Origin of the sequence: Synechococcus sp. 65AY6A5 (assembly GCF_002760415.1) — a bacterium.
Lineage (GTDB): Bacteria > Cyanobacteriota > Cyanobacteriia > Thermostichales > Thermostichaceae > Thermostichus.
Window position 1 is genome coordinate 1,136,226 of record NZ_AXUW01000001.1, and the last position, 89,483, is coordinate 1,225,708.

Genomic DNA, 89,483 nt, shown 5'->3' on the forward strand with positions numbered 1-89,483 from the left:
TAGATGCCCGAAGTGCAACCATAGGCTACCACGAGATTGGCAAGGCGCTCTGGGCGTTATGCTCAGGGCTTTGCGGGATACCGCCTTTCTGTTTGGACTCCGTCCGAGTAGCGCGGTCGCGTCAGCGTCGCGTAGTGACAACGGAAACGGACAGAATGCTATCGCTTCACCGCTGAGCAGTAATGCTCAGCAGTGTTCAGCGTAAATGTATCAGTATCAACAGGAGTGAGCAGGGATCGACCGGATCCCTGCCCCCTCAAGCCCAAAATTTGCTCTCTTCAAGACTCCGGCGCCAGGCGGGCATAGAACAAGCCCTGGACACGGACGGTGCGGGGTTCCAGTGCCCCTTGCTCGGTGCTGGACTGCTGAATGCTAACGAAGGAGCCGCCCATCTCTCCCGTGCTGGGATCCACGCGGGCAATGCGCAGCGACAGTTTCCCCCGCGAAACCTCGTCCACCTTGCGGTTGGTGGCGAAGTCGTCCTTGGCCGCCTGTAGCCCTACGGCTGTGTCGTAGCCGGTGTTAGAGCCGCGCCCGCGCGCGTCGAGGAAGGTGCTGGTGTGGTAGCCGGGCACCAAGAACTCCCCTTCAAAGTCGGTCGAGGGGTCAATGGCGGAGCCCTGAGCTGTGGCCACCAAATCTTTCACGCTAAACAAAAATGGCACCAGCTCGCGGCGGGGCAACTGACCGGTGGTCGGCTGAAAGGTGATCCCGTCCACCACTTTGAGCTCCAACCCGCCGTCTTTGGGGGTGACCTCAGCCTTAATCGGCCCCAGCGTGGCTGCCGAGATCATGATGTTTTTGGCCTTGATAAACTCTTTTTCCCCGTTCCGTTTCTCTTCTTCCACCTCAATTTGCACCGGCTGGAAGCAGACGTCTGTCAACTTTAGGGATCCCCCCTTGGGCACCTCGATGCGGCCGCGGGCATCGTCCGAGACGGAAGGGCATATGGCCGCCTTGCCGGTGTTGCGGATCTGGTCGTAGGTTAAGGGGGCCTTGGCCGCCTCCGCCGGCAGGGCGAAGACGCTCAAACAGAGCGCCAACAGGATGGCGAGTAGTGGACGGTACCGCATAATCAACCTCGAAAAACCTGTTTTAATCTCAATGCTGCTGGGGAAAATAAGCCCGAATGCCCCTATTGTACGCAATAGTGATCCCCTCTTTGGCCGGGCTTGCAGAAGTTTCCTGGCCAGGCAGAGCTGTCGGGTAGCTGCGTTTTCCTACTTCTTGGATTGCCGACCCCTGCCCTTCTACAAAGACCTCGCGGCCCCCTCAAAGCGGGCCACTCGCCACCAGGGATCCCAGCCAGCGCTCCCGAATCTGGTTCACCAGCTCGCCGATGGGCTGTTGGTTGACGCGGTAGCTGGTGGGATGGGCGATCAAGCGGGCGGTGCTCTCGAAAAGGCAGTCCCGTTCCACCAGGCCGTTTTCCCTCAGGGTACGTCCGGTGGCCACCAAGTCCACAATCGCATCGGCCATGCCGGTGATGGGAGCCAGTTCCACTGAGCCGTAGAGGGAGATAATTTCCACCGGCAAATCCAACCGGTCAAAATACTCGCGGGCGCAGCCGACAAACTTGGAAGCCACGCGGGCATGGGGAGGCAACTGGGCCGCCGAGGTGTAGGGACTTTCTTGGCGAAGAGCCACCGACATGCGACAGTGGCCGAACTTCAGATCCAGCAGGTGGGCCACTCGCACCTCGCTGCCGGCATAGCGCTCCCGCAAGACGTCGTAGCCGACGATGCCCAGTTGGGCCTGGCCGTACTCCACATACACCGGCACGTCGTGGTTGCGCACCAGCAGCGCCTCGTAGCGTTGCCCGTTGAGCTGGGTGGGCGATTCAATCCGCAGCAGGCGGTTGCCGGGATCCAAAAAGCGACTGAAATCGATCCCCACCTGTTGCAAGCAGCGGATAGCGTCGGCCAGCAAGGCTCCCTTGGCCAGGGCAATGGTGATCGGCTGGCCGGCGGAACGGCAACCTGGGGTATCGGGATGCGGGGCGGGGCTGAGGCCGAAAGCCATCGACATAGAAGGATGTCCGGGATCCCTGCTCTTGCCAGGGCTAGATAGAGAGTCAAGCCTTGACAGCGGCAGAGCAGTTGCGGGCGTTGCTTCCCCTCGATTGTAGAGGATCGGCCTCTTGGCGGCGATTCCCCCCTCTATCCCCCCGTACACGGGGGGACTGGGGGGCCAGCCCAGAGCGAAAACCCTCTTCTGTTATCCAGACTGCCGATCCTGGGATGATAAAGTCAGGAGACGATAGACCCGGAGGAGAGAGGACGGCATGAAAGCCATGATCCTGGCAGCCGGCAAAGGGACGCGGGTACGGCCCATCACCTACATGATGCCCAAGCCGATGATCCCGATTTTGCACAAGCCGGTCATGGAGTTCTTGGTGGAGCTGCTGCGGGAACATGGGTTCGACCAAATCATGATCAACACCAGCCACCTCGCTCACCAGATCGAAGACTACTTTCGCGATGGCCAGCAGTGGGGAGTACACATCGGCTTTTCCTTCGAGGGCCACTTCGAGAACGGCCAGCCGGTGGCCGAACCCCTGGGATCCGCCGGTGGCATGCGCAAGATCCAGGATTTTTCCGGTTTTTTCGACAGCACCTTCGTGGTGCTCTGCGGCGATGCCCTGATCGACCTCAACCTGACCCAGGTGGTCAACTTTCACAAATCTAAGGGGGCATTGGCCACGGTGGTGTTGCGAGAGGTGGATCCCAGCCAAGTCTCCAGCTATGGCGTGGTGGTAACCGATGCGACGGGCCGGGTCACCGCCTTCCAAGAAAAACCCAGGCAGGAAGAGGCCCTCAGCAACACCATCAACACCGGCATCTACGTGTTCGAGCCAGAAGTCCTGGACTACATCCCCCCCGGCTGCCCCTATGACATCGGCAGCGATCTCTTCCCCGCCTTGGTGAAAGCCGGCGCCCCCTTCTACGGCCTCAAGGCCGACTTCCAGTGGGTGGACATTGGCCGTACCCCTGACTACTGGCTGGCGGTACAGAAGGTGCTGCGCGGCGAGATCAAGGGGGTCAAGGTGCCCGGGATCCAGATTCGGCCCGGCGTCTGGACGGGGATCAACATCCGCGCCAACTGGGATCGCATCCATATCGAGCCGCCGGTCTACATTGGGGCCAGCACTTACCTGGCAGACGGGGTGAAGCTCATCGGCCCCACAGCCATTGGCTACGGCTGTGTGTTGAACGAAGGGTGTACGCTGGATGGCAGCCTCATCTTCAACTACACCCAAATCGCTGCAGGAGTTACCCTGCGCCACCAGATGGTGATGGGTCGCTACTGTATTTCCTCCGATGGCAATGCCATCGACACGGAAGAGTCCAACCTCACCTGGTTGATCGGAGATGCTCGCAGCCATGCCAACGGCAAATCCCAATAGCACCCTCTATCTCTACGGGATCGTCGCTGCCCCCGGCCCGCGCCACCTGAATGTGGTGGGGCTGGACAAGCAGCCGGTGGGGATTCACGTGCTGGGATCTTTGGCCTTTCTCTATTCCCAGGCTCGCCAGGAGCGCTACTTGGCCAGCCGGGCCAATCTGCTGGCCCACGAAGCTGTCCTAGAAACCGTGATGAGCGAGGGATACCGCGCCCTGCTGCCGCTGCAATTTGGCCTGGTGGTGAGCGGCTGGGATCAGGTAGAGCAGGATTTGATCAAACCGCACCTGGCCGATCTGCTGGCCCTGCTGCAGCGCCTGGAGGGCAAACGGGAGGTGGGGGTAAAAGTCTTCTGGGATCCCCAGCAAGAGCTCCAATTGGGGCTAGAGGAAAACCCGGCCCTGAAAGCCCGGCGGGACGAGATGGCTGGCACCCCCTTGGGGCTAGATGCAGTAGTGGAAATTGGGCAGGCTCTGGAGCAAATGCTGGAGCAACGGCGCCAACACATTGCCCAAACCTTCACAGCCGCCCTCGGCTCTCTGGCCAGCGATCGCGTCGAGGGAGAGCTGCTTACGGAAAACATGGCCTACAACAGCTCGTTTCTCATCAACTGGGAAGATGAGCCGGCTTTTGCCCAAAAAGTGGAGGAGCTGGATCGAGCCTTTCAGGGACGGCTGCGCATTCGCTACAACAATTTCACCGCTCCCTACAATTTCGCCAAGCTTTGACCGGCCTGTACTCCCCCCCCTATATCCCCCCGTCTACGGAGGGACTGGGGGGCCAGCCGCTTGGGACAGGCAGCGCGGATGTGGGACTCGCTCAGGTCGGGCATGAGGGCCAGGGCCCGTTGGGGATCGATTTGCGCTTCGCACACCGCCTCCAGCACCTGCTCGGCCAGAAGGGAAAGGGGCATATCGGCGGTTTGCTCAGGATCGGTATCCTCTCTAATTTGTCGAACTCCCACCGGCGGGGGAGGCAACACCGGCGGCGCCGCCTGCGGGGGCAAGGTGGTGGAGGTACCCACCTCCAACTGCGCTTCGGCCAGGGCCACACCGCGCCCTGCCACCAACAGGGATCCCAGCAACAGCGTCCCCCCCAACCTGCCTATTCCCTTGCTGAGCGGAGCATGCTTCCCCAGACCTTCTCCAAGGCTACCGCTAGCCAACCTTTTGCCCAGCGCTTCGCCGCTCATCTTACCCCTCCAAGACCACCCCTTTGTTCAAGATATCCAACAAACCTTGGATTTGCAGTAGGCTATCGTTGGCTCCCAAACCGTTTGCAGCCCCCCCCCTATGGCTCGTCTATCGCAAGAGCTGGCCCGATTTGCCTGCCTTCCCGCCCATCCAGAGCAGCCCGAGCCTTACCCAGAGGGATCCCCACCCATCCGCCTTGAAGAGATTCTCAAACTGGCGGGCGAGCGCAGCTTTGGCTTGTTTTTGGCGGTGCTCTCCTTCCCTTCTGCTCTGCCTCTGCCAGCTCCTGGCTATTCCACTCCCTTTGGCGTGGTTATTCTGCTGCTGGCCCTACAAATGCTGGCGGGGCGAACCACCCCCTGGCTGCCGCCATGGGTGCTGCAGACATCCATTGAACGGAAGCAATTTCAAAAGTGGGTGCAGGCCGGGATCCCGTGGTTGCAGCGCATTGAAAAAGTTGCCTGCCCCCGTTGGCAACCAGTCTGCACCAGCCGCCTGGGCCAGGTCTGGCTGAGCACCTTGATCAGCTTGATGGGTATTTCCATGATCATTCCCGTGCCCGGCACCAACACCCTGCCGGCGATGGGGGTCTTCGTCACCGCCTTTGGCCTCCTCGAAGAGGACGGGATCCTGTGCAGCTTGGGATCCCTGATCTGTGTGGCGGCGGGGCTGCTGACCACTTCCATTTTGGTGGGCCTGTGGCTGGGGGGAACGACTCTGTTGGATTGGCTGAGAAGATAGCCTTTTGCCCTCACTCCCAACCCCGGCCCCCCCTATATCCCCCCGTGTACGGGGGGATACGGAGTTGGGGATCGAGGCAACGCCCAGCTTCACCGATGGAAAGACGGTGACGAAGTTGTATCGCCTGTGTCTTGTTGCAACGGACACCCCCGCGCCGCTAGCGGGATTGAGGGACCAGCGCCAGATCCTGGGTGAGGCGCAGCTCGATCACCTGGTTGGGATCCAAAACTACCACCTGTGGCGCCGTGACGTTGCCGATCACCGCTCCGGCCACCCCAGCCCCCAGCACTTCTTCTGTGGCAATGGCATTGTCGCCGGTCACCAAGCCGAGAATGGCGCCCGCTGCCGCGCCGATGGCCGCATCTTGGATGATTTTGCCCGTGGTGGTGTAGCGAGGATCCTTAACATCGTGGATCACATCCGATTGGGCAGCCAAGGGGAACAGTTGGTTGTTGGCGATGATGCTTTCTGCCACAAAGCGCGTGCCCCCCGGTGCCGGCTCAAAGCGGCCATCCACCCGCGAGCCGAAAGGCACCAGAATATCCCCCTGGGCGTTGCGAATCGGGGTGCGGACGATCAAGGACAGGGGGCGAGTTTCGTTGGGGGCGATGAAGAGGCGCTCGTTGAAGGGGGTGGTGGTCTGCATCAGGGTGCCCGCCGCCAGCGTGGAAAGGCGCAGGTCAAAGCCCGCCGGGGGGGTGGAAACCCAACTGCTCGGGTTCTGGGCCACCAGGGATCCCCGATTGAGCAGGGCCTGGTGGGTAAAAGCGGCCACCTCGGCACGGGTGGCAGGGCGGTTCGGCTCCAAAAGCATAGGATCCGGGTAATTGACAATCAGGCCGGCACGGTTGGCGGCTGCAAGTTGTGCCAGGGCCCAGTTGGGAATGGCTGCCGCGTCGCGGTAGCGGCTGAACAGCTCGCTCGGCTGAGCCGCGGGGATGGCACTCGTGTTGCCAAGGGCGTTAGTCAGGATCACCAGCGCCTCGGTGCGAGTAACGGGCTGTTCGGGTCGGAAGGTGCCGTCTGGGAAGCCGGCCACCAAGTTGTTGGCTGCCGCCGTGGAGATAGCATTGGCCGCCCAGTGGCTGGGAGGCACATCCCGAAAGCCGATGAAGGTACCAGAGGTGTTGCGAAGGCGAAAGGCAGTGGTGACAAGGGTGGCAAACTGAGCGCGGGTCACCGGCTCGTTGGGACGGAAGGTGCCATCCGGGAAGCCGTTCAACACCCCTTGAGAGGAGAGGGTCTCGATATAGGCTTGCGCCCAGTGGCCAAAGGTGTCGCGAAAAGGAGCGGCCATGGCCACCTGGCAGTGGATGCCCAGTGCGGCTCCCGATAGGAGTAGGCCGGCTGTGCGTGGGGTCAACAGAGAGGGAAACATCGTGCATTCACCAAGTTGTCGTAGCGCCCATTGCTGGGTCAATAGCTACTCTTATTCTGGCTATTTCCTCAGTGGCGGCAATAGCTAAAACCCTTGCTGTGTCCTAATTTGAGCATTTCCAACCTAAGATTTGCATGGAAACGCAATAGCGGAGGATTGGTAAGGAAATCTCTTCATCTCTGTTGCGCCAGCATCGCGTATAGACAACACCCCAGCCTCAGTTGCTGTTCACGGCATTGCCACTCTGTACAAGTTTGAAACAGCCCCCCAGGGCTCCGCAGTGCCAGGGAGTTGATGCTGGCAGGACATAGGATCCAGCCCCCCTCCCAGAAGGAGAGGGAAGCTGAGCATCAGGGATAAGGGGTGCTGTTTCCACAGCCGGTGGCTACGAAAGGTCCCCTGCTGCTGGCGGGATTGGGGGATCGGCGCCAAGTCTTGGGTGAGGCCCAGCCCAGGGATCCGGAAGGCTCGCCCAGGAGCGCCTTGGCAGTCGGTATGGGTTAAATGACCTTGCCCTCGGACGTGATTCTCCCCTTCAGTTTGCCGGCCCGCTCTTCAGCTTCCTCGGTAATGAGGGCCAGTTGCTCTAACACCTCGCCGGGGTATTTTTCCAACACCCGCAGAGAGAGCGCTACCCGCCCTTTGGCCTCATCCACATCGATGACCACGGCCTTGAGCGGCTGACCGGGCTGGAACAAGTCGGATAAGGAGGCGACAAAGCTTTGGCTGACCTGCTTGATGGGCAACAGCCCGCTGCCCCCCTCCTCCAGCTCCACGAAAACGCCGAAGGGCTTGAGGGCGCTGACCTTGCCCCGCACCACCTGACCGGTGGTGTAGATTCCCAGGCTCTCAGCTTGTCGCGCTACTCGCTGGGAGAGCACCAGCTTGTTGGCAGCGGGGTTGACCTCCAACAAACTGGCGGTCAGCGATTGGCCCACCAGCTCTTCTAGATTTTCCCGTTGGTTGAGATGCGAGCGAGGAATAAAGCCCCGCAGCCCCTGCACGTCCACCAGAACCCCGCCCTTGTTGGTGCCGATCACCAGGGCAGTTACCGTCTGGCCGTTGGTCTGTTTTTCGGCCAGCTCCTCCCAAAGTCGCTTCAGCCGCAGCCGCCGCGCCGAGAGTACGATTTGCCCTTCCGAGTCCTCTCGCAAGATGAGAAAATCGGCTTCGCTTTTGAGGGGAAAAAGCTCGCTCAAATCCTCTCCTGAGCGGATCCCGGCTTCTTTCAGGGGCAAAAAGGCCGGCGACTTGCCGCCGATATCCACCAGCGCCCCATCGTTCTGGTGCTGGAAGATGCGGCCTCGCACCACCTGTCCCGGTCGAAAGTCAAGGCTTTGCGCCTCCAGAGCCTTGGCAAAATCTTCCGAAGAAAACGTATCGGCAGCCTGAGAGCGAGGGGAGCGAAAGGTCATGGAATGCAAAGGAAGCAATTCAAGAGGCAATGGGTTTCAGGATAACCCAAAACTTGACAGGGATCCCAGCCCCTCTCGTCCGCCTCGGCGGGAAGAGGTACTCACCCTCTTGAGAGGAGGCCAAGCCCAGGGCATCGACACCGGCAGCTTCCTCTAGATGTAGTACATCAACCTGGCCTGTTGCTGTTGCGCCTGCCGGTCGCAGAGGTCTTGCAAGGTCGTTTTTTGGAGAATGCCCACCGCTGCCGCCTGGGCATCTTGCCAAGCCTGCCAGAGCACCTGGCGCTCCGGCGAGAGATCGCCGCTGGGCAAGTCGCGGGGGCGGGTGAGATCTTCTCCCTCGATGGCCTGAATGATGTCCAATAGGGAGATCTGCCAGGGCGGTCGAGCCAGAGAGTAACCTCCTTTGGCGCCCCGCTGGCTACGTACCAGGCCCTGCCTGCGCAGCGTGGCCAGCAACTGCTCCAGATAGCGGTCGGGAATCGACTGGTGGGCTGCGATCTCCTTAATCTGCAATACCCGGCCGTCATGGTAGTGCTGGGCCAACTCCAGAAGGGCCAGGAGAGCGTACTCACTTTTACAAGACAGTTCCAAAATACCCATCCTTCCTGCAAGGATCAGGTCTATGATACTCCGGTTTTCCACCGGGGTTTTGTGGGATCCCCTTTGGGTTGCCGGTGGGTTGGGCCTGTATGGTGGAATAGGCCCCTTTGGGAGTGGTTTATGGCAAGTGTTGGCACCCTGTCCGGTTCAGCGCGGATCCCGGCGGAGCGATTGCAAACTTTGCGGCAGCAGATCGGCAAGCTGATCGCCAACGTCGAGTCGGTGTTTCAAGGCAAGCCACGGGTGGTGCAGGCCGTGGTGACGGCCCTGGTGGCGGAAGGCCATGTCCTCCTGGAGGACGTGCCGGGAGTAGGCAAAACCACGTTGGCGCGGGCCATTGCCCGCAGCTTGGGGGCCAAGTTTCAGCGAATTCAATTTACCAGCGACCTCTTGCCGACTGACATTCTTGGCCTCACCCTTTTCAACAAAGAGAAAGGGGAGTTTGAATTTCGCCCAGGCCCCATTTTTGCCCATGTCATCCTGGCCGACGAGATCAATCGCACCTCTCCCCGCACCCAGAGTGCCCTGCTAGAGGCAATGGCGGAAAAGCAGGTTTCGCTGGACAACCGCACCTACCCGCTGCCCAGTCCCTTTATGGTGTTGGCCACCCAAAACCCCTTGGAGTATCACGGCACCTATCCCCTCCCGGAAAGCCAGTTGGATCGGTTTCTGGTGCGGCTGTCCATCGGCTACCCCAGCCCTGAGGTGGAGCGGGCTTTGCTGCTGCAGCGACAGCAGGCAGAGCCGGTGGAGGCTCTCCAGCCGGTGCTTTCCCTGGCGGAGCTGCGGGAGATCCAGGCGGCGGTGGATCAGGTGTACCTGGATGGATCCCTGGCCGACTATCTGCTGCAGGTGGTGCAGGCGACGCGTGCCTCCAGGCTGTTGCGGGCCGGCGTGTCCACCCGCGGGGCGTTGGCCTTGGCAAGGGCAGCACGGGCGCAGGCGTTGGTGAGAGGGCGGAGCTTTTGCCTACCGGAAGATCTGCAAGCTTTGTTTGTGCCGGTGCTGGCCCATCGCATTTCTTTGGCCGGATCTGGGGACATGACGAGCAACCGACGGCAGGAGGCAGAGGCCGTCATCCGCGACATCGTGGCAACGGTTGAGCCGCCAGTTTGAGGAGGGATCCCTTAGGCGATAATAGGAGCCAGCGGTCTTGGGCAGAACTGCGGATGTCGGATCCCAATCAAGAAATTAAAGACCTCATCCTGGCTTTGGACAAAAAGCTGGAGGGAATCGACCGCAAGTTGGAAATCCAGGTGACGGAGATCAAAAGCGAGATCCGGCTGGTCAAAACCGACCTGGAAGCCAAGATCGACCTCACTCGCAACGACCTAGAGAGCAAGATCCAAGGCGCTCGCAACGAGCTGGAAGCCAAGATCGACCTCACTCGCAACGAGCTGGAAGCCAAGATCGACCTCAGCCGTAGCAGCCTGGAAGTGAAAATCGCGGAGCTAAGCGGCAAAATGGATGGCTACAGCAAGCGGCTTGACCAACAGGAGTTCATCAGCCGCGGCGCGATCGTGGCCCTAGTCGTTGGGGTGGCCTCAGGGTTTATCAAGTACTTTTCTTCAGCAATTGATTGGAGTTTGACCTGAGTTGCCTTGGGTTCCTCCCCAAAACCTGCAAGCGGCGGCGGGTCAGCACTCCTGGAATTGGTCGAGGGCACGACACAGCTCCGGGACAACTTCTGCTGGCCAGAAACCCTCACCCCGCCGGCCCTGGTGCAACTGGAGATAGAGGCCCCAAGCAGTGGCGCTGCCACTGGCAACCAACGTGAGGGCAGGAAAGGTCTGCTCCAGCGTAATGCTCTCCTCGGCCATCAGTTGGGAGGCGACAGCTTCCATATCCTGCTGCAGACGATACACCCCCTGCACAAATGCTTGCCATTCTTCTAGGGTTAGCTCCAACGCCCAAGTCTCTCCTCCCACCAGGGCCACAAAAGGGGAGCGCCCAGGATCCCAGCCCAACCGCCAGCCGGATCCCTTGCGTAGAGCAGGAGGAGGCAGGTTCGAGAATCCACCGTCGTTTCCGGTAAAAAGCAGGGAGGTAGAGGGGAGAGGAGCATCCATCGCTGCGGCTAGGCCAGAAAAGATGCGGGTACAATCGACAGGGTGTGTTGTCAGGATAAAGCGGCCATGGCCAGTTGTCAGTCTCCTACTGCCCAACCTCGCCGGTTTTTAAGGACTCCGCTCCGCTGGCGCAAACAGAGCAGCCTCATTTCCGGCTTGGGCCTGTTGCTGACAGCCTTGGTGCTCCGTGCCGCTGACGCGACCGGGGTTCGCAAAGAGGCCGAAGATCCTGTCTTGCCAGCGCAATTGTCTGCAGCGGCCACCCCCGAAAACCCGATCCTGCACGTGGGCATTGTGCAACGCTTTGGCCGTTCTGAGCAAGATCAGGTGGAGCTGGCAGCGCCGCTGGGGTCTTTCCTCACCCTGGAATTTGCCCAGGCAGACGGCAGCACCCAGAGGCAGCGGCTCCCACAAGTTACGGTTGGGATCGTCAACCGCGCCCTGGCCAGCCCGGAAACCGTGTACCGCCTCATCCTCAGCAGCCACAAAAGCTTCGAGAGCGCCGAGGCCAGCGCCAACTCCTGGGAATCTCTGGGCATCCGCACCGAGATCGCCCAACCGCAGGAATGGCAGGTGTGGGCCAGCCGCGCCTACACTCCCCAACAACTAATCCAGATTCAGCAGTATGCCCAGAAAGAAGGGATCCCTCAGGTGCGGCTGGAGGTGCAGGAGCGGCGCGAACGGGCGGAGCTGAGCTGGGTACATGAGCATTTTCGCTACCATCGCACCCGCCTGAGGGTAACCTCCGATGCCGGCTATCTGCGGGTGAACGACCGCTACTATGCCGGATCCATTACCATTCAGCCCAATGCCTACGGCAGCTATACGGTGGTCAACGCCGTGCCCCTGGAAACCTATTTACGGGGGGTGGTGCCCCATGAGGTGGGGCCAGGGGCCCCCTTTGCCGCCATGGCCGCCCAGGCAATTTTGGCGCGCACCTACGCCCTCAAGAACCTGCACCGCTTTCAGATCGACGACTACCACCTCTGTGCCAATACCCACTGCCAGGTTTACAAGGGGCTGAGCGGCACCCATCCGCGGGCCGACGAAGCGATTCGCCAGACCAGCGGCCTGGTGCTCACCTACAAGGGCGAGCTGGTGGATGCCGTTTATTCTTCCACCAACGGCGGCATCTCGGCAGGCTTTGAAGAGGTTTGGGACGGAGAGCCGCGCCCCTACCTGCGCCCGCAGGTGGATATCGCCCACCAGCCCGATCAGCCCTTCGATTTGCGGCAGGAGAGCGACTTCAAGGCCTTTCTGGCCCGGCGGGAGGGTTTCAACGAAGCAGGGGTATCGCGCCTCTTCCGCTGGGAGTTTTCTCAGTCGCTGGAGGAGCTAAACGCCCAACTGCGGGCCGCTCAAGAGTACCTCGGGATCCCTCTCCCCGAGTGGATGACCATCCAGGGGCTGCACGTCCTGGAGCGCTCGGTCAGTGGTCGGGTGCAGGCGCTGCACGTGGACTTGCAGACGCCCCAAGGGCTCCACTCGATTCTTTTGCGCAAGGATCAGGTGCGCCTGGCTTTTCCCCGCCTGTACAGCACTCTGTTTCGCGTGGAACCCCTGAAACAGAGCGGGCGGCTGACAGGCTACCGCTTTATCGGCGGCGGCTTTGGCCACGGGGTGGGGCTGAGCCAGTACGGCGCCTACACCCTGGCGCGGCGGGGGTTGAACGCGGCGCAAATCCTCGCCTTTTACTACCCCGGCACCACCCTGGCCGAGCTGGGATCCCTCTCCCTGCAGTTGCCTGAGGTTTCCCTGGCCTTTGACAGTAGCCAGGCGCAGTCCTGGTCCGGCTACCAGAGATAGGGGGCACGATGGAAGAAGAGCGACGGGAACGCGGCCATCCCCCTCTTCGGGATCCCGCTCCAGAGGAAGGGTGGCAGGAAGGGGCGGCCCAAGCGCCGCCAGAGCTGGCCCCCCCCTACATCCCCCCGTACACGAGGGGACAAGAGGGTGGCCGGGGGGAGGCGGGGCTGTCGGGGATCCCGGTCGCCCCACCGGGGTTTAAGTCGGGATTTGCGGCGCTCATCGGGCGGCCCAATGTGGGCAAGTCCACCTTGATGAACGCTCTGGTGGGCCAGAAGATCGCCATCACTTCTCCCGTGGCCCAGACCACCCGCAACCGCCTGCGGGGGATCCTCTCTTTGCCGCAAGCCCAGATCATCTGGGTGGACACCCCTGGCATCCACAAGCCCCACCACCGCCTGGGGGAGATCTTGGTACACAACGCCCAGGCTGCCATTGGGAGCGTGGATGTCGTCCTCTTCGTGGTGGATGGCTCGGTGCCGGCAGGGCGGGGGGATGCTTTTATCGCCGAGCGGATCCCCAGCGCGACCCCCTGCATCCTCGTCTGCAACAAAGCCGATCTGCTGCCCAAAGAGTCTGCCGCGCGCCAGGCCCACCAAGAGAGCTACCAAGCCCTGCGCCCCGGTGCCCCCGTCGTCTGGGTGTCGGCGTTGGATCCCGGCAGCTTGGCGCCCCTCATCCAGGCCACCGTCGACCTGCTGCCCCCTGGGCCCTACTACTATCCCCCGGATCTGGTGACGGATCAGCCGGAGCGGTTTATCATGGCGGAGTTGATCCGCGAGCAAGTTCTCTTGCACACCCGCGAGGAGGTGCCCCACTCGGTGGCCGTCACCATCGACCAGGTGGAAGAAACCCCCACCGTCACCCGCGTCCTGGCCACCCTCTACGTGGAGCGGGACTCGCAAAAAGGGATCCTCATCGGCAAAGGGGGGGAAAGGCTCAAGCAAATTGGCCAGGCCGCCCGCCTCCAGATTCAAAAGCTCATTGCCGGCAAGGTGTACCTGGAGCTGTTCGTCAAGGTGCGGCCCCACTGGCGGCGCTCCGAGCACCTGCTGCGCGACTTCGGCTACCGCGTTGAAACGTGAAGGGGTTTTGTGGCTGAGGTTGAGCTATCTGGTGGTATTGATGGGGATGCTGCACGTTGAGGTTAACGGCAATGCTGCGACTGTATGGGATCCCGACCTCCGGGAATTGCTACAAAGTAGAGCTGCTTCTCAAACAGTTGGGGATCCCTTACGAGACGGTTGAGGTCAACTCCAGGGTCGGAGAAAATCGCCGCCCCGAGTACCTGGCCAAGAACCCCCTGGGGCAGATCCCGGCTTTGGAGCTGGAAGACGGCACCGTCTTGGCCGAGTCAGCCGCAATCTTGGTTTACCTAGCAGAGGACACTCCCCTCTATGGCCAGACGCGGCTGGAGCGAGCCGAGATCTTGAAATGGCTCCTTTTTGAACAAACCCGCATTGCCCGCTACATTGCCACCACCCGCTTTTGGGTGCGAGCCGGCCAGGCCGAGGCCAATGCCGAGCTAATTGCCCAGAACCTGAAACTCGGTACCGAGGCTCTGGAGATCATGGAAAGCCACCTACGGGAGAAGGAGTTCTTCGTGGGCAACCGCTACACCATCGCCGATCTGGCCCTGTTTACCTATACCCATGTGGCCGAGCAGGGCGGGTTTGACCTCAAGCCCTTCCCCAACATCCGCGCCTGGTGTGAGCGGGTCAAGGCCACCGACCGCTTCTTTCCTCTCCCCGGCGCCTAGAATTTCCCAGTGGTGCCTTTGCAGCCGACCGAGTCGGATCTCGCTTCCAATCCTAGCGGAGGATTTCTCACTCCCAGCCCCTCTCCCTGAGGGAGAGGAAAACTGGAAATTGTTGCCACGAAGGGCTCCAGCGGCTTTGGGCCACCCCCCTCGGAAAATAGGAGCTGCCAGGAGCTTGTCGGGCCCTAGCGCCCCTTGAGCTCCCGCTGGATCTCCCGCCGCGTCTCCCGTTCCTTAATTGCTTGTCGCTTGTCGTGGAGCTTTTTGCCGCGGGCCACGCCCAGGTGAGCCTTGATCCAGCCGCGGTTGAGCACCAGCCGCAGGGGAACCACAGTCAGGCCTTTTTGCTCCACCAGGCCCCGCAGCCGGTCGATCTCGCGGCGGTGCAACAACAGCTTGCGGCGGCGGGTCGGGTCGTGGTTAAACACCTTGCTGGCAGTTCCGTGGGGGGCAACATGCAAGTTGTGCAGCCAGGCCTCGCCATCGCGAAAGAGGGCAAAAGCGTCTTGCAAGTTGGCTTTGCCCGCTCGGATGGACTTTACCTCTGTGCCGGTCAGTTGGATCCCGGCTTCGTAGGTCTCCAAGATCTCGTACTCGAAGCGGGCGCGGCGATTCTCCACCAGGGTTTTGACGTTGGGATCCACAGCCATACGCTTTCAGAAGAGAGCTTCGTCCACCAGAGGGCCTAACGAGAGGCCAGGGAACCCTCCAATTTTTGCACTGCCCGTCCCACCAGGCGCTCGGATTTGCTGCGCCAGCGAAAGCGAATGGGGGTACCGGTGAAGTCGAGGTTTTGCCGGAAGTGCTTTTCCAGGTAGCGGCGGTAGTTCTCTTTGAACAGATCGGGATCGTTGACAAACAGGAGAAAGGTGGGAGGCCGCTCCGCCACCTGGGTGCCGTAGTAGATTTTGCCCTGCTTGCCCTGGCGGTTGGCGGGGGGTGACTGCCAGGCGAGGGCATCCTGGAGAACTTCATTGACCACGGAGGTGGCGATGCGCTTGCGATGGGCGGCTACCGCTGTGTTGACCTCGGCAAAGATCTTGTGGGTGCGCTGCCCCGTGAGGGCGCTGACAAACAACAGGGGTGCCCAGTCAATGAAATAAAGCCGCTCGCGGATCTCGCGGGTGTACTCGTTAATGGTGTGAGTATCTTTGTTTTCCACCGCGTCCCACTTGTTGACAACGATGATGCAGGCGCGGCCTTCTTCTTCGATGCGGCCAGCCAACCGCTGATCCTGCTCGGTTACCCTCTCCAGGGCGTCAATGACCAGCAGCACCACGTCCGAGCGCTGGATGGCTTTGAAGGCGCGGTTAATGCTGAAAAACTCCACCCCATATTCCACCCGGCTTTTTCTGCGGATCCCAGCCGTGTCGATGAGACGATAGCTCTGCCCCTCCCACTCCACCAGGGTGTCAACGGCATCGCGGGTGGTGCCAGCAATGGGGCTGACAATGGCCCGCTCGGATCCCACCAGGCGGTTGAGCAGGCTGGACTTGCCTACGTTGGGCCGCCCTACAATGGCCACGGCGATGGGATCCGGCTCATCTGCGGCTTCTTGGGCCACTTCGGGCAAGTGAGGCAGCACCGCCTCCAACAGCTCGGCTACCCCATTGCCGTGGACGGCAGAACAAGGGATCGGCTCCCCCAGCCCCAACTCCCAAAAAGCCGCCGCCTGCGCCAGGCCCAGTTGCCCCGACTCGCACTTGTTGACGGCCACCACCACCGGCAGGGGTTGTCTGCGCAGCCAATCGGCCAATTCTTTGTCAGCAGGGGTCAGCCCCTCGCGGCCATCCACCACAAAGATTACAGCGTGGGCCTCGGCCATCGCCGCCATGGCCTGCTGACGGATGTGGGGCAAAAACTCGCTGTCGTCGCCGAAGACCAGGCCGCCGGTATCCACCACCCGCAGGCGGCGCCCGTTCCACTCCACCTCTTGGTAGAGGCGATCCCGCGTGATGCCCGGCTCGTCGTGGACAATGGCCGAGCGCACCCCCGCCAGGCGGTTGACGAGGCTGGATTTGCCCACGTTGGGGCGACCCACAACGGCTACAAGGGGTAAAGCCACTGCTCCGCTTGCCAAAAAGCCGAACCCAGACTTCTATCCTAGCCTTTGGGATCCCAGATGCCCAAACCCGCTGATCTCAATCATTGCCCTGAAGGCAGCTCTGGCGGTAAGTTAGGTAGCTAACCTCCCATCAGACACCGGCTGCACTTGTTTCCCCTCCTTGCTATGAACCGTGCCCTCGCCCCTGCCCAGCGGCTGAACAAACTGCCTGCCTATGTCTTTGCCCGCTTGGATGAGCTGAAGGCCCGCGCCCGCCAGCAGGGGTTGGATTTGATCGATCTGGGCATGGGCAACCCCGATGGCCCCACCCCCCAGCCGGTGGTGGAGGCGGCCCAGGCCGCCATTGCCGATCCCGCTCACCACGGCTACCCACCCTTCGAGGGCACGGCTAGCTTTCGCCAGGCAATTGCCGAGTGGTATTGGCGCCGCTACGGGGTGGAGCTGGATCCCAATGGCGAGGTGCTGCCTCTATTGGGATCCAAAGAGGGCCTGACCCACCTGGCCCTGGCCTACGTGGATCCAGGGGATCTGGTGCTGGTGCCTAGCCCTGCCTACCCGCCCCATTTTCGCGGTCCCCTGATTGCCGGCGGGCAGATCTACCCACTGCTGCTGCGCCCGGAGAAAGGATGGCTCATCGACCTGCAAGAGATCCCGCCGGAGGTGGCCAAGCAGGCGCGGCTGCTCTACTTCAACTACCCCAACAACCCGACAACAGCGGTGGCGACCCGCTCCTTTTTTGAAGCAGTGGTGGCGTTTGCTTGCCGCTACGACCTCCTCCTGGTGCACGACCTGTGCTATGCCGAGCTGGCCTTTGACGGCTACCGGCCCACCAGCCTGCTGCAGATCCCTGGCGCCAAGGACTTGGCCGTGGAGTTCCACACCCTCTCCAAAACCTACAACATGGCCGGTTGGCGGGTAGGCTTTGTGGTGGGCAACCGCCAGATTATCCAGAGCCTGCGCACCCTGAAAACCAACCTCGACTACGGCATTTTTGGCGCCCTGCAAAAGGCGGCCGAGACCGCTTTGGCCTTGCCAGATAGCTACCTACAGCAGGTGCAGGAGCGCTACCGCCGCCGACGCGACTACCTCATTGCCCGCCTGGCCGAGTTGGGCTGGCAGATCGAGCCGCCGCGGGCGACGATGTACCTCTGGATCCCGACCCCCCGCACCGCCGACGGCACGCCCGAGGGATCGACGGAGTTTGCCCTGCGGGTTTTGGAGTCCACCGGGGTGGTGGTGACTCCCGGCAACGCCTTTGGGGAAGGGGGAGAAGGCTACGTGCGGATCAGCCTGATTGCCGATTGCGAACGCCTGGGCCAGGCCATCGACCGCTGGGCAGAAGCTGGGATCCGCTATTGCTGAGCTCTAGGGTTGGCCCTCTCCCCTAGGGAGAGGGGAGTTGGTATTGCTCCACGATGCGCCGGGCAAAAGGAGGCACATGCTGCTCCAACTTGTGGGGATAGTGGCGGCGGACGTAGAGATAGTTGCGGACAAAGTGGGAGTCGATGGAAAAGCGGGCATATTCTAGTCCGCGCGGCCCAAAGCGCTGGATGGCCACCGCCAGGAGCTGGGCCAGCCACATGGGCAAGCTCAGGGCCTGCTCGTAGGCTTGGATCCCCTGTTGCACCGCCGCCCGCCGCGAGCCCCGCGAGATCACCGGCTGGGTTTCCAGCTCTTCCCAAACCAGATCCAAGAGCTCCCGCCCGCGCGCATTGCGCACCAGCAGCCATTGCCAGCCAAAGGGGGATCCCATATAGCCCACCACCAGATCGGCCAGGCTGTTGACGTAGTCAAAACAGGTAAGGCAAGAGGGGGCAAACACGTCTTTTAGTTCTTTGGTTTTGAGGCCAAAAAAAGGCACCTTTTCCACCGAGCCGTCTTCGTGCTTGAAGTGGACGTGGAAGTCCTGCATGAACTCGTAGTGCACCACCGTTTGCGGGGAGCGGCTGGTGGTTTCAAGAAACTTTTGCAGCCCGGCGCGGCTGACGTTGTCTACGCAGGGCGTGCCCAACACATAGAGCTTCTCCAGGCCCAAGTTTTTCTCCACCGCCCGCAAAGCCTGGATCTGGCAGCCCACCCCGATCACCAGCAAGCGCTTGAGGCCGCTTTGCTCCACCTGCTCCAGCACGGAGAGATTGGGCGATAGCGTTGGCTTGTTGACCCGCGCCGCCAAGACCGCTTCTGGGGTACGCGCCAAGACAGGCCGTGGCTGAAAGCGATCCCGGGGATCCGCCTGCACGCACACCACCCCTTCTACTAGGCCGCTGCTGAGGGCCTTCATGCCGATGCTGCTGACGATGCCCGTCCACTGGGCACCCGGGATCGGATCCCGCCGGCGGGCCGTGTACATTGCCTCGTAGACGCCGAAGTAGTCGCTGTCGCTGACGGCATCCGATTTGGAGCGCAGCGATTCCCGCGATCGCCCGTGGGTTTGCTCTTCTAGGCGGGTGAACTGCTGGTTCAAAAAGGCACAGGCTTCCTTGACGTGGGCGACGTAGCGGGTATCGCAGAGGCCGCACTGGCTGCACAGCTCCTTGGCCGGGTAGTGGCCGGAGCGGATGGGCCGGGCCGGACGCGGTAAACGGGATCCCATAAGGTCTAAACCGTAGCCGTGGCGGGGTACCTTCTTCAGTTTGCCGCCAAAACCGCAGACGGCGGGCAGAGGAGTTGAAAGATCCCCGATCCTGCCCAACGCTCGCCCGCCCCTCCAGAGTTGCCCCCAGACAGAGAGGAAAAGCCAGATCCCCTGAGTTGCCCTTTTGTCGGCAAGCGGCGATGCAACAAAGGCCCCCTCAGCCTCTGCCCAAACCACTTTCGAGGGCCCAGCGGGCCAGTTCGGTGCGGTTGTGCAGGCCGGTTTTGCTCAGCATGTTGCTGACATGGCTTTCGACGGTGCGCTGGCTCACTCCCATCACCTCGGCAATCTCGCGGTTGGACATGCCCCTGGCCACATACTGGATCACCTTGGCTTCCGTAGGGGTGAGCTCGATTTCCCGATCTAACTTGATGACCGGCTGAATGCCCGCATTCTGCATTTGCAACAGGCGCTCGGTGTGCTTGAGGACGGACTCCACCTGAGCCACCAGCTCTTCCGGCTCAAAGGGCTTGACCAGGTAAACATCTGCCCCCGTGTTGAGGCCGCGCACCCGATCTGCCGTTTGCCCGCGGGCTGACAAAAAGATCACCGGAATCCAGTCCGTCGCGCTGTTGGAGCGAATGGTCTGGACAAACGTGTAGCCATCCATCTCCGGCATCATCACATCGCAGATGATCAAATCCGGAGTAAAGTGGCGCATCGCCTCTAACCCTTCCAGGCCATTGCTCGCCGCAACCACCTCGTAGCCGCGAAACTCCAGGTAATCCTTCACCAGAAGGATCAGGTTTGGATCGTCGTCAATCAGCAACAATCGCTTTGGGTTGTCCACTGCTCATCCCTTTGCTGCAAGAAAGCCCAAGGAAAAAGGATAGCCCGCTTAGCGAACCTCTGGACAAATCGGCAAATCTACAGCCGAGGTGGCGCCAAGAAAAAACCTGCCAACCTCTAGCCGGTTCGTCAGTTTCCCCTAAACCTGGATAATAAGGTATCACATACAGACGGAGGTGGCGGCATATCCAAAGAAACACGAAGAGGCCGGGTACCTCCTCTGGCCGGCTCGGCAACTGCCTCCGCCCTGCCTTGGGATCCTCCCGCTGGCAAGCGCTCGCCCTCTGGGGCTGGTTTGGCTTGTCGGGTTTTCCCCATGGGCAGGAGAAGTAGAGCCAGGAGAAAATACAATTCTGGCGGCAACCTACATGGGGAAAGAGGGTGGAAAAGGGCACGCTGGTCGAGTTTCGCCACAACAACGAGCGGGTACTGGCAGTAGTTGAGGGCACCGAGGGCAAAAAGAACCTGCTGCTGGGCGTGGCTTCGGGGCAGGTGCACAGCGTTCACCCTCGCCAAATTACGTTTGCCTTGAACGGCAATTCCAGCTTTACGGTGTCCGATATCCCGGGCTTTTGGCAGGCGGTGCAGGCAAAGTTGGATCCCGAAAGTTTGGCTTTGGCCTGGGAATTGGTTCAGGAGGAGCGTCGGCCCCTGAGCCTGTCGGAGATGGCCCAGTTGTTGTTTTCCGACGATTCCCCGGTCTCCACCTATGCTGCCTACCGTCTTTTGAGCGAGGATTACGTCTACTTTAAGGCAAAGGGGGAAGGCTACGAGCCGCGTACTCCGGCTCAGGTAAAGGAAATTCTCCATCAAATTGCCGTTACCCAGCAGCGGCAGCAGGAGCAGGCCGAGTTTGAGGCCCGCCTAAAGGCAGCGGTGGCCCAGCCTGGGCAAAAGTACACTTGGACCCCGGCGGAACGGGCTCGTCTGGAGCTGTTGGAGCGCTTAGCTTTGCAGGGAGCACCCGATAGCCTTCGCAACTACGAGGATCTTTCCCACAACCTCACCCCCTCGGATCGCGAGCGGGCTTCCCACCTGCTGCGGCTCCTGGGATTCCCCGACACGCCCCAGGGAGCTTTTGAGGCCCTGGTAGCCCTGGGCCTGTGGAGCCGCCACGAGAACCTGGCCCTGCGCCTTACGGGGATCCCCACCCAATTTCCCAAGGAGGTGGAGCGCTACGCCCAAACTTTGCTTGGCGGGCCTCCCCCCTTCTTGGATCTGCCTCTGCGCCGGGATCTCACCCATCTTCACACCTACACCATCGACGATGCCAGCACCCGCGACATCGACGATGCTCTCAGCGTCGAGTTTGAGTCGGATGACGAGGTGAAGCTCTGGATCCACATCGCCGATCCCAGTTGTTGGGTGCAGTGGGGGGATCCCCTCGACTTAGAAGCCCGCAAGCGGGGCACCAGCGTCTATTTGCCGGAGCGGGTGATCCCGATGTTTCCATCGGAGTTGTCCACCGGCCCGATGAGCTTGGTGCAGGGGGAGGTGCGGCCTGCCCTTAGCTTCGGCATCCGGCTGGGATCCGACGGGGCCGTGCGCGACTACGAAATTTGCCTCAGCCAGATCCGGGTCAACTACCGCCTCACCTACGACGATGCCGACGAGATGCTGGAGTTGGGGGCGGAGGCCCAATTGACAGCCATTGCTCGGGCAGCGCGCTGGCGCTACGCCTGGCGACTGGCGCAAGGGGCGATCCCCATCGGCCTGCCGGAGCAGGACATCAAGGTCATCGACGAGATCCCCCACCTGCGGGTGATCGAGGATACGCCGGCGCGGCAGATGGTGGCGGAGATGATGGTGCTGGCCGGTGAGGTAGCCGCTCGCTTTGCCCGCCAAAACGGGATCCCGGTGCCCTATCGCCTGCAGCCGGCTCCTGAGCTGCCCCCGCCGGAGGTTTTGGATCTGTACCCCCAGGGTCCGGTTCGGTCGTTTGCCATCATGCGCTGTCTCTCGCGGGCGGAAGTGGCCACCCAACCGGGGCGACATACGGGGCTAGGGCTCGATGCCTACTGTCAGGTGACCTCTCCCATTCGCCGCTACCTGGATCTGGTGGCCCACTACCAGATCAAGGCTTTTTTGCGCGGGGATCCCTTGCCCTTGACAGAAGCCAAGGTGCAGCAATTGTTGCTGGGGATCGAGCCAGGCACCGCCGAGGCCAACCAGGTGGAGCGCAAGTCCAAGCGCTACTGGAGCATCGAGTACCTGCGTCAGCGACCGGGGCAGATTTGGCAGGCCTTGGTCTTGGGCTACCTGCGCGAGCAGGAGAACCTGGTGATGGCCATGCTGGATGAGATTGCCTTTCGCGTGCCGGTGCGCTTGGAACGGCAGGTGCCGCTGGGGGCCTGGATCGAGTTGGAGGTTCTGCAGGCAGATCCCCGCGCCGATGTCATTGAGCTGCGGGAGGTGGGACAGAATGCCCTTTAACCTGCGGCTTGCCCAGTCCGGGCAAACAGTTGATACAACAGAGGGGGAAAGTCCGCCAAAGTCTGGACTGCGAATTTCTCGAGGGGGATCCCATGACCGTACGACCTTCCGGCCCACCTCCGATTGTCTACATTCTTTTGCTGGCGATACTGGGGGGAGGCGGCTGGTATGCCTATCGTTCCGGCCTGCTTGACTCTTTCCTGAAGCGAGGGAACGCGCCTTCTGTCCCTGGCCAGATCCCGGCTGCCCAGCCGCAAGCGCCAACGGCCCCCAATCTTCCTCCAGCCCAGGCCCCCAACCAGCCACCCAGCGCGGTTAATCTGGATACTTCCCTGCCCAACCCGGCGGTGCTGCAGATGGACGGCAGCGTCACCATGATCCGCATTGTCTTGGCCTTGAAGTCAGGCTACAGCCAGCGCAACCCCGCCATCCCCATCACCTACGGGATCCCCGACGGCAAGCCCAATGGATCCAACGCCGGCCTCAAGGCCCTGATGGAAGGTCGCATCCAGCTTGCTGCCAGCTCTCGCCCCCTCAATGCCAGCGAAGTCCAGGCGGGTTTGCAGGCCATCCCGGTGGCCAAAGATGCCCTGGCGGTGGCGGTGGGGGTAAACAACCCCTACAAGGGCGGCCTGACGCTGCAGCAGTTGGCCGACATCTTCCAGGGCCGGATCACCAACTGGAGCCAGGTAGGCGGCCCCGATCGTCCGATTCGCGTTCTCAACCGCGCCCCTCAGAGCGGCACCTACAGCGTTTTCCAGGAGCTGGTGCTGTTGGGGCTGCCCTTTGCCCCCGATAACCCGCCCTACTTCACCACTGCCACCCAGGATGCCACCACCCCTCTCCTGCGGGCTTTGGGAGAAGACGGCATCACCTACAGCACCGTGGATCAGGTGCAAAACCAGCAAACGGTGAGGATGGTGCCCATCGACGGCCAGATGCCCACCCGCGAGGCCATCCAAAGTGGCCGCTACCCGCTGGCCCGCAACGTGTTTTTGGTGGTACCGCAAAAAACCAGCCCCGTGGTGGCTGATTTCATCAACTATGCCCTCTCCGACCAAGGCCAGCAAATCATTGGCCGCACCGAGTTCATCCCGCTGCGGTAGCTGGCCTTTGCCTAGCGATTGGCTCGGTAAAGTAGTCCTAGCCCCACTGCGGAGCAGATGAAGTTGGGCAACCAGGCCGCCACCTCCGGCCCCAAGGTTCCAATCTGGCCCAGCGCCTGGCTGACAAACAGGAGCACGTAGTAGGCGAAGATAATCAGCACGCTGAGGCCCAGGCCCAGAGAAGAACTGGTGCGCTGGGGGCGCAGCGCCAGGGGCGCCCCAATCAAGGTGAAGGCCAGACAGGCAAAGGGGATGGCGTACTTTTGGCTGAGGCTAACCTGAAGGCGGCGTACCCCCTGCAGATCCCCCGAGCTGGCGATGACCTCGATGTAGCGGCGCAGCTCTTGAATGTTCATCTCCTCGGGGCTGCGGACCTCCTGGGCCAAATCCAGCGGCGCGCGCGGCAGGCGCAACTCCTGGCGGGCAAAGGTGGCGATGTTGCTGTAGGTGCCATCAGGGGAGACGATGTAGTTGGTGCCCTCCTCAAACACCCAGAGGTTCTCCTGGGGATCCCAGCGCCCCTGCTGCGCCAGCAGGATCTGGCTGAGAGCCTCGTTGGAAAGATCCAGCACGATCACGCCGCGCATCTGCTGGCCATCGAAGCTGCGGGCATAGAACTGACGGGTTAGCCCTTGCCGGCGGGAAAAAGTGCCGTCTGGCTCGGGCGCGAGGATCTCGCCGAACTCTTGGTAGAGGATGTTCTCGCGGCGGAACTCTGGAGTTCGGTTCAAAGCGCGGTTTAGAGTCAGGGCCGCCTGGCGGTTGCTCACCGGCACCACCAGCTCGTTGAAGAGAAACGTTAACGTCGTCACCAAGAGGCTGAGAAGGAGGGCCGGCACCACCAGACGATAGAGGCTCACGCCGCAGCCGCGCAGGGCAGTGATCTCGTTATCAGCAGACAGGCGCCCATAGGCCAGCAACGTCGCCAGCAACATCGACATGGGGAACGTCAGGACGATGATCCCCGGCGCCCGCAACACAAACACTTGCAACGCTGCTGAAAGGGACAGCCCCGCCTCTACCACTAGCCGCACCAGCTCAAACAGGGATCCCACTGCCATCACCAGGGTGGTGAACGCTCCCACCCCAAAGAAAAAGGGCAGGAGCATCTCGGAGATGATGTAGCGATCCATCAGGCCCACCGCGCAAACGATGGAGAGCCTGTTGCAAGACTGCTTGATTGAAGGAGGAGTAGGGGGAGAATGAAGTTTCACAAAACCAAGGGAAGTAGCAGTCAGGACAACCCGAAGGCTGTTAACGACTCTAGACCGGAACGCTGGCCAACAAAAGGTTAATCGCCTCCCTTTTTCACCCTAACTTGCCTATGATCGACCCAAGGCGGGCTTGGGCCGGGCGTTGGGCTTGTTTGTCTTGAGATAGCTTTCAGCATGGCTTCCTCTTCCCCCTCTTCGCCTAAGCGTTTGCTAGAGCAGCTCCTGGAGCTGCGACAGCAAGTTGTGGAGGGATCCCAGAAGTACTTGACCGCCTGGGGCAGCCCCTGCAACCCCTCCCCCGCTCTCGAGAACCTAGCTCGGTATTTGGCGCTGCGCCAACACGATCTGCGCGACCTGCAGTTAGAATTGGCCGCCCTGGGGCTGTCGTCGCTGGGACGCTGTGAATCGCGGGTTTTGGAAAGCTTGGATGCGGTGATCGCCATTTTGGCCGCCGCTCAAGGGCTGAGCCACAAGGGACCTAGCTATGAAGCGTTTTACGCCGGGGATATGGCCCTAGAGCAGCACACCGAGGCTCTTTTTGGCCCTCCTTCTCCCCACCGCCGTGCCCGCATCATGGTGACCTTGCCCGGCGAAGCCGCCGAGCAGCCCGAGCTGCTGCTGCAACTGTTACAACGGGGCATGAACGTGGCCCGCATTAACTGCGCCCACGACGATCCCCTGGTGTGGGAAAAAATGGTGGCCCACTTGCGCCGGGCCGAAGCCCAGACTCAACGGCGCTGCAAGATTTTGTTCGACCTGGCCGGCCCCAAGATCCGCACGGGCCCGGTGGCCATGCCCCCCGGCAAAGCCAAGGTGTACGGTGGGGATCGCATCCTGCTCACGGCAGCCATTCCGCCGGTCGACTCTGACATCTGCTGCCAGGTGGCTTGCACCCTGCCGGAGATCTTGGCCCACCTCAAGGTGGGGGCAACTGTCTGGATCGACGACGGCAAAATCGGCGCTCGTGTAGTGGGGATCGAGCCGGCAGGGGTGGTGCTGGAGGTGGACAAAGTCGCCCCGCAGGGCAAGAAGCTGCGGGAGGAAAAAGGCCTCAACTTTCCCGACAGCCAGCTCTCGATCCAGCCCCTCACCGAGAAAGATCGCCAAGACCTGGACTTCGTGGTGCGGCATGCCGACCTGGTGGGCTATTCCTTTGTCCAGCAGCCGGCGGATTTGCAGTTGCTGTTTTCTGAGCTGGAGCGGCGCCAGGCCCGGCCCGATCTGGGCTTGATCCTCAAGATTGAAACGCAGCGAGCGGTGCAAAACCTGCCCACTCTGATCGCGGCCGCCGACGGCTGTCGACCGCTGGGGGTGATGATTGCCCGGGGAGATCTGGCCGTGGAGATTGGCTGGCTGCGCCTGGGCGAGATCCAGGAGGAGCTGCTGTGGATCTGTGAGGCCGCCCATGTGCCGGTGGTCTGGGCTACGCAGGTGCTGGATCAGCTCACCAAGGAGGGCCTGCCCTCCCGGCCTGAGCTTTCCGATGCGGTGCTGTCTGCCCGCGCCGAGTGCGTCATGCTCAATAAGGGCCCCTATCTCCTGGAGGCGGTTGCCCTGCTGGACGAGCTGCTGGCCCGCATGCAGGCCCACCAGCACAAAAAAAGCCAACGCCTGCGAGCTTTGTACTCCTGGCGATGAGATGGAGCGGCATCAAAGACGGAACTTCTCCCCCAGGTAATACTTGCGCACCAAGGGATCCGCCGCCAGCTCCGCTGGTGTGCCCTTGGCCAGGATGGCGCCGTCGTTGAGAATATAGGCCCGGTCGGTAATCTCCAGCGTCTCCCGCACGTTGTGGTCGGTAATCAAAACACCGATGCCCCGCTGCTTGAGCTTGGCCACCACCTCTTGAATATCCGCCACCGCAATGGGATCCACCCCCGCGAAGGGCTCATCCAGCAGCAGGAATTTTGGCCCGTGGATCCCGGCTGCCAGGGCGCGGGCGATCTCGGCGCGGCGCCGTTCTCCCCCCGACACCTGCAAACCCAAACTGTGGGCCACATGGGCAATGCGAAACTCCTCCAGCAGGTGGTTGAGCCGCTGCTGCCAGAGGCGGCGAGGCACCCCCGTCTGCTCCATGATCAGCAGCAGGTTGTCTTGAATGCTGAGGCGACGAAAGATGCTCGGCTCCTGAGCCAAGTAGCCGATCCCCAAGCGGGCCCGGCGATGCATCGGCAGATGGGTGATGTCCTGGTCATCCAGCCAGACATGGCCTCGGTTGGGCTGGATCAGGCCGGTCATGATGTAGAAGGTGGTGGTTTTCCCCGCCCCATTGGGCCCCAGCAGCCCCACAACTTCTCCCTGCTGAATGTGCAAGCTGACGTCGCTCACCACCTCACGGCGGCCATAACGCTTACAGATGTTTTCCAGTCGAATCTGCATAGGATCGGCACAGGGTTGCTGTTCGATGCTGACTGATTCTGGAGGGCTAGTTCCACAGAGGCTTCTCTCCCAAGGCTGCCCCGAACTCGACCCCTGATCTAGAGGGGGACGAGCAGAATTGACCACCTGCATGGGAATTGGGAAGATCTTCAGATACGGTTGCCGGATGCCGCAACTGCTCGCGCTGCCCCCGGATGGGATCCCTGGCCTTTCCCATGCTCCGCTGTCCAGCTTGCCATTGGCTCAACCTCGACTCCGATCGTCCCTGTCGCCGCTGCGGTTGCTTCCTGCGTTGTCGCCCTCTCCCCCCCTGGGAAAGCTTGCCCGTTGCCCGGCCCGGCCGGAGGAAACGCCAGCCGAGCCATCCTTCTCGGCTGGCAACCCGCTAGGATTGCGTCTTGGCTGCCTCGGCGATACTTTCGGTTTTGCTGGGACTGGGGCAACTGTCTTGGCATTGGGTGGATCCGCTGCTGAAAGATCCTCCCCCGCCCGGCGATAGCCCACAAGCTCTGGGGCGATAAGGCCACAACGTCATCACACCTTGGGAGCGTCTGTCGATCCACAAAACCAGGCAGATCTGTGCAGTGGCCGAAGCCGGCAGATGCCACTATCATGTGACCAACGCAAAACAACCCCGCTCTGCCGGATTGTCTCAGTCAACTTTTTGTGAGGCTCGGTTACCATGAACTTTCATCTCAAAGCTTCCGCCATTTTGGCCCTGCTGGCCACGACAGCCGTCGCTTCCAATGCCGCCGCCACAACCCCCAACGCCTGCTTCCTGCGCTACCTGCTGGCCTCCAGAACCTGTCCCAATTGCCGGCTGGGATCCCTTGAGCTGAGCAACCTGGATTTGGCAGAGGCTAACCTCCAGGGTGCCGACCTGATCGAGGCCAACCTGGAGCGCACCATCCTCACTGGCGCCGATCTCAGCCAGTCCTACTTGGTGGGAGCCAATCTGCGGCGCGCCCAGTTGCGTGGCGCCGATCTCAGCGGTGCCTACCTGGAGGGAGCGGACTTGCGGGGTGCTGATTTGCGGGGTGCCGATCTCTCTTCTGCCTCCCTGTACGGCGCCGACTTGCGGGGGGCCGATCTGCGCGATGCCAATCTGACCGGGACTGACCTGAGCTTTGCCCGCACCTGGGGCACACGCCTTCAGGGCGCCGTTCGGGAATAGTGCAATCGGCTGGTTGACCACTGCCCGCTTCCCCTCTCCTCCTTGGGAGAGGGGCTGGGGGTGAGGGCCCAGTGCGGATGGCGAGACTCGAACTCGCATGGCAAAGCCACACGCCCCTCAAACGTGCGCGTATACCAGTTCCGCCACATCCGCATTCCAGGTTTAACCATCATAGCGGCAAAAGGGCGGGGCTGTTAAGAGGAGGGGCCATTGCGGTACGGGCTAGTTTAATCTTCTGTCCAAAACCGCTCTGAGAGATACTTATCGGCCCCGTCGCACAAGATGGTCACCACCACGCCGGAGGAGAGCTGACAGGCCACCTGTAGAGCCGCCACCACATTGGCTCCGGCAGAGATGCCCACCAACAAGCCTTCCTCCAAGGCCAAACGCTTGACCATTTTCTGGGCTGCTTCGGTGGAGATCTCGATGTGCTGGTCGGGCAGGGTGGGATCGTAAATCTCGGGCTTGAGAGCAGTGGCCATGTGCTTGAGGCCTTCAAGGCCGTGGAAGGGGGAGTCCGGCTGCATGGCAATGATCTGGATATCGGAGCGGTACTCCCGCAAGCGCCGCCCCACCCCCATGCAGGTGCCGCTGGTGCCTAACCCGGTTACGAAGTGGGTGACCTGTCCCTGGGTTTGCTCCCAGATTTCTACCCCCGTGGTCTCGTAGTGGGCCTGCCAGTTGGCGGGGTTGCTGTACTGGTCGGGATAGAAGTAGAGATCCGGGTTTTCGGCATAGAGGGCGCGGGCTTTCTCGATGGCCCCATCGGAGCCGAGGGCCGGATCCGTGAGCACTACCTCCACCCCGTAGGCGGCGAGGATCTTCTTGCGCTCTGGGCTGGCGTTGGCCGGCAGGGCCAGCTTCACCTTGTACCCCAAAGCTGCCCCGATCCAGGCGTAGGCGATGCCGGTGTTGCCGCTGGTGGCATCCAGGATGATCTTGCCAGGCGTAAGCTTGCCCTCGCGTTCGCCAGCGCGGATCATATTCAGGGCCGGGCGATCCTTGACCGAGCCGCCGGGGTTGTACCACTCTGCTTTGCCATACACTCGCACCGACGGCGGCAGGTCGGCGGTGACCCGCCGCAGGCGAATGAGCGGCGTCCGTCCCACCAGCTCGATGGGGCTATCGACCGCAGGGGGCAAGGGGCGAGAAGAAAACACGGTTGGATACAAGGGGGATCCCTCGCTAGATAAGCACTGGGCTGGACAACCATTGCTCATCTTATCCCGGTGTTTATCGGCTCTTGCCGGCTTTTTCTGGCCCTCTCCGCGCTTCCCCGAAAACCTCTGGCTAGACTCTAAGATGGGGGTAGGGAAGCACGAGTTCTGGACAGCGGCGTGATGCGGAGGGGCATGGCAGAAATCGGCATTGTAACCGCGCAACAATTTGACCGCCGGCGAGGCCAGATCCATGTTTACGACGGCGAGGGCAAGGGCAAGTCGCAGGCGGCGCTAGGGGTTGTGCTGCGTTCCATTGGGCTGGGGATTGAAAACTCGGCCCCCAGCCGGGTGTTGCTGGTGCGGTTTCTCAAGGGGCCGGGCCGCACCTATGCCGAGGATGCCGCGATTGCCGCTCTGCAGCGCGGCTTCCCCCACCTTATCGATCAACTGCGCACGGGGCGAGGAGAGTTCTTCGGCCCCGACGAGATCACTAAGTTTGACCGCCAAGAGGCCCGCCGCGGCTGGGATGTGGCCAAGGGGGCGCTGGCGTCGGGGTTCTACTCGGTGGTGGTGCTGGACGAGCTAAACCCGGTGCTGGATCTGGGCCTGCTGCCTGTGGACGAGGTCGTCAGCACCCTCAAGCAAAAGCCAGAGGAAATGGAGGTCATCATCACCGGACGGGGCGCCCCTAAGGAAATTATCGACCTAGCAGATTTGCACTCGGAAATGCGCAGCGTGCGGCGGGCGGCGGATCCCCAGGACGGCCAGCCCCTCCTCAGCGGCATCGAGATCTATACCGGCAACGGCAAGGGCAAGTCCACCAGCGCTCTGGGCCGGGCTCTGCAGGCCATTGGGCGCGGCATCAGCAAAGATCTCTCCCACCGCGTCCTGATTATGCAGTGGCTAAAGGGGGGAACGGGCTACACAGAAGATGCGGCCATTCGGGCTTTGCGAGAGAGCTATCCCGATCTAGTAGATCACCAGCGCTGCGGCCGCGACGCCATCGTTTGGCGGGGCAAGCAGCAGGAAATCGACTACGTGGAGGCGGAGCGGGGCTGGGAGCTGGCACGGGCGGCCATCGCCTCTGGGCTTTACAAGACCATTATTCTGGACGAGCTCAACCCAACGGTGGATCTGGAGCTATTGGATGTGGAGCCGATTGTTGAGGCTTTGCTGCGCAAGCCACGCGATACGGAGATCATCATCACAGGGCGCTGCCATGCGCCTTTGCCCTACTTTGAGCTGGCCTCTGTCCATTCGGAAATGGTGAGCCACAAGCACTACGCCGAGCAGGGAGCCGATCTGCGGCGCGGAGTGGATTACTGAGCAGGGTGGCGATGGGATCCTGGGTGGTGCTGGATCAGCTCCTGCAGCGAAGCGGGTTCCCCGACGCGAGGGCGCTGGCGCAGCTCTTGCTTGGCCTTTTCCAGACGGAGGTGTGGGTGGAGGGCAAGGAGCGGGTTCCCCAGGGCCCCCTGCTGGTGGTGAGCAACCATCGCAGCTTTTTGGATGCGCCGGTGCTGATTGCTGGGCTGGATCGACCGATTCGTTTTGCCTGCCACTACTACCTATCGCAAGTGCCCCTCTTGCGGGAGGTTGCCTTGGCTCTGGGTTGTATCCCCCTCCAGCAGGGATCAGGGCCGCAGCTTGCCTTTTTTCGCCAGGCGCAGGCCACTCTGGCGGCAGGCGGAGGGGTGGGGATCTTCCCGGAAGGGGCGGAGCAGATTACTCGCGAGACCTCGCCCCAAGAGCTGGGCTGGTTTCAGCCGGGCTTTGCCCATCTGGCCTTGGCTGCTGGCGTGGATCCCCTGCCGATCCTGCCGGTGGCCGTGTGGGCGCAGGAAGAGTGGCGGGCGATGGATATTCCCATGGCTTTTTTCCGCTGGTTTGATCCCACGGAGCCCAGGTTTCAGCGGCCGGGGGGGCATCCGGTGGTGATCTACCGTCAGGTGGTGGTTCGAGTGGGATCCCCTCTTTGGGTAGGGGGAGCAGGGCGCTCTACCTGCCGCCAGGAGCGGCTGCAGCTAATTCAGGAGTTGACGGCAGCCGCTCGCGAACAGGTGCGCTTGGGGTTGGCAAGGAGATGGAAACATTGAAGGGCAAGCCCATTGCCTCTAGTCCAAGCCGCCAGAAGCGGCCCTTGCTGCTCTATTTGCCGGGTATGGATGGCACCGGCAAATTGTTTTACCGGCAGGCACAGGCTCTGCAAGCCGAGTTTCACGTCCGCCCTTTGAGCTTAAACCACCCCGCAGCAGGGCAGAGCTGGGAGAGCCTGGCCGATTGGGTGGGATCCCAGCTGGACGAGGGAGCCTACCTGTGTGGCGAGTCCTTCGGAGCTTGCCTAGCCCTGGCTGTGGCTGCCCAGCAGCCGGAGCGCTGTCGTGGCCTGATTCTGGTTAATCCGGCCTCGTCGCTGCGGCGCCGGCCCTGGTGGTGGGCAGGTCATGTTCTCCTGCCTTTTTTGCCGCCGGCGCTCTACCACCAGATGGCGGAGCGGGGGCTGGGATTTTTGGCGGAGCTAAGCCAAATGGAGCCGCCGGATCGGGAGCGGCTGCGCCAGGCCGTTCACAGTGTTGAGCCCACGGTGGCCGCCCAGCGCCTGGCCTTGCTGGGATCGTTTGTCGTGGAGGAGCTGCCCCTGGAGTCGATGACCCTGCCGACGTTGCTGGTGGCGGGGGGGCGGGATCGCCTCCTGCCCTCGGTGCAGGAGGTGCAGCGTCTGGCGGAGCGACTGCCCCAGGCCCAGGTGGAGATCTCGCCTTTGAGCGGCCATGCCTGCCTTCTGGAGCGGCAGATGAACCTGCGGCGCTACTTGCTCAAGCCCGATGGGGTTTTTGCCCCGCTACTGCTTAATTCCGCTCCAGCGCATTGAGCAGGGAGAGGGATCCCCCCAAGTTTTCGATTCGCTCTTGGCAGGAGGGATCTTGTCCTTCTCGATCCAGCCAAAGGGCCCTCAAGCCTGCTGCCTTGGCCCCTTGATAGTCTTCGCGGCGGCTGTCGCCGATGTGCCAGGCAGCGGCGGGCGGGATCCCCTGGGCCGCTAGGGCAGCCTGGAAGATGCGGGGATCGGGCTTGGCATAGCCCACCTGGGTAGAGAGAGTAAGGCTGGAAAAATAGCCCCCTAGCCCCAGCGCCTGCAGCACTCGCACTAGACGGCTGTCGAAATTGGAGATCACCCCCAGCCGGATCCCTTCCTGTTGCAGAACCTGCAGAACCGGCAGCGTCTCGGGATAGAGCTCCCAGGGATCCGACGTGGCAAAATACTCGAAAAGGCGGGCAAAAAACGCCTCAAACCGTTCCTCCCCAAAAGCAGCCAGGGATCCCACCCCCGCAAAGGTCTGGCGCACCACCTGGCGCCACCAGGCCCGCTCCCATTCCTGGAGGGCGGATCCCAGAAGACCGGCACAGGCTGGCGGCGGAGCGCTGGCAAAAGCTTGGGCAAAGGCGCGATCCAACGCCTGCGGATCCACCGCCACTCCATACGCTGCTGCCACCTGGCTGTAGGCCTGGCCGACGCTGCCCCGCACCCGAAACAGCGTGCCCACGGCATCGAAGAAGATTACCCTCGGTCTCACTGCTGGCTCTCGTAGCGGGCGTAGGCATCCACAATCCGCTGCACCAGGGGGTGGCGTACCACATCCCGCTGGTCAAAGTAGCAAAAGGCAACCCCCTCTACCCCCGCCAGGATGCGCTCTGCAGCCGCCAGGCCCGACAGGCGATGCTTGCCCAGATCCGTTTGGGTGAGATCCCCGGTAACCACCATGCGGGAGCGGAAGCCCAGCCGCGTGAGGGCCATCTTCATCTGCTCCGGGGTGGTGTTTTGGGCCTCGTCCAAGATGATGAAAGCGTTGCTGAGGGTACGCCCCCGCATGTAGGCCAGCGGCACCACCTCGATGACTCCCTGGGCCATAAGCTGGGGCAGCTTGGCCGGGTCGATAAACTCGAACAGGGCATCGTAGAGAGGCCGCAGATAGGGATCTACCTTTTCCACCAGATCCCCTGGCAAGAAGCCCAGCTTCTCCCCTGCCTCTACCGCTGGTCGCGTCAGGATCAAACGCTCGTACTCGCGGTTTTGCAGGGCTGTGATGGCCACAACGGCAGCCAGATAGGTTTTCCCGGTGCCTGCCGGCCCGATGCCGAAGCAGAGATCGTGGGTGCGAATGGCTTGCACGTACTCCTGTTGGCGGGGTGTCTTGGGCCGGATCAACTCTCCCTTACGGGTGCGGGCCAACACACCTGCTTGCGCTTGCTGATAGGCCGTAGCCTCCTGGCCGGAGAGGGCGCGAAAAGCTTGCTCCGCATCAATCACCGTGACAGGGTGTCCAGTTTGCCAAAGCGGCTTCAGCAATTCTAGCCACTGCCGCACCTGCTGCCGCTGCTGAGGGGTGCCTTTCAGGTACAGGTCTTGTCCGCGCAGCGTTACAGAGGCACCACTGGAGCGACTGATCCACTTCAGGTTGGCCTCCTGAATGCCCGCCAAGGACATGGCCTGCCGAGGGCTTGACAAAGAGATGATCTCCAGATCGGTGGCGGCAGAAGTGTCGTGCATGCCGTGGGCGCCGGGCACCCCGCGAGACTTGCAATGGTGATCTTATCAAAAACGGTTGTCAAAGCGCTCCGGGTTGCGGAAAGCTGCTGCAGAGACCAAACGAGCGCAAGAGTGCTTAACAGGGGCATTGCACAAATTAATGTGTTTTGGAATACGAGGTCCCAGAAGATCTGCGCTGAGTAAGGATCTGGGTTTCGGCCTTGGTTGGCAATCAAGTCTTGGGGAATTAACAGATTCCTATGGTTCCCTAAAAAAGTATTGCAAAGGTCTATTTCTCTGGGAATAGCCGCCATCCATCAAGTAAAGTTGACCTATTACAAAGAGCTTGAGACCTTAATCTCTTGCCCGATCGAGGAAGAGCCTGAGGTTCTCAGCCCCGATGTCACAGTTCATCTGAGATTCTCCATCCAGCAGCAGGGAGAGGAATAGGTTTGTCTTTAAAACCTTTCCCCGGCTCATTTTTGGGATCCCTGTAAGCTCTTTACAGCTTCTCACTTCTGGAGTCATTTTGAAGAAAAGGAGAGATAGATGTTTACCCAATCGGCTACACCCGCTACGTCAGGGCTGCCACAAATGGATTTGACGCAAGTCCCGCCAGAGATTACCTGCGATGGCAGCGACTTAGACTGGAGCCAAGCCGCAGCGATCGAGGGCACCCAACCCCAAGAGGAGAACTTGCAGGGCTGGATCGCCTTTTACGGCCTGCGGGTCAACCAAGAACCGGGCAACATCCTGCACTGGCAGGGGCAGCCGCTGCGGGCCAGCCGCATTCGCTTTTTTGTGAAAAATGTGGCTTGGCGCTATGGCTTTTCTTTCTCCACCAGCATCCGCTCTCCTCTCGGCAAAGGGATCCCCACGCCTTCGGAGTGGCGCTACCCCGGTCTTTGCCGCTACGGCCTGGTGCTGTTCCAGCCCAACGCCCGGTTGGTGGCCCGGCAGGTCTGGGAATCCTCGCCGGAGCAGCCGCAAGAGGTGGATCTGGATCCCAACTTGGATATCGCCTTCAACGTCAATGACGCCAAGGGCAGCTACGGCGACAACAGCGGCAGCTTCGATATCTATGTGCAGGTGGTGAACTGAGCTGCAGCAGGGATCCCGCTCGAGAACAGTTGCCGGGTGGGATCCCATCTTCTACAATAGGTGAACCGGCGGCTGGATCCCAGCTTGCTGAGGTCTCTGCCGCTCTGGAGAGGTGGCTGAGTGGTCGAAAGCGGCTTCCTGCTAAGAAGTTACGGGGCCCAAAAGCTCCGTCGAGGGTTCGAATCCCTCCCTCTCCGTTGTTGTGGCCAGTTCCTAGCCGCCCTTGCCGGTGGTGGAGGGCACTCATGGGTCAGGCGTGGCTGCTGAGTCAGTGGGGGGTGGCGCTCTGGCTCAATCTGGCCTTGGTGGCGCTGGCCCTGCTGAGCCCCCAGAAGGCGCTGACGCGAGCTGGGGTTCTCCACGCGGGCCTGCTGGGCCTGTTGGTGTGGGGGGGCCTGGGAGGGCGGGGTTACCTGGTCGTAGCCGCCTATTTTTTAGTCGGCACCGCCGTAACCAAGCTGGGGATCCGCCGCAAGCAGGCCCAGGGGATCGCCGAAAAGCGAGAGGGGGCGCGAGGGCCGGAAAATGTCTGGGGATCTGCCCTGACGGGAGCTGCCTGTGCGGTGGGATATGCGCTTTTTGCCCATCCCCTCTGGTGGTTGGGGTATAGCGCCAGCTTCGCCGCCAAGTTGGCCGATACCGTCAGCAGCGAGGTGGGAAAAGCCTACGGACGTCAGACCTTTTTGATCACCACCTTGCAGCCGGTGCCAGCAGGCACTGAGGGAGCCGTCAGCCTGGAGGGATCCCTGGCGGGGGTGGCGGCAGCAGGAGGGATGGCCGCCTTGGCCTGGGGCATTGGCGGAGAATGGGTGGGAGGGAATCTCCTATGGTTGGGAATCTGCTGGCTGGCCGGGATCCTGGCCACTTTGGCAGAAAGCTGGATGGGGGTGGTGTTGCAGCCTCGCTTGGCTTGGATGAGCAATGAAGTGGTGAACGGCATTCAAACGACCCTAGCAGCTCTTTTAGCAGTGGGTCTGGGGGCGCTTTTGGGGATCGGATCCTAAAAAGATGCCCAAGCGCTCCGCGCCGCTGCCCTCACCCCCAGCCCTTCTCCCTCTGGGAGAGGGGAGTTAGAGCGTTGCGTAGCAATAACGAGGCAAAGAACCGTTTCGTTGCTGTTTGAAATGACTGTATTTTTGAGATTGAGAATGGCGCCGTTGCCATTGGGAATGGCTATGCAAAGCAAGAAATAAATAAAGAGGGAGAAGCTCTCCCTCTGCGCCGATTGGCTGGGAACTAGACCGATTGCTCTGGACCTCTCCTAGCGCAGGCCGCTGGGCTTGTAAACCAAGAAGCTGAGCACCTGGCACTGCTTAATGTTGTCGAAACCCACCACACGGATGAAGCAATTGGGGTAGGCGCTGCGGCAGGCCTGTACCTCGGTCAGCACCTCCTGGGGAGAAGTGGCGCTGAACAGGGGCAATTTCCACAGCGTCCAGTAGTGGTCGGTGGGCTGCGAAGACTCGTTGAATTCGATGGCAGGAATGTAGCCTTGATCCAAGATGTACTGCACCTGCTTGAGGATCTGCAGATCCGTCATCGGAGGCAAGTAGGAAAAAGTTTCGTAGCGGCGCTCTTTCGGCAAGGTTTGCATGACTGAAGTTACTCCGTTTCAGGTGTAGGGTTCTGAAGAGGGGATCCCGCTTCCGGGTGCGTGGCCAGCGGGGATCCCGCTGCTGAGGTAAGCCGTTCCAGGTGGCTACGGCGGTGTTCCATGTTGGCTTGCTGGATGCCGGTCTTGGCCATCTCCGGCAAGTAGTCCACCACCTCCGCCGCAATGTGCTCGCGAACGGTCATGATGCGATAGGCCAGGTCAGGACGCTCTGCCAGCAAAGCCCGCAGGTAGGTTTCCCCCTCCTGAAGGTTTTGCCGAGCCGAGAACTGCTGCAGCCACAGGGCCCTGGGAGGATCCGTCTCGCTCAGTTGGGCCAGCACCGTGCGCATTGCCTGATAGGTCAGGTAGCTGATCAAGGTTTTGGCCGTATCTTTGGCGATCTGTTTCAGATCCATGGCCAGTCCAGGGGTAAGCCGAAGCAGCGGGGCAAGAGAACTCTGGGGATCCCTTGCCCCCGGCAGATCTCTAGAGCGTATCGACGGGCTTGAACTCGAACTTGATCTCCTTCCACAGCTCGCAGGCAGCCGCCAGTTCCGGCGACCACTTGGCCGCTTCGCGGATGATCTCGTTGCCCTCACGGGCCAGATCCCGACCCTCATTGCGGGCCTGGATACAGGCTTCTAGGGCCACCCGGTTGGCAGTGGCGCCTGGCGCGTTCCCCCAGGGGTGTCCCAGGGTTCCGCCACCAAACTGCAGCACCGCGTCGTCGCCGAAGATCTCCACCAGCGCCGGCATGTGCCAGACGTGAATGCCACCGGAGGCCACCGGCATCACCCCAGGCATGGAGGCCCAATCTTGGGTGAAGAAAATGCCGCGGGAGCGGTCGGCCTCCACGTAGTTTTCCCGCATGAGATCCACAAAGCCCATGGTGATGGCGCGGTCGCCCTCCAACTTGCCCACCACCGTACCGGCATGCAGGTGGTCGCCGCCGGACATGCGCAAGCACTTGGCCAGCACCCGGAAGTGGATGCCGTGGTTTTTCTGGCGGTCAATCACGGCATGCATGGCGCGGTGAATGTGCAGCAGGATGCCGTTGTCGCGGCACCACTTGGCCAAGCTGGTGTTGGCGGTAAATCCGGCAGTCAGGTAATCGTGCATGATGATGGGGGCACCGATCTCCTTGGCAAACTCCGCCCGCTTGAACATCTCCTCACAGGTGGGCGCCGTCACGTTCAGGTAGTGCCCCTTGATCTCGCCAGTCTCTGCCTGCGCCTTGTGGACAGCCTCCATCACAAAGAGGTAGCGATCCCGCCAGCGCTGGAAGGGCTGGGAGTTGATGTTTTCGTCGTCTTTGGTGAAGTCCAACCCGCCCCGCAGCGCCTCGTACACGGCCCGTCCGTAGTTTTTGGCGGAAAGGCCCAGCTTGGGCTTGATGGTGCAGCCCAGCAGCGGACGGCCGTACTTGTTCAACTTGTCCCGCTCCACCTGAATGCCGTGGGGAGGGCCCTGGAAGGTCTTCAGGTAGGCCACCGGGATCCGCACATCCTCCAGCCGCAACGCTTTCAAGGCTTTGAAGCCAAAGACGTTGCCTACAATCGAGGTGAGCATGTTGGTGACCGAGCCTTCCTCGAACAGATCCAGCGGGTAGGCGACGAAGCAGAAGTATTGATTCTCTTCGCCCGGGACCGGCTCGATGTCGTAGCAGCGGCCCTTGTACCGATCCAAGTCGGTGAGCAGATCCGTCCACACGGTTGTCCAGGTGCCGGTCGAAGATTCAGCCGCCACAGCCGCCCCGGCCTCTTCGGGGGGAACGCCCGGCTGAGGAGTAACCCGGAAACAGGCCAAGACGTCGGTATCCTTGGGCGTGTAATCGGGCGTGTAATACGTGAGTCGGTAATCCTTTACGCCGGCTTGATAGCCCTTTTTGGTTTGGGTTGCTGAGTAGGCCACGTTGATCTCCCTCTAAACGAATCACAAAACCAGAAAATGCCATTCACGGATGCAATCAAGAGGCAAAACTCAGGGCCAAAACCACAGACCACCGAGTTTTCGTGAATGAACTCGCCTCACAACTGTGAGGCCCTACTTGGGCTTCGAGACAGTCTTCATCCAAGCGGATGTAAAGTCCTAAACCCTCCTTTTCAAGCGCTGCCAATCGCTAGCCTCAACCGCCTGGATTTTGGAAATCCAGTGGCGAGATTTCTATACACTGTCTAGGCTAGAACTTTGACAAACACAAGCCTACATTGGTTTAATCCTAAGCTATCATCCGCAAAGACAGGCTGATCGTTACTTTCTTTATGAGTTCGATTAGTTTGATTAAAGTAAGCCCCCTTGGTTGGCGCCGAAAATATAGATTTCTTTGGCTTTCTTAATATCCCTGGGTGGGATCCCTGGAAAAGGCAAAAGCTCCCTTGAGAAGGGAGCTGGGTGGGTTTGTCTGCAGCGGCCAGAGGGGCTAAGAAACGGCGGCCAAGGATGGTTGGGGTCTCCTGGTGATCACCTGGTCGATGAGGCCGTATTCTTTGGCCTGCTCTGGAGTCATAAAGTTGTCGCGGTCGGTATCGCGCTCGATGCGCTCCAGGGGCTGGCCAGTGTGGTAGGCCAGCAGGCTGTTGAGACTGTTTTTGATAAAGAGGATCTCTTTAGCCTGAATCTCGATATCGGTGGCTGGCCCCTGGGCTCCACCGAGGGGTTGGTGAATCATGATGCGGGCGTGGGGAAGGGCAATGCGTTTGCCTTTGGCACCTCCTGCCAGCAAAAAGGCTCCCATGCTGGCGGCCAAGCCAATGCAGATGGTGGAGACATCCGGCTGAATGTGCTGCATGGTGTCGTAGATGGCCATACCGGCATAGACGGAGCCGCCGGGAGAGTTGATGTAGAGGTAAATATCTTTCTCGGGGTCTTCAGATTCCAGGTAGAGCATCTGGGCCACGATCAGGTTGGCAATGTCGTCGTCCACCTGGGTGCCCAAGAAGATGATCCGATCCCGCAATAGACGCGAGTAGATATCAAAGGCGCGCTCGCCGCGTGCAGATTGCTCAATAACGGTGGGAATCATGCCAGTCCAAGCGATGGGTTGTTACTTTTTAGTGTAGTGTAAGCCACTGGACGGCTGCTCCGCCTAGGACGGTTTGCCGCCCTGAGGCTGTGCTGCGTTGCTCGGAGCCAGCAGCCTGTAAAGTTGACAGCTTGAGGCCTAGCATGGATGTGATCCCGGATGAACCCCTCGTGATTGCCGGCTTGCTGGGCCTGGCTCTGCTGGGGATTTTGATCCTGAACTTGGCAGAACGGGACTCGGGAGACGCCGACTAGGAGAGGACATAAGTTTAAGTTGACAAAATTACACCTCTCTCTTTACAATCAGGATCGCGTCACTTCTGGGATGCCCCCATCGTCTAGAGGCCTAGGACACATCCCTTTCACGGATGCGACAGGGGTTCGAATCCCCTTGGGGGTATGAAGGCCGGTGACAAGTGTTGGAGGGGGAAGGTGCTCGGGAGGCGCCTTGAGTCTAGCTTAGCTTCGGCTAGGCCCAAAGGGCCGTAGGCTAGGCTTCTCATCCAACTGCATGGGAATCAACTGCTGGCAGCTAGAGCTTCTGCCGGCGCGGCAGCAGCAACCAGATCGTCTTTGATCAGCTCTGCCAGATCCTGGAGTTGGCGAATGGCTTCTGCCCCTTCTAACTTCATTAGCTCCCGGTCATCCCGCATCTCCGTCCAACTGATGGAGCATTCGGAAACCAAAAAGCGAATCAAGTGCCCCTCCCGTAAGCTGACCATGAAGGAGGCGCTCTCAAATGAGGTGCCGCAGGTGTAGCAAGAAGCCGGGTAGCCCCGCTTCTCCAAAACAATGGCCAGAGCCTGCAAACTCATCACCAGGTCTTGAACGTAGCTGCGGTATTGTTCCGCCAACCGTGCGAACATCACACTCCTCCCATAGCGAGTTGGCCCATCGGGGCGCGTTCTAGTAATTTATGCCTAGTCACTTAGAGTCATATCTAGCATAACGATCGACAAATCCTCAAGAAAGGGATCCGTTTAGCATCTCTCCAGAGACTAAGCAAGACTACTGAAGGCCAAATAGCATGCTAGGCAAAGTCTAAGGCAGGAGGATGTTGTATTTAACACTCCTCTCAGAACAGACATTAAAGTTTACCCTAATTCAAAACTCTTGCCCGCTGGGATCCGATCCCTGCCGAGAACCGGTCAGTTTTCCTTTGGCGGGGCTTGGGCCTTGATCCCGAAGTGCTTTATCGGTGAAGATTTTGCCCACCCTTTGGCCAGGACGATTGTGGCACGTCTAGAAAGGGTTGACCCGTTTGCGAGGTCAAGTGGGCTAGGTCTTACAGACGGATGGAGGTAGGGTAGGTTCCCGAGGAATTGTGGTGGGAAAAGGCTGAGGAATATCACGGATAACTAGAGGGAAACACTCGATGCTGTGGCCTGGGGATTGGGAAGAAGGGAGACTGATTGCTCAAAGAGTCTCAAAGCAGTTGGGGATCGCTGAAGCCTGCTATCGGAGCGGATTTTGAACCCTGAATGGCGATCTTTTCACTGATCTGCTTTGAATCTGCTTCCAGAGCAGGGCGGCAGCTTTTTTAGACAATTGCCGGAAAGCGGCTAAGGCGGACGCAGCAACGGGAGACTGGGGCTGCATCGCTGCTTTATTTTAAGCGGGATCAGGAGCGCCTTGAGCAATTCTTAAGAAATTCTGGAGTAGCCGCACTGCCAGATCGGGACGGGATCCCCAGTGAAGGTGCAGATAGGAGGCGTGCAGGCGCTGGCCGGCCCAGCCTTCCCGGTGGGGCGGGGATCCCCAGCTGTAGATTGGGCTGGGGGAGGTGGGGGTGCTGCGGGAGCGGTGAAATTCGTGCCCGCGTAGGCGATCCCCGGCCTCGACCAGCAGAGTGGGGCGCAAAACAGTGGCCTCGCGGTAGCCCAGACACAGCCGGCTGCCCATGTCCACCGTGATGGGCAGCAGCCCGGCCATGGGGTAGGTCTTTCCCTGCAAATCGGTGAGAGATCGTCCCAGCACCATCAGTCCGCCGCATTCGGCATACAGGGGTGGGTGGGCGGGCGGCGGTGGCTGTCGGGCTATTTTCTCAGAGAGGGTGGCGGCAAACAGTTCTGGGAACCCGCCCCCCAAGAGCAGGCCGTCGCAGGGATCCGGCGGCCACAGCCCCACCTGCAGGGGAGAGTACGCCAGCAGCTCGGCGCCACAGGCCCGCAGCAAGTCCAAGTTGTCGGCGTAGTAGAAGTTAAAGGCGGCGTCTTGGGCCACCCCTACCCGAACCCGTTCACGGTGGCGGGACGGAGTCCTTTCCGCGAGAGAGGGGATCCCTGGCCATAGCTCTCCTGCTGCCGGGGGAAGCGTTCGAATCAGCGGCAGCAGCTTGTCCCAATTCAGGTGCTGCTCGGCCAGGTCGGCCCAGGCCTCCTGCCAGTGGGGGAAGTGATCCAGCTCTGAGACGGGCACCAGCCCCAGGTGGCGGCTGGGCAGGCGCAGATCCTCACGGCGGGGCAATTGGCCCAAAACCGGGATCCCTACCGCTGCCGCCGCTTGCTGTAAAATCTGGCCGTGCCGCTCCGAGGCCACCTGGTTGAAAATGACGCCGGCGATGGCCAGGCCGGGATCGAAGCGGCTCAGGCCGTAGAGCAAAGCGGCCACTGTCATTCCCATGCCGCTGCCGTCGATGACCAGCACCACGGGGATCCCCAGCAGGCGGGCCACATGGGCGCTGCTGGCAAAAAAGGGCTCCGTTCTGCTCGTGGGATCTGGCGGGGATGCGGGCGCCCGCCCATCGAAGAGGCCCATCACCCCCTCTACAATTGCCCCATCTTTGCCCTGGCAGTGGTGGCGAAAGCAGCGCTGCACAAAGTTCTCATCGGTTAAAAAGGGATCCAAGTTACGACAGGGGATCCCGCTCACCGCCGTGTGGAACAGGGGATCGATGTAGTCAGGCCCCACCTTGAAGGGCTGGATGCGCAGGCCCCGCCGCCGCAGGGCGGCCAACAGAGCCAACGTGACGGTGGTCTTGCCGCTGCCGCTTGTGGCTGCCGCCAACAGAATGGCCATCTTGCCCCACCCAAGGACTAGAACTCGATGCCGATTTGCGCTTTGATCCCTTGGTCGCGAAAGGGATGCTTGATCAAGGTCATCTCGGTAACCAAGTCGGCCCGCTCGATCAGGCCTGCCGGCGCGCCCCGCCCAGTTAGGATCACGTGCACTCGCTCCGGTTTCTCGGCCAGGCCGGCCAACACCTGCTCCAGGGAGAGATACCCCAGCTTGAGGGCAACATTGATCTCATCGAGGAGCACCAGGTGGTACTCGCCGCTGCTGAACAGCTCCCGCCCCTTTTCCCAGGCCGCCTGCGCGTGGGCGATATCCCGCTCCCGATCCTGAGTTTCCCAGGTAAAGCCCTCCCCCATGGCGTAAAAGGCAATTTTCCCCAGCTCCAGCTCGGGATGGGCGGCCAACTTGCGCAACAATTTGGCTTCGCCCGGATCCCAGGCCCCCTTGATAAATTGCACCACCCCCACCGATAACCCTTGGCCGAGGGCACGGAAGAGGGTGCCGAAGGCCGCTGTGCTCTTGCCCTTGCCCTGCCCCGTATAGATGATCACCAAGCCCTTGTCGTCGCGCATGCTCGCCAGGCGCTGCCGCTGGATCTGCTGGCGGCGTTGCATCCTTTGGCGGTGTCGCCGGTTTTGTTCGGCTTCCGGCTCGGGGGCCGAGGTGGGCAGGGATCCGGGCGTTTCCGGCAGGGGAGAGGGGGGCATGGCTATGGAGGGTTGGGAAGCCGCAGGAGGGGTCTGGCAGGCCGAAGTTTTCGCTCAGCAGACTGCTCTTCATCCTAATCTGGCTTTCAGGTTTTCAGGTTTCAGGAGAGTTGGGGCAGATGGGTTAGGATCCCTGTCAAGCCAGAAGTTGGGTTTTGCTGCATACTCATCCCCAATTGGGCTGGGATCATGAAAGAGCCAGCTGCCGCTTTTCGAGATAGCCTGCTGATGTACTCTTTCATCTGGGCCGTGCTGGCGATAGGGTGTTTTCAAGTCTTGCCACGCCTGGAAATTGCCTCTGCTGCCCAGTTGCAGCCGTGGCTGGGGCCCGCCTATCTGGCTGGGCTGGGTGGATCCCTGTTGGCGGCTTTGGGATCGATGTTGGCCGTCTTGGCAGAAACAGCCGCGGGCGCTGCCAGCAAAAGACACCTGCATCGCCTAGCTTGGGCGCTGGGGACGGTCGGTTTTCTCGGCGTCCTCTTTCCCTTGGGCTTGGCCAGCGTCTTTTTTCTCAGGGCCGCCCAGTCCACCGACTGGTGGCAGAAGCTGTTGGACTGAGGCTCACTCAGCAACCATTTTTTTGACAAATGCGTCGAGGTTAGGGGTACGATAAGGACAAGTTCCGTTCTTTATCCAGAGCAGACTGAGGGATCAGGCCCAACGAAGCTGCGGCAACCGGCGGAAGCCTCCGCTACGGTGCCAACTCCTGCGGTTAGTCAGTAACCGAAAGATAAAGGAATAAAGCTTTCTCTAGAGGACAGTCCTCTTGCCAGGGGGACTTTTCTGACGACTTCGCCCTTTAGCGCTTCCCAATAGCTCTGGTTGCAGCAGCGGAGCGAGGCTCTATTGCTTCGGCGGCAAAGTCCTCGGTGCGATACGGCGCTCTTGCTCCTGCGTCGGCCACGGCCTAGGTCTGTTCTTCTGCTCGGCTGAGGTGGAAGGGATCCCTGCTCAGGCCGGCGGATGATGAACGGCAGCAGCAGGCTCTGCTTTCTGGGCAGTTCTTGGTTGTATCTGTTTCGTCTTAAGGAGAGGTTCGTTGTCCAAGTCGTTTTTGTTTTCCTCAGAGTCGGTGACAGAAGGGCACCCCGACAAAATTTGCGACCAGATCTCTGACGCCATCGTGGATGCCCTCTTGACGGCGGATCCCTTAAGTCGAGTGGCGGCAGAGGTGGTGGTGAATACAGGCATGGTGATCCTGACCGGGGAGATCACCTCGCAGGCGCATGTCAACTTCACCCGACTGGTGCGGGACAAGGTGGCCGAAATTGGCTATACCGACGCCAAGAACGGCTTCTCTGCAGAAAGCTGCGCGGTGTTGGTGGCTTTCGATGAACAATCCCCCGACATCGCCCAGGGGGTGAACTTGGCTCTGGAAAGTCGCACATCTCAGGAAGATGAATTCGACTTGATCGGGGCCGGGGATCAGGGCTTGATGTTTGGCTTCGCCTGCGACGAAACCCCCGAGTTGATGCCACTGCCCATCAGCTTGGCCCACCGCCTCAGCCGCCAGTTGGCCGCGGTTCGCAAAAACGGCACCCTGCCCTACCTGCGTCCGGATGGCAAAACGCAGGTGACTGTGGCCTATGAGGAGGGGCGGCCGGTGGGCATTCACACCCTGCTGATCTCTACCCAGCACACGCCGACCATCGGTGCCATTACAGAAGAGGCAGCGGTGCAGGAGCGGATCCGCGCCGATCTCTGGGAGGCGGTGGTGCAGCCGGTGTTTGCCGAGCTGCCCATCAAACCCGATGGCAACACCCGCTTCCTCACCAATCCCACCGGCAAGTTCGTCATCGGCGGACCCCAGGGGGATGCCGGCCTGACCGGACGCAAGATCATCGTCGATACCTACGGCGGCTATTCCCGCCACGGGGGCGGGGCCTTCTCCGGCAAGGATCCCACCAAGGTGGATCGCAGCGCCGCCTATGCCGCCCGCTATGTGGCCAAGAACATCGTGGCCGCCGGCCTGGCGCAAAAATGCGAGGTGCAGGTCAGCTACGCCATTGGGGTGGCTCGTCCCATCAACCTTTTGGTGGAAACTTTTGGCACCGGCCGCATCCCCGATGAAGCTCTGCTGCGGCTGGTGCAGCGCCACTTCGACCTGAGGCCGGCGGCCATTCTGGCGCAGTTCCAACTGCGAGAGTTGCCCCGCCAAAGGGGAGGGCGCTTCTATCAAAACGTGGCGGTCTACGGGCACTTCGGGCAAACCCATCTGGATCTGCCCTGGGAGCGCACGGATAAGGCTGCCCTGCTGCGGGAGGAAGCTTTCGCCGGGGCGACCGCCATCCTAGGCTAGGGGGATCAAGGGGGACAGGCTGGGCTCAATGCCTGCCCTGGTACAGTTGCTCGACAAGTAGGATAGCTCCGGCAGGATAGGCTGTGCACAGCCAGTTCACTGCCGCCGTGGAGCCTGGCGTCGAGAACTCCCGCTCAGCCCCGATAGGCTATGGCGGGAGCTTGACCTTCAACGCCAGTCTTGACTAGACCTGACACTCCTATCCCCCATCCCGCCAAGCTCTGCTGGGGTGGGAGCAGGCCGGAGTTTGTGATGGCAAGGATCCCTGAGGCAAAATCGCAAACTCACCCAGGCTGCCCTTGGGATGGCTGGTCAGGATCCACAGGGTCGGCAAGCTGCAGCTCCAAAGTTACCAAAAGCTCCGTCCCACCAGCGCGAGCCGCCGAGGAGGTCGGCGGGGCAGGATGAACATGAACGAGCAGGTGGCGCAGCTTGGGCGGGAGATCCTGCAGCTCATCCAACAACAAGTCGAGAGAAATGGCCGATTCTCCGGAGAAGAGGGATCCTCTCCTGAGCGGGGCTGGGAGCGGTGAGGGAGGGCGGGCAAAAGAGCTGGCGGCAGTCGAGACCAAAGACCGGATCAGCTCCTGTTGTTCCCGCCACAGGGATTGGCTGATTTCGGGGGGAAAGGTGAGGTGAGGAGCGCCACGGCGCTGCCAGAGGCGGAGGATCTGTTCCACAGAGGTGGCCTTGTAGCGACCCTGGTAGAGGGCTTCCAGCAGGGCCGCCGGGATCCAAGAGGCTGGGAACTGTTTGCTCCAGCGCTCCACCCAGGCTTGACTGGCTTGCCCCTCTAGCTCAAACCCGTAGCGCTCCAAAAAGGTCGCGGGATCCATCAGGGCCCAAGGACACTCAACCCAAGGCTAACCCAGATCCGGCGAGATAAAAGGGAGATAAAGCCTTATCCCCGGATCCCGCAAGACAGCTCCCGTCAGAGGATGCCGCTGTTGGCCTTCCATGCAGGCTCTGTGAAGAGGCCATGAAGCTGCAGTACGGTGAAGACTCAGTGGTCAACAGGCCCCAGCCCCAGCGCTGCCTCCAGAGCGCGATCGCTGTCGGGAAATTGCGCCAGCAGCCGCCCTAGGAAGGCAGCCTCTCCCGTCAGGCCGTCCAGACTCATGAGCACATCCCCGGCATAGCGGCTCTGCGGGAAGCGGGCCAGCAGCTCATTGCCGGCGTAGATTGCCTGGCGGGCATAGCCGTCCCGCAAGGCTTTGGCTTCCAGAAAGTAGCGATCTCCAGGGTCGCCGGGATCCACGTAGTCGGGCAGCGGCGTGTCAAAGGCGTAGCTGCGGCGGCTTGGGTCGGCGGATCCTCCCCAGCGAGCCAATACGGGGTAGGTGAGCGGAAACCAGCGGTCGCTTGGGCCGGGATCGAACGCTGTCACATCTCCATAGCCGGAGAAAGCGGCGTACCGATAGAGGATCAGATCCCGGTGCATCTGCAGCCGTAGCCGCTGCAGAAGGGCGTAGGCCCCGCCAGGAGGCCGGCGGCGAGGGCCAGCGTTGCCACAGGACGAACGGGGAAGCGGCGGGACGAGGGCGCAGCAGGCGGGGTGTCCGGATTCATAAAAACCCAATCCAAATCCAGGCGGGCGCCCCCACTCTACTCGATTCTTTCCGGGCGCGGATAGAGGGCCTACAGCCATTTCGGGCCAGCCGCTTTCGATCACGGCTGCCGACGTAAACACCACACGGCTCCGGGCACGTCGGTTTCTCCCTCTCGCCGCAGGGTAAAGTTCTGGTGATAGACGGGATCCAGCCCTGCCCGTTCTGCCTGCTGCAGCACGTAGGCGGCGGAGTGGGCAGAGCGCCCCGTGGTGGATCCCAGCTCGTAGCCGGGGGCGGATCCCTGCTCGACGGTGAAGGCCAAAAGCCCGCCGGGATTGAGCACCCGCCCACAGGCCGGCAAGACCTGGGCCAGATCCCCCAGATAGATAAACACATCTGCCGCCAGGAGCAAGTCGTAGCGCTCTGAGGTCTGCTGCAGCAGCTCCAGCAAGTCCCCCTGAATCAGGTGGTCGTAGATGCCGCTCCGAAAGACTTATGCAACGCTGAACAAAGCAGAACTTTGCCCAGCATCGCTGCTTTCTTCCTGCTTCAGCGACCCATGACTAGCGGCAGAGTTCACCCCTACCACCCCGCCAGAGGGATCTCCACAGGCGTCACTTCCCCCAGAGCTTGAGGTAGTTCTGTACCACCGCAACAGGTTTAGGGCTGCATTCAAGTCGCGGTCTAGCTCCAGACCACAACACGGGCAGCAGAACATCCTTTCCTGTAGCGGCATCTTCTGTCGGTGCCCACAGCGAGAACACAGTTGGCTGGACGGATAAAACCTATCCGCCACCACCACCTGACAGCCGTAGAGCCGGGCCTTATACTCTAGCTGTCGCCGAAACTCGTAAAAGCCACAATCTGACAGCGCTCCTGCCAGCTTGTGGTTCTTAAGCAGGTTCTTCACCTGCAAGTCCTCAATCACCACTACCCGATATTTCTTGGCCAGGTAGGTCGTTAGCTTGTGCAGATTGTCTTGCCGAATGCCTGCCACCCGCTTATGGGCCTTAGCGAGCTGTGCTACTGCCTTCTTACGGTTAGCGGATCCCTTCTGCTTACGACTCAGTCGCCGTTGCAGCCTGGCCAGACGCTTCTTCGCTTTGTAATAGGGCTTTGGATTCTCGAATACTTCCCCGTCGGAACAGGTGGCCAAGCGATTGATACCTAAGTCTACTCCCACAACTTCCCCGGTCTTCTCCACCTGAGGCGCCGGAGCTTCATACTTGAAGGAGACATACCAATGTCCAGCGCGAAGACTAATGACCACGTTCTTGGGTGTGGCAGTGGGGAGCAGCTCCGCACAGCGTAACCAACCAAGGATAGGTACCTTGATGCGGTCACCAGAGATGCGGATGCTACCTTCCAAGTAAAAGCTGTCTCGCACTCCCTTGCGTTTGAAGCGGGGGAACTTCCCCAACCCACTCCGCCAGCGCTTAAAGGCTTGCTCCAAGTTGCGGAGGGCCTGCTGAGGAGCGCATTTGGAGACCTGGTAGTACCAGGGATTTTCTTTCTTCACCTCGGCTACCAAGCGCTTGTGCAGGTCAATAGCCGTGGGTAGCTTCTGTTTGGATTCAACAGCCTGCTTGCAGATAGCCAGACCCCAGTTGTAGGCGTGACGAGCTACCCCTGCATGCTGAGCGGCCAAGGTCTTTTGCCGGTTATTTAGTTCCAATCGGGTGCAAAAACCTAGCAACATAACTTTGGGATAGCCGCGGCAGCACGCTTAATTCAGTATGGCTATTTTAGTTCCGTAAGACAATATGTTGTTCAGTAAATTCAGGACTAGAGGCTTGCCCTTTTGCCGGGCAATCTCCACCATGCGGGCGGAGAGATCCACACCCCGCAACTATCCAACGTAGGAGCGCACCTGGGATCCCGCCAGGCCGGTGCCACAGCCCAGATCCAGCGCCCGCTCAAACCAAGGAGACGCTCCCCCTGCGGCAGCCAGGATCCCTTGCCGCACAGCCTGTGGCCCCTGGTAGTTCAGTTTTTCCAGCAAATGCTGCTCAAAGCGGGGCGCATATTCGTCAAATAGACGTCGCACCCACTCCGGAGGAGTCCTGTCGGGCAGGGGCAGCTCCCCCACAATGGCCAGCATGTAGCGGGCATCGCTGTGTTCGGGCTGCAGGGCGAGCGCCCGCCGAAACCAAGAGCTGGCCACCTCCACTTGTCCCTGCTTCCAAAAGCCCATGCCGATCTGCTAAGGAATGTCTGCCTCTTGCTGGGATCCCTGCCAGGCCTGCAAATAATGGGCCAGAGCCGCCTCGTATTCTCCTCGCATCTGCAGCAGGTCGGCCAGCCCCACCCGCGCCATCAGCAGCGCTGGATCCCGGGCCAGGGCTTGCTCGAAGAGCCGTTGCGCCTGCTTTTTCTCGCCCATCTGCCGCAGTACTCCCCCCAGCAGCGCATGAACCTCAGCGGCCAAGCTGGCGGGAGCAGCAGGGGGACAGGCCACGATGGCCTGTTGGTAGTGCAGCATGGCGGCAGGGTAGCGACCGGATCCCTCCTCGATGCGCCCCAAAAGAGCATGGGCTTGCGTCAAGGCAATGGCCTCTTCCAGATCAGACCGGTCGGCAGCGGCGAGGATCTGCTCACAGAGCTGCCGGCAGCCAGCCCATTCCCCCCGCCGGAAGCGGCCTGCCGCCTGTCGGGCCGAGAGGAGCGGCTGTTTTTTCGCCGGTTTTCCAAAGCCCTTAGCCATCTCCCCAGTGTAGGAGAACCTAGCTTTCTCTCACGATATGCCCACGATAGGGGCATTCCAAATTGGCGACAATCTTGAGCACTCCCCAGTTGGGGATCGACACAACAGACAGCTTCGCTATGCTCTGGAACCTGGGTCTGGTTGCGGCTTGGGATGGGTGTAAGGTTGCTCCTCTCAGGCTGTGGCCATGGCCTTCGCGGCCTTTAAAATGAGGTAATCCAACATGCCGGTGTTCTCTTCGCCGCGGTAGTTAAAAGTGGAGCGCACCAGCCACAGCCCCTTCCGAGTTCGGCAACAGAGGTTGAGCAGCGTGCGAGCCAGGATTTGGTGACGTGCCTGTAGGTCTTGGGCTGCATTGAAAACCTCCCCATCCCACTCCGGCGTCAGCACACGGCTGTTGTAAAGCACACGCCAAAGAGAACGGGACCAAAGCGGATTCGTGATGTCGAACCAGAACTGATAATCCGCCTGCAAACCTCGGTTGATATAGGCCACCGGCGTCGCCACCACGAGGTAGCGGGAATAGTCGGGCTCGAAGCGGCTGTTGCTGGGGGTTTGTCCCGAGCGGATCATGGCCAAAAAGGCACGATCCTCTTCCGCAGGAAAGGCCCGGCGAAACCGTTGTGCCGCGTCGATCAGCGCTTGCAGCAGCTCTTGGTCTTGGGGCAAATCCATCCCCTGGGCTAGGTGCTCGGCGAAAAACCGCTGGAAGAAAGCGGCCAGGGAGGGCCCGCCGCGGTAGCTGCGCAGCCAATCCAGCAGCTTCTGGTAGCGCTCCAGGTTGGCAAACCCCACCCGCTCCGGCTGTCGCACGGCGGTCTTGGGCCGCAGGGAACGCCCTACCGGGTCAAGGGTATCTTCGGCCAGCAAAGCCGCCCGGATGGGATCCAGATCCAACACCCTGCCCAGGAGCAGTCGCCAGGCCGGCAAGGTGGGAAAAGCTCCCCACTCGGGATGGGCCACTTCCGCCGCCGTCAGCAAAGCCCGCACCAGTGGGTAGCGGATCAACGCCGGGAAAGGGGCGATCGGCAAGACCTCCGGCAACTGCTCCTGCAAGCTCAAGCTCACCCCCGCATCCATGCGAGGCAGCAGGACGGCGATGCGAGAGGCCGGGATCCCGGCCCGCAAAAGCTGCCGGATCTGGGTAACCATCGCCTCCACCGCCGCGAATTGGGTCTCGCCCTCCAGCACCTGCACCCTTGGCAGCCTCTCTGCCAGAGGCTCCGTCAGGGGATGGTCAAACCGCGGATCCAGCACCCGCGCAATCTGCAGTCCCAGGCGGATCATGCCGGCTGAGCCGCGGTAGCTCCCCTCCAGAAGCTGAACCTGGGTGTTTTCCCTCAGAAAGCGAGCCACGGCCTCTGGGATCCCCGTCAAAGAGACCCCGCCGCCGATGGTATAGCTGAAAAACTGGCTTTGCAGATGGGCTTGCCCTTGCCGGTAAAACTCCAGCGCCACCCCGCAACTGTCCTCCGCCTGATCCACGATCAGGTGATCCCACTCCTGCCAAAACTCCGCCAGCGGCAGGATGTGCTCGCCAAACAGCCGGATTTGCAGGCCGAAGTCCAGGGATCCCAGCCGCAACCCCACCTCCCACAGCCGCTCCACACAACAGCCCATCGCCTGCAAGGCCTCTGCCCGCCCCGGATCCCCCTCCGCCGGCCAGGCCGCCGCCAGCCGGGATCCCACCGCTTCCGCCGCCAAACCCGAAGCCCCCGCAATATAGGCAGCGCTGCTGATCTGATCCCAAATCTGGAACTCCTCCAGCCCAAGATCGGCAAAGACCTCCCCATGCCGCGGACACAAAGCACAGGCTCGCCCACAGAGAAATTGGGCCAGATCCTTGGCCAAGGGAATTGGCTCAAACGAGCGCGGCAACTGGGGAACCCGCTCGCACACCTGCGGCCAGTGATCGGCCAGAGAGCGCCCCACCCGCTGCAAAAACGTCTCGATCCGCCACGGGCCCACCCAGCTCGAGCTGAGCTGCTGTAAGCGCCGCAACACCCCCTCTGCCTGCCGCTGGCTGCGCACCAAAAACAAGATCCGGCCCGGATCGGATCCCGCCCGCAACAAATCCAGGTAGCGATCTACACAAGCCTGGGTCAGCCCGCTGCCCGCCCACCCCATCACACTCCTAAAAGGAGGTGGCTCTTGCCGTCGATAGCTCTTTTCGCCCACCAGAGCGGCTTTCACAGTCGCTGCCCCCCGACCGAGCCATTTTCTCGGCAAAATCTGGACAAACAGGTCTTCACCTCATTATGATGTACTACTGTTGCCAATTAAGTCCGCCCGCTCTGACGACGGCTCTCGGCAACCTAGCGTACTGCTAAACCAGATACTGCCTCTTTGCAGGTAAGTCTGAGCAGTCCTTTGAAAGCAGTTTGGCGTGTGATTTGAGGGTGAATTAAGCAAAGGGAGCAGCGCTGCTGGCGCTGTTTGGCCTGCGGGGATCCAAAGATTCCTTTTCGTTGCTTTTTCGCCTGAGCGGGCAGCCTCAGCTAGTCCTGAGCTTCCTGCTGCCGCGCCGTTGCTGCCTGGATCCGGCTCATTGAGCCAGTTGCAAGCTGACAGAAGCGAGTCGCAGAGGCTCGAGAGGAGGTTCTCGTGGCGCTTGGCATCCTTGGAAGAAAAGTCGGCATGACCCAGATCTTCTCTCCGGAAGGGTTGGCCATTCCGGTTACGGTCGTGCAGGCGGGGCCTTGCACGGTAACCCAGATCAAGACCCAAGCCACAGACGGCTACAACGCCGTGCAGTTGGGCTACTGGCCCACCGCCGAAAAGCACCTCACGCGAGCCCAGCGGGGCCACCTGAGCAAAGCGGGGGTGACGGAGCTGCTGCGCCACCTGCGCGAGTTCCGGGTCGACCAGCCAGAAGCTTACCAGTTGGGGCAAAAGATCACCGTCGAGATCTTCTCTCCGGGCCAGTTGCTGGATGTAGCCGGCACTTCCATCGGGCGGGGGTTTGCCGGCTACCAGAAGCGGCACCACTTTGGTCGCGGCCCCATGTCTCACGGCTCCAAGAACCACCGCCGACCGGGTTCTGTTGGCGCCGGCACAACCCCTGGCCGCGTGTTTCCGGGGCTACGCATGGCGGGCCGGATGGGAGGCTGCCGCGTCACCATTCGCAAACTGCAGTTGGTGCAGGTGGATCCGGAGCGGAACTTGCTGATCATCAAGGGCTCTGTGCCCGGCGTGGAAGGGGGGCTGCTGGAGATTACCCCTGCCAAGCAGGTGGGCAACAAACGCTAGGAAAGGGATCCCTGGCAAAGGCTGACCAGCATCTGCAAAGACGAGGAAACCATGGCAAGTTGTGTGGTGAAAAATTGGCAAGGGGAAACGGTGGGCAGCGCGGAGCTAAGCCTCAAAGTTGCCCGTCCCGAAACGGCCTCCCACATCCTCTATCTAGCTCTTCGCCGGCAGATGACCAACGCCCGCCAAGGCAACGCCCACACCAAGACCCGGGCTGAGGTGCGCGGTGGCGGCCGCAAGCCCTGGAGGCAAAAAGGCACCGGCCGGGCCCGCGCCGGCTCCATTCGCTCCCCCCTTTGGCGCAAGGGTGGAGTGATCTTCGGCCCCCGCAAGCGGGAGTACAACCTGGCCATGAACCGCAAAGAGCGGCAACTGGCTCTGCGCACTGCCCTGCAAAGCCGGGTGGAAGACCTGATCGTGGTGGAAGATTTCCAGGATCAGCTCAACCCGCCCAAGACTCGCGCCGTGGCCCAAGCTCTGCTGCGCTGGGGGGTGATGGAGGATCAGTCGGCACTGCTTATCGTCGCCGAGCGCTCGGAAGCCGTCGAGCGAGCCGTACGCAACATCGCCCGCGTCAAGCTGATCGGCCTGGATCAGCTCAATGTCTTTGATCTGCTCAACGTCGATTGGGTGCTGATTACCACCTCTGCCCTGGAGAAGCTCAAGGCCCGCTGGGGATCCGGCGCGGCAGCAGCAGCTCCAACCCAAGCCGATCGCCTTGAAGATCAGGCTCAGGCGGCAGAGCGAGAAGCTCGGCCAGTCGAACAAGCAGAAGGTCAAAGCCAGGAGCAGGAAGAGCAAGCAGAAGCTCAAGCCCAGCCAGAGGCTCCCCCGGCGCAGGCTGATCAGGCTAATCAAGTAGCTCTAGCAAACCCACAAGTTCAGGAAACCCAGGAAGAAGAGCTGGCCCAAGCACAAGAGCGAGAAGTTCAGGGACAAGCGGAACTAGCCCAAGAAGCAGAGCCCCTTGCCCAGCCGCCAGCTGGCGAGGAGGCCGAAACAGCCGCAGCAGAGGAGGAAGACAATGACTGAGAGCAAGCGGATCCTGGCCGATGTCCTGTTGCGTCCCGTCATCACCGAAAAGGCAACTGCCCTGATGGAACAGCGCAAATACGTCTTTGAAGTGATGCCCACTGCCACCAAGCCGCTCATCCGCGCTGCCGTCGAGGAGATGTTTGGGGTGCGGGTCACCGCCGTCAACACCCTTAAACTGCCCCGCAAGCAGCGGCGGGTAGGCCGTTCTGTCGGCTATCGCAGCCGTCCCAAGCGAGCCATCGTGACCTTGGCCGAAGGCGACTCCATCACCCTCTTCCCCGACACCTAACCAAACCCCTCTTCCCGCTTCGAGTTTTATTGCCACCCGTCCTTCACCCCCCCTCGAGCCATGGGCATTCGTACCTTCCGACCCTATACCCCCAGCACCCGCCACATGACGGTCTCCAACTTCGAGGAGCTGTCGCGGGACGAAAACGGCAAGCGGCCCAGACCGGAGAAGTCGCTGCTGCAATTCATCCACCGCAAAAAAGGGCGCAACAACCGCGGCGTCATCACCTGCCGCCACCGAGGCGGCGGCCACAAGCGGCTCTACCGCATCATCGACTTCCGCCGCGACAAGCGCGGGATCCCGGCCACCGTCAAGACCATCGAGTACGATCCCAACCGCAGCGCCCGCATCTGCTTGGTGGAATACGAAGATGGCGAGAAGCGATACATCCTCGCTCCCCGCAACCTCGAGGTGGGAGCCACCATTATGGCGGGGCCCGATGCCCCCTTTGAGCTTGGCAACGCCATGCCCCTGGAGCGGATCCCGCTGGGGACGGTGGTTCACAACGTGGAGCTGTATCCCGGCCGCGGTGGGCAAATTGTTCGCGCCGCCGGGGCCGGCGCCCAAGTAGTAGCCAAAGAGGGCAAGTATGTCTCCCTCAAGCTGCCCTCCGGCGAAGTCCGCATGATCCGAGGCGAGTGCTACGCCACCATCGGCCAAGTGGGAAATGTTGACCACAGCAACCTCAGCCTCGGCAAAGCGGGGCGTAGCCGCTGGCTAGGTCGCCGTCCCCACGTGCGCGGCTCGGTGATGAACCCTGTCGATCACCCCCATGGCGGTGGGGAAGGAAAAGCCCCCATCGGCCGCAGCACCCCTGTCACCCCCTGGGGCAAGCCCACCCTGGGATACAAAACCCGCAAACGCAACAAACCCAGCAACAAGTTCATCGTGCGCGGTCGCCGTCGTGGCGGCCGCCGGGACAAGAGCGGGAGGGCCGCTCAATAAGAGTCCGGCCATCTGCTGCGCCCCTGAATTTTCTTTTTCTTTCGACCCTTACCAGCTTGCCAGACTGTTGAGGTTGCTATGGGACGTTCACTCAAAAAAGGCCCTTTTGTCGATGCCAAGCTGCTTCTCAAAATCGAGAAGATGAACGAGCGCAATGAGAAGCACATGATCAAAACCTGGTCGCGAGCCAGCACCATCCTGCCCGTCATGATCGGCCACACCATCGCCGTGCACAACGGCAAGCAGCACGTGCCCATCTACATCACCGATCAGATGGTGGGCCACAAGCTGGGGGAGTTCGTCCCCACCCGTACCTTTCGCGGCCACGCGGGCAGTGACAAAAAAGCTGCCCGCCGTTAAGTCCAGCAACGAACAGAAGAGGCAATAAGCTAGGAGAGCGCCATGGCCGATCCATCCCCTGAAATCAAAGCGGTAGCTCGCTACATCCGCATGTCCCCCTATAAGGTGCGGCGCGTGCTGAACCAGATCCGGGGGCGCACCTATGCCGATGCCCTGATCCTGTTGGAGTTCATGCCCTACGCCGCCTGTGAGCCGGTTCGCAAGGTGCTGCGCTCGGCGGTGGCCAATGCCGAACACAACAACGGCCTGGATCCTCGGGACCTGGTCATCAGCAAGGCCTACGCTGACCAGGGGCCGACGCTGAAGCGATTTCGCCCCCGCGCCCAAGGTCGTGCCTACCCAATCCGCAAGCGCACCTGCCACATTACCATCGCCGTCCGGCCCATAGAACCTGAAGCGGCGACGGCCTCCTAGACGCCTGTACCCCCAGACTTTACCCCTCAACTGACACCACCATGGGACAGAAGATTCACCCCACCGGTTTCCGCCTCGGCGTTATTAAGGAACATCGCAGCCGCTGGTTTGCCGATCCAGCTCGCTACCCAGCCCTGCTGCGAGAGGACGATCTCATCCGCGCCTACCTGACCAAGCAGTTGAGCAGCGCCGGCCTGGCCGACATTCAAATTGAACGCAAAGCGGATCAGATCGACCTCGAGATCCGAGCCGCTCGCCCTGGAGTGGTGGTTGGTCGTGGGGGATCCGGCCTCGACGCCCTGCGCCAGGGCCTGCAGAAAGAGCTGAGCTCACACGGTAGCCCCGAGCGAACCATTCGCATCAATGTAGTAGAGGTCACCCGTGCCGATGCCGAGGCGGTTTTGCTGGCAGAAAACATCGCCCAGCAGTTGGAGCGGCGGATCGCCTTTCGCCGCATCGTGCGCCAGGTCATCCAGCGGGCCCAGCGGGCGGGGGTGCAAGGGATCAAAATTCAAATTGCCGGGCGGCTGAACGGAGCCGAGATCGCCCGCACCGAATGGACCCGGGAAGGGCGGATCCCTTTGCACACCCTGCGGGCAGATATCGACTATGCCGACCACATCGCTCAGACCACCTTTGGTGTCATTGGGGTCAAGGTCTGGGTTTTCAAAGGAGAAGTTCTCCCCGGGCAGGAACGGCCCGAACAAAAAGTTCCCCTGCAACAGCCCAAGCGGCGGCAGCAGCGGCGGCGGCCCACTTTTGAAGACCGCTCAGCAGTGGAGGCCTGAGGGCCAGCACCCGAAAATCCAGGGATCCCCATCGCAGTTGATTTAAGGAACGGCCATGTTAAGCCCCAAACGAACCAAATACCGCAAGCAACAGCGCGGGCGCATGAAAGGCAAAGCGACTCGCGGCAACCGCATCAACTTTGGGGAATACGGCCTTGTGGCTCTAGAACCCGCCTGGATCACCGCGCGGCAGATCGAGGCCAGCCGTCGGGCCATGGCCCGCTACGTCCGGCGGGGAGGCCAAATCTGGATCCGCATCTTTCCCGACAAGCCCGTTACCCAACGGCCTGCCGAAACCCGCATGGGATCCGGCAAAGGCAACCCCGAATACTGGGTTTGCGTCGTCAAGCCGGGCCGTATCCTCTTCGAGATGGGAGGAGTTCCTGAAGCCACGGCCCGAGAGGCGATGCGCCTTGCCGCCCAAAAGCTGCCGATCAAAGTCAAGTTTGTAACCAAGGCTAACTTTGAGGAGCCGGAACCTGTTCAGAAAGCAGCTCCAGAAACAACAGAAGTAGCAGCCAGCGCTATTTGAGGGAGGAGAGTTGAGCCATGCCCATGCCTAAAATTGCCGACGCTCGCGCCCTATCCGACGAAGAATTGAGCCAGGAGATCTACGCCGTCAAGAAAGAGCTGTTCGAGCTGCGTTTGCAGCAGGCCACGCGGCAGTTGAACCAGCCCCATCTCATTCGCCTGCGCAAACACAAGCTGGCCCAACTGCTGACCGTTGAGTCAGAGCGCAAGCGCGGCAAGTCCTTGTCCTCAACTCAGACCCAGAAGGAGGAGTAATGCCTGCTCGCGAAAAGATCGGCGTTGTCGTCAGCAACAAGATGCAAAAGACAGTGGTCGTTGCTGTGGAAAACCGGGTTGCCCACCCCAAATACGGCAAAATCGTCGTCAAAACCAAAAAGTTTAAGGCCCACGACGAAGAGAACCGCTGTCAAGAAGGGGATCTGGTGCGCATTACGGAAACCCGTCCCCTCAGCCGCACCAAGCGTTGGCGAGTGGCCGAAATCATACGGGAGGTCAAGAAACTATGATTCAGCAGCAGACCATGTTAACGGTAGCTGACAACACCGGCGCCCGCAAGCTGATGTGCATCCGCGTCCTGGGCAGCAGTGGCCGTCGCTACGCCAGCCTGGGAGATGTGATCGTTGGCGTCGTCAAAGACGCCCTGCCCAATATGCCGGTCAAAAAATCCGACGTCGTCAAGGCTGTGGTCATCCGCACCGTCGATACGGTACGCCGCCCCGACGGCATGTGCATCCGCTTCGACGACAACGCTGCCGTGATCATCAACGACGACGGCAACCCCCGCGGAACCCGCGTTTTCGGCCCTGTAGCCCGCGAGCTGCGGGAGAAAAACTTCACCAAGATCATCTCCCTTGCCCCGGAGGTTCTGTAATGGTTCGTCCCCTCAAGCCCAGCCAAATTCGACGGCTGATTCGGCAGACCGGCGTTCGCAAGCACCGCAACAGCCTACGCTACAAAATGCGCATCAAGAAGGGAGATACCGTCCAGGTGATCTCCGGCGACGACAAAGGCAAAATCGGCGAGGTGCTGCAGGTTTTTCCCGAACGCAACATGGTCTTGGTGGAAGGGGTAAACATAGTAACCTACCACCGCAAGCCGCAACGGGAAGGCGAAAGTGGTCGCATCGAGACCAAAGAAGCCCCGATCCACGCCTGCAAGGTGATGCTCTATTCCAAGAAGCAGGAAGTGGCCAGCCGTATTGGCTATCAAATCACCGCCGATGGCCGCAAAGTCCGTGTCCTCAAGAAAACCGGCGAGATCCTCGACTAGCCGTCCCTTTTTCGATAGAGCTCTGACCCAGCCCAGAGCCCCCAGGAGAACCGACCATGCCCCAGCGTCTGCAAATCCTCTACAACACCGTCATCGTTCCCAAGCTGCAAAAAGAGTTGGGCTACACCAACATCCATCAGGTGCCGCGTCTGGAAAAGATCGTGATCAATCGCGGCCTGGGAGATGCCTCCCAAAACGCCAAGGCCCTGGAATCCTCCATCGCCGAGATCAGCGCCATCACGGGCCAGCGTCCGGTGATTACCCGCGCCAAAAAGGCGATTGCCAGTTTCAAAATCCGCAAGGGCATGCCGGTTGGCCTGATGGTGACCCTGCGGCGGGAGCGCATGTACGCGTTTTTGGATCGGCTGATCAACATTGCCCTCCCTCGTATCCGCGACTTCCGTGGCGTCAGCCCCAAATCTTTTGATGGGCGGGGCAACTACACCCTTGGTATTCGCGAGCAACTGATCTTCCCCGAAATCAACTACGACTCTGTAGACCAGATCAGAGGTATGGACATCTCCATTGTGACCACCGCCGAAACCGACGAAGAGGGCCGTGCCCTGCTCAAAGAGTTTGGCATGCCCTTTGCCTCTTAAGGTTTGCCCATCTGCAATTGTCTCGACTTGATCGATCTTCCGAGGAGCACCGACCCACCCATGGCCCACACCAACGACACGATCGCCGACATGCTCACCCGCATTCGCAATGCCACCATGGCTCGGCATGAATCGGTGGCGGTCCCGGCCACACGCATGACCCGCAGCATCGCTCGCGTTCTTCATGAGGAAGGTTTTGTGAGCGACTGGAAGGAAGAGGGAGAAGGGATCCACGCTCAGCTTGTGTTGCGGTTGAAGTACAAGGGCAAAGGTCGTAAGCCGATCATCAATGGCCTGAAGCGGGTGAGCCGGCCCGGGCTGCGAGTTTACTGCAACCACAAAGAACTGCCTCGGGTGTTGGGAGGAATTGGGATTGCCATCATCTCCACCTCCAACGGCATCATGACCGACCGGGATGCTCGCAAGCAGGGCATCGGCGGCGAAGTGCTCTGCTACGTCTATTGAGTTGTTCTCTTGCCAGGAGTTGGCCCATGTCTCGCATTGGCAAACGCCCCATTGCCCTTCCTGCCAAGGTAGAGGTTCAGATCGAGGGGCAGCAGATCTCGGTAAAAGGCCCGAAGGGAGAACTGTCTCGCAGTTTGCCCCCCTTGATTGCGGTGCATCAAGAAGCCCAGACGCTCAAGGTCAGCCGGGTCAACGAGTCTCGCCCGGCCCGCCAACTGCACGGCCTCTGCCGCACCTTGGTTGCCAACATGGTGGACGGCGTATCTAGGGGATTTGAGCGCAGGCTGGAATTGGTGGGTGTGGGCTACCGGGCTTCCACCCAGGGCAACAAGTTAATCTTGAACGTTGGCTACAGCCACCCAGTGGAGATCCCTTTCCCGCCAGGGATCCAAATAGCGGTTGAGGGCAACAACGTCATCGTCGTCTCAGGTATCGACAAAGAGCTGGTGGGCAACACGGCGGCGCGGATTCGGGCCGTCCGTCCGCCAGAGCCCTACAAGGGCAAAGGGATTCGCTATGTAGGGGAACAGGTTCGTCGCAAAGCAGGTAAATCCGGGAAGGCCAAGAAGTAGCTATGAAAATCACTCGCAAAGCTGCCACCCAACGTCGCCATCGCCGCATTCGCCGCAAGGTCTTCGGGACGCCCGAGCGGCCCCGTTTGGCCGTGTTTCGCTCCCATCGCCACATCTACGCCCAGGTGATCGACGATGTAGCCCAGCACACTTTAGTCTCTGCCTCCACGCTGGACAGGGAGCTGCGGGAAGCCTTCAAAGACATTGGCACGGCCACCCGAGAGGCTGCCGCCGTGGTGGGTCGCTCCGTCGCCCAACGGGCCTTACAGGCAGGCATTTGTCAAGTGGTGTTCGACCGCGGCGGCAAGCTCTACCACGGGCGTGTCCAGGCCCTGGCGGAAGCCGCCCGCGAAGCAGGCTTACAGTTCTAGGCCCTGAGGAGATGGCATATGGCTGAGCAAAGAGAACGTCGCAGAAGCAAAAAGAGCCGCGAAGAGCAGACTAGCGAGTGGCAGGAGCGGGTCATCCAGATCCGGCGCGTCACCAAAGTAGTTAAGGGCGGCAAAAAGCTGAGCTTCCGGGCCGTGGTGGTGGTGGGCAACGAGCGCGGCCAGGTGGGGGTTGGCGTGGGCAAAGCCAACGACGTCATCGGGGCTGTGCGCAAAGGAGTTGTGGATGGCAAAAAGCACCTAATCGAAGTGCCCCTCACCAAGGGTCTGTCTGTACCCCATCCCATGCGGGGATCAGGCGGTGGGGCCACTGTCCTGGTGATGCCGGCAGCTCCCGGGACAGGGGTCATCGCCGGGGGAGCGGTGCGCACGGTTCTGGAGCTGGCGGGCGTGCGCAACAGTCTGGCTAAGCAACTGGGATCCAGCAACCCCCTCAACAACGCCCGTGCCACCATTGACGCGCTGCGGCGGATGCGCACCTTTGAGCAGGTAGCTGAAGATAGAGGGATCGACGTGCGCCGCCTGTTTGGTAAGTAACAGCAAGTTAGCCGGAGGTCAGTATGCGACTAGAAGACATTCGCCCCCAACCAGGTTCGACGCGGCGGCGACGACGCCTGGGCCGTGGCATCGCTGCTGGACAGGGAGCCTCCTGTGGCAAGGGAATGCGGGGACAGAAGGCGCGCAAAGGAGGCGGTCCCCGGCCCGGCTTTGAGGGAGGCCAGACCCCCCTCTATCGGCGGCTGCCCAAGCTCAAGCACTTCCCCCGCTACGTGCGGCGCCCCCAGTACACCCTGATCAACCTGCGCGCTTTGGCCAAGTTGCCCGCTGGCAGCGAGGTCAGCTTGGAAAGCTTGATGGATTTGGGGATCGTGACCACCAACGATGGCCCGCTGAAGATCTTGGGAGACGGGGAAGTGGGCGTGCCCCTGACGATCAGAGCGGCTGCCATCACCCCCTCAGCCCGAGCCAAGGTCGAGGCAGCCGGGGGTCGGGTGGAGCTCGTGGGATCCCAGACTGCTTCCGCTGGATCCTAAAATTGGGCTGCAGTTTGCAGCTTCTCTATTTTGCCGACTTTCCCACCGGCAGCGTAGAGTGGTAAATAGCTCACCTTGCCTTTCCCTTCCGCGAGGTTTTCTAGATTTATGGCTGACCCACGAGGCTCCGCTCCCTCCGCCCAAGAGACCTTCATGCAGATGGCCATGGCTTCTGGCCTGCGCAGACGTCTGTTTCTTACCCTAGGCCTGTTGCTGTTGGTGCGGCTGGGCATTTACATTCCCATCCCCAGTATTGACCGAGCTCGCTTTGCCGCCGAAGCCGCCAACAGCCCTGTGTTTGGCTTTCTGGATGTCTTCTCGGGCGGCGGTATCTCCGCTTTGGGGATCTTCGCCCTCGGCATCCTGCCTTTCATCAACGCCTCCATCATCATGCAACTGCTGGTCTCGGCCATTCCGGCCCTGGAGAACCTGCAGAAAAACGAGGGGGAGCAGGGGCGGCGACAGATTTCCCAGTACACCCGCTACGTTACCCTGATTTGGGCCATCATCCAGGGCATCGGCATCTCCTTCTGGGTGCGGGAGTTCGCCAACACCAGCAACGAGTTGGCCTTTGTGGCCTCCACCACCCTGGCCCTGACGGCAGGTTCCATGTTTGTCATGTGGTTGGGGGAGATGATCACGGAGAAGGGGGTGGGCAGTGGGCCGTCGCTGTTGATCTTCGTCAACATTGTCGCCACGCTGCCCCGCGCTCTGGGCCAGACCATCAGCCTAGCCCGTGCTGATAGCAGCACCATCGGCGGCATCTTGGTGTTGATGGCCGTCTTCCTAGCCACCATTGTCGGCATTGTCTTCGTCCAGGAGGGCAGCCGCAAAATCCCTATTGTCTACGCCAAGCGCCAGGTGGGCAACAAGCTATTCCGTGAGCAGAAGAGCTACCTGCCCCTGCGGCTAAACCAGGGGGGCGTGATGCCGATCATCTTCGCCTACTCGGTGATGTCCCTGCCCTTTGCCTTGGCCCAGTACACCCAGAACCTGACTTTGGTGCAGGTGGCCAACCTTTTGGCCCCTACCTCTTGGTTTTACATTCCCTTCTACTTCGTGCTGATCCTCCTCTTCAGCTATTTCTACGCCTCTTTGATCATTAACCCGGTGGATCTGGCGCAGAACCTGAAGAAGATGGGGGCCAGCATTCCGGGAGTCCGCCCGGGCAAGGCCACTGCTGAGTACATCGAAGGGATCCTCAACCGGCTGACCCTGCTGGGGGCCTTGTTCTTGTGTGCGGTGGCCATCATCCCGACGACGGTGGAGCGGGCGACCGGCATCACCACTTTTCAGGGCTTGGGGGCAACTTCGCTGCTGATCCTGGTGGGGGTGGCGATCGAGACCTCCAAACAGATCCAGACCTACGTCATTTCGCAGCGTTACGAAGGGATGGTCAAGCAATAGTGCCGAGGTTAATCTTTTTGGGGCCGCCGGGAGCGGGCAAGGGCACCCAGGCAGAGCGGCTGGCAGCGATCTACCACACGCCCAAAATTTCTACAGGCGACCTGCTGCGGGCAGAGGTGAAAGCCCAAACGCCGCTGGGGTGCCAGGCTAAGGTGTACATGGATGCGGGAGAGCTGGTGCCTGACGAGGTGTTAATTGGGATGGTGAAGGGCCAGTTGCAACACTCGCCAGCGCAGGGCTGGATCCTGGACGGCTTCCCCCGCACCCTGGCGCAGGCGGAGGCTTTAGAAGAGCTGTTGCGGGAGTTGGGGCAAGACTACGACCACGTTCTCAACCTGGAAGTGCCGGACGACGTGGTGGTGGCACGGCTGTTGGCCCGCGGCAAGGAGCAGGGGCGCAGCGACGATGCCGATGAGGCGGTGATCCTCAAACGCTTGCAGGTGTATCGGGAGCAGACGGCTCCGCTGATCGACTTTTACGAGGCCAGGGGTCGTCTGCGACGGATCGATGGCAACCAGCCGATGGAATCGGTACAAGAACATCTGCGGGCTCTCTTGGAAGGCTTCAGGAGGACAGCGTGATCAAGACGGGGGCGGGAAATCTCTCCCCGCGGCGGGGCATGCAGCTCATTGAGATCAAGTCCCGCCGGGAGGTGGAGAAGATGCGGCGGGCCGGGCGGGTGGTGGCCCAGGTGCTGCAGGAAATTGCCGAGTGTCTGGAGCCAGGCTGGACAACGGCAGACATCGATGCCTATGCCGAGCGGCGGGTAGCGGAGTTGAATGCCCTGCCCAGCTTCAAGGGCTACTACGGCTTTCCCGCCTGTGTCTGTGTCAGCGTCAACCATGAGGTGGTACACGGGATCCCCAGCCCCCGCAAAGTGGTGCAGCCGGGGGACATCGTCAAGGTGGATTTTGGCGCCATGGTCGAAGGCTGGCATGCCGACTCTTGCATCACCATTGGCCTGGAGCCCCTCGGCGATGCCGCCCGCGACCTGATCGACACAGCGGCCAAAGCGCTGCAGACGGGCATTGACCACGTGCGCCACGGCGTCTGGCTGCAGGATGTCTCAGGCGCCATCGAGGACTACATCCAGGGGCGGGGCTACTCCGTGGTGAAGCAGTACGTCGGCCACGGCGTGGGGCGCAACTTGCACGAGGAGCCGCAGTTTCCCCACTACCGCACCCGCGACCTTCCCAATCCCAAGCTGCGCTCCGGCATGACGGTGGCAATCGAGCCGATGGTGAATGCAGGGGGAGAGGCCACGCGGGTGCTCTCGGATGGCTGGACGGTGGTGACGGTGGACGGCTCTTGGTCGGCCCAGTTTGAGCACACGGTCTTGATCACGGACTCTGGGGCTGAGATTTTGACGGATCGCACCCCTTTTCAGTCCTAGGGATCCCTTGCTGAAGGGCGGCAACGGCTAGGATAGAAGAGGTGGAGTATTGTTTCGGCTCTTAACTCGCTCTTAACAGGGCGGGTTTCCTATCGATATTTCTGTTGTGTTGTTTTTTAAGGAGGGTTCCTTGTCTAAAGAAGACGCCATTGAAGTGGAAGGGGTGGTTACCGAGTCCTTGCCCAACGCCATGTTCCGGGTGGACCTGGACAACGGCTTTAACGTCCTTGCCCACATCTCCGGCAAGATCCGCCGCAACTACATCAAGATCTTGCCCGGCGACCGGGTCAAGGTAGAGCTCAGCCCCTATGACCTGAACAAAGGGCGCATCACTTACCGCCTCAAGAAAAAGTAGCCGTCTGGCCTTAGCTGGGGCCGCTGAGCATGAAGGAGCTGAGCCAAGTTCTCAAAACCGGCCTCTGGGTTGCGGCCGGCGGGGTAAGTGCCCTGGCCGTGCTCAACGCCTGGATCGCTTCTCGAACCCAGCCTCTGCCCAGCCTCTTGCCGGGGGAGGAGAGGCACTATTTTTGGCGCGGCCACCGTCTGTTTTACAAGGTTGCGGGATCCGGCCAGCCCTTGTTGCTGCTGCACGGCATCGGGGCCGGCTCTTCCAGCTACGAGTTTCGCGCCGTGATGGCGGAGTTGGGCCAGCACTATCAGGTTTACGCTTTGGATTTGTTGGGTTGGGGCAACTCGGAGCGCCCCGATCTGGAGTACACCGGCCACCTATATGTCCGGATGATCGGGGATTTTGTCGGCCAGGTGATCGGGCGCCCCTGCCACGCCATTGCCAATTCTCTCTCGGCAGGGTTTGTGCTGCGCTCGGCCCGGCTGCAGCCTCAGCACTGGCAGAAGCTGCTGCTCATCGCCCCTCTAGGAGACAACAGCCTTGTCCCCGAGGCGCTAGGGATCCCTTTGGCTGAGGCGGTGTATGGTCTTCTCAGCTTGCCGGTTTTGGGGCTGGCCTTTTACAACGTCATCACCACCCCCTGGAGTGTACGTCTATTTACGGAGCAGAGCCTGTTCTCCCCTGGGTACGCTCTGGATGAGGCGGTGGTGGACTACTACTATCAGGCGGCCCACCAGGCGGGGGCCCAATTTGCCCCCCGTTCTTTTTTGACCGGCAAGCTTAACTTGCCCATTCAGGAGGACTTTCGCGTGGTGGACAAGCCGATGGCTCTGGTCTGGGGAGAAAACAACCGCCTTACTGGATCAGAACAGGCGGAGCGGTATCGTGCCTTGCGCCCAGAGGTGCCGATCTATCGACTGCCAGGGGCTGCTTTTCCCCACATCGAAGCGCCGCAAGCTTTTTTATCGGTGGCTTTGCGCTTTTTGGCCGAGGCCGATCCTGCCCTGCCAACCTAGGGGATCCCCGAGCAGGGAAAACTCACGCCTTTGCCGACTTTTTGCGGCGACTGTCCGGTCAGTCTGGTTTTTTCCAATCCAGGAAGAGTTCTCAGGCTCAGGCGCTCCGGCTGACATGGGGTCACCCCTAGGCCGTCACTTTGGGAGAGAGGAGCGAAGCCGGGCTCAGAGCTCAGGTTGGCTCCCCGGTATTCTCCTCCCAGGGGTCCCTATCCAAAGGGGAGCTGGGAGCGGCCGGGGCAGAGTCAGGAGCTGGCTCGGAAGGGGGGGCTTCTGCTTTGACGTACTCTTGCTCCCATTCTGGCTGCTCGGCAGCAGGAGCAGGCTCGGGCCGACGAGGAGGCGCCGCCTCGGCCTGGGGTTCAGGCTCTGCTTCGGGATATTCCTCTTCTTCGCCCTCGTATTCTTCGTCGTATACTTCCTCGTAGTTTTCCTCGACGGCAGGTTCATCAACGGCCCTGGGCAGGGCGGGGGCGGAGCCAGTGTCGACCAGCCAGGAGGGCTTGCCCAGGCCGAGGGTTTCCAAGATCCCTTTGGTCAGTTGGGCTAGGCGGGTTTCGGCGCCATCGGCCACGATGAGGCGATCGCCGCCGATGGAGACGATTTCATCAGCAGAGAGCAGGTAGGTGCTGAGGATAAAGCCGGGCAAAAAGGTCAGGCCGAGGTTGGAGAGGATCAAACCGGTGATTAGGCCGGAGACGGAGTTGAATTCGAAATCTTTGACTTTTCCAAGGCGGATCCCTTCTTCGGTAATCACCTCGCTGCCGACTACCCGGCTGAGACCCTCCAACTCCAAGTCCTCGAAGACTTCATCGCTGGGGACGAGGATGGCGTCTTGTCCTAGGGCCGTGACCTGCCGCAGCTCCAGAAAACGCGGCGATCCGGCAAAGGCCTTTTCCAGCACTCCTAGCACCAGGACTTGCCTAGCTTCCAGATCTGCCCAAACTTCGCTAACTACTCCAAGCCGGGCGGCATTGGCTTGGCTGATCACCTGCGTTCCCAGAACCTGTGACCGCCGACGAACCTCTGATCGCACCAGCGCAACAGATTCTTTCCCAGTCGTCATGGTGGTTTCCCCGTCGTGAGTCGAAGTGTCCGCGTCAGTGGGCTGGTCATCCGGCCCCAGGCATCAAAATCAAATAGTACCATTGCCTGTCTTCTCCCTAGCGGGCTGCCGGGATCGGATCCTGGACAATTTGCTCGCTCCAGGCCAGAAACCGCTCTGTCATGGCCTGCAGGGAATAGTGCTCTTCTGCGTGCTGTCGGCAGCGGCTTCTAGCGATCTGATCCAGGCGTTCCACCGCTGTTGCCAGAGCTGCCACGTCGTCTGGCTCCACCACCCAGCCGGTCTCGCCATCGCGGACAATTTCCGCCGGCCCGCCGCGGCGGTAGGTGATCACCGGCACACCGCAGGCCAAGGCTTCCACCGCCACCAGGCCGAAGGCTTCCACCCACTTAGGGGTCATGATCAAGGCCGAGCAGTGGCCCAAGAGCCGCTGCATCTGAGAGGTGGGCAAAAACCCCCGGTAATCCAATTGAGCCCGCGGGTACTGTTCTCGAATCTGCTGCCAGTAGGCCGGGTCTTGCAGGTGGCCCAGGATCAGCACCGGCCTCCCCGTCTTCTCGGCCAGGGCGGCGCAGTCTTCCAGGCCCTTTTCGGGGGCAATGCGGCCAACCCAGCACAGGGATCCGTTCCCCTCTGGCACAAACTCGTAGCGGCTGAGGTCGACGCCGCAGGGCAAATAGACAAAGGGATCCCGACCAGCCGCCATCTGGGCCCGGGCAAAGGCAAAGGTCTGGGCTTGGGCTCGCGAGTGTACCGCCAGCCGGCCAGGATAGGTGCGCGCGATGCGCTCCAAGGCCTGGTCAACGGCATCGCTAAGGGAGCCCATGCTGACGATATGGGCCACCGGCGTGCGGAAAAAACCTGTCAGGTAGAACGAGAGCCAGTCGTAGCTCCAGTTCACGATGAGCTCAAACTCATCCTGCAGTTGGGCAGCTCGCTGCCACAGGTTGGCCACCAGAGAAGGGGTGGGAAAACAGACCGGCTGGTCGCGGCGCTGGCTCTGGGCATAGGGCGGGGGGAGGCCGGCCACCGCCTCGATCACCCCTTCCGGCAAGTCGACACTGCAGGAGCCCTCAGGGGCCAGCACGCGCACTTGGGCTCCCCTCTCAAGCAGGCTCCGCGCCAAGTTGACAAGGTTGAGCTCCACCCCGCCGCCAGCTCCCGATCCCAGGGGCCCAACGGGGGTGGAGACAAACAAGAAGCGGTAGGTAGGAGGCATGGGCGCCCTAGCAGGCTCGACTCCTTGCTGGCTAGTCTGGTTGACCCTGGGGGGACAAGGTCAGGTTCTGGCCACGAAGATTTCCCCTTTCTCCACTTTAACTTTGTAGGCGGTCAGGTCGGCATTGGCCGGGCCACGGGTACGGCTGCCATCGGCGGCAAAAACTGAGCCATGGCAGGGGCAGACGAAGTTCTCCCCCCGCCAGTCCACGTCGCAGCCGGCATGGGGACAGGCTGCATCCAGAGCCAGCAGCGAGTCTTCCTTTTGGGGATCCCCGACTAGCCAAAGGGTGGCGGTGTTTTTCCCAAAGGCGTCTTCTACCTTGAAGGGGCCTTCTTTAAGATCTTCTAGCGTTGCCACTTTAACGAACTCCGGCTCAGCCGCTTTGGGGCCCGAAGCAGCACCCTGGGCAATGGCACGGTTAAAACGGCGCTGAGCCAAGGCAGGCAACAGGCCCACCAGCGAGCCAAAACCAAGCGCCAGCCAACGAAGAAAACCGCGACGATTGTTGTACATGGCCATGTGTCCTGAGATGGATGCAAGGTGTCGGTTAGGAACCAATCCAAGCGTGGCCTCCCAAACGGGACGCTAGCCCGGCGGCTCCTCTTAATATTTTGTTACACTAGGACAGCTTCAGCCAGCGCGAAACCGCACTTTTATGGGATTCTGGCGAAGGTCGGTCGGGCCTGTCCCTAGATTATGGGGAAGAACCGCCCACCCCTTCTAAGCATCGCCAGTCGGTTTCTTGGTCTGAGAGTGGGGAGGGTGTCAACGGGCTTGCTGTGGAGGGGGGATAGGTCGGAAATATCTTGGAGCAATCGCAGTCCCACTCACGAGATCTCGCGAAGGTAGCGGCGGCGCTCCTCGTATTCGGCGCGGGTAATCAAGCCCTGCTTCAACTGGATCTCCAACTGCTGCTCGGGATCCCGGACTTCCCGACTTTTCGCACTGGTCCAGTCCAGCTCGATGAGATCTCGATTGAAGCGAAAATCGAAGTCCTCATTGGTCATGGTGAGAAACCACAGCCCTTCCAGCAAACAAAGAGCGCGTACCCCGTAGCCGAGGAGCTGCAACGGGATGGAAGGAACGAACACCATCAGCCCCAGCACCAAGTAGCCCCAGCCCCAGCGCCTGTGGCCCATGTAAAAACGCTGCAGCCCTGGGATCAGCACCCCCAGCACCGCCAGCCAACCGGCCACCTCGCGCACCAGGCGCTGACGTTTCTGAAGGGGGGTATCAGAGCTTTTGCTCTCCGCCATCGTCTGCCCCACCTACACGTGCCACTAGGCTAGCTCAAGTGGCACGCGGCTCTGTCAAGCTACAGTTTGAGCAGGATCCTGCCGCATATACTTTATGGGGGCAGAGTCTGGGGGGAACATGGCAGAACGAGATCTGGCGGTGGCGATCCTGGCGGCGGGCAAGGGCACCCGCATGCGGTCGCAGTTGCCCAAGGTGCTGCACAAGCTGGGATCCCTGTCTTTGATCGAGCGGCTGCTGCGCACGGTGCTGACGTTGAAACCCCAGCGCTGTCTGGTGATTGTGGGGTACGAGCAGGAGCAAGTGCGCCGAGCCCTGCAGGAGTACCCGGTCGAATTTGTGGAGCAGGCGCAGCAATTGGGCACTGGACATGCGGTGCAGCAGCTTCTGCCCGTTCTGGAGAATTTTCAGGGGGATCTGCTGGTGGTCAACGGGGATGTGCCTCTGTTGCGGGCGGAAACCCTGCAGGCGCTGCTGGAGCGCCACCGCCAAGTTCAACCGGATGTGACCTTGCTCTCGGCCCAGGTGGCGGATCCCTACGGCTATGGGCGGGTGTTTTGCGATGCCCAGCAGCGGATCCTGGAGTTGGTGGAAGAGCGAGACTGCACCCCGGCCCAACGGCAAAATCGCCGCATCAACAGCGGGGTGTACTGTTTCCACTGGCCGGCCCTAGCAAGGGTGCTGCCCCGTCTGGGCCGGAACAACGCCCAGCAGGAGTACTACCTCACCGAGGCCGTTAAACTTCTGGACACCGCCATCGCCCTGGACGCCGAGGATGCGCGGGAAATCGTCGGCATTAACGACCGCCGCCAACTGGCCCAAGCCTACCAGATTCTGCAGGATCGCCTCAAGGAAGCCTGGATGGAAGCCGGGGTCACCTTTGTGGATCCCGACAGCGTCAGCCTGGAAGAGACGGTGGAATTGGCCCCCGAGGTGGTGATCGAACCCCAAACCCACCTGCGGGGCGTCTGTCGCATTGGGCCGCGCACTCGTCTAGGGCCGGGCAGTTGGATCGAGTCCAGCACCATCGGCTCCGATTGCCACATCCTCTACTCGGTGGTCAGCCACAGCCAGATCGGGGATCGCGTCTGGGTAGGCCCCTACGCCCACGTGCGCCCTCACAGCCAGATCGGCGACGGCTGCCGCATCGGCAACTTTGTGGAAATCAAAAACGCCCAGATCGGATCCCATACCAACGCCGCCCACCTGGCCTACCTGGGCGACGCCAAGCTGGGATCCCAGGTCAACATTGGCGCCGGCACGATCATCGCCAACTACGACGGCCAGCAGAAGCACTTGACCGAAATTGGGGATCGCAGCAAGACAGGCGCCAACTCGGTGCTGGTGGCCCCCCTCAAGGTGGGATCCGATGTCACCATTGCCGCCGGCTCCACCATTCCCGCCCGCTATCCCGTGCCGGACGACTGCCTGGTGATCGCCCGCGCCTACCCGGTGGTCAAGCCGGGCTGGCGACCGGGGAGCGCTGCTGCTGGCCGCCCCCAGCCTCTACCCACGGGATCCCTGCGCGTCTACCCCTTGCGCCTGCTGCCCGGCCAAGACCTAAAGCAGGAATTGGAGCGCTTTGCCCGCCAGCAACCCCTGCAGGCGGGGTTTGTCCTCAGCGCCGTCGGCAGCCTCAGCCAAGCCACCCTGCGCCTGGCCGATCAAACCGAGGATTACCTATTGTCGGAACGCCTGGAGATCCTGGCTTTGAGCGGATCCCTGTGCCCGGACGGAGTCCATCTTCACCTCGCCGTTGCCGATGCCCAGGGCCGAACTTGGGGAGGGCACCTGCGCCCCGGCTGCCTCATCTACACCACCGCCGAGATCGTCCTCGCCGACAGCCTGGAGTACCGCTTCTCCCGCCAGCCGGATCCGGCCACCGGCTACTTGGAGCTGCACATTGAAAAGGTGGCAGAAGCAACCCCGCCCTCTCCCCAGAGGGCAGATGGGACAGGGGTGGGGATCCCTTCTTGCCCGCCGTGAGCCGCAAGCGGCTGTAGATGGACGGTATAATGGCCAACATTTAGCATTGAGTCATTAGCACCTCGTTTGGCAATCAAGGGTTGCTGAAATAAACTCGGCAATTGGGGGTACGCGGCCATGCCCCGAGTGACCACTGCAGAGGAGCTGCTGGCAGAATATGCCGCCGGCGAGCGCAACTTTCAAGAATCCAACCTGGTGGGCGTGGATCTGGTGCGCGCCACCCTGCAGGGGGCGAATCTGAGAGGGGCCAACCTTTCCTTTGGCAAGCTGAGTGGAATTAACTTGCAGGAGGCCGATCTGCGGGGGGCCGATCTCAGCTCCGCCAACCTGATGGGGGCCAACCTGCGCGGGGCCAACCTTTGGGAAGCCAACTTGATCGGCGCCGATCTCAGCTTTGCCGATTTGCGGGAAGCCAACTTGCACGGGGCCTACCTTTGGGAAGCCAAGCTAACCCGCGCCCAACTGCAGGGATCCGACCTGAGCGGGGCAAAAATAGGCGGAGCAGTGCTGACGGGCGCTGACCTGAGCGGCGCCATCCTGCCCGATGGCACAGTGCAGCCCTGGGCTGCTCCGTCGGCCAGCAAGGCAGAATAGAACTGTTGCGACGGGATCCCTCATGCTGCTGCTGTTCAACCTGGCCTTGACACTGCTGCTGGCTTTGGGAGTGGCAGTCCTGGCCGGACAAAACCCCACCCCCCTGACCGTCCATTTTTTAATTTGGCGCTCGGTGGAGCTGCCCTTGGGATTGCTCATCGCCGTGGCCATCGGCCTGGGCCTGTTGACGGCGGGGCTGGGCTCTTTGCTTTGGCCGGGGCGCAGCTTCTCCCTGACTGCCCGTCAGCTCCAGGAACGGCTGCAGCAACTGGAAAGGCAAGATCAGCCGCTGCCTTAGCCGCCCTGGCTCTTGCCGATCGAGTCTGGGATCCCTTCAGATTTTTGTGGGCTGTCCTGCCGCCGGAGTGACCCACGCACTCAAGACAGGGCGTAAGCTGAGAGAGGATCCCTTTGCTGTTAGCGGTGCACAGCCCGAGTGACAACCATGCCTCATTCCCAACCCTCTTCCCCGGCTAGCTCCCCCCAGGATCCGCGCGCCCTGCGCAAGGCCCTGCGCAGCTCCAGCAACTACTTTGCCAAAGGGTTTGAAGAGCACAAGGATCAGGCCCAACGGGAGCTGCAAACCACCTACAAAAGCCCCCTGGTGGAGCAGATCCGCGCCCAGTCCTACTGCTATCGGCAGGGGGATATCACCATCCATCTGGCCAAGGCCTTTGGCTTCTGCTGGGGGGTGGAACGGGCGGTGGAATATGCCTACGAAGCGCGGCGCCGCTTTCCGGATCGCCAGATCTGGATCACCAACGAGATCATCCACAACCCCCTGGTCAACCGCCACCTGCAGGAGATGGGGATCCGCTTTGTGGAGAAAGGCCCAGACGGCAAGAAGGACTTCTCTCAGATCCGGCCCCAAGATGTGGTGATCTGGCCTGCTTTTGGGGCGAGTGCCTCGGAAATGGCGTTTTTTCGGTCGCAGGGCAATGAGATTGTCGATACCACCTGCCCCTGGGTTTCCCGCGTGTGGAACCAAGTGGACAAGCACCGCGCGGCTCAATTCACCTCTGTGATCCACGGCAAGTACAACCACGAAGAAACCGTGGCCACCAGCTCCTTTGCCCAAAAATATCTGGTGGTGCTGAACCTGGAAGAAGCAGAATGGGTCGCCCGCTACATTTTGCAGGGCGGAGATGCGGCAGAATTTCGGCGCCGCTTCGGCAAGGCCACATCTCCCGGCTTCGATCCGGATCGGGATCTGGAGCGGATTGGCATCGCCAACCAGACCACGATGCTGGAAGGGGAAACGCGCGCCATTGCCAAGCTGTTTGAGACCACCATGCTGCGCAAATATGGCCCCCAGGAGCTGGACAAGCACTTCATGAGCTTTAACACCATCTGCAACGCCACCCAAGAACGGCAGGACGCCATGTTTGAGCTGCTGGAGCGGCCTTTGGATGTCGTGGTGGTCATTGGCGGGTTCAATTCCTCCAATACGACCCACCTGCAGGAAATTGCCCTCTCGAAAGGGCTGCCCTCTTACCATATTGACGGCCCCGACTGCATCCAACCGCCCAACCGCATCCGCCACAAGCCCCTCCACCAAGACCCAATCGTTACAGAAGGGTGGCTGCCCGACGGGCCAGTGCAGATTGGTATTACCTCCGGTGCCTCCACCCCCGACCGCGTCGTGGAGGAGGTGATCCTGCGCATCTTTGCCCTGCGCGAACAGCCGCAGACCCCTCCGCAGGGATCCCTTCCCCTCGGCTTCTAGAAGGCGTGCTCACCACTCTTTTTCAGGTCTACCTCCCCCTGCTGGGCTGGACGCTGCTGGGGTTTGTCCTGCAGAGAGGGCTACCTCCCCCCTGGCGCCATTGGCTAAATCCCCAAGCGCTGGGCCGCTTCATGTTTTGGGTGGGGGTTCCCCTGGGCACCCTTGGGTTTATGCAGACGGCGGACCTCTCTGGCCAGCTCTGGGCGGCCCCTTTGGTCTGCTGGCTGGCCACAGGGCTAGGGTATGCCCTGGCCAGTGCCTGGCTGCAGTGGCAGCACCACACCTGGCAGGGGAAGAAAGAGTGGGATCCCTGGCTTTGGAGCAGAGCCCGGCGAGGCAGCTTTTACCTGACAGCCACCCTGGGAAATACGGGTTATTTGGGCTACCCCATCTGTCTGGCGGTGGGCGGGAGCGCCTACTTTGGCTGGGCTTTGTTTTACGACCTGTTGGGCACCCTCTTGACCGCCTACGGTCTGGGAGTCTGGGTGGGCAGCCGCTACAGCGCTTCCTTCATCCCTCCCCGGCAGGCTATGCTCCGAGTCCTAAGCAGTCCCACTCTCTGGGCTTTCTTTGTCGGCCTGGCCACCGCTCGCTCCCCTCTCCCAGAATGGCTGGCCCAAGGGCTGACTGCCTTTGCCTGGAGCACGATTCCCTTGAGCTTAATCCTTTTGGGCATACGGCTAGCCCAGGTGCCGCACTGGGGATCCCTTCGCCCCGCCGCCGCGGCCCTCTTCATCAAAATTGTTGTCCTGCCCCTTTTGGTGGGCCTGGGGTTAGCCTTGACCCCCTATCCCCCCTTGGCCAAGCTGGTGCTGGTCTTGCAGACCGGCATGCCTCCTGCTATTGCCACCCTGGTGCTGGCAGAGGAATACGACTTGGATCGGGAGCTAACAGCAACAGCCTTGGCCCTAGGCTACGTGGCGGCCCTGCTGACCCTACCTTTCTGGTTGCTGCTGTGGGGAACCTAGTAGGCCAGGTGAGAGAGGGTTTGCTCCAGGTAGCGATGTACCAGACGATCCAGGTCAGCCTCCTGGCTGGGCAGTTCCCGTCCTTGGAGCCATCCGCGGAAGCCCGAGCTTTCCACGATGGCCTGGCGCAACGGCTTCCAAACCGCTTGGGCGCGCCGTTCTGTATCGGGGCTGAGAGCAGGACTGGTCATGGTTTCTGAAGAGGAAGCTGAGAGCAGACTGAACTCAGGATAGCCCGGATCCCTGTTGGCTTTAGCTCTCTAGGATACAAATCTGCCTATCTCTCTCCCTGAGGGAGAGGGGCTGGGGGCAAGGGGATCCCTAAACGAACAATTGGCTGCGCTGCTGGATGCGCAGGGCTGGCCCCAAGGCATTGAGGAGGGCAACGCCATAGCTGCGGGCAACGATGCGGCTATCCAAAATCGCCACCCAGCGGGTGGGCAAGCCGGAGGCTTCACCTGCTTCTGCGCCTTGTCGCAGAGGTGCAACAGCCCGCTGCAATTGGCTGGCCGCCACTGGCAAGAGGTATTGGCGGAACCAGTCCTGTTGGGTGCGCTGCAGATACTGCACCCGTCCGGCCACCCTTGGATCCTCCATCGAGGGAAAGGGCAAGGTGGCAATGGCCAGCAGTTCCGGACAGGGCAGGCTGGCCTTGTGCTGCAGCCAGTAGGGCCAGTCGCAGACCAAAATGCCCTTTTCTCCGGGAAATAGGCTGTTTACCCGCACCCGCGAGCCAAATTCAGCAGCCAAAGCAGCCCCCACCTGTACCTGCAGAGGTTGATCCGACACCAGCACCACCACAAAGCCCTGCACCTGCGGGATCAGGCTCCTTAGCTCCTGCAACAGGTGCTCCCGGAAGAGGGGGCTGTTGGGCAAGGGCAGCCGCGGCAAGTAGAGGGAAAGGCTCGGCAAGGGCTCCCCGCCGGAACGGATCCAATCCTCGCCTGAGCTGAAGCGCAAGGGCGTCAGATCTGGCAAGCCCAGGCGCCAACGATAGGCCTCCGCCTGCCGATCCAGGTCCAGGGCCTCGCCGATGATCACTACCGGCTGAGTGGCCCAGATGGGCGCCAGCCACTCGTGTAGAGCCGCCGGGCTGTGGTAAAGGGTGAGGCGACCGGTCTCGCGGTCAGTTTCCGCCCACCAAACCCAGCGGGAAGCGGGATCCCCCTCAGAGCTGAGCCGCCGGCGGATTTGATCCCAGGGATCCGGCAGCCAGCCGGGGTAGCCTGTCACCAAAGACAGCACAGCATCCAGGTGAACCTGTTCATCCGCATGAAGCAGACAGCGGGAAAGAGGCCGCCGCAAAAGCTGAAGGGACAAATTGACCTGAACCTGGGAGAGCTGCTCCGCCTCGGCAGGGAAGATTTGCCGGAGCTGTTGCCAATGGCTGGCTTCCAGGGTCACCGTTAGCGCCTGGTAGGCCCAATCTTCCAGGTCTTCGGCTCCATCCAGGATCAGAGGGATCCCTGTCGGCACTTGCGAGGATCCCTTTCTCAAGCGAGCTTGCAGCCAATCCAGGGGATCCACCAACAGCAACCCCTGGAAATCGGGATCCGGCCAACGGTCTTTTTGCAGGACGGGCTTATGCAACTGCAGGGTGTGCTGTAGCCAGGGGATCTCTTCCCCCAAAATTTGCGCCTGCACAGGAGCTGTGGCACAGAGCAAGGTGGGGTTGGGCCACATCAGGGCCGGCAGCAGATAACTGAGGCGGTGCTGACCCCCAGCAGGCACCTGGATCAAGGTGCTGCGACCCAACCGCAACCCTCGCGCCACCATGCGAGCCATCGTCAACTGGTGGGGCCACAGGGCTTCGGGAGACTGCCGCAAAAGCTGCCGCAACTGTTGGTGGACTTCAACCTCAATCACAGTTCAGTACGCCGGGGATCTGCCACAGACGGTAGGGTGAACTAGCCTATTCTAGGGTAGAGAAGAAAACCAAATCCCATCTCTGGGGTGAGCGATGTCTCTTCTTTCTGCTGTTCCCACAGAGGGCCAACCCGTTGCACAGACGGGATCCCTGCTTCTAGACCGCTCCGGGTGGGGCCGTTTGCGCATGAAGGGATCCCCAGGCTTGGACTATCTGCACAACCGAAGCACCCAAAATCTGAAGGCCCTCAAGCCAGGGCAGGGGGCCGACACGGTTTTCGTGACCCCCACCGCCGGCATCCTGGATTTGGCAACGGTGTACGTGGGAGAAGAAGACTGCTGGATCTGGACTTCACCTCAGCGGCGCAGCCTGCTGATGCAGAGTTTGGGGCGCATGCTGCCTTTGGTGCGGGGAGCACAGTTGCAAGATGAGACAGATCAGACCTTTGGCTTTGGATTGCTCGGCTCCCAGAGTCAGGCTCTCCTGGAGAAGGTGGTGGGCTCAGAAAGGATCCCGACCGGGCCTCATGAGCACTGCGCCGTGGAGATCCAGGGGATCCCTGTCCATCTGGCTTGTGGCACGGGTCTTGCCCAGCCGGGGTTTACCCTCTGGGGCACCATTGACCAGAAAGTCGCTCTTGAAGAATGCTTGCTCCAAGCCGGAGCCAAGCTGGCCCCACCTGAGCTGTGGGAAGTCCTCCGCCTAGAAGCGGGTCGCCCCGCCGCCGACCGAGAGCTGACCTCAGACTACAACCCCCTAGAAGCCGGCCTGTGGCGAGCTGTTTCCCTTGACAAAGGTTGCTACGTTGGCCAGGAAGTCTTGGCCAAGCAGGTAACCTACCGGCGCATTCGGCAAACTTTGTGGGGGATCCGCCTTCAAGGAGAGGCTCAGCCCGGCACAGAGATTTTGCGGCAGGGGGAAAAGATTGGTTTACTGACCAGCGCGGGCTTGACTTCGCAAGGGTACCTGGGATTGGGATACGTGCGCACTAAATTCAATCCTGCCGAGGGGCTGGAAGTTGAAGTCGGCTCAGCGCCGGGAGTCCTGACCCGAATGCCGTTTTTGAGTTTCCCGCCTATTGTCTAGCATTATTTTTGCGGCAGAAAGCTCTCCTGCTTTGTAGAGAGAAAATGGGCAAAGGATTAAGAACTTACCAGTCAAAGTGGCGGCGAAAGCGGGGATCCCGTCGATCCTTTTTGCGTCGGTTGCAGGTTTTGCACAACGTTTGCAGATTGCTGATATCGTTACTGCCCCCTTGGGCAATGGGGATGATGTGATCGATCTGAAGCTGAACCTCTGGGGGCGACTTTCCGCAACCGCGACAACGGAAGCCGTCTCTTTGGAAAACATACTCCCGCACGGCTGCTGGAATTAGAATCCTTTCGCCGGATTTTCTTTCTTTCATCGTTATTCATCCATACTGCGAAGATCATCCAGTGGAGACTTTTCATCTAGAGGTTCTAATATCTCTTGGTCGGGTTCTTTTATCAGAAATTCAGGATTGTCAGGATAAAAGTCAATCGTAACTTCTACTCTTACTTTTACTCTACCGGTCTGCCAACCGTTAGTTTTAGGAGAAAGAATCGAGCATGGAACTCCTTTATGGAAAAAATGAACCTGATCTTCATAGGGAATACCTGTTTGTATCTCAGACGAACTCAAGTGACTGTCTAGTCCTCTTCCCATTTGGTCAAACTTCAGGAAATAAGAATTGATAGAATCGCAAAGCTTGGAAATCATGTAGACTTTCTGCTTATTGTTCTTGTTGATAAAAGTGATAACTCCGTCTCTCAGTTGGCTAAGATTAATGGATGTTTTTGTCATCTTATCGACCTCAAGACATAGAGACAACTTGAACAGCCCGTAAATCATCCAGTATAGAATCCTCTAGTTTTCTGGGAGCGCTATCTCCAGAATCTCTATATGGGTCATCAGGAACAAACTCGAGATAAACTTTGACTGATATCTTGCCAGAGATCCACGACTTTCTGGGCTGTAAGACTCTAGATTCTATTCCATCCACGAGCATTCTAATGTCCGCATAAACCTTTCTTGATTGAAGGTAACCGTTTGTCCGGAAAGTATCTGAAAGAAGGTAATTAATAATTGCACTATGCAAGCTACTTGGAAGGTAGACTTGATCACCAATTTCAACGACAGTTTCCCTATCATCTGACCTAAAAACTATCGGATCGGCCACAGCATTGTCTCCTATTGCTCACAGACTTTACTGACTGACATCTCCCCGAATGTCATCCAAAGGCGATCTACTGCTCCCTGATCCCGTTTCTTCTGGCTCAAACTCAACCACTAGTCTCATCCTAACTCTACCAGCAATCCACGGTGAGCCAGGACGTAAGAGTTTAGCAGGAATTCCTTTCACGTTAGTTATTCCGTTCAAGTTGCTCCATAGAATCGAGACTCCCTTTTCGCTAAGTTTGCTGGATAAGTAGGATCTGATACTCTCATAAACAATCTCTGAGTACACCTGAGCAAACTCTTGCGAGTAGATTAGGCGTCCTCCTATATCAATGACAGTATTTTGGAAAATATCTAGCTCAACAAAGCACTCCTGAGATTGATCATTACTTGACACTTGCCCAACCCCCTCTATGTCTCTCTGGCTTAGGCTAGCTCTCACTTTCGCGAAGGTCATCCAGAGGGGATCCGCTGCTGCTCTCTGAGCCTGTATCCTCTGGCTCAAACTCTACAATGATCCGCAATCTGACTCTGCCTTTTTCCCAATCCTTCTTGCCTGGCACCAAGAGCTGACAAGCAAGTCCCTGCCCAAACCACTTCGCTTCTTGCAACAATTTTTCTTCTGGCTTGGGAGCAAGAAGGCTACTGGCAATGTTGAGCAAGTCTTCCGGCGGCAGGATCCCTGAGGATCTCAAGGCCGCAATGAACAAGCGATGCAGCTCTTCTTTCTTGGTCAAGTCCTCTTGGGCTGCTTTGACCAAGTTGGCAACCTTGAAAGTTTTCTCCCTTACAGAGAGGATCCCTTCTGGGTGCTGCTGCAGAGGTATCGATTTGGATCCCATGACTTTATCTGGATCAAGTGAAAGGCCAAAAACAAAGACAAGCCGCTCTATCTCAGATCATCGAGGATGCTATCCAACTCTGGAAAACTCTCGTCTATGGGTGTAGAACGACCAAGAGCGACTGCTTTGCTTGCATTGCTGTCACCTACTTGCTGTTCAGGAAGACTTGCCAAAATTTGAACTGACTCACCAACAGAGGAAGGCTCAGGACGAGTAATCAAGGGCAGCATCTCGCGATTGAGGCCCAAAGCCTGCAGGCAGAGGTTGATCCCAGAAACAGCTTGGTTGTACTTGTCTATGCTTGCCTCCAGTTCTTTCAGCCGCTGTTGGTTAAGCGCAATTTTCTCTTCAGCCTCTTTTCTGAGAGTTGCTTCCATGAACTGCTTTGCTTCTGGGTACTTTTGCAAAATCTCATCGGCTACTTGCTTGGCAACCGGCAATAGTTGAGTTTTTAGAGTGTTGTTGGTCTCTTGTCGGAAGCTAGAACGCACTGTCTGGTTAATTTTCGGCTCGAAGTCAAGCTTAAGTAATTGTCGGATTCCAGGCTCTGCGTCGCGAATAGCAGAGATGTCATAAGATTGGCTGGTTTGCTTTAGGACTTCTCGAAACTGGTAGATCGAGAATGTTCCTTCGTCGTAGAAGCGGGGACTTTCTCTGAGGTAGCGGTCGCACTCTTTTCGGGCACCATTGACAAGAGAACTCAAAGTTACCTCCTTAACCAAAAGAAGCTTTTTCTCCAAGTCCCCATCGGATCCCAGTAGGCGAAACAACTGCCTGTAGTAGCTCGAGCTGCGAACTTCATCAACAAGGCGACGAAAGAAGTTCTCTACAAGCGTGCTGGCTGATTCTACCAGGATGTCCTCTAGATGGTTGGACAAATAATAAAAGGCTTCGACCAATACAGCTAAGAATGGAGCTGTGGAGTTGCGGGGACGAATGCGAACGGCTTGACTGTAAACATTGTCCAACGAAAAAGTATCCAAAAGCTCATCTAGCCTCCGTACCATCCTAGCCTGCAATTTACGGAAATCGTTCTCAAATTCTTTGTTTTCTCCGTTAATAACTTTATTGACTACTGTCTGGATATGCTCGTCAAACTCTCGGCCAATACTGGCTAGCTGCTGATTGATCAGCGTCAGCTCATAGGAAATCATGCTGTCAATCTCTTTGGGCTGGCTATCAATGTCTCGGTAGAGATCTAGATAGGACTTCCTCATCTCGATGCAGAGAGGTTGCAAATCATCGGCCAGCGCGGAAAATAGCTGTGGCCGCTTTTCTTCCGTTAAATAACGAGTGATCCCAGCCCGAAAGTCTTCAATACCGCTATCTTTAATCATATACTCAATCAAAGGTTTTCCCCACTCCCTCAGAATCCGAACGTAGTTATTTATGGGTGTGTCGTACCCATGTACAGAAGGGCGGAACGGGGATCCAACTAGCCTACCCGACGTGCAGTACTTATTAAACTCGCTGACAAACTGGGGCGTTTCTTCCTCACCACCCAATTCTTTGATGCTTTCTGAAAAAATCGTATCCAGTCCAAATCGATCCTCGGGGGTAGTTGCCTTGATCTGGGAACCATAGAAGCCGAGAAGGCCGCTTGTCTTAAATACGCGGAGTTGACGAAACTGCTGGTCGATAATGTTTTCTAGTCTCTGCTTTAGTTGTGCGTTGTACCAAGTCTCGTCAATCCGGTTAAATACATAGAAGACCCGATCCCTGATGCTATCATTACTTTGAATATGCTCAATAAGCTCTGTCTCTTCCTTGGTCAGCTCACCCGTTGCAGCACACTTGAGAACGCAAACAACTGCGGACGTATCCGGATCGGCAATTTTTCGATAAGTACGCTCTGCATCCGCTTTGACTGGAGCATCGATCCCAGGAGTATCGACAATAACGTTTCCATCTTCCAGCAAGGGGTGGTGGCAATAGTATTCCACCTTTCGCAAAACTGCGCTATTGGCGCCGCGCCGGGCAAAACCCGCAGCTTCTCTTAGGTTGCCGAAGTTGAGCTGCTCCATCGAGAAGACTTTGTTCTCGGTAGGGTGAATTTTGTCCCGGTTCTGCTGGAAACCTGTAATCAACAAGCGGAGGGCATCCGCCTGCTTTGCCCGCTCTGACTTGCTTTTACCTCCCTCCTGTTGAATAATAGCCTCAGCACGCTCCTTCAGGGGATTCAGTGCAGTGTCTTCCAGCCTGCTGAGTGACGGAGCCAAGTTTAGGAAAGCGCAGAAGGCGGTCATCTGTTCTTGCACTTCCTGCTCGCTGAGAAAAGTGAGCACCACTCTCTCAGCATTTGGCTCTGCGTAGCCAATGTAGCACTCTGTCCCTGTGGCGTGTCCTTCGGCGCTGTAGAGAAGCTCCCTTTCTAGCAAAGCGTTGATCAACATCGACTTGCCGGCGCTAAAAGCACCGGCGAAGACAATCTCAAAGGTTGGGGAAATAGCCTTGCTCAGCGAAGCTTGAATTCGGGTTGTATCTTGCTTTCCTGAAAGGGTGGGATCCTGCTGCCAGAGGTTTAGAATCGTTTCAACGTGCTCCCGTAAGTTTTCGCACTGAGGCAAGAGTTGCACAGCCATCTCAGGGATCTCCGCTAGGGCTGGGGAGATTATAACGCCCTCAGCCCTAAGGGGAAGGTTCTCATGCTACTTTTCTTCAGATAAGGCACCCTTTGATGGCTAACAGCACAGAACCTAGCTTGCCAGGGCAAAGAGGTCGCTCCACTCGCGGTTGGGAACGCCGGGCTTGGCGATGATCTCGAAGATGCGGTTTTTCGCTGCCGGTTGAAACAAGCTTTCGACAGCTACCTGGGCAACTTTGATGCGAGGGACGCTGCCCTCAAAGAGGGTATCGGCCTTGGAGAGGACAATGCCATCTTCGTTGTCCTGGTTTTTCAGGCCCCCTGGCCGAATGATGGTGTAGGTGAGGCCGCTTTTTTGCAAGTATTCTTCGGCTTGCTTTTTCCACACCAAGATCAGCCAAAACAAGTTGAGAGGATGGAACAACTGAGACACGCACAGAGAAGAAATCAAAACAAAGTGTTGGATCCCTTTGGCCTTGGCTACATCCACTAAGTTCTTGGTGCCTTGGTAGTCCACTCGGTAGGGCAGAAAGGGATCCCAACTGGGCCTAGCGCCAGTAGCGCAGAGCACCACCGTGCATCCTTCCATGCCGGCTTCCAGCGTGGCCGGATCCAGCACATCTCCCACCACCACTTCTGCTTCGGGGGGCAGAACCCGAGCGGCCAACTCGCGGCTGCGCACCAGCGCTCGTACCGGGATGCCGCGGCCCACCAACTCTTGGACAATGCGCCGCCCTGTTTCTCCTGTAGCCCCTGCAACAAAAGCCTTCATCTTCTCCCCCTGCCAAACTGCTTAATGTGACGGTGGCGGTTCCAGGTTCCATGCTGGCCTTGCTAAGACCATTATCTTCCCAAAATCCGCCCAGGCAGGGATCCTGTCCATGCGACAGGGGTAGTCGCGGCAACCGCGGGCGCCAGCTTCGATCCCGGCAGCCGGCCAGCTCCAAAACATCCTCCGCTCCACCGCCGGGTAGACCTGCGGTTCAAAGGGAAGGGATCTTGAAAGTCTTGAAGCTTTATTGAATAGGTTTGGCCACATCCCCCACCTTAAAGCCAGAGCTGCTGAGAATGCGGCCCACACTGGATCCCTGATCCACCTCTGTCAGTTGGATCTGGCCAGCGGGCTCAGTCAATTTGCGCAGGACTGCCCCCGTGGCTGGATCTTTAACCTCGCGAACGACGCGCTCCACAGACAGGATCAATCCCACGCGGTAGCCGTCGCTGCTGCCCTTGTTCAAGTCAAGATCACCTGGTTACCATAGACATCCGCCACCAAGGCATCGACGGTCGGCAAAGAGCGGGGCTGGGCCGCTAAGCGACTGGCAAAACCGGCCAACTGCTGGGCAATTTGCTCCACCGCCTGTTGGCTGGCCAAAACCAGCAGCTTTTCTTCGTTGCTGGTGGCCGATCCCCCGCCAAAGTCGGCAACCGTGACGGTGCTATCCGACTGGCTGACGTTGCCCCGGCCCTCGACCACGGCCAAGATCTCCGCCGTGCTGGTGCTCACCAGGCGGGCATTGAGCTGCACGTTGGCATCAGCATCCACCACCTCGGCCCCCACCGCCAGCGGGAAGCTGCCGAAGGGGGTCAAGACCCGCGCCTCACCCCCAGAACGGCGCACCGACACATCGAACTGGGTAACACTGCCGAGGATCACAGCATCGACCCCGAGGATCCGGCCCACCTGAGCGGCGGTGTTGGCATCTAAGCGCCCCGATAGCCCCAAGTTCTGCTCGGCCAAGATCGCGTCCAGCCGCGAGGGCTCGATAACCGAAAAGGTGCCATCTCTCACCAGCCGATCCACCAGCAGATCGCTCACCCCCCGGGATGCCTCGCGCAGGCTTTAGGAATTGCTGAGGCTGCTGAAATCAAAATCCAAAACCGCAACGCGCGGGCGAGTGGTGGGTTGAGGCGCTTGTCCTACCTGGCTGGGGGCAGAGAGATTGCAGCGAAGGTCTTGGGGAAACTTCTGGCACAGCTCCGGATTGGTGGATTGGGCAGCCACCGGGATCCCCATCCAACCCAAGCTCAGCAGCGGGATCCCGAACAGCAGAATGGAAGAGAGGCTGCGCATGGTTGAGCGATCTCCTAGATCGAAGAGGTGGCCACAGTCCATTCTCAGCTTGCACCCAAAAGCGGGGCGGTGACCGGCATCACCTGGGCGCCTGTTCCCAGAAGATGTCCTATACTCTACCGATTCCAAGGCCATTGGGAGAAGGGATTGAGAAGGTTGGCACAGAGGAGTTGACAGATCTCAACAGTTAAGACTGAGCAGAGATGCTCGCCCTTTGTGAGTTGCCGGAAAAAGCTTGACCCGCTTTATTGGGCCGGGTTTAGATTGGGATCGAGCGTGCAAACTCAGTGTTAGCCTAGTAAAGCTGTGTTTTTGTACAAGCTATGCCTGTTCCTAAGAAGAAAACCTCCAAAGCCCGCAGTCGCAGGCGGTATGCGGTTTGGCTGGGCAAAGCCAAGCTTCAGGCCCAGCGGGCGATGACCATTGGGCGCGCCATCCTCAGCGGTCGCAACACCGGCTTCTACTACCCCAAAGCCAAGTCGGAAGAAGAGGAGGGAGAAGAATAGGGATCCCCATAGCCGGAAGAGTGGTTTACATTGGGGTCAGGCTCTCTTGAGAGCTGTTCTGCTACCTCCCAGTCTTGGCTGTTCAGCGACTTGCATGCGCTCGTTGACCTCTCTTACCTACTACCAGCGGCTGGGCTTGTCTCCAGGGGCCTCTCCTGAGGACATTCGGCGGGCCTACCGGCAGTTGAGCAAACGCTACCATCCCGACACTTCTCCTCTGGCGCCAGAGGTGGCGATTCGTTGCTTCCAAGAACTCCAGGAAGCCTACCTTGTCCTCAGCAACCCGGCAAAACGGGCCATCTACGATGCCAGCCTGCGGGCGGTGACGGCCAACATGGGATCCCCCGGTGCTGATTCTCTGGAGCTGCGCATGGAAACCCGGCCTCTCTCGGCGGGCGAGCTCTGCGCCCTGCTGCTGATGGGCTCCACCTTCGTGGCGTGTTTGGTGTTGGCGGTTGCTTTGGCCTGGCTACGGGAGGGTGGGGTGGGCTGACCAACTCCGGTTGCTTGTGGATGAGGTTAAGACAAAGCGCTCAGGGCTTCCCATTGATAAGGTGCTTGAATGGAATAGGTTGTTAACTTTTGTTTTGTTCGACGGCTTCTCTGCGCGCCATCTCGCCATGCCTTTGCCTCCTGCAACTACGCCTCTCTACAATCACCCGCTCCACGCCATCGAACGCTGGCTGGAGGATCAGGGCTGCACCCGTGACCCGCAGGATGTGGAGCAGTGGTTTTGCGAGCGGCCCGGCTGGAAAGCCTGCCTGCGCCTGGAGGAGACCAGCATTTGGGTGCGCTATACCTATCCTGATGGCAACACCAAAACTCTGTCTTTTCCCTATTCGCTAAGCCGCCAGGATGTAGAGCAGGCCATTTTTGAGGACTAGCCGGCTATGCGCATTCTGCAACTGCCTGCCCTGCGCGACAACTACATCTATCTGCTGCACGATCCCGAGACGGCCACGGCAGCGGTGGTGGATCCGACAGTGGCCGAGCCGGTGCTGGATAAACTGGCTGAGCTAGGGGCGGAGCTGGTGGCCATCTTCAACACCCACCACCACCACGACCATGTGGGGGGCAACCTGCAACTTTTGGCCCGCTACCCCCGTGCCGTCGTCTACGGCAGCCAGGCGGATCGGGGACGGATCCCGGGCCAGACGGTGGAGCTGCAGGCGGGAGAGACGGTGGCATTTGCGGGCCGGCAGGCGAAGGTGCTGTTTGTGCCCGGCCATACGCGGGGACATGTTGCCTACTACTTTCCCGAAAGCGGGGATCTCTTCTGCGGCGATACCCTGTTTGCCGGGGGATGCGGGCGCCTCTTTGAGGGCACCCCGGAGCAGATGCTGGGATCCCTGGATCAACTGCGGCAGTTGCCGGAAGCCACGCGGGTCTGGTGTGCCCACGAATACACCTTGAACAATCTCAAGTTTGCCCTGACGGTGGATGGGGACAACCCCGACTTGCAGGCGCGCTACCAACAGGTGGTGGCCCTGCGCCAGGCGGGATCCCCAACTGTCCCCAGCACCATCGGCGAAGAGCGCCGCACCAATCCTTTTTTGCGCTGGGATCAGCCGGCTTTGCGGGCGGCTACGGGCGCTCAAGATCCGGTGCGGGTTTTTGCCCGGCTGCGGGGTATGAAGGATCAATTCTAAGGCTGGCCGGAACGCGAACGGGGCCGAGTTGTGATTGGGATCCTGTCCTGACGCTGGGGATTCCCAGTTTGCTTTCCGTAAGATTGGCTTCTTTTTTCGGGAAGGCGGGACATACTGCTAAGTAAGATAGGTAACCTCGGTGGGCCTGCATGGCTACTCCCTAAGCCCCCATGTCTTGTCTTGACTGCCCAGCTCTGCCCACCTTTTTGCAGGAGGCAGGGCGTTTGTTTCTCTGGCTGCCCACTCCTCATACCCACCGGAAAATCTGGCAGGCCCTGGAGGCCAAGACAGAGGTTCCCGTTCAACTTTTGGAAGACCTTGGCCTAGTTGTTGCCATTGCCCAGGGGGCCCTCAAGAAGACCCTGGAGACAATGGCCGAGGTTCTCTCCCAAGAAGAGATGCAGGCCAGCCGCGCCTTGTTTTTGCCTGGGGATAGGGATCCCTGCTGGCAAGATTGCGCCCGGGTGGAGTCGTTGCTGCAGTTGTTCCACCGCACCCAAGCCGAGCTGTTGTTGGAATTGTTGAAGGAAAACCGCCTCACCACCTATTTCCAGCCCATTGTCCGGGCGCGGGATCCCGCTTGGGTGGTGGGCCACGAAGCGCTGGTGCGGGGGTTGGACAGAGAGGGCAAGGTCATTGGCCCGGACTTGCTTTTTGCCACGGCCCGCGAAGCCGGGTTGCTCTATCACCTGGACTTGGCTGCCCGCCGCACGGCCATTGCTGCCGCCACCCAGCACCGCCTCGAGGGGGATCTGTTCATCAACTTCAGCCCCACGGCCATTTACGACCCAGCCTTTTGCCTGCGCTCTACTGTCTGGGCCATCAGCCGCGCCGGGATCCCGCCAGAACGGGTGGTGTTTGAGGTCAATGAATCCGACCGCAGCCCCGATTTGGATCATTTGCAGCGGATTTTGCGGTTTTACCGGCAGGCGGGCTTTCGGGTGGCGCTGGATGACCTGGGCGCCGGCTACGGATCCCTAAACCTGTTGCACCGGTTGCAGCCAGATGTCATCAAGCTGGATAGGGAGCTCATTCGCGGCGTAGATGGGGATCCCTACAAGGCGGTGATTGCCCAAAAGGTGCTGGAGCTGGCCCAAGAGCTGGGGATCGTCACCCTGGCCGAAGGGATCGAGACGGCAGAGGAGCTGCAGTGGGTGCGCGACCACGGGGTGGACCTGGTGCAGGGCTTTTTCATCGCCCGGCCCCAGCCTGTTCCCCCAGGATTAGGATCCATAGGATAGCTGCCCCCACGGCTTGAGCGGCTACTGAGAAGATGACCAAAGCTGGGAGGAAGAGATCGTAGAGCACCCCCATCAGGGCGCTGCCCAAAAACCAGGCCAGGCCGTAGAGGCTGGTAAACAGCCCAAAGGCAAAGCCCCTCGCCTGGGGAGCCACCATGCCGGCTACTGCCGCCTTCATGACCGATTCCTGAGCCCCCAAGCCAATCCCCCAGAGCACTATGCCCACCACCGCCAGCCCGTAGCTGCCGGAAAAGGCCAGCGGCGCAAAACCGGCAGACAGGACCACCGCCCCCAGCAGGCTCCCCAGCCGGATGCGGTCAAACAGCCAGCCACAGCCCAAGGCCGCCAAGGCATCCACCCCCATGGCCAGGGCGTAGAGCAAGGGGATCCCTGCCTCCTCGCTCCCCGACTGTCGTTGCAGATGGAAAGCAATGAGGGGAAAGTCGGCAAACCCCACGGCCACACAGGCCGCTGCTATGAGATAGAGCCAAAAGACCCTGGAAAAGCCTTGTGCTGGAGCGGTTTCCGGCTCCGGCTCAAAGTCGCGCGGGGTGGGATAGAGCCATCGGGCCAGCCCCAGCACCCCCAGCCCCAGGGCCGCCGGGATCCCCAAGGCCAAGAATCCACCCCGGAACCCGTAGCCGGCGGCAACCATCCCTGCCACCAGCAGCGGCCCCCCCACCGCCCCGATTTGATCCAAGGTCTCGTGCAGGCCAAACCCAATGCCCTGGCCCACCTGCAGAGCCGCATGGGAGAGCAACACATCCCGCGGCGGGGTGCGGATCCCTTTGCCCAGGCGCTCGGCCAGCAAAAGCAAAGCGGCCCAAGGCCAACTGTCCACCCAGGCCAAAGCGGGGATCGCCGCCGTGTTGACAACATAGCCCAGGGTGGTGAGCTGCCAGTGCCCTCGACTGGGCCGAGAGGGATCCCTACTGAGCCGGTCGCTCCAGTAGCCCACGCCCAGGCGCAGCCCATAGGCCAACAATTCTCCCCCGCCGGCCACCAGCCCCACCACCGTGCCGCTGGCCCCCAGGGATCCCAAAAAAGCTCCGGAGATGCTGCGGGCCCCCTCGTAGGTGGCGTCAGCGCAGAGGCTGACGATCCCGAGGAGGAAGATAAAGCGCCAAGCAGAATCGGACATAGCCAGCTCCTGAGGACGGGCAATCCAACTGGGGATCGGGACTATGGCTGGGGCTGAGGAGCGTGATGGAATACTTGGACGCTGTGGCAAGTAACTAGACCGTCGCGCACCAGGTTTTTGACATCCGGCAGAAAGGCCTTGATTTTCTCCGGCGTGTCGATAAACGTTACCAAAATGGGCAGATCTGTGTAAAGCTCGAGAAGGTTGCTGCTGCGAATGTGACTGTTGTGGCCAAAGCTGGCAATGGCTCTCACCATGGTACCGCCCGCCATGCCCCGCCGACGGGCCAGCTCCAGCAGAGCCAGGTAGAGAAGCTTATTTTGTCAGTGATCCGACTCGCCAATGTAGATACAGCCTTTTAATTTAAAATAGGGTACAGGTATTCAAGAGGAAGGAGAGAAAGGAATGCCGACTCATTCTTTGGATTTGCGGCAAAGAGTTGTAGCAGCCTATCAGGCAGGTAACACCTCCATCCGCCAGGTAGCTAAACGCTTCATGGTTACCAAAAGAACAGTACACCGCTGGGTGCGACAGTACCAACAAACTCAAGATTTAGCCCCTAAGAAAGCAGGCACCAAGCGAGTGGGCATTTTGGAACAACATCGGCAGGAAGTGATGGC

General features: G+C 60.3%; 99 protein-coding genes, 3 tRNA genes, 4 pseudogenes and 1 riboswitch. Of the genes and pseudogenes, 59 read left to right on the top strand and 47 right to left on the bottom strand.

Features of this window, described 5'->3' with window-relative positions:
- Positions 1–205, top strand: a pseudogene (locus tag SYN65AY6A5_RS14345) (RNA-guided endonuclease TnpB family protein); the annotation flags it as partial.
- A gap of 73 nt (positions 206–278) precedes the next feature.
- Here SYN65AY6A5_RS14345 and SYN65AY6A5_RS05380 read toward each other — a convergent pair.
- Both SYN65AY6A5_RS05380 and hisG read right to left on the bottom strand, forming a co-directional pair.
- Positions 279–1,073 (bottom strand): photosystem II manganese-stabilizing polypeptide, encoded by a 795-nt coding sequence (locus tag SYN65AY6A5_RS05380; protein WP_011430097.1) that lies wholly within the window; start codon positions 1,071–1,073, stop codon positions 279–281.
- Between the two features lie 199 nt (positions 1,074–1,272).
- On the bottom strand, positions 1,273–2,028 hold the full coding sequence (gene hisG / locus SYN65AY6A5_RS05385) for an ATP phosphoribosyltransferase (RefSeq protein WP_228375470.1): 756 nt from the start codon (positions 2,026–2,028) through the stop codon (positions 1,273–1,275).
- 256 nt (positions 2,029–2,284) lie between these two features.
- On the opposite strand from hisG, the gene SYN65AY6A5_RS05390 reads away from it, so the two are divergent.
- Positions 2,285–3,406, top strand: a complete 1,122-nt coding sequence (locus tag SYN65AY6A5_RS05390) for an NDP-sugar synthase (RefSeq protein WP_011430095.1) — start codon at positions 2,285–2,287, stop codon at positions 3,404–3,406.
- Entirely contained in the window at positions 3,384–4,130 is a 747-nt protein-coding gene (locus SYN65AY6A5_RS05395) for a GvpL/GvpF family gas vesicle protein (protein ID WP_041438253.1), read from the top strand. Before SYN65AY6A5_RS05390 ends, SYN65AY6A5_RS05395 begins: the two co-directional genes overlap by 23 nt.
- Here SYN65AY6A5_RS05395 and SYN65AY6A5_RS05400 read toward each other — a convergent pair.
- Positions 4,109–4,501 (bottom strand): hypothetical protein, encoded by a 393-nt coding sequence (locus SYN65AY6A5_RS05400; protein ID WP_041438250.1) that lies wholly within the window; start codon positions 4,499–4,501, stop codon positions 4,109–4,111. The genes SYN65AY6A5_RS05395 and SYN65AY6A5_RS05400 overlap by 22 nt on opposite strands.
- A 193-nt stretch (positions 4,502–4,694) precedes the next feature.
- On the opposite strand from SYN65AY6A5_RS05400, the gene SYN65AY6A5_RS05405 reads away from it, so the two are divergent.
- Positions 4,695–5,336 carry an exopolysaccharide biosynthesis protein gene (locus SYN65AY6A5_RS05405; protein ID WP_011430093.1) on the top strand — a complete coding sequence of 214 codons (642 nt, stop codon included), beginning with the start codon at positions 4,695–4,697 and terminating at the stop codon, positions 5,334–5,336.
- Positions 5,337–5,493: 157 nt separating this feature from the next.
- Here SYN65AY6A5_RS05405 and SYN65AY6A5_RS05410 read toward each other — a convergent pair whose 3' ends face one another.
- From SYN65AY6A5_RS05410 to SYN65AY6A5_RS05420, 3 genes are all read right to left on the bottom strand, one after another.
- Positions 5,494–6,714, bottom strand: a complete 1,221-nt coding sequence (locus tag SYN65AY6A5_RS05410; protein ID WP_099812187.1) for an S-layer homology domain-containing protein — start codon at positions 6,712–6,714, stop codon at positions 5,494–5,496.
- Positions 6,715–7,214: 500 nt separating this feature from the next.
- Positions 7,215–8,129, bottom strand: coding sequence for a S1 RNA-binding domain-containing protein (locus SYN65AY6A5_RS05415; RefSeq protein WP_011430091.1), 915 nt, complete (start codon positions 8,127–8,129; stop codon positions 7,215–7,217).
- 153 nt (positions 8,130–8,282) lie between these two features.
- Entirely contained in the window at positions 8,283–8,723 is a 441-nt protein-coding gene (locus SYN65AY6A5_RS05420; protein WP_011430089.1) for an Rrf2 family transcriptional regulator, read from the bottom strand.
- Positions 8,724–8,852: 129 nt separating this feature from the next.
- Between SYN65AY6A5_RS05420 and SYN65AY6A5_RS05425 the strand changes: the two genes are divergently transcribed.
- Together SYN65AY6A5_RS05425 and SYN65AY6A5_RS05430 are read left to right on the top strand one after the other, a co-directional pair.
- A complete protein-coding gene (locus SYN65AY6A5_RS05425; protein WP_011430088.1) occupies positions 8,853–9,848 on the top strand; it encodes an AAA family ATPase in 996 nt (331 codons plus the stop codon).
- 53 nt (positions 9,849–9,901) lie between these two features.
- Positions 9,902–10,327 carry a hypothetical protein gene (locus SYN65AY6A5_RS05430; protein ID WP_099884043.1) on the top strand — a complete coding sequence of 142 codons (426 nt, stop codon included), beginning with the start codon at positions 9,902–9,904 and terminating at the stop codon, positions 10,325–10,327.
- A gap of 42 nt (positions 10,328–10,369) precedes the next feature.
- Here SYN65AY6A5_RS05430 and SYN65AY6A5_RS05435 read toward each other — a convergent pair whose 3' ends face one another.
- Positions 10,370–10,801 (bottom strand): DUF1818 family protein, encoded by a 432-nt coding sequence (locus SYN65AY6A5_RS05435; protein ID WP_049749741.1) that lies wholly within the window; start codon positions 10,799–10,801, stop codon positions 10,370–10,372.
- A gap of 66 nt (positions 10,802–10,867) precedes the next feature.
- Between SYN65AY6A5_RS05435 and SYN65AY6A5_RS05440 the strand changes: the two genes are divergently transcribed.
- The 3 genes from SYN65AY6A5_RS05440 (at position 10,868) to SYN65AY6A5_RS05450 (ending at position 14,366) form a co-directional block, all read left to right on the top strand.
- Positions 10,868–12,607 (top strand): SpoIID/LytB domain-containing protein, encoded by a 1,740-nt coding sequence (locus tag SYN65AY6A5_RS05440; RefSeq protein WP_011430086.1) that lies wholly within the window; start codon positions 10,868–10,870, stop codon positions 12,605–12,607.
- A gap of 8 nt (positions 12,608–12,615) precedes the next feature.
- Complete coding sequence (gene era, locus SYN65AY6A5_RS05445; RefSeq protein WP_011430085.1) at positions 12,616–13,692, top strand: GTPase Era; 1,077 nt, start codon at positions 12,616–12,618, stop codon at positions 13,690–13,692.
- Between the two features lie 71 nt (positions 13,693–13,763).
- Positions 13,764–14,366 carry a glutathione S-transferase family protein gene (locus SYN65AY6A5_RS05450; protein WP_011430084.1) on the top strand — a complete coding sequence of 201 codons (603 nt, stop codon included), beginning with the start codon at positions 13,764–13,766 and terminating at the stop codon, positions 14,364–14,366.
- Positions 14,367–14,551: 185 nt separating this feature from the next.
- On the opposite strand, the gene smpB is transcribed toward SYN65AY6A5_RS05450, so the two are convergent.
- Both smpB and der read right to left on the bottom strand, forming a co-directional pair.
- On the bottom strand, positions 14,552–15,016 hold the full coding sequence (gene smpB, locus SYN65AY6A5_RS05455) for an SsrA-binding protein SmpB (RefSeq protein WP_011430083.1): 465 nt from the start codon (positions 15,014–15,016) through the stop codon (positions 14,552–14,554).
- Between the two features lie 35 nt (positions 15,017–15,051).
- A complete protein-coding gene (der, locus tag SYN65AY6A5_RS05460; RefSeq protein ID WP_099884045.1) occupies positions 15,052–16,431 on the bottom strand; it encodes a ribosome biogenesis GTPase Der in 1,380 nt (459 codons plus the stop codon).
- A 165-nt stretch (positions 16,432–16,596) separates the two neighbouring features.
- Between der and SYN65AY6A5_RS05465 the strand changes: the two genes are divergently transcribed.
- Entirely contained in the window at positions 16,597–17,793 is a 1,197-nt protein-coding gene (locus tag SYN65AY6A5_RS05465; RefSeq protein ID WP_011430081.1) for an aspartate aminotransferase, read from the top strand.
- Positions 17,794–17,815: 22 nt separating this feature from the next.
- Here the strand turns inward: SYN65AY6A5_RS05465 and SYN65AY6A5_RS05470 are convergent, their stop codons facing one another.
- Positions 17,816–19,024 (bottom strand): Coenzyme F420 hydrogenase/dehydrogenase, beta subunit C-terminal domain, encoded by a 1,209-nt coding sequence (locus SYN65AY6A5_RS05470; protein WP_011430080.1) that lies wholly within the window; start codon positions 19,022–19,024, stop codon positions 17,816–17,818.
- Positions 19,025–19,223: 199 nt separating this feature from the next.
- Positions 19,224–19,856 (bottom strand): response regulator transcription factor, encoded by a 633-nt coding sequence (locus tag SYN65AY6A5_RS05475; protein ID WP_099812190.1) that lies wholly within the window; start codon positions 19,854–19,856, stop codon positions 19,224–19,226.
- Positions 19,857–20,236: 380 nt separating this feature from the next.
- On the opposite strand from SYN65AY6A5_RS05475, the gene SYN65AY6A5_RS05480 reads away from it, so the two are divergent.
- Both SYN65AY6A5_RS05480 and SYN65AY6A5_RS05485 read left to right on the top strand, forming a co-directional pair.
- Positions 20,237–22,288 carry a ribonuclease R family protein gene (locus SYN65AY6A5_RS05480; RefSeq protein ID WP_099884047.1) on the top strand — a complete coding sequence of 684 codons (2,052 nt, stop codon included), beginning with the start codon at positions 20,237–20,239 and terminating at the stop codon, positions 22,286–22,288.
- Positions 22,289–22,380: 92 nt separating this feature from the next.
- Complete coding sequence (locus tag SYN65AY6A5_RS05485) at positions 22,381–23,394, top strand: phosphate ABC transporter substrate-binding protein (protein ID WP_011430077.1); 1,014 nt, start codon at positions 22,381–22,383, stop codon at positions 23,392–23,394.
- 11 nt (positions 23,395–23,405) lie between these two features.
- Here the strand turns inward: SYN65AY6A5_RS05485 and SYN65AY6A5_RS05490 are convergent, their stop codons facing one another.
- Complete coding sequence (locus SYN65AY6A5_RS05490; RefSeq protein ID WP_228375506.1) at positions 23,406–24,527, bottom strand: LptF/LptG family permease; 1,122 nt, start codon at positions 24,525–24,527, stop codon at positions 23,406–23,408.
- Positions 24,528–24,782: 255 nt separating this feature from the next.
- Between SYN65AY6A5_RS05490 and SYN65AY6A5_RS05495 the strand changes: the two genes are divergently transcribed.
- Positions 24,783–26,246, top strand: a complete 1,464-nt coding sequence (locus tag SYN65AY6A5_RS05495; RefSeq protein ID WP_099884049.1) for a pyruvate kinase — start codon at positions 24,783–24,785, stop codon at positions 26,244–26,246.
- A gap of 12 nt (positions 26,247–26,258) precedes the next feature.
- On the opposite strand, the gene lptB is transcribed toward SYN65AY6A5_RS05495, so the two are convergent.
- A complete protein-coding gene (lptB, locus tag SYN65AY6A5_RS05500) occupies positions 26,259–26,987 on the bottom strand; it encodes an LPS export ABC transporter ATP-binding protein (RefSeq protein ID WP_011430074.1) in 729 nt (242 codons plus the stop codon).
- 682 nt (positions 26,988–27,669) lie between these two features.
- On the opposite strand from lptB, the gene SYN65AY6A5_RS05505 reads away from it, so the two are divergent.
- Complete coding sequence (locus SYN65AY6A5_RS05505) at positions 27,670–28,161, top strand: pentapeptide repeat-containing protein (protein ID WP_011430073.1); 492 nt, start codon at positions 27,670–27,672, stop codon at positions 28,159–28,161.
- Between the two features lie 72 nt (positions 28,162–28,233).
- Here SYN65AY6A5_RS05505 and SYN65AY6A5_RS05510 read toward each other — a convergent pair.
- Together SYN65AY6A5_RS05510 and SYN65AY6A5_RS05515 are read right to left on the bottom strand one after the other, a co-directional pair.
- Positions 28,234–28,314: transfer RNA gene (locus SYN65AY6A5_RS05510), tRNA-Leu, on the bottom strand.
- Positions 28,315–28,388: 74 nt separating this feature from the next.
- The gene (locus SYN65AY6A5_RS05515) at positions 28,389–29,333 is read right to left on the bottom strand and encodes a cysteine synthase family protein (RefSeq protein ID WP_228375467.1); all 945 of its coding nucleotides are present in this window, start codon (positions 29,331–29,333) and stop codon (positions 28,389–28,391) included.
- A gap of 180 nt (positions 29,334–29,513) precedes the next feature.
- Between SYN65AY6A5_RS05515 and SYN65AY6A5_RS05520 the strand changes: the two genes are divergently transcribed.
- Genes SYN65AY6A5_RS05520 through SYN65AY6A5_RS05530 form a run of 3 tightly spaced genes read left to right on the top strand, consistent with a single transcriptional unit; the run spans position 29,514 to position 32,193 of the window.
- A complete protein-coding gene (locus SYN65AY6A5_RS05520; protein ID WP_011430071.1) occupies positions 29,514–30,647 on the top strand; it encodes a cob(I)yrinic acid a,c-diamide adenosyltransferase in 1,134 nt (377 codons plus the stop codon).
- An 11-nt stretch (positions 30,648–30,658) separates the two neighbouring features.
- Positions 30,659–31,417: a lysophospholipid acyltransferase family protein gene (locus SYN65AY6A5_RS05525; protein ID WP_240530991.1), complete on the top strand. Its 759-nt coding sequence runs from the start codon at positions 30,659–30,661 to the stop codon at positions 31,415–31,417.
- Positions 31,405–32,193 carry an alpha/beta hydrolase gene (locus SYN65AY6A5_RS05530; protein ID WP_011430069.1) on the top strand — a complete coding sequence of 263 codons (789 nt, stop codon included), beginning with the start codon at positions 31,405–31,407 and terminating at the stop codon, positions 32,191–32,193. The genes SYN65AY6A5_RS05525 and SYN65AY6A5_RS05530 overlap by 13 nt, the downstream gene beginning before the upstream one ends.
- Here SYN65AY6A5_RS05530 and SYN65AY6A5_RS05535 read toward each other — a convergent pair.
- Together SYN65AY6A5_RS05535 and SYN65AY6A5_RS05540 are read right to left on the bottom strand one after the other, a co-directional pair.
- Positions 32,171–32,896, bottom strand: coding sequence for an HAD family hydrolase (locus SYN65AY6A5_RS05535; RefSeq protein WP_099812195.1), 726 nt, complete (start codon positions 32,894–32,896; stop codon positions 32,171–32,173). The genes SYN65AY6A5_RS05530 and SYN65AY6A5_RS05535 overlap by 23 nt on opposite strands.
- Positions 32,893–33,870 (bottom strand): PhoH family protein, encoded by a 978-nt coding sequence (locus tag SYN65AY6A5_RS05540; RefSeq protein ID WP_011430067.1) that lies wholly within the window; start codon positions 33,868–33,870, stop codon positions 32,893–32,895. The genes SYN65AY6A5_RS05535 and SYN65AY6A5_RS05540 overlap by 4 nt, the downstream gene beginning before the upstream one ends.
- A gap of 573 nt (positions 33,871–34,443) precedes the next feature.
- Here SYN65AY6A5_RS05540 and SYN65AY6A5_RS05550 point away from each other — a divergent pair.
- The 3 genes from SYN65AY6A5_RS05550 (at position 34,444) to SYN65AY6A5_RS05560 (ending at position 35,954) form a co-directional block, all read left to right on the top strand.
- Positions 34,444–34,950: a hypothetical protein gene (locus SYN65AY6A5_RS05550; RefSeq protein WP_228375466.1), complete on the top strand. Its 507-nt coding sequence runs from the start codon at positions 34,444–34,446 to the stop codon at positions 34,948–34,950.
- A gap of 106 nt (positions 34,951–35,056) precedes the next feature.
- A tRNA-Ser gene (locus SYN65AY6A5_RS05555) sits at positions 35,057–35,147 on the top strand.
- Positions 35,148–35,195: 48 nt separating this feature from the next.
- Entirely contained in the window at positions 35,196–35,954 is a 759-nt protein-coding gene (locus SYN65AY6A5_RS05560) for a DUF92 domain-containing protein (protein WP_041438244.1), read from the top strand.
- A gap of 257 nt (positions 35,955–36,211) precedes the next feature.
- On the opposite strand, the gene SYN65AY6A5_RS05565 is transcribed toward SYN65AY6A5_RS05560, so the two are convergent.
- The 4 genes from SYN65AY6A5_RS05565 to clpP all read right to left on the bottom strand — a co-directional run bounded on the left by SYN65AY6A5_RS05565 (position 36,212) and on the right by clpP (position 39,566).
- Positions 36,212–36,544 carry a ribulose bisphosphate carboxylase small subunit gene (locus tag SYN65AY6A5_RS05565; protein WP_011430063.1) on the bottom strand — a complete coding sequence of 111 codons (333 nt, stop codon included), beginning with the start codon at positions 36,542–36,544 and terminating at the stop codon, positions 36,212–36,214.
- An 8-nt stretch (positions 36,545–36,552) separates the two neighbouring features.
- Positions 36,553–36,960, bottom strand: a complete 408-nt coding sequence (locus tag SYN65AY6A5_RS05570; RefSeq protein ID WP_011430062.1) for a chaperonin family protein RbcX — start codon at positions 36,958–36,960, stop codon at positions 36,553–36,555.
- Positions 36,961–37,030: 70 nt separating this feature from the next.
- Entirely contained in the window at positions 37,031–38,455 is a 1,425-nt protein-coding gene (locus SYN65AY6A5_RS05575; RefSeq protein WP_011430061.1) for a form I ribulose bisphosphate carboxylase large subunit, read from the bottom strand.
- A gap of 508 nt (positions 38,456–38,963) precedes the next feature.
- On the bottom strand, positions 38,964–39,566 hold the full coding sequence (clpP, locus tag SYN65AY6A5_RS05580; RefSeq protein WP_011430060.1) for an ATP-dependent Clp endopeptidase proteolytic subunit ClpP: 603 nt from the start codon (positions 39,564–39,566) through the stop codon (positions 38,964–38,966).
- A 326-nt stretch (positions 39,567–39,892) separates the two neighbouring features.
- On the opposite strand from clpP, the gene SYN65AY6A5_RS05585 reads away from it, so the two are divergent.
- Positions 39,893–39,965: transfer RNA gene (locus SYN65AY6A5_RS05585), tRNA-Glu, on the top strand.
- Between the two features lie 118 nt (positions 39,966–40,083).
- Here the strand turns inward: SYN65AY6A5_RS05585 and SYN65AY6A5_RS05590 are convergent.
- From SYN65AY6A5_RS05590 to cobO, 3 genes are all read right to left on the bottom strand, one after another.
- A complete protein-coding gene (locus SYN65AY6A5_RS05590; RefSeq protein ID WP_011430058.1) occupies positions 40,084–40,431 on the bottom strand; it encodes a DUF1815 family protein in 348 nt (115 codons plus the stop codon).
- A 745-nt stretch (positions 40,432–41,176) separates the two neighbouring features.
- Positions 41,177–42,583: a cobyrinate a,c-diamide synthase gene (locus SYN65AY6A5_RS05595; protein WP_099812197.1), complete on the bottom strand. Its 1,407-nt coding sequence runs from the start codon at positions 42,581–42,583 to the stop codon at positions 41,177–41,179.
- A gap of 17 nt (positions 42,584–42,600) precedes the next feature.
- A complete protein-coding gene (gene cobO / locus SYN65AY6A5_RS05600) occupies positions 42,601–43,287 on the bottom strand; it encodes a cob(I)yrinic acid a,c-diamide adenosyltransferase (protein ID WP_011430056.1) in 687 nt (228 codons plus the stop codon).
- A 189-nt stretch (positions 43,288–43,476) separates the two neighbouring features.
- Between cobO and SYN65AY6A5_RS05605 the strand changes: the two genes are divergently transcribed.
- Complete coding sequence (locus SYN65AY6A5_RS05605; protein WP_011430055.1) at positions 43,477–43,845, top strand: hypothetical protein; 369 nt, start codon at positions 43,477–43,479, stop codon at positions 43,843–43,845.
- Between the two features lie 68 nt (positions 43,846–43,913).
- A riboswitch (SAM riboswitch) is annotated at positions 43,914–44,024 on the top strand.
- 302 nt (positions 44,025–44,326) lie between these two features.
- Positions 44,327–45,586, top strand: a complete 1,260-nt coding sequence (gene metK, locus SYN65AY6A5_RS05610; protein ID WP_041438239.1) for a methionine adenosyltransferase — start codon at positions 44,327–44,329, stop codon at positions 45,584–45,586.
- A gap of 284 nt (positions 45,587–45,870) precedes the next feature.
- Here metK and SYN65AY6A5_RS05615 read toward each other — a convergent pair whose 3' ends face one another.
- The 7 genes from SYN65AY6A5_RS05615 to SYN65AY6A5_RS05645 form a co-directional block, all read right to left on the bottom strand.
- The gene (locus SYN65AY6A5_RS05615) at positions 45,871–46,422 is read right to left on the bottom strand and encodes a hypothetical protein (RefSeq protein WP_099812198.1); all 552 of its coding nucleotides are present in this window, start codon (positions 46,420–46,422) and stop codon (positions 45,871–45,873) included.
- Between the two features lie 167 nt (positions 46,423–46,589).
- Positions 46,590–47,165 carry a hypothetical protein gene (locus tag SYN65AY6A5_RS05620; protein ID WP_143596960.1) on the bottom strand — a complete coding sequence of 192 codons (576 nt, stop codon included), beginning with the start codon at positions 47,163–47,165 and terminating at the stop codon, positions 46,590–46,592.
- Positions 47,166–47,254: 89 nt separating this feature from the next.
- Positions 47,255–47,614 carry a methyltransferase domain-containing protein gene (locus SYN65AY6A5_RS05625; RefSeq protein WP_143596959.1) on the bottom strand — a complete coding sequence of 120 codons (360 nt, stop codon included), beginning with the start codon at positions 47,612–47,614 and terminating at the stop codon, positions 47,255–47,257.
- Between the two features lie 15 nt (positions 47,615–47,629).
- The gene (locus SYN65AY6A5_RS05630; protein ID WP_011430049.1) at positions 47,630–48,835 is read right to left on the bottom strand and encodes an RNA-guided endonuclease TnpB family protein; all 1,206 of its coding nucleotides are present in this window, start codon (positions 48,833–48,835) and stop codon (positions 47,630–47,632) included.
- Positions 48,836–48,985: 150 nt separating this feature from the next.
- On the bottom strand, positions 48,986–49,330 hold the full coding sequence (locus SYN65AY6A5_RS05635) for a hypothetical protein (protein WP_049749740.1): 345 nt from the start codon (positions 49,328–49,330) through the stop codon (positions 48,986–48,988).
- Positions 49,331–49,339: 9 nt separating this feature from the next.
- Complete coding sequence (locus tag SYN65AY6A5_RS05640) at positions 49,340–49,840, bottom strand: tetratricopeptide repeat protein (RefSeq protein ID WP_041438233.1); 501 nt, start codon at positions 49,838–49,840, stop codon at positions 49,340–49,342.
- 174 nt (positions 49,841–50,014) lie between these two features.
- Positions 50,015–52,033 (bottom strand): hypothetical protein, encoded by a 2,019-nt coding sequence (locus SYN65AY6A5_RS05645; protein WP_143597113.1) that lies wholly within the window; start codon positions 52,031–52,033, stop codon positions 50,015–50,017.
- Positions 52,034–52,444: 411 nt separating this feature from the next.
- On the opposite strand from SYN65AY6A5_RS05645, the gene rplC reads away from it, so the two are divergent.
- The 23 genes and pseudogenes from rplC to SYN65AY6A5_RS05760 all read left to right on the top strand — a co-directional run bounded on the left by rplC (position 52,445) and on the right by SYN65AY6A5_RS05760 (position 65,944).
- Positions 52,445–53,089, top strand: coding sequence for a 50S ribosomal protein L3 (rplC, locus tag SYN65AY6A5_RS05650; protein WP_011430047.1), 645 nt, complete (start codon positions 52,445–52,447; stop codon positions 53,087–53,089).
- A gap of 51 nt (positions 53,090–53,140) precedes the next feature.
- Positions 53,141–53,767 (top strand): annotated as a pseudogene (rplD, locus tag SYN65AY6A5_RS14350) (50S ribosomal protein L4); the annotation flags it as partial.
- Between the two features lie 346 nt (positions 53,768–54,113).
- The gene (locus SYN65AY6A5_RS05660) at positions 54,114–54,413 is read left to right on the top strand and encodes a 50S ribosomal protein L23 (protein ID WP_011430045.1); all 300 of its coding nucleotides are present in this window, start codon (positions 54,114–54,116) and stop codon (positions 54,411–54,413) included.
- A 60-nt stretch (positions 54,414–54,473) separates the two neighbouring features.
- The gene (gene rplB / locus SYN65AY6A5_RS05665; RefSeq protein WP_011430044.1) at positions 54,474–55,358 is read left to right on the top strand and encodes a 50S ribosomal protein L2; all 885 of its coding nucleotides are present in this window, start codon (positions 54,474–54,476) and stop codon (positions 55,356–55,358) included.
- Positions 55,359–55,436: 78 nt separating this feature from the next.
- Positions 55,437–55,718, top strand: a complete 282-nt coding sequence (gene rpsS / locus SYN65AY6A5_RS05670; RefSeq protein ID WP_011430043.1) for a 30S ribosomal protein S19 — start codon at positions 55,437–55,439, stop codon at positions 55,716–55,718.
- Positions 55,719–55,760: 42 nt separating this feature from the next.
- The gene (rplV, locus tag SYN65AY6A5_RS05675) at positions 55,761–56,132 is read left to right on the top strand and encodes a 50S ribosomal protein L22 (protein ID WP_011430042.1); all 372 of its coding nucleotides are present in this window, start codon (positions 55,761–55,763) and stop codon (positions 56,130–56,132) included.
- 41 nt (positions 56,133–56,173) lie between these two features.
- Positions 56,174–56,920: a 30S ribosomal protein S3 gene (gene rpsC / locus SYN65AY6A5_RS05680; protein ID WP_011430041.1), complete on the top strand. Its 747-nt coding sequence runs from the start codon at positions 56,174–56,176 to the stop codon at positions 56,918–56,920.
- A 55-nt stretch (positions 56,921–56,975) separates the two neighbouring features.
- Entirely contained in the window at positions 56,976–57,452 is a 477-nt protein-coding gene (gene rplP / locus SYN65AY6A5_RS05685) for a 50S ribosomal protein L16 (RefSeq protein WP_011430040.1), read from the top strand.
- A 17-nt stretch (positions 57,453–57,469) separates the two neighbouring features.
- Positions 57,470–57,706 (top strand): 50S ribosomal protein L29, encoded by a 237-nt coding sequence (rpmC, locus tag SYN65AY6A5_RS05690; RefSeq protein ID WP_011430039.1) that lies wholly within the window; start codon positions 57,470–57,472, stop codon positions 57,704–57,706.
- Positions 57,706–57,957, top strand: a complete 252-nt coding sequence (gene rpsQ, locus SYN65AY6A5_RS05695; protein ID WP_011430038.1) for a 30S ribosomal protein S17 — start codon at positions 57,706–57,708, stop codon at positions 57,955–57,957. Before rpmC ends, rpsQ begins: the two co-directional genes overlap by 1 nt.
- The gene (rplN, locus tag SYN65AY6A5_RS05700) at positions 57,954–58,322 is read left to right on the top strand and encodes a 50S ribosomal protein L14 (RefSeq protein WP_011430037.1); all 369 of its coding nucleotides are present in this window, start codon (positions 57,954–57,956) and stop codon (positions 58,320–58,322) included. Before rpsQ ends, rplN begins: the two co-directional genes overlap by 4 nt.
- Positions 58,322–58,720 carry a 50S ribosomal protein L24 gene (gene rplX, locus SYN65AY6A5_RS05705; protein WP_011430036.1) on the top strand — a complete coding sequence of 133 codons (399 nt, stop codon included), beginning with the start codon at positions 58,322–58,324 and terminating at the stop codon, positions 58,718–58,720. The genes rplN and rplX overlap by 1 nt, the downstream gene beginning before the upstream one ends.
- 56 nt (positions 58,721–58,776) lie before the next feature.
- Entirely contained in the window at positions 58,777–59,319 is a 543-nt protein-coding gene (gene rplE, locus SYN65AY6A5_RS05710) for a 50S ribosomal protein L5 (protein WP_011430035.1), read from the top strand.
- A 60-nt stretch (positions 59,320–59,379) separates the two neighbouring features.
- Positions 59,380–59,784 carry a 30S ribosomal protein S8 gene (gene rpsH, locus SYN65AY6A5_RS05715; RefSeq protein ID WP_011430034.1) on the top strand — a complete coding sequence of 135 codons (405 nt, stop codon included), beginning with the start codon at positions 59,380–59,382 and terminating at the stop codon, positions 59,782–59,784.
- A 26-nt stretch (positions 59,785–59,810) separates the two neighbouring features.
- Entirely contained in the window at positions 59,811–60,356 is a 546-nt protein-coding gene (rplF, locus tag SYN65AY6A5_RS05720; protein WP_011430033.1) for a 50S ribosomal protein L6, read from the top strand.
- A gap of 2 nt (positions 60,357–60,358) precedes the next feature.
- Positions 60,359–60,727: a 50S ribosomal protein L18 gene (gene rplR, locus SYN65AY6A5_RS05725; protein ID WP_011430032.1), complete on the top strand. Its 369-nt coding sequence runs from the start codon at positions 60,359–60,361 to the stop codon at positions 60,725–60,727.
- A gap of 18 nt (positions 60,728–60,745) precedes the next feature.
- A complete protein-coding gene (rpsE, locus tag SYN65AY6A5_RS05730; protein ID WP_011430031.1) occupies positions 60,746–61,282 on the top strand; it encodes a 30S ribosomal protein S5 in 537 nt (178 codons plus the stop codon).
- Positions 61,283–61,305: 23 nt separating this feature from the next.
- On the top strand, positions 61,306–61,779 hold the full coding sequence (rplO, locus tag SYN65AY6A5_RS05735) for a 50S ribosomal protein L15 (RefSeq protein ID WP_011430030.1): 474 nt from the start codon (positions 61,306–61,308) through the stop codon (positions 61,777–61,779).
- Positions 61,780–61,887: 108 nt separating this feature from the next.
- Positions 61,888–63,186, top strand: coding sequence for a preprotein translocase subunit SecY (gene secY, locus SYN65AY6A5_RS05740; RefSeq protein ID WP_099812200.1), 1,299 nt, complete (start codon positions 61,888–61,890; stop codon positions 63,184–63,186).
- Complete coding sequence (locus tag SYN65AY6A5_RS05745) at positions 63,186–63,767, top strand: adenylate kinase (protein ID WP_011430028.1); 582 nt, start codon at positions 63,186–63,188, stop codon at positions 63,765–63,767. Before secY ends, SYN65AY6A5_RS05745 begins: the two co-directional genes overlap by 1 nt.
- A gap of 38 nt (positions 63,768–63,805) precedes the next feature.
- Positions 63,806–64,579 carry a type I methionyl aminopeptidase gene (gene map / locus SYN65AY6A5_RS05750; RefSeq protein WP_011430027.1) on the top strand — a complete coding sequence of 258 codons (774 nt, stop codon included), beginning with the start codon at positions 63,806–63,808 and terminating at the stop codon, positions 64,577–64,579.
- Between the two features lie 130 nt (positions 64,580–64,709).
- A complete protein-coding gene (infA, locus tag SYN65AY6A5_RS05755) occupies positions 64,710–64,934 on the top strand; it encodes a translation initiation factor IF-1 (RefSeq protein WP_011430026.1) in 225 nt (74 codons plus the stop codon).
- A 29-nt stretch (positions 64,935–64,963) separates the two neighbouring features.
- Positions 64,964–65,944 (top strand): alpha/beta fold hydrolase, encoded by a 981-nt coding sequence (locus SYN65AY6A5_RS05760; protein ID WP_011430025.1) that lies wholly within the window; start codon positions 64,964–64,966, stop codon positions 65,942–65,944.
- A gap of 172 nt (positions 65,945–66,116) precedes the next feature.
- Here SYN65AY6A5_RS05760 and SYN65AY6A5_RS05765 read toward each other — a convergent pair whose 3' ends face one another.
- The 4 genes from SYN65AY6A5_RS05765 to SYN65AY6A5_RS05780 all read right to left on the bottom strand — a co-directional run bounded on the left by SYN65AY6A5_RS05765 (position 66,117) and on the right by SYN65AY6A5_RS05780 (position 69,488).
- Positions 66,117–67,010, bottom strand: coding sequence for a PRC-barrel domain-containing protein (locus SYN65AY6A5_RS05765; protein ID WP_011430024.1), 894 nt, complete (start codon positions 67,008–67,010; stop codon positions 66,117–66,119).
- 97 nt (positions 67,011–67,107) lie between these two features.
- Positions 67,108–68,229, bottom strand: coding sequence for a glycosyltransferase family 4 protein (locus tag SYN65AY6A5_RS05770; RefSeq protein WP_099884051.1), 1,122 nt, complete (start codon positions 68,227–68,229; stop codon positions 67,108–67,110).
- Positions 68,230–68,289: 60 nt separating this feature from the next.
- Positions 68,290–68,751 carry a Rieske (2Fe-2S) protein gene (locus SYN65AY6A5_RS05775; RefSeq protein WP_228375465.1) on the bottom strand — a complete coding sequence of 154 codons (462 nt, stop codon included), beginning with the start codon at positions 68,749–68,751 and terminating at the stop codon, positions 68,290–68,292.
- 308 nt (positions 68,752–69,059) lie between these two features.
- A complete protein-coding gene (locus tag SYN65AY6A5_RS05780; protein ID WP_099812202.1) occupies positions 69,060–69,488 on the bottom strand; it encodes a hypothetical protein in 429 nt (142 codons plus the stop codon).
- Positions 69,489–69,606: 118 nt separating this feature from the next.
- Between SYN65AY6A5_RS05780 and glmU the strand changes: the two are divergent.
- The 6 genes and pseudogenes from glmU to SYN65AY6A5_RS05805 form a co-directional block, all read left to right on the top strand.
- A pseudogene (glmU, locus tag SYN65AY6A5_RS05785) lies at positions 69,607–70,956 on the top strand (bifunctional UDP-N-acetylglucosamine diphosphorylase/glucosamine-1-phosphate N-acetyltransferase GlmU); the annotation flags it as partial.
- Positions 70,939–71,472 (top strand): PPC domain-containing DNA-binding protein, encoded by a 534-nt coding sequence (locus tag SYN65AY6A5_RS14355; RefSeq protein WP_346426061.1) that lies wholly within the window; start codon positions 70,939–70,941, stop codon positions 71,470–71,472. The pseudogene glmU and the gene SYN65AY6A5_RS14355, both read left to right, overlap by 18 nt.
- Positions 71,473–71,589: 117 nt before the next feature.
- Positions 71,590–72,066 (top strand): pentapeptide repeat-containing protein, encoded by a 477-nt coding sequence (locus SYN65AY6A5_RS05790; RefSeq protein ID WP_011430019.1) that lies wholly within the window; start codon positions 71,590–71,592, stop codon positions 72,064–72,066.
- A gap of 22 nt (positions 72,067–72,088) precedes the next feature.
- Positions 72,089–72,364, top strand: coding sequence for a lipopolysaccharide assembly protein LapA domain-containing protein (locus SYN65AY6A5_RS05795; RefSeq protein ID WP_011430018.1), 276 nt, complete (start codon positions 72,089–72,091; stop codon positions 72,362–72,364).
- Positions 72,365–72,511: 147 nt separating this feature from the next.
- Positions 72,512–73,792, top strand: coding sequence for a 4-hydroxy-3-methylbut-2-enyl diphosphate reductase (locus SYN65AY6A5_RS05800; RefSeq protein WP_099884520.1), 1,281 nt, complete (start codon positions 72,512–72,514; stop codon positions 73,790–73,792).
- Positions 73,793–73,797: 5 nt separating this feature from the next.
- Complete coding sequence (locus SYN65AY6A5_RS05805) at positions 73,798–74,760, top strand: AEC family transporter (protein ID WP_099884053.1); 963 nt, start codon at positions 73,798–73,800, stop codon at positions 74,758–74,760.
- Here SYN65AY6A5_RS05805 and SYN65AY6A5_RS05810 read toward each other — a convergent pair.
- Together SYN65AY6A5_RS05810 and SYN65AY6A5_RS05815 are read right to left on the bottom strand one after the other, a co-directional pair.
- The gene (locus tag SYN65AY6A5_RS05810; RefSeq protein WP_099812204.1) at positions 74,757–74,951 is read right to left on the bottom strand and encodes a hypothetical protein; all 195 of its coding nucleotides are present in this window, start codon (positions 74,949–74,951) and stop codon (positions 74,757–74,759) included. The two genes, SYN65AY6A5_RS05805 and SYN65AY6A5_RS05810, sit on opposite strands and share 4 nt — an antisense overlap.
- Positions 74,952–75,081: 130 nt before the next feature.
- Entirely contained in the window at positions 75,082–76,626 is a 1,545-nt protein-coding gene (locus SYN65AY6A5_RS05815; RefSeq protein WP_099884055.1) for a hypothetical protein, read from the bottom strand.
- A 94-nt stretch (positions 76,627–76,720) separates the two neighbouring features.
- Here SYN65AY6A5_RS05815 and SYN65AY6A5_RS05820 point away from each other — a divergent pair, with 94 nt between their 5' ends.
- The gene (locus SYN65AY6A5_RS05820; RefSeq protein ID WP_099884057.1) at positions 76,721–77,713 is read left to right on the top strand and encodes a folate-binding protein YgfZ; all 993 of its coding nucleotides are present in this window, start codon (positions 76,721–76,723) and stop codon (positions 77,711–77,713) included.
- Positions 77,714–77,777: 64 nt separating this feature from the next.
- Here SYN65AY6A5_RS05820 and SYN65AY6A5_RS05825 read toward each other — a convergent pair whose 3' ends face one another.
- The 8 genes from SYN65AY6A5_RS05825 to SYN65AY6A5_RS14370 form a co-directional block, all read right to left on the bottom strand.
- Entirely contained in the window at positions 77,778–78,032 is a 255-nt protein-coding gene (locus SYN65AY6A5_RS05825; RefSeq protein ID WP_011430012.1) for an HNH endonuclease, read from the bottom strand.
- A gap of 2 nt (positions 78,033–78,034) precedes the next feature.
- On the bottom strand, positions 78,035–78,499 hold the full coding sequence (locus SYN65AY6A5_RS05830; protein ID WP_099884059.1) for a KGK domain-containing protein: 465 nt from the start codon (positions 78,497–78,499) through the stop codon (positions 78,035–78,037).
- A 758-nt stretch (positions 78,500–79,257) separates the two neighbouring features.
- The gene (locus SYN65AY6A5_RS05845) at positions 79,258–79,668 is read right to left on the bottom strand and encodes a KGK domain-containing protein (RefSeq protein ID WP_011430011.1); all 411 of its coding nucleotides are present in this window, start codon (positions 79,666–79,668) and stop codon (positions 79,258–79,260) included.
- A gap of 47 nt (positions 79,669–79,715) precedes the next feature.
- A complete protein-coding gene (locus SYN65AY6A5_RS05850) occupies positions 79,716–82,250 on the bottom strand; it encodes a dynamin-like GTPase family protein (protein ID WP_099884061.1) in 2,535 nt (844 codons plus the stop codon).
- A gap of 114 nt (positions 82,251–82,364) precedes the next feature.
- Positions 82,365–83,024: an SDR family oxidoreductase gene (locus SYN65AY6A5_RS05855; protein WP_099812211.1), complete on the bottom strand. Its 660-nt coding sequence runs from the start codon at positions 83,022–83,024 to the stop codon at positions 82,365–82,367.
- Between the two features lie 244 nt (positions 83,025–83,268).
- Positions 83,269–83,490, bottom strand: coding sequence for a hypothetical protein (locus SYN65AY6A5_RS14360; RefSeq protein ID WP_240527682.1), 222 nt, complete (start codon positions 83,488–83,490; stop codon positions 83,269–83,271).
- Positions 83,487–84,071 carry a CsgG/HfaB family protein gene (locus tag SYN65AY6A5_RS14365; protein ID WP_240527683.1) on the bottom strand — a complete coding sequence of 195 codons (585 nt, stop codon included), beginning with the start codon at positions 84,069–84,071 and terminating at the stop codon, positions 83,487–83,489. Before SYN65AY6A5_RS14365 ends, SYN65AY6A5_RS14360 begins: the two co-directional genes overlap by 4 nt.
- A 24-nt stretch (positions 84,072–84,095) precedes the next feature.
- Positions 84,096–84,326 carry a hypothetical protein gene (locus tag SYN65AY6A5_RS14370; protein WP_240527684.1) on the bottom strand — a complete coding sequence of 77 codons (231 nt, stop codon included), beginning with the start codon at positions 84,324–84,326 and terminating at the stop codon, positions 84,096–84,098.
- Positions 84,327–84,649: 323 nt separating this feature from the next.
- On the opposite strand from SYN65AY6A5_RS14370, the gene SYN65AY6A5_RS05865 reads away from it, so the two are divergent.
- From SYN65AY6A5_RS05865 to SYN65AY6A5_RS05885, 5 genes are all read left to right on the top strand, one after another.
- Positions 84,650–84,832, top strand: a complete 183-nt coding sequence (locus SYN65AY6A5_RS05865; protein WP_011430004.1) for a 50S ribosomal protein L32 — start codon at positions 84,650–84,652, stop codon at positions 84,830–84,832.
- Between the two features lie 94 nt (positions 84,833–84,926).
- Complete coding sequence (locus tag SYN65AY6A5_RS05870; protein ID WP_011430003.1) at positions 84,927–85,325, top strand: J domain-containing protein; 399 nt, start codon at positions 84,927–84,929, stop codon at positions 85,323–85,325.
- A gap of 127 nt (positions 85,326–85,452) precedes the next feature.
- Positions 85,453–85,716 (top strand): DUF3143 domain-containing protein, encoded by a 264-nt coding sequence (locus SYN65AY6A5_RS05875; RefSeq protein ID WP_041438969.1) that lies wholly within the window; start codon positions 85,453–85,455, stop codon positions 85,714–85,716.
- Positions 85,717–85,722: 6 nt separating this feature from the next.
- Positions 85,723–86,481: a hydroxyacylglutathione hydrolase gene (gloB, locus tag SYN65AY6A5_RS05880; RefSeq protein WP_011430001.1), complete on the top strand. Its 759-nt coding sequence runs from the start codon at positions 85,723–85,725 to the stop codon at positions 86,479–86,481.
- 170 nt (positions 86,482–86,651) lie between these two features.
- On the top strand, positions 86,652–87,722 hold the full coding sequence (locus SYN65AY6A5_RS05885; RefSeq protein WP_099812212.1) for an EAL domain-containing protein: 1,071 nt from the start codon (positions 86,652–86,654) through the stop codon (positions 87,720–87,722).
- Here SYN65AY6A5_RS05885 and SYN65AY6A5_RS05890 read toward each other — a convergent pair.
- Positions 87,673–88,863: an MFS transporter gene (locus tag SYN65AY6A5_RS05890; protein ID WP_011429999.1), complete on the bottom strand. Its 1,191-nt coding sequence runs from the start codon at positions 88,861–88,863 to the stop codon at positions 87,673–87,675. The two genes, SYN65AY6A5_RS05885 and SYN65AY6A5_RS05890, sit on opposite strands and share 50 nt — an antisense overlap.
- Before the next feature lie 41 nt (positions 88,864–88,904).
- Positions 88,905–89,171 (bottom strand): annotated as a pseudogene (locus tag SYN65AY6A5_RS05895) (DUF190 domain-containing protein); the annotation flags it as partial.
- Between the two features lie 97 nt (positions 89,172–89,268).
- Here SYN65AY6A5_RS05895 and SYN65AY6A5_RS05900 point away from each other — a divergent pair.
- Positions 89,269–89,483, top strand: a 215-nt coding sequence (locus tag SYN65AY6A5_RS05900) for a helix-turn-helix domain-containing protein (RefSeq protein WP_143597140.1), incomplete at its 3' end; no start/stop codon positions are given.

Coding starts and splice junctions, on each gene's coding strand:
- SYN65AY6A5_RS05865 (WP_011430004.1), top strand. CDS start 84,650: ATGCCTGTTCCTAAGAAGAAAACCTCCAAAGCCCGCAGTCGCAGGCGG.
- rpsQ (WP_011430038.1), top strand. CDS start 57,706: ATGCCTGCTCGCGAAAAGATCGGCGTTGTCGTCAGCAACAAGATGCAA.
- SYN65AY6A5_RS05640 (WP_041438233.1), bottom strand. CDS start 49,840: ATGGCTAAGGGCTTTGGAAAACCGGCGAAAAAACAGCCGCTCCTCTCG.
- SYN65AY6A5_RS05450 (WP_011430084.1), top strand. CDS start 13,764: ATGCTGCGACTGTATGGGATCCCGACCTCCGGGAATTGCTACAAAGTA.
- SYN65AY6A5_RS05890 (WP_011429999.1), bottom strand. CDS start 88,863: ATGTCCGATTCTGCTTGGCGCTTTATCTTCCTCCTCGGGATCGTCAGC.
- SYN65AY6A5_RS05615 (WP_099812198.1), bottom strand. CDS start 46,422: ATGGATCCCGCGACCTTTTTGGAGCGCTACGGGTTTGAGCTAGAGGGG.
- SYN65AY6A5_RS05405 (WP_011430093.1), top strand. CDS start 4,695: ATGGCTCGTCTATCGCAAGAGCTGGCCCGATTTGCCTGCCTTCCCGCC.
- SYN65AY6A5_RS05765 (WP_011430024.1), bottom strand. CDS start 67,010: ATGACGACTGGGAAAGAATCTGTTGCGCTGGTGCGATCAGAGGTTCGT.
- SYN65AY6A5_RS05565 (WP_011430063.1), bottom strand. CDS start 36,544: ATGCAAACCTTGCCGAAAGAGCGCCGCTACGAAACTTTTTCCTACTTG.
- SYN65AY6A5_RS05525 (WP_240530991.1), top strand. CDS start 30,659: ATGGGATCCTGGGTGGTGCTGGATCAGCTCCTGCAGCGAAGCGGGTTC.
- SYN65AY6A5_RS05550 (WP_228375466.1), top strand. CDS start 34,444: ATGGATTTGACGCAAGTCCCGCCAGAGATTACCTGCGATGGCAGCGAC.
- SYN65AY6A5_RS05490 (WP_228375506.1), bottom strand. CDS start 24,527: ATGGATCGCTACATCATCTCCGAGATGCTCCTGCCCTTTTTCTTTGGG.
- SYN65AY6A5_RS05540 (WP_011430067.1), bottom strand. CDS start 33,870: ATGCACGACACTTCTGCCGCCACCGATCTGGAGATCATCTCTTTGTCA.
- rplP (WP_011430040.1), top strand. CDS start 56,976: ATGTTAAGCCCCAAACGAACCAAATACCGCAAGCAACAGCGCGGGCGC.
- SYN65AY6A5_RS05595 (WP_099812197.1), bottom strand. CDS start 42,583: ATGGCCATTCTGTTGGCGGCAGCCACAAGCGGCAGCGGCAAGACCACC.
- SYN65AY6A5_RS05395 (WP_041438253.1), top strand. CDS start 3,384: ATGCCAACGGCAAATCCCAATAGCACCCTCTATCTCTACGGGATCGTC.
- SYN65AY6A5_RS05410 (WP_099812187.1), bottom strand. CDS start 6,714: ATGTTTCCCTCTCTGTTGACCCCACGCACAGCCGGCCTACTCCTATCG.
- cobO (WP_011430056.1), bottom strand. CDS start 43,287: ATGCCCCCCTCTCCCCTGCCGGAAACGCCCGGATCCCTGCCCACCTCG.
- SYN65AY6A5_RS05635 (WP_049749740.1), bottom strand. CDS start 49,330: ATGGGCTTTTGGAAGCAGGGACAAGTGGAGGTGGCCAGCTCTTGGTTT.
- SYN65AY6A5_RS05440 (WP_011430086.1), top strand. CDS start 10,868: ATGGCCAGTTGTCAGTCTCCTACTGCCCAACCTCGCCGGTTTTTAAGG.
- SYN65AY6A5_RS05780 (WP_099812202.1), bottom strand. CDS start 69,488: ATGGCGGAGAGCAAAAGCTCTGATACCCCCCTTCAGAAACGTCAGCGC.
- SYN65AY6A5_RS05795 (WP_011430018.1), top strand. CDS start 72,089: ATGCTGCTGCTGTTCAACCTGGCCTTGACACTGCTGCTGGCTTTGGGA.
- rplX (WP_011430036.1), top strand. CDS start 58,322: ATGGTTCGTCCCCTCAAGCCCAGCCAAATTCGACGGCTGATTCGGCAG.
- map (WP_011430027.1), top strand. CDS start 63,806: ATGCAGCTCATTGAGATCAAGTCCCGCCGGGAGGTGGAGAAGATGCGG.
- lptB (WP_011430074.1), bottom strand. CDS start 26,987: ATGCAGATTCGACTGGAAAACATCTGTAAGCGTTATGGCCGCCGTGAG.
- SYN65AY6A5_RS05505 (WP_011430073.1), top strand. CDS start 27,670: ATGAACTTTCATCTCAAAGCTTCCGCCATTTTGGCCCTGCTGGCCACG.
- rpsS (WP_011430043.1), top strand. CDS start 55,437: ATGGGACGTTCACTCAAAAAAGGCCCTTTTGTCGATGCCAAGCTGCTT.
- SYN65AY6A5_RS05825 (WP_011430012.1), bottom strand. CDS start 78,032: ATGAAAGAAAGAAAATCCGGCGAAAGGATTCTAATTCCAGCAGCCGTG.
- SYN65AY6A5_RS05390 (WP_011430095.1), top strand. CDS start 2,285: ATGAAAGCCATGATCCTGGCAGCCGGCAAAGGGACGCGGGTACGGCCC.
- SYN65AY6A5_RS05830 (WP_099884059.1), bottom strand. CDS start 78,499: ATGATTTACGGGCTGTTCAAGTTGTCTCTATGTCTTGAGGTCGATAAG.
- rplE (WP_011430035.1), top strand. CDS start 58,777: ATGCCCCAGCGTCTGCAAATCCTCTACAACACCGTCATCGTTCCCAAG.
- SYN65AY6A5_RS05470 (WP_011430080.1), bottom strand. CDS start 19,024: ATGGGATCCCGTTTACCGCGTCCGGCCCGGCCCATCCGCTCCGGCCAC.
- SYN65AY6A5_RS05845 (WP_011430011.1), bottom strand. CDS start 79,668: ATGGGATCCAAATCGATACCTCTGCAGCAGCACCCAGAAGGGATCCTC.
- gloB (WP_011430001.1), top strand. CDS start 85,723: ATGCGCATTCTGCAACTGCCTGCCCTGCGCGACAACTACATCTATCTG.
- SYN65AY6A5_RS05770 (WP_099884051.1), bottom strand. CDS start 68,229: ATGCCTCCTACCTACCGCTTCTTGTTTGTCTCCACCCCCGTTGGGCCC.
- clpP (WP_011430060.1), bottom strand. CDS start 39,566: ATGATTCCCACCGTTATTGAGCAATCTGCACGCGGCGAGCGCGCCTTT.
- secY (WP_099812200.1), top strand. CDS start 61,888: ATGGCTGACCCACGAGGCTCCGCTCCCTCCGCCCAAGAGACCTTCATG.
- SYN65AY6A5_RS05465 (WP_011430081.1), top strand. CDS start 16,597: ATGAACCGTGCCCTCGCCCCTGCCCAGCGGCTGAACAAACTGCCTGCC.
- SYN65AY6A5_RS05430 (WP_099884043.1), top strand. CDS start 9,902: ATGTCGGATCCCAATCAAGAAATTAAAGACCTCATCCTGGCTTTGGAC.
- SYN65AY6A5_RS05855 (WP_099812211.1), bottom strand. CDS start 83,024: ATGAAGGCTTTTGTTGCAGGGGCTACAGGAGAAACAGGGCGGCGCATT.
- SYN65AY6A5_RS14370 (WP_240527684.1), bottom strand. CDS start 84,326: ATGCGCAGCCTCTCTTCCATTCTGCTGTTCGGGATCCCGCTGCTGAGC.
- SYN65AY6A5_RS05885 (WP_099812212.1), top strand. CDS start 86,652: ATGTCTTGTCTTGACTGCCCAGCTCTGCCCACCTTTTTGCAGGAGGCA.
- SYN65AY6A5_RS05870 (WP_011430003.1), top strand. CDS start 84,927: ATGCGCTCGTTGACCTCTCTTACCTACTACCAGCGGCTGGGCTTGTCT.
- SYN65AY6A5_RS05520 (WP_011430071.1), top strand. CDS start 29,514: ATGGCAGAAATCGGCATTGTAACCGCGCAACAATTTGACCGCCGGCGA.
- SYN65AY6A5_RS05485 (WP_011430077.1), top strand. CDS start 22,381: ATGACCGTACGACCTTCCGGCCCACCTCCGATTGTCTACATTCTTTTG.
- SYN65AY6A5_RS05775 (WP_228375465.1), bottom strand. CDS start 68,751: ATGGCCATGTACAACAATCGTCGCGGTTTTCTTCGTTGGCTGGCGCTT.
- SYN65AY6A5_RS05570 (WP_011430062.1), bottom strand. CDS start 36,960: ATGGATCTGAAACAGATCGCCAAAGATACGGCCAAAACCTTGATCAGC.
- SYN65AY6A5_RS05435 (WP_049749741.1), bottom strand. CDS start 10,801: ATGGATGCTCCTCTCCCCTCTACCTCCCTGCTTTTTACCGGAAACGAC.
- SYN65AY6A5_RS05800 (WP_099884520.1), top strand. CDS start 72,512: ATGCCTCATTCCCAACCCTCTTCCCCGGCTAGCTCCCCCCAGGATCCG.
- SYN65AY6A5_RS05790 (WP_011430019.1), top strand. CDS start 71,590: ATGCCCCGAGTGACCACTGCAGAGGAGCTGCTGGCAGAATATGCCGCC.
- rplO (WP_011430030.1), top strand. CDS start 61,306: ATGCGACTAGAAGACATTCGCCCCCAACCAGGTTCGACGCGGCGGCGA.
- SYN65AY6A5_RS05630 (WP_011430049.1), bottom strand. CDS start 48,835: ATGTTGCTAGGTTTTTGCACCCGATTGGAACTAAATAACCGGCAAAAG.
- rpsE (WP_011430031.1), top strand. CDS start 60,746: ATGGCTGAGCAAAGAGAACGTCGCAGAAGCAAAAAGAGCCGCGAAGAG.
- era (WP_011430085.1), top strand. CDS start 12,616: ATGGAAGAAGAGCGACGGGAACGCGGCCATCCCCCTCTTCGGGATCCC.
- hisG (WP_228375470.1), bottom strand. CDS start 2,028: ATGTCGATGGCTTTCGGCCTCAGCCCCGCCCCGCATCCCGATACCCCA.
- SYN65AY6A5_RS05495 (WP_099884049.1), top strand. CDS start 24,783: ATGGCTTCCTCTTCCCCCTCTTCGCCTAAGCGTTTGCTAGAGCAGCTC.
- SYN65AY6A5_RS05820 (WP_099884057.1), top strand. CDS start 76,721: ATGTCTCTTCTTTCTGCTGTTCCCACAGAGGGCCAACCCGTTGCACAG.
- SYN65AY6A5_RS05605 (WP_011430055.1), top strand. CDS start 43,477: ATGAAAGAGCCAGCTGCCGCTTTTCGAGATAGCCTGCTGATGTACTCT.
- SYN65AY6A5_RS05530 (WP_011430069.1), top strand. CDS start 31,405: ATGGAAACATTGAAGGGCAAGCCCATTGCCTCTAGTCCAAGCCGCCAG.
- SYN65AY6A5_RS05425 (WP_011430088.1), top strand. CDS start 8,853: ATGGCAAGTGTTGGCACCCTGTCCGGTTCAGCGCGGATCCCGGCGGAG.
- smpB (WP_011430083.1), bottom strand. CDS start 15,016: ATGGCTGTGGATCCCAACGTCAAAACCCTGGTGGAGAATCGCCGCGCC.
- SYN65AY6A5_RS05850 (WP_099884061.1), bottom strand. CDS start 82,250: ATGGCTGTGCAACTCTTGCCTCAGTGCGAAAACTTACGGGAGCACGTT.
- rpsC (WP_011430041.1), top strand. CDS start 56,174: ATGGGACAGAAGATTCACCCCACCGGTTTCCGCCTCGGCGTTATTAAG.
- SYN65AY6A5_RS05875 (WP_041438969.1), top strand. CDS start 85,453: ATGCCTTTGCCTCCTGCAACTACGCCTCTCTACAATCACCCGCTCCAC.
- SYN65AY6A5_RS05560 (WP_041438244.1), top strand. CDS start 35,196: ATGGGTCAGGCGTGGCTGCTGAGTCAGTGGGGGGTGGCGCTCTGGCTC.
- rpmC (WP_011430039.1), top strand. CDS start 57,470: ATGCCCATGCCTAAAATTGCCGACGCTCGCGCCCTATCCGACGAAGAA.
- SYN65AY6A5_RS05660 (WP_011430045.1), top strand. CDS start 54,114: ATGACTGAGAGCAAGCGGATCCTGGCCGATGTCCTGTTGCGTCCCGTC.
- rplB (WP_011430044.1), top strand. CDS start 54,474: ATGGGCATTCGTACCTTCCGACCCTATACCCCCAGCACCCGCCACATG.
- rplR (WP_011430032.1), top strand. CDS start 60,359: ATGAAAATCACTCGCAAAGCTGCCACCCAACGTCGCCATCGCCGCATT.
- rpsH (WP_011430034.1), top strand. CDS start 59,380: ATGGCCCACACCAACGACACGATCGCCGACATGCTCACCCGCATTCGC.
- rplV (WP_011430042.1), top strand. CDS start 55,761: ATGGCCGATCCATCCCCTGAAATCAAAGCGGTAGCTCGCTACATCCGC.
- rplF (WP_011430033.1), top strand. CDS start 59,811: ATGTCTCGCATTGGCAAACGCCCCATTGCCCTTCCTGCCAAGGTAGAG.
- SYN65AY6A5_RS05415 (WP_011430091.1), bottom strand. CDS start 8,129: ATGACCTTTCGCTCCCCTCGCTCTCAGGCTGCCGATACGTTTTCTTCG.
- SYN65AY6A5_RS05590 (WP_011430058.1), bottom strand. CDS start 40,431: ATGTTCGCACGGTTGGCGGAACAATACCGCAGCTACGTTCAAGACCTG.
- SYN65AY6A5_RS05810 (WP_099812204.1), bottom strand. CDS start 74,951: ATGACCAGTCCTGCTCTCAGCCCCGATACAGAACGGCGCGCCCAAGCG.
- SYN65AY6A5_RS05380 (WP_011430097.1), bottom strand. CDS start 1,073: ATGCGGTACCGTCCACTACTCGCCATCCTGTTGGCGCTCTGTTTGAGC.
- rplN (WP_011430037.1), top strand. CDS start 57,954: ATGATTCAGCAGCAGACCATGTTAACGGTAGCTGACAACACCGGCGCC.
- SYN65AY6A5_RS05760 (WP_011430025.1), top strand. CDS start 64,964: ATGAAGGAGCTGAGCCAAGTTCTCAAAACCGGCCTCTGGGTTGCGGCC.